Consider the following 91,593-nt stretch of genomic DNA (forward strand, 5'->3'; position numbering starts at 1 on the left):
GGGCGCGGGCACCGCGGCGGCCCTCCCCCGGCGCCCGCCGCCCGCCGCGGCCGGCGCGGCCGCCTCGGGAGCGGGCCGCCTGCGCCGAGGCCCGGCGCCCCGTACCCCGCGGCGCAGCCGGTCGCCCCGTTCGAAGTGGTTCCAGCGTTCGGGCCCGGCGCCGGGCTCGGTGTCCTCCCCGATGACGCGCGGACCGGCCATCGGCGGGTCCTCGGCCTCCGCGGCCCCCTCCCCCGTCGCGCCCCCGGTCCGTGCCGCCGCGGCGGCGCGGGCCGCCGCGGGCACGGCGGCCGGGTGGCGGGGCGGGGGCACGAACACCGAGCCGCGGCGGCCGGCGTGCTCGCGGTCGAACTCCTCCAGCAGCGGCGCCGGGTCCAGGCGCAGGGCCCGGCACAGGCCCCGGATGTGGCCGCGCGCGTAGAAGTCCCCGCCGCACGGGACGAAGTCCTCCTCCTCGATCGCCCGGAGTACCGGTTCCCTGATGCGTGTACGGACGCTGAGGTCGGCGACCGTGAGTCCCGCCGCGACGCGGGCGGCGGACAAGGTGTGTCCGATCGTCGCCATACGCACTCCCCTCGCGACTGTATGTATCTGACGGGAACCACTCTGCCGCTCCCGGCGCGCGACACGCAGGCCACCACGCCCCATGAAGCCCCCAAGATCCCGCCAAATCGGACAGAATTACGGCCAGAATTTTCGTCCGGATACGGTCATCCCCTTGTCCCCGGGCCCGTGACTGCGATGATCTTGGATCGCCCTCCCCGCCACCTCCCCCGAGACCGGACGATGACCCAGCACTTCTCCGCCGCCGAGCTCGCGGGCGACGCACCGGTCGCCGCGGCCCGCGACGCCCTCGACGCCTTCCGCTCCTGGAGCGGCGCCCACTCCGACGACATCGCCGCGCACGTGTACCGGTGGTCCTCCCACCTGCCCGAGGTCCTCGAACGGCACCGGCTGCTGAACCGGCTGCGCCGGAGCCTGGACCCCGGTGCCGCGCGGGCCGCGGAGCAGGCGCGGCTGCGCCGGCGCGCCCTGCGCCGCCACGCGCTCGCCCTGGGCGAGGTCCCCTCCCCCGAGGTCCTGGACCTGCTCACCGCCGACCCGCGGCGGCTGCCCCGGCCCGCCGTCCCCGTCCCGGTCGACGGCGTCGGCACCGCCCTGGAGCGGGTCCGGTTCAGCGCCTCCCTGCACCGGGTCCCCGGCCTGGGAACGCTGCGCGAGCGGATGTCCCGGCTGTACGCCGCACTGCCCGGGGAGGCGGTCGCCTCCGGGGCCATGGACCGGGCCGCCCGGACCATCGGCGGGGTGCTGGCCGTCGCCTCCCACGACACCCTCGGCGAGGACGACGACACCGCGGCGGCGCACCTGCGGCGGGTCGTGCCCGGCGCGTACGCCCTCGCCGTCGCCCAGGCCGTCGTGGACCTGCCCGCGCACGCCCGGCACGACGCCCACCACCGGCTGCTGCCGCACCTGCTGACCGAGGCCGAGCCGGCCGAGGGGGTGCCCGACGACCCGCTGGCCGAGGAGCTGCACGCCGCCCACGTACTGCTGCTGGACGGCTTCCCCTTCGCCGGCCACCGGGCCCTGTACCGGGCCACCGAGGTGATGTACCTGGCCCGTTCCCGGGCCGAGCGGCGCACCCGCGAGGACGCGGTCCGCGACGGCGGGGACGCCCTGCTCGCCGACGCGGTGCTGGAGACCGGGGCGGGCGCGATCGCCGCCACCCTGCTGGGCCGCCGCAACCCCCCGGCGGGCCTGCTCCGGCCGCACCTGGCCGCGGCGCTGGCCACCCGGTTCCGGCACGACCTGCTCGACCGGGAGCGCGACGCGGTGACCGGCCGCCTCACCACGTTCACGCTGGCCCCGCGGGACCTGGACGGCGACCCGCTGCACGACCTCTTCGCCGCCGAGGCCCACCTGGTCGCGACGGTGTTCGACGGGGACACCGGCGTGGCCGACGCCCTGGCCCGGCACGGCGCCGGCCGACTGGCCGACCACCTGGCCCGGCGGGCCGGACTGGTGGAGGAGCTGCTGGAGGCGCACCGGGTGACGCCGGAGATCGAGGCGCTGCTGCGCTCGGCCGCCCGGCCGTCCCGGCGCGGCGCGCCCTCCGGAGCCGTCCGGGCGGCGCGCGGGCGGGCCAGGCCGACCGCGGCGACGGACCCGCGCGCCTTCGCCGCCGACCGGTCCGTGTTCGTCGACGCCGCCCTGACCCGGCACGCCTCGGGCAACGGCGCCCGCGGCCCGCGCGGGGTGCTGTCGCACTCCCCCGAGGGCCCCGGCGGGCCGCTGCGCCCGGCACTGGCGCTGATGCTGGTCGAGGGCGCCGCGGCCGACCCCGAGCCGCTGGCGCCGCTGGTGGCCGCGGTGGAACTGTTCCACACCGGGAGCCTGGCCCTGGACGAACGCGCCTCCCACCTGGCCGGGATCGCGCTGGTCTCCGGCGGGTACGGGCTCATGGCGCGGCTGGCCGCGACCCACCCGCCCGAGCGGGTGGTGGGGGCGATGGCCCGGATGGGCGCACTGCTGGGACCCGAGCGCCTGTGCCGGGGCCGCTACCTGGACCGGGCCCTGGCCCGCGGCGAGGAGCCCGCCGGCGTCGCGGGGTTCCTGGAGGTGTACGCGCTGACCGCCTCGACGGAGATCGAGATCGCCCTGGCCCCGACCGCGATCCTGCTCGGCCTGCCCGGGCACGAGGTGGACCTGCTGACCGCCTACGCCCACCACGCCGGGATCGTGCTGCGGATCCGCCGGGACCTGCTCGCCGGGTCCGGCGCCGACCGGCCCACCCTGGCCTCCGCGCACGGCCGCGCCACCGCCGCGCGCCTGCTCGCCTGGCACCGCGACCGGGCCGAGGCCGCGCTGGACGGCCTGGCCCTGGACACCGCCCTCCTGCGCGCCGCCCTGGACCACTTCGCCACCCGCAGGGTGTGAGGGCTCCGGGCCCTCAGCCCCCGCGGATGTCGGTGAGGACGGCGGGGAGGTCGTCGGGGGTGACGAGCACGTCGCGGGCCTTGGAGCCCTCGCTGGGGCCGACGACGTCGCGGCTCTCCATGAGGTCCATCAGGCGGCCCGCCTTGGCGAAGCCGACGCGCAGCTTGCGCTGGAGCATCGAGGTCGACCCGAACTGGGTGGTGACCACCAGTTCGACGGCCTGCAGCAGCAGGTCCAGGTCGTCGCCGATCTCCTCGTCGATCTCCTTCTTCTTGGTGTCGGCGGCCGCGACGTCCTCGCGGTAGCTGGGCTCGGCCTGCTTCTTGCAGTGCTCGACGATCCCCCGGATCTCCTTCTCCGACACCCAGGCGTTCTGCAGGCGGATCGGCTTGCCCGCCCCCATCGGCAGGAACAGGGCGTCGCCCTTGCCCACCAGCTTCTCCGCCCCGGGCTGGTCCAGGATGACGCGGCTGTCGGCGAGGCTGGAGGTGGCGAACGCCAGCCGGGAGGGCACGTTCGCCTTGATCAGGCCGGTGACGACGTCGACGCTGGGCCGCTGGGTGGCCAGCACCAGGTGGATCCCGGCGGCCCGGGCCAGCTGGGTGATGCGCACGACGGAGTCCTCGACGTCGCGCGGGGCGACCATCATCAGGTCGGCCAGCTCGTCCACGATCACCAGCAGGTACGGGTAGGGCTCGTACACCCGCTCACTGCCCAGGGGCGCGGTGAGCTCCCCGGTGCGCACGGCGGCGTTGAAGTCGTCGATGTGCCGGTACCCGGAGGCGGCCAGGTCGTCGTAGCGGCGGTCCATCTCCCCCACCACCCACTGGAGCGCCTCGGCGGCCCGCTTGGGGTTGGTGATGATGGGCGTGATCAGGTGCGGGATGCCCTCGTACATGGTCAGCTCGACCCGCTTGGGGTCGACCAGGATCATCCGCACCTCGTCGGGGGTCGCGCGCATCATCAGCGAGGTGATGAGCCCGTTGATGCAGGTGGACTTGCCCGCTCCGGTGGCGCCCGCGACCAGCACGTGGGGCATCTTCGCCAGGTTGGCGACGACGTTGGTGCCCTCCACGTCCTTGCCCAGCCCCACCAGCATGGGGTGGTCGTCGGAGGTGGCCACCGGGGAGCCGAGCACGTCGCCCAGGCTGACGATGTCCTTGTCGGTGTTGGGGATCTCCACGCCGATCGCGGACTTGCCGGGGATCGGCGACTGGATGCGCACGTCGGCGCTCTTGACCGCCAGGGAGATGTTCTTGGTGAGCGCGGTGACCTTCTCGACCTTGACGGCCGGCCCCAGCTCGATCTCGTAGCGGGTGACCGTCGGCCCCCGGGTGAACCCGGTGACCTCGGCGTCGATGCCGAACTGGGTGAGCACGCCGGTGAGGGCGTCCACCACGTCGTCGTTGGCCTTGGTGCGCGGCTTCACCGGGCTGCCGGGCTTGAGCATGGCGGGCGGGGGCAGTTCGTAGTCCCCCTCCACCACCCGGGAGGGCAGGGTGAGCTGCTCGGTGACGGCCGGCGCCGGGGTGGGGTCGGGGACGGGGAGCTTCGCGCGGCCCTTCTTCCCGCCCTTGCCGGATCCGCCGGCCTCGGCCCGCGCCGCCTCCTCTTCCTCGTCGGTGAGCGCCGGGGCGATGGGCTCCTCGGGCAGCACCGGGCTGTCGTAGGGGCGCTCGTGGTCGCCCGCCACGGTCTCGGCCGCGGCCTCCGCTTCCTTCTTCTTGCGGGGGCGGCGCTTGCGGGCGGGCTTGCGCTCCGGCTCGGCGCCCAGGATGCCGATGCCGGAGTCCGGTCCGGCGTCGCGCTCCATGAGGGCGCCGAACAGCGTGTGCAGCCGCTCGGGGATGCGCCGGATGGGGGTGGAGGTGACCACGAGGATCCCGAACACCAGCACCAGGGCCAGCAGCACCCCGGTCAGCCAGGGGGTGATGACGGCGCTGAGCGGCCCGGAGGCGACGAACCCGATGAGGCCGCCGGCGTCCTGGAGCGCCTCCAGCCCCTCGGAGGGCTGCGGGATGCCGTTCGCGATGTGGATGAGGCCCAGCAGGCCCAGCAGGATGGCGCTGGTGCCGATGAACAGCCGTCCGGCGTCGCCCTCCCGGGACGCGCCCGGGGTGCGCATCAGGCGGATCGCCAGCGGCAGGAACAGCAGCGGCAGGATCGGCGAGAACGTCCCGAACGCGCCGACCACCACCAGGCGGGTGTACTCCGGCAGCGGGCCGGCGCTCTCCCACCACACGGCCGCGGCGACCAGCACCCCGGCCGCCAGCAGCAGCAGGCCCGCCCCGTCCCGGCGCAGGTCCGGGTCCAGGTCGCGGGCGCTGCGGCCCACGGCGCGGGCGGCCCCGCCGACGGTGTGCGCGACGAGCTTCCACAGCACCAGCAGGAACTGGCCGAACATGGTGACCGCGAAAGCGATGGGCCCGTCGGGCATCCGGTTGGCCGCGGGTCTGCGGGCCGCGGGCTTCTTGCGCCCGGAACCGCCTGAGGAGGCGCGCGGGGCCATCGGGGTCACCTCCGTACAGGGGGAGCGGTTCACGACCGGCGGGCGCATTCCCCGCCACGGCGGGCAGCCTATCGAGTCGTCCACCCCCGGACCCAGCCGCGGCCACGGGGTGTCCCACGACGCCCCCCCCGGTCCGGGACCGTTCGGCGCTTCGTGCGGGTACCGCTCCGGGTCAGACCTCGACCAGGACCGGGATGATCATCGGGCGGCGGCGGTAGGTGTCGTTGACCCACCGGCCCGTGCTGCGCCGGATGAGCTGGCGCAGCTGGTGGGGGTCGTTGACCCCGTCCTCGGCCGCCTTGTCCAGGGCGTGCTGGATCTTGTCGATGACGTCGTCGTAGGCGTCGGCGCCGATGCCCGCGCCCCGGGTGTGGATCTCCGGCTCGCCGAGGATCTTGCCCGTGCCGGAGTCCACGGCCACGACGACGGAGATGAAGCCCTCCTCGCCGAGGATGCGGCGGTCCTTCAGCGCGGCGTCGGTGACGTCGCCCACGGAGGAGCCGTCCACGTACACGTACCCGGCCTGCACGGCGCCGACGATCTTGGCGCGGTTCTTGTACAGGTCGACGACCACGCCGTCCTCGGCGATGACGATCCGGTCCGCGGGGACCCCGGTCATCTTGGCCAGGTCGGCGTGGGCGCGCATGTGCCGCCACTCGCCGTGCACCGGCATGAAGTTGCGCGGGCGCACCATGTTGAGCACGTACAGCAGCTCGCCGGCGGGGGCGTGCCCGGACACGTGCACCAGGGCGTTGCCCTTGTGCACGACCTTGGCGCCCCAGCGGGTCAGGCCGTTGATGACCCGGTTGACCGAGTTCTCGTTGCCCGGGATGAGCGAGGACGCCAGCAGGACGGTGTCGCCCTCCTCGATGCGGATCTGGTGGTCCCGGTTGGCCATCCGGCTCAGCGCCGACATCGGCTCGCCCTGGGAGCCGGTGCAGATCAGCACGGCCTCGTCCGGCGGCAGGTCGTCGAGCTGGCGCACGTCGATGATGGTGTCGCCGGGGATGCTCAGGTAGCCCAGGTCGCGGGCGATGTTCATGTTGCGGACCATCGACCGGCCCACGAACGCGACCTTGCGGCCGTGCTTGGTGGCGGAGTCGATGACCTGCTGGACCCGGTGCACGTGGGAGGCGAAGCAGGCCACCACGATGCGCTTGTCGGCCTGCCGGAACACCTTGTCGATGGCCTCGGTCAGGTTGCGCTCGTTGATGATGAACCCGGGCTGCTCGGCGTTGGTGGAGTCCGACAGCAGCAGGTCCACGCCCTCGTCGCCGAACCGGGCGAACCCGGCCAGGTCGGTGAGGCGGCCGTCCAGCGGCAGCTGGTCCATCTTGAAGTCGCCGGTGTGCAGCACCGACCCGCCGGGGGTGCGGATGCCGACGGCCAGCGCGTCGGGGATGGAGTGGTTGACCGCGAAGAACTCCAGGTCGAACGGGCCGAAGTCGCGCCGCTCGCCCTCCTCCACCTGGACCACGACCGGCTTGATGCGGTGCTCGCCGAGCTTGGCGGAGATGAGCGCGAGCGTGAGCCGGGAGCCGACGATCGGGATGTCGGGGCGCTCGCGCAGCAGGAACGGGACGCCGCCGATGTGGTCCTCGTGGCCGTGGGTGAGGACGACCGCCTCGATGTCGTCCAGGCGGTCCCGGATGTAGTCGAAGTCCGGCAGGATCAGGTCGACGCCGGGCTGCTCCTCCTCGGGGAACAGCACGCCGCAGTCGACGATGAGGATCCGGCCGCCGAACTCGAAGACCGTCATGTTGCGGCCGATCTCGCCCAGGCCGCCCAGCGCGACGACGCGCAGGACACCGTCGCCCTGGGGCGGGGGCGAGCTCAGCTCGGGGTGCGGGTGGCTCATACGGAACCCTCCGTGAGGCGCTCGACGCGGACGGCGCTGGCCGGGACGGCCTGGTGCGGGGCCAGGCCGATGGGGCCCTTCACACCGGCGGCGGCCAGGTCCTCGCGCAGCAGGGCCTGGAGCTCGGCGGAGGCGTCGGCGAGCGGCGTGCGCACCGGGCCGGCGGGCAGGCCGAACAGGTTGAGGACCGCCTTGGTCGTGATCACGCCCTGGGTGCGGAACATCCCGGTGTAGACCGGGGTGAGCCGGCGGTGGATGGCCAGCGCCTGGCCGACCTCGCCCGCCTCGTAGGCGTCGATCATGTCCTTGAGGTCGCCGCCGACGATGTGGCCGACGACGCTCACGAAGCCGGCGGCGCCCACCGACAGCAGGGGCAGGTTCAGGATGTCGGTGCCGCAGTAGTAGGCCAGGTCGGTGCGCTCCATGACCCAGGAGCTGGCGCCGACGTTGTCCTTGGCGTCCTTGTTGGCCACGATCCGGGGGTGCTCGGCGAGCCGGACCAGGGTCTCGGAGGCGATGGGCGTCCCCGTGCGGTGCGGGATGTCGTACAGCATGACCGGCAGGCCGGTGGTGTCGGCGATCTCGGTGAAGTGCCGGATCAGCCCCTCCTGCGGCGGCTTGTTGTAGTACGGGGTCACCGCCAGGAGGCCGTGGGCGCCCGCCTTCTCGGCGGCCTTGGCCAGCTTGACGCTGTGCCGGGTGTCGTTGGTGCCGACGCCCGCGATGATCTGGGCCCGGTCGCCGACCGCCTCGATGACGGCGCGCAGCAGCCGGTCCTTCTCCTCATCGCTGGTCGTGGGCGACTCGCCCGTGGTCCCGCTGATGACGAGGCCGTCGTTGTGCTGCTCGTCCACCAGGTAGGTGGCGAGCCGGGCGGCACCGTCGTAGTCGAGCTCGCCGTCGTCGAGCATGGGTGTGACCATCGCGGTCAGCATCTTGCCGAACGGGCGGTACTTGGTGTTCACCATGGTGTGTGAAAGGCGCGCGGACCGCCGCCGCGTGGCGGCGGGATCCTGTGTCGCCCCTCCTCCTCTCGGTGTGTGCGGCCCCGCCGCGCGGGGCGGGACCGGTGGTGTGGCGTACGGATGGTGCGGAACCGTGTGTCCGCTTCCGCGACCGGGGCCGGGTCGGACCACTGCGGGGTCCGACGGGGGCGGTCGCGGAGAAGCCTGTGCCGGTCCTGTCCGGACCGCGTCCGTTCGGACGCCGGTGCCGGGACCGGGGTCGGCCCCGTCCTCGTGGGTCGAGGGAGGGGCCCGCATGTGAACCTACCCGCACCGCGTCCCGGCCGTCGGACCGGGACACGGGCGGGAACCCGCGGATTCGGGGCGGGCGGGTCGGAGCGGAAGGGCCGCGGCGGTCAGTCGTCCTTGCCGTCCGGCAGGAAGAGGCTGGCCAGCCAGCTGACGATGCCGACGACGATCGCGCCCCAGAAGGCGGGCCAGAAGCCGTCGATGTCGATGGGCAGGCCGAAGAGCCCCGCGATCCACTCGGTGAGCAGGAACAGCAGCGCGTTCACGACGAGGCCGATGAGCCCGAGGGTCAGCGCGTAGAACAGGCAGCCGACCGTCTTGACGATCGGTTTGATGACGGCGTTGACGACGCCGAAGATCAGGCCGAGTCCCAGGAAGACGAGGATGGTCTCCGTCGTGTCCGAGGTCGTGACCTCGATACCGCTGACCAGGTAGGCCGCCAGCCACAGGGCGAGCGCGTTCACGATGACTCTGATAATGAAGCTCACAACGTAGATGTTCCCACGCCGTGGCAAGGTCCCGAAACTCCGGCGTGGGTGCACTCGTGTCGATGACTCCCCCAGGAGGCCTGATCGTGTCCGGTGCCCAGTTCGTCCGTCCCGCCCGTCCCTCCGACGTCGACACCGTCGTGGACGTCCAGGTGGCCTCCTGGCGGGAGGTGTACGGAGGGCTGCTGCCCGGGGAGGTGATCGCCGAGATCGGCGGCGAGGAGGCGCGCAGGGGCTTCCACGCGCAGTGGTCGGCCGCCCTGGAGTCGCCGCCCACCTCCAGGCACCGGCTGGTGGTCGCCACCGACGAGAACGACGGGGTGCGCACGGTGGTGGGCTTCGCCGCGTTCGGCCCGGCGGGAGACCCCGACCTGTGGCCCGCCACCGCCGCGGAGATCTTCGCCCTGCACGTGGACCCGGCCCTGACCCGGCGGGGGCACGGCGGCCGCCTGCTCAACGCGACCGTGGACCACCTGGTGGAGGACGGGTTCGTCATCGCGTACGTGTGGGTGCCCGAGGCCGACAACGCGCTGCGGGCGTTCTTCGAGTCCTCCGGCTGGGCGCCCGACGGCGCCCGCCGGGTGATCGACCTGGGCTCGGAGCTGCCGATGGTGCGCCTGCACGCGGGCATCGGATAGGGCGCGGCCCCGGGGCCCGGGAGCAGGCACTACCGTGGGGAGGTCGTAGCGGCGCCGCGCGCGCCGGCCGTCGAGCGGTGGAGGGACCCGGCAGTGGCCACGGTCAGCGAATGGATCTCGGGGATGCGTCCCCGGACGCTTCCGAACTCGGTCGTCCCGGTGGCGGTCGGTACCGCGCTGGCGTTCGCCCTAGGCGGGTTCGTGTGGTGGAAGGCACTGCTGGCGCTGGTGGTGTCGATGGCCCTCCAGGTGGGGGTGAACTTCGCCAACGACTACAGCGACGGCGTCAAGGGCACCGACACCGCGGAGCGGACGGGGCCGACCCGGCTGACGGCGACCGGCCTGGCCGCGCCGAAGCAGGTGCTGGCCGCGGCGCTGGGCAGTTTCGCGTTCGCCGGGCTGGTGGGCCTGGTGCTGGTGGCCACCACGTCGTGGTGGCTGCTGCTGGTGGGCGCGGTGGCGATCGCCGCCGCCTGGTACTACACCGGCGGGCGCACCCCGTACGGGTACCGGGGCCTGGGCGAGGTGTCGGTGTTCGTGTTCTTCGGCGTGGTGGCCGTGGTGGGCACCGTGTTCGTGCAGCTGGAGGCCGCGCCCTGGGAGGCGTGGACGGCGTCGGTGCCGGTGGGGCTGCTGTCCTGCGCGGTGCTGGTGATCAACAACCTGCGGGACATCCCCACCGACCGGGAGACCGGCAAGATCACCCTGGCGGTGCGGCTGGGCGATGCCGGGACGCGGCGGCTGTACGCGGGGATGGTCGTGGCGGCGTTCGCGGTGGCCCTGCCGCTGGTGGCGGTGTCCTGGTGGGTGCCGCTGGTGCTGCTGGCGGCCCCGCTGGCGGTGCCGCCGCTGCGCCGCGTGCTGGGCGGGCAGGTCGGCCGCGACCTGGTGGCGGGCCTGGGCGAGACCGGGCGGCTCCAGATGGCTTTCGGCGCGCTGCTCTCGGTGGCGCTGCTGCTGGGCTGACCGGCCCGCGCCGGTGGCCGGGTGCGGCCACCGGCGACTTGTAGGCGGCCCGTGACCGGGCGGAGACCCTTCCCTGCCTAGGTTCGGGGGCATGGCGATCCCCCGCAGGACCGCCGCGGCCCTGGCCGCCGCGGCGCTGACGCTGACCCTGGCCGCGTGCTCGGCCGCCGACAACCCCGCCGAGGGCCCCGGCTCCGGCGACACCTCCCTCGACCGTGGCGGTGCGCCCCTGGAGTCCTCCTCCACGCCCGCGACCACCGGTGGGCAGGTCCACACACGTGCCGCCGGACGGATCCGGCAGGCGGACGTGGAGGTGGACGTCCACACGCTGGAGCGGGTCGGCGAGGACCTCGTCGAACTGACCCTGACGATCCATGTCATCGGAGGCGGCCTCCTCGCCCGCGACCTCGCGTCCCCGGAGACCTCGGAGCAGGAGGTCACCGACATGGCGGCGTTCGAGCTCGTCGACGCGGAGAACGGCCGGGTGCACCGGGTCGCCACCGATTCCGAGGGGCGGTGCGTGTGCTCCCGGCTCGAACCGTCGCTGGAACTGTGGCCCGAGGACTCCCTGACCCTCAGCGCGACCTTCGCCGCTCCGCCGAAGGACGTGCACGAGATGGACGTGCGCGTCCCCGGCATGCCGACGTTCACCGGGGTCCCCGTTGCCTGAGGGAACCGACGGGGAGAGGACCTACTCCACGGTCCGCCTCAACTGCTGCATGGTGCTGCTGATCGGCCCCGTCATCGTTGTGACGCTCGTTCTCACCCTGGCCGTCCTGGTACTGCTCGACTGGGGAGAGTCCGCCAGGGAGCCGCGGGCCTATGTGCCCGAGGTGAACCGGAGCCCGGTGGCCACCGCGCCGGTGGAGGACGTCACGGCGCCGGTAGTGGACGTCACGGCGCCGGTCGAGGAGGTCGAGGCGCCGGTGGACGGCATCGAGGCGCCCGTCGTGGAGGCCCCCTGACCCCGGACGCGCGGCCGCCCCGGGCCGCGGCGCGGCCCGGGGCGGGAGGTCGGCGGCTCAGTTCAGGTCGAGCAGCGGCTCCAGGCCCACGGTCAGCGGGTCGGGCAGGTCGGCGACCCTGCGCACGCCCAGCAGCACGCCGGGCATGAACGAGGCCCGGTTCATGGAGTCGTGGCGGATCTTCAGGGTCTCCCCGTCGGTGCCGAACACGACCTCCTGGTGGGCGATCAGGCCCTGGATGCGCAGCGCGTGCACCCGCACCCCGTCCACGTCGGCGCCGCGGGCGCCGGGGATCTCGGCGGTGGTGGCGTCGGGCATCGGGCCCACCCCGGCCGCCCGGCGGGCCCCGGCGACCAGCTCGGCGGTGTGGTACGCGGTCCCGCTGGGGGCGTCCGCCTTGTTGGGGTGGTGCAGCTCGATGATCTCGGTCGACTCGAAGTAGGGGGCGGCCTTGGCCGCGAAGTGCATCATCAGCACCGCGGCGATGCCGAAGTTGGGCGCGATGAGCACCTTGGCGCCGGGCCGGGCCGCCAGCATCCCGCGCACCCGGTTCAGCTTCTCCTCGTCGAAGCCGCTGGTGCCGACGACGGCGTGGACGCCGCGGCCGATCAGCCACTCCAGGTTGTCCATGACGACGTCGGGGTGGGTGAAGTCGACGACGTAGTCGGCCCCCAGCACCCGCTCCCGGTCCTGGCCGGCGTCGGCGCCGCCGACGAACTCCATGTCGTCGGCCGCCCGGACCGCGTTGACGACCTCTGACCCCATGCGCCCTTCGGCGCCGAAAACTCCTACCTTGAACACGGCACGAGCGTATCGGATCGCCGCGGCCCCGCGTGGTGCGACCTGGGGCGGGACCGGTCGCGTGCGACGATCGGCCCATGACGGACGAGGACCGCGCGGACGGCCCGCCGGACGCCCGGCACCGCCTGGGCTCCCTGCTGAACGGGCTGCGCGCGACGGTGCTGGGCGCCAACGACGGCATCGTCTCCACCGCCGGCCTGGTGGTGGGCGTGGCGGGCGCCACCCCGCACCGCGGCGCCCTGCTGGTGGCGGGGATCGCGGGCACCCTGGCCGGGGCGCTGTCGATGGCGGCGGGCGAGTACGTGTCGGTGAGCACCCAGCGCGACACCGAGCGGGCCGCGCTGGCCCGGGAGCGGCGCGAGCTGGCCGCCGACCCGGCCGGCGAGCTGGAGGAGCTCGCCGGGATGTACCGCGACCGGGGGCTGAGCGAGGAGCTTTCGCACCGGGTGGCCCGGGAGCTGACCGAGCACGACGCGCTGCGCGCCCACGCCGAGGTGGAGCTGGGGCTCGACCGCTACCGGGTGGACCCGTGGCAGGCGGCGTTCGCCAGCCTGTTCTCCTTCGTGCTGGGCGCCCTGGTGCCGCTGACCGCGATGCTGCTCAGCTCCGATGCCTGGCGGCTGCCGGTGACGGTGGCGGCGGTCCTGGCGGCCACCGGCGCGCTGGGCGCGGTGAGCGCCCGCCTGGGCGGGGCCCTGCCACTGCGGGCGGCGCTGCGGTGCGTGGTGGGCGGGTCCTTCGCGATGCTGGTCACCTACCTGGTGGGCACGCTGGTGGGGGCGTTCACCTCCCTCTGAGGGGCGGGGCCGGGCCCCGAGGACGGCGGGCGGCTACGCGCGGGCGGTGGACAGGCTCAGCGCGAAGTCCCCGGCCGGGTCGGTCCACCAGTGCGTCGGCTCGAACCCGGCCTCCTCCAGCTCCTCCTCCAGGCCCTCCCGGCGGAACTTGGCGGAGATCTCGGTGCGCATCTCCTCGCCCGCCGCGAAGTCGACGTCCAGGTCCAGGGCGGCGACGCGCACGTGCTGGTCCACCCGCGAGCGCAGCCGCATCTCGATCCACTCCTCCTTCTCGTTCCAGCGGGCGACGTGCTCGAACTCCGACGGGTCGAAGTCGGCCCCCAGCTCGCGGTTGATCACGTTGAGGACGTTGCGGTCGAACTCGGCGGTCACCCCCTGCGCGTCGTCGTAGGCCGCGACCAGGCGGTCGGCGTCCTTGACCAGGTCGGCGCCGAGCAGGAAGGTGTCCCCCGGGCGCAGCACCGCCCGGATGTCGCGGAGGAACCCGGCCCGGGGCCCGGGCTCCTGGTTGCCGATGGTCGAGCCCAGCACGGCGATGGTCTGCCGCCCGCCGTCCTCGCGCACCGGCAGCAGGCCCAGGTGGTGCTCGAAGTCGCCGACCACGGCGTGCACGTCCAGGTCCGGGTAGTCGTCGGCGACCCGGCGCGCGGAGGCGGCCAGGAAGTCGCCGCTGACGTCGACGGGGACGAACCGGGCCAGTGCGCCGTGGCGGCCCATGGCGTCCAGCAGCAGCCGGGTCTTGACGCCCGACCCCGAGCCGAGCTCGATGAGCGCCTCGGCGCCGGCGGCGCCGGCGATCTCGTCGGAGCGCTCCTCCAGGATGGCCCGCTCGGCCCGGGTGGGGTAGTACTCGGGGAGTTCGGTGATGTCCTCGAACAGGGCGCTGCCGCGTTCGTCGTAGAACCATTTGGGCGGCAGCTGCTTGGGGTCGGACGAGAGCCCTTCGGCGACGTCCCTGCGCAGGGCCTTGTCCAGGTCGTCGGCGGTCAGGTTGCGGTCGATGCGGAACACGGCGACTCCTCGGTCAGACGATGGGGTGGATCTCGGTCCGCTCCGCCGCGGCCACGGCCACGGAGCCTTCGGGCACCTCCCGCCAGCCCGGGGCGTCGTCGTAGGGTTCCGAGGCCAGGACGACGCCTCCCCCCGGTTCCCGCAGGGTGAACAGGGTGTCCCCGGCGGCGGTGCCCACGAGGGTCTCGCCGTCGGTCGCCAGCAGGTTGTAGCGCCCCTCGGAGTGCTCGCGGGCGTGGCGGACCACGGCGGCCAGCGCTCCGGGCAGGTCGCCGGAGGCCCGCCACAGGCGCACCGCGTGCCCGAACAGGGGCGCGGAGTCCACCGGGGCGCGGGCGTCGAGCACCCCGGCCGGGGGCGGCAGCGCCGCCACCAGGGCGTCGTCGTCCTTGACCGCGCCGTTGTGGCTGAACAGCAGCCGCCCGGCGCGGAAGGGCTGGGCGCTCGCCTCGTCGGTGCCGAACCCGACGGTGGCGTCGCGCACCGCCGCCAGCACGCAGCCGGAGGCCAGGCCGCGGGCCGCCTCGGCGAAGGAGGTGTCGCCCCACATCGGCAGGGCGCGCCGGTAGCGCAGCGGTTCGGGGGTGTCGTCGGGGTACCAGCCCACGCCGAACCCGTCGGCGTTGACCGTGCCGTACTTCTGGAGCCTGGGCGCCCAGGACTGGACGTGGAGCGAGTGGGGCGCCGCGTACAGCAGGTCGTACAGCGTACGCGGCGGCCCCAGGTAGGCCAGGTGGCGGCACATCAGGCGGGCTCCGCGTCGCGGGCGCAGCGGAACCCGCTGAAGATCTGCCGCCGGATCGGCAGGTCCCAGTTGCGGAACGTGGAGCGGACCGCCGTGGGGTGGGTGGCCCACGAGCCGCCGCGCAGCACCTTGTACCCGGAGTCGAAGAACACCTCCGAGTACTCGCGGTACGGGAAGGCGCGGAACCCCGGGTAGCCGTGGAAGGTGGTGGAGGTCCACTCCCACACGTCGCCGATGAGCTGGTGCACGCCCAGCGGGGACGCCCCGTCGGGGTGGCGGCCCACGGTCGCGGGGCCGAGCCTGCGCTGGCCCAGGTTGGCGTGGCGGGCGGTGGGCTCCCCGTCGCCCCAGGGGTGGCGGCGGGACTCCCCGGTCGCCGGGTCGAAGCGGGCGGCCTTCTCCCACTCGGCCTCGGTGGGCAGCCGTTTGCCCGCCCACTCCGCGTAGGCCCGGGCCTCGTGGTAGTTGACGTGCTGGACCGGCTCGTCGGGCGGCACCAGCTCGCGGCGGCCGAAGCGGCGCCTGGCCCACTCCTCGCCCTCGCGCTCCCAGAAGGCGGGGGCCGCGGCCCCGCGCTTCTCCTTCCACTCCCAGCCCTCCCGGCTCCACCAGCGGCGGGTCTGGTAGCCGCCGTCCTCCATGAACTCCCGGTAGGCGGCGTTGGTGACGGGCGCGGTGTCGATGAAGTAGGCGGGCAGGTCGACGGTGAAGGCGGGCTTCTCGTTGTCGTAGGCCCAGGGGTCGTCGTCGGTGCCCATCGTGAAGGGCCCGGCGGGGACCAGTGCCTCGGCCTCCGCGGGCGGGCGCAGGGGCGCGACGGCGGGCGCCTCCTCCAGCAGCACGGGGGCGCCCCGGCGCAGCTGGTGGGTGGCGAGCATGGTCTCGTCGTGCTGGTGCTCGTGCTGGATGACCATGTGGTAGACGAACCCGGCGTCCAGCAGGCCGGGCGGGTCGTCGGGCCCGCGCGGGGCGGGCACGGTGAGGTCGACGCCGTCCAGGGCGTCCAGGACCTCCCGGCGGACCCGCTCGTTGTAGTCGCGGGCCTCCTGCGGGCGCAGCAGGGGCAGGTCGACGCGCTCGGCGCGGGGGTTCTCGAAGGCGTCGTAGAGGTGGTCGATGTCGGGGCGCAGGGCCTCGCGCCCGGCGGCGGCCCGCAGCAGCCACTGCTCCTCGTAGTTGCCGATGTGCGCCAGGTCCCAGACCAGCGGCGACATCAGCGGCGAGTGCTGGGTGAGCAGCTCCTCGTCGTCGAGGGCGTCCAGGGTGAGGCCGAGGCTGCGCCGCCTGCCGCGGTCGAGCTCGGCGGCGATGCGCTCCTTGGAGATGTCCTGTCCGTTGTTCACCGAACTCCTCCACCGTGTCGGGAGTGGCGTTCCGCCGGCCCCGCGTGGGCGGGGCGCGGCTCGGGCACGCTCGGCCGCGTGTCGGCGGGGCTGAGCCCGCGCCGGGTGTGGCGGTCGGCGTAGTCGTCGACGAGGCGGGCCAGGCGCGTGGCGCCCATGCGGGGCAGGGCGTCGACGGCGGCGTCGAGGCAGCGGCGGGCGCAGGCGGCCAGGGCGGGATCGGCCATGCCGTCTCGGGCCGCGCGCAGCCACAGCCTCCTGTCGGGGGCGGGCCCGCCGCAGAGCCGTTCCACGGCCTCCTCCGCGGCGGCGCGGGCGCCCGGGTCGTCGAAGAGGGCGGCGGCGACCGCGACGGGGACCGGCCACCAGCGCAGCGGGAGGGCGTCGATCATGCGCAGCTCCCACCAGCCGCGGGGGCGCACGGGCGGGAAGAGGGTGCTCAGGTGCAGTTCGAGGTCGGCCGGGGTGGCGGGGCGCGGGCCGTGCCCGGCGATCCACTCGGCGAGGGTGATGCCGGGGTCGGCCAGCCAGGCGCCGCCGCCCCCGGGGGTCTCGGGGACAGCCATGACGGAGGCCCGCAGGGCGTAGGCGGTCCAGGCGTCGGCCGGGTCGGCGGGGCTCCCGGGTTCCAGGACGGGGGCGGTGCGGTCGGCGTCCATGCCCGCCCAGATGGCCCAGCGGGTGGACTTCCAGCCGGTGGGGCGGCCGCGCCAGAGCGCGGAGTTGGCGAAGGCGGCGACCAGGACGGGGCCGAGCCGGTGCGCGAAACCCCAGCGTTCGACCAGGTCGGCGGGGTCGGCCCCGGAGTCCAGGCACACCTGGAGCGAGGCGGTCGCGCACATCATGGTGTGTCCGCCGTAGGTGCGGCGCCCGGCGAAGAACCGGTCCATGGCCTCGTACCGGGGCAGCCGGAGCTGCCGGTGGGGGGTGCGCACGGGATCCAGTGCGGACTCGACCAGGCCCAGGCCGTCCTGGGCGAGGGTCTTTCCGAGGTGCTCCAGGTCCTCGGCGAGCGCTTCGTGCGCTCGGGCCGGGCCGGGCAGGGCGGGCGAGCTGAGCTCGATCTGTCCGCCGGGTTCGAAGGTGACGCGGCTTCCCGCGGGCGGGGGGCCGGAGCCCTCCAGCAGCGCCGCGAGGCGTTCGATGGCGACGGTGGCGCCGGGTGACGCGGTGTCGGTGACGAGCCACTCGGTCTCGGCTCCGACCTTGCCGGGAGGGCCTGTCTTGAAGCAGACCCCGTTGATGTACTCGTGAACGTCGTCCGTGGTCATGTGCGCCATGGGGTGCTCTCCCTCAGGACGTCGCCGCCCCGTGCGGGGCGGCGCCTCCCCTGTCTTCCCCCGGTCTCCCGCGCGGCGAACGTGCCGACCGTCCGGAAACGTGAGCGGATGCGGACAGGTGCCGCATGTGCGACCTGTCTCCGGTTCGCGACATCCCCGGTGACTTCGCCCTTCCCGGGCGACCGGGCCCCTCCCCCTCGCCACCGAAGTGACTCACATCACATTTTAGAGAATCCGATCGCTCCGGAAGGCGGCCGGCTCTCACCGTGCGGATGCGGACCGGTACCTTCCGCGCACGAACGGCCCCGGTCCGATTCGGCCGTGCCCCCGCTCCGCATACGGCGGGGCGCCACAGCGCGTGCCGTGGCGCCCCGCCGTGTGCGGGCGGCCCGGGAGGCCGCCGCCTCCCGTCACCGCGCGCCGGGAGGCGACCCCTCCAGGGCGCGCGCCCAGTGGCAGGCCGTGGCGTGCGTACCCCCGTCACCGGGCAGGACCCCCGGGTCCTCGGTGCGGCACCGGTCGGCGACCCCCGCCCGCTCCGCCTCCCCCGAGGCCAGCACCGGGCAGCGCGGGTGGAACCGGCAGCCCCCCGGCACCTTCTTGGGGTCCGGCGGCTCCCCCGCCAGCACCACCGGCTCGCCGCCGGCCTCGGGCAGCACCGACAGCAGCGCCCGGGTGTACGGGTGCCGGGGCCCGGAGAGGACCTCCTCCACCGTCCCCAGCTCCACCACCCGGCCCAGGTACATCACGGCGACCCGGTCGGCGATGTTCCACGCCAGCCCCAGGTCGTGGGTGGCGATGAGGGCGGACAGCCCCAGCTCGTCGCGCAGGTCCAGCAGCAGGCGCAGGATCTCGCCGCGCACCGACGCGTCCAGGGACGCCACCGGCTCGTCGGCCACCAGCACCTCCGGCTCCAGCACCAGCGCCCCGGCGATCACCACGCGCTGCCGCTGGCCGCCCGACAGCTCGTACGGGTACCGGGACAGGAACCTCTCCGGCGGCCGCAGGCCCGCCCGGGACAGCGCGCGGGTCACCCGCTCGGCCTCGTCGGCCGTGGTCCCCCCGTGGATGCGCAGGCCCTCGGCGACCGACTCGTAGACCGTGCGCCGGGGGTTGAGCGAACCCGTCGGGTCCTGCTGGACCAGCTGCACCCGGTGCCGGTAGGCGCGCAGGTCGCGGGAGGAGTACCGCAGCGGGCTCCCCTCGAAGGACACCGTGCCCGCCGTGGGGCGCTCCAGTCCCAGCAGCACCCGGCCCAGGGTGGTCTTGCCACAGCCGGACTCCCCCACCAGGGCGACGATCTCCCCTGCCGCCACGTCCAGGTCGACGCCGTCCACGGCCCGGGCGGCGGCACGGCCGCCACCGAACCCGGACGTGAAGACGACCCGCACGCCGCGGGCGCTCAGGACCGGCGTACCGGCCCCCTCCCCGCCCTCGGACGCGGACGCCGACGCGTCGGTCTCCGTGGTGCTCAACGGACCCCCTCCCCGACCGGTCCCACGTGCACGCAGGCGGCCTGCCTCTCGGACTCCCCGCGGGCGTCGGGCGCGACCGGCCACAGCGGCGGGTCGACCGTCGCGCACACCTCCTCCGACACCGGGCACCGCGGCCGGAACACGCACCCCGCGGGCGGGTCGGCGGGATCGGGCGGGTCGCCCGGCAGGCCGCGCGGGGCCCGCCGGGAGGCCGGGTCCCCGATCCTGGGGAAGGCCGCCCCCAGCGCCGCGGCGTAGGGGTGGGCGGGGGCGCCCATCACCTCGCGCGCCGGCCCCTGCTCCACGATCCGCCCCGCGTACATCACCGCGACCCGGTCGCAGGTGTCGGCGAGCACCGACAGGTCGTGGCTGATCATCAGCATCCCGATGCCGTGGTCGGCCACCAGGCGCTTGAGCAGGGCCAGGATCTGCGCCTGGATCATCACGTCCAGGGCGGTGGTGGCCTCGTCGGCCACGATCAGCCGCGGCTCGCAGGCCAGGGCCATCGCGATCATGACCCGCTGGCGCTGGCCGCCGGACAGCTGGTGGGGGTGGTCCGCGGCCCGGGAGGCGGGCAGCCCCACCTGGCCCAGGAGCTCGGCCACCCGGTCGGCGACCTTCTCCCTCGGCACCGTCCCGTGGATCAGCAGGGGCTCGGCGATCTGCTCGCCGACGCGCCGCACCGGGTTGAGCGAGTGCATGGCGCCCTGGAACACGATGGCGGCCTCCGACCAGCGGACCGCGCGCAGCCGCCCCCACCGCATGGTGAGCACGTCCTCGCCGGCCAGCTCCACGGCCCCGGTGACGCGGGCCGTGCCGGGCAGCAGCCGCAGCAGGGCCATGGCCACGGTGGACTTGCCGCTGCCGGACTCCCCGGCCAGGCCCAGCGTGCCGCCCGGCTCCAGGGAGATGTCCACGCCGCGCACGGCGGGGACCTCGCCGCCGCCGGAGCCGTAGGTCACGTGCAGGTCCCGCACGTCGAGAAGGGAGGTCATCGCTGCTCCCGGAGTCGGGGGTCGAGGACGGCCTCCAGGGCGCGGCCGCACAGGGTGAACGCCAGGGCGACCAGGGCGATCGCCAGTCCCGGAGGCACCATGTACCACCAGATCCCGGAGCTGATCGCGCCCGCGTTGCGGGCGCTCTCCAGGATCCCGCCCCAGGAGATGGTGGTGGGGTCGCCCACGCCCAGGAAGGCCAGGGTGGACTCCGCGATGATGGAGGTCGCCACCAGCAGGGTGGTCTGGGCCAGCACCACCGGCATCACGTTGGGCAGCACGTGCCAGGCCATGACGTGCAGGTGGCCGCCGCCCAGGGCGCGGGCCCGCTCCACGTAGGGCCGGGCCTCCACCGCCAGGGTCTGGGCGCGCACCAGGCGCGCGGTGGCGGGCCAGACCGTCAGGCCGATGGCGAGGATGATCGTGCCGGTGCCGCGGGGCAGGACCGCGGCCAGCGCCACGGCCAGCACCAGGGTGGGCAGCACCAGGAACCAGTCGGTGAGGCGCATCAGGACCGACGACAGGAGCCGTCCCGCGGTGCCGCCGGACGCCCCGAAGTGCCCGGCGGTCATGCCGACCAGGGTCCCCAGGGCCACCGAGACCGCGGTGGCCAGGAATCCGACCGTCAGCGAGACCCGGGACCCCCAGATGATCAGGTCGAGGATGGACCGGCCGTAGTCGTCGGTGCCCAGCGGGAAGCGGGCGCTGGGCGGCTCGAAGGCGGTGCCGGGCGCCCGGGTGACGGTGAGGTCGGCCGGGTCCACCAGCAGCGGCGCGCACAGGGCGAGGACGACCAGGAGGAGCAGGCCGACCAGGCCGACCATCCCCGCGCGGCGGCGGGAGTACTCGCGGGCGAACGAGCGCAGCGCCTCGCGGCGCCTGCGGCGGGCCAGGGCCCGCGGGGACGGGGGCGCGGCGGACGGCGGGGCCGCGGCTGTGTTCATGGGCGCACCCTGGGGTCGAGCAGCGGGTAGACCAGGTCGGCGACGAGGTTCATGACGATCACCGAGGCCGCGAACACCACGAACAGGCCCTGGACCAGGCCCAGGTCGGGCACGCTCAGGCCGGAGTAGAAGAGGCGCCCCAGCCCCGGCCAGGAGAACACGGTCTCGACGAGGATGACCCCGGAGACCACCTGGCCCAGGTTGAGGAAGATGAGGGTGACGGTGGGCAGCAGGGCGTTGGGCACGGCGTGCCTGCGGCGCACCAGCGCGTCGGTCAGGCCCTTGGCCCGCGCGGTGGTGAGGTAGTCGGCGTCCTTCTCGTCCATGAGGGACGAGCGCATGATCATCAGGTACTGCGCGTAGATGACCGCGACCATGGTGGCGACCGGCAGGACCATGTGCCAGGCCGTGTCCAGGGCGACGTTCCAGAACCCGGTGACACCGGGCGCGGTCATGCCGCCGGTCGGGAACAGCCCGGGCAGCGGGTCGCGGCCGGACGCGAACAGGACGATGAGCAGCAGGCCCAGCCAGAACGTGGGCACCGACCAGAAGAACAGGGCCACCGTGGTGTTGACCCGGTCGCCCGCGCTCCCGGGCCGCCAGCCCGAGCGCACGCCCAGGAGCAGGCCCAGCAGGGCGGCGATGACGGTGCCGGTCCCGGCGAGCAGGACCGTGGGCCCCAGCGCGTCCAGGATGAGCTCGGCGACCGGCCTGCGGTACTGGAACGAGGTGCCCAGGTCCAGCCGGAACAGGCCCAGGGCGTAGTCGAGGAACTGCTGCCACAGCGGCTGGTCCAGGCCGAACTGGCGGCGCAGCTCGGCGCGCTGTTCGGCGGAGACCTCGCGGCCCTCGGTCATGGCGCGGACCGGGTCGCCGGGCAGGATGCGGAACAGGAAGAACCCGGCGACGACCACCCCGGCCAGGGAGAGCACGGCGGTGAGCAGCCGGCCGCCGACGTAGCGGAGCACGCGCCCGGCGCGGCCGCGGCCGGCGGGCCGCGCGGGCCCGGCCGGGGCGGCGGAGGGGACCTCCTCCGCCCCGGCGGTGAGAGGGGCGCCGGTCACTCGCGGTCCTCCGCGGTGGCCCGGCGGCGGAACAGGAGGAACGCGCCGCCGGCCACGAGCACCAGGGCGACCGCGCCGACGCCGATCCACACCCCGGTGGAAACGCCGCCCGCGCCCGCCTGCTCGGCGCCGCCCTCCGCGGGCTGCGCCGCCCAGAACGCCCAGTAGCCGTCCTGGCCCCAGATGTTGCCGCCCTCGGCGGGCTGGGGCAGCAGGGTCCCCTCCCGGATCTGGTCGGTCCGGTAGGCCTCCCGGATGTCCGGGTAGGTCAGGACGTTGACGACGGCCTCCTCGTAGAGGATGCGCTGGAGGTCGTGGATGATCTCGGCGCGCGCGGCCCGGTCGTACTCCTGCAGCTGGTCCGCGTACAGCTCGTCGTACTCCTCGTCGCAGAAGTACGCGTCGCCCTGCATGGTGCCCGGTTCGGTGGGCAGCGCGTCGCAGGTGTGGATGCTGAACACGTAGTCGGGGTCGGGGTTGACCGTCCACCCGGTGAAGATGAGGTCGTACTCGGCGGCGTACAGGGCGTCGCTGAGCACACCGGGGTCGACGGTGAGGTTCTCGACCTCGATGCCGATGTCGGCCAGGCGCTCCACGATGACCCTGCCCGCGCTGACGTTGTCGGGGCGGTCCTGGTGGACGTGCATGCGCAGTTCGAGGCGGTCGCCGTCGGGCGAGACGCGCACGCCGTCGTCGCCCATCTCGTAGCCCGCCTCGTCGAGCATGGCGTTGGCGGCGTCCGGGTCGAAGGCCAGGATCGCCTCCTCGCCCTCCGGCGACCAGTGGAAGTCGGTGTAGCGGGCCGGGATGTAGCCCCCGGCCGCCGTGGCGCGGCCGCCGTGGGCCTTGTCCACGATCTCCTGGTTGTCGATCGCCATCACGATGGCCTGGCGCAGGGTGCGGTCCGCGAGCGCCGGGTGGCCGTCGCCGAACTCCTCGCCGTCCTGGGTGACGGCGCCGGGGTTGATGGTGAACGCCTGGAACCGCTTGCCGTCGGCGAAGTTGACGGCGATGTCGGAGGTCTCCTCCAGGGCGTCGGCCTGGGCGGCGGTCAGCTCGTAGACGAAGGAGACCTCGCCGCTGCGCAGGGCCTCGACGGCGGCGTCCTTCTCGGGGTAGTACCGGAAGACGAGGTTGTCGAAGCCGGGGGCGCCGTTCCAGTGGTCGGGGTTGGCCTCCAGCGTGATGCTCTGGCCTCGCTCGTGCGAGGTGAGGATGAAGGGGCCGCTGCCCACGCTGGGCAAGGCGTCGCCGTCGGCCGGGTACTCGGCGAAGGCGTCGCCCTCGCTCTCGACGATGGGCTCCCACACGTGGCGGGGCACGATGGGCACCGTCAGCGACTCCATGGTGGCCTGGGGCTCGGAGAGCTCCACGACCACGGTGTGCTCGTCGGGCGCGGTGACCTCCTCGAACCCGGCGACGTAGTTGCCGTTGGCGATGGCCGCGGACTCGTTCTCCATGATCGTGGTGAGCGTCCACACCACGTCGTCGGAGGTGAGCGGTTCGCCGTCGGAGAAGGTGACGTCGTCGCGCAGGTGGAAGGTCCAGGTCAGGCCGTCCTCGCTGGTCTCCCAGCTCTCCGCCAGGGCCGGGGCGGGGTTGCTCGTCTCCTGGTCGTTGGTGACCAGCGAATCGTAGACGTGGGACAGGATGTTGGTGGTGACGGCGAGCTGCGCGGTGAACGGGTTGAAGGAGTCCACCTGCTGGGCGATCGCCACCGTGAGCGTGCTCCCGTCGGCGGGGGCGGCGGAGGCGGGGGCGGCCGCGGTCCCGACGACCAGCAGCAGAGCGGTTCCCGTGGCCGCCGCCCTACAGAGCGGCGACACGGTCGGAGGGTGATGGGAGTGCATCTGGGCCCCTGTCAGGATCGTGGGGTGGTGGCCTGGGCCACCAGGGGGTAGTTGGTTGTCTACCAACGGACCGAGAGAAGCGTCAATGACCTACAAGGTGCGCCGTGACATCGCAATACATTCGCGGCCGAGCGCGGTCACAGAGGGGTTTCCCGGGCGTTAAGTGCCAAATGGGCAGACCGTAATGACCCCGCCTTGGCACTGTTGTTCGTACTCCGCTACGGTTCCCGCCATGATGGGGCACTCTCACGCACTGAGCGGCGTGGTCGGCTGGATGGCGGTCGTACCGCTCGTCCAGGGGACGCAATTCCTGGGTCTGGACTTCAACCTCGGCCCGAGCGAGATCATCGCCGGCTCCCTGGTGTGCGCGGGAGCGGCCCTGCTCCCGGACGTGGACCACAAGAGCGCGACGGTCACCAAGACCTACGGCAAGGTCACCGAGGTGCTGAGCGACATGCTGTCGTTCCTCTTCGGCGGCCACCGGATGGGCACCCACTCCTTCTTCTTCGCGGTCCTCATGGGCGTGATCGTGCAGCTCCTGGCCCTGTGGTCGGAGCTGGCCGTGCAGATCTTCGTGTTCCTGCTGATCGGCATCGCGCTCCAGGGCCTGGGTTTCGGACTGGACAAGAACCGGACCGCGTCGGGGGTCATCAACGCGCTGGCGACGGCGGCGATCACCCTGGCCCTGTTCTCCGCCGGGACCAACTACACCTGGCTGGGGCTGGCGGTCGCCTTCGGTGTGGTCCTGCACTTCCTCGGCGACATGATCACCAAGATGGGCGTGCCGATCTTCTGGCCGTTCTGGAAGAAGCGCATCGGCCAGAACCTGGGCTTCAAGACCGACGGCCCGGTAGAGCAGAAGGTGGTCACCCCCCTGCTCACGGTCGGCGTGATCGTCGGCTCCATCTACCTCTTCGACTGGCCGGCCCTGCTCCCCGAAGGGCGCTGACCCCGCCCGGCTCCCCCGTTCCCCGGCCCCGCCCGTGTCGGCGGGGCCTTTCGCCGTCCGGACCCGGGCCCGGGCTAGGGTGGGCGCCGTGACACGAACCACAGAGAGCCTCACCCCGGAACTGTACGAATACCTCGTCGCACAGGGCACTCCGGTCGACGGCGTGCTGGCCGACCTGGTCGAGGAGACCGCCCGCCTGTTCCCCGAGAGCAAGGGGATGCAGATCGGGCCCGAGCAGGGCACGTTCACCACCCTGCTCACCCGGATCTCCGGTGCCCGCGACGCCGTGGAGATCGGCACCTTCACCGGCTACTCGTCGATCTGCCTGGCCCGCGGCCTGCCCGAGGACGGCACGCTGCTGGCCCTGGACGTCAGCGACGAGTGGACCTCCGTCGCCCGCCGCTACTGGGAGCGGGCCGGGGTCGCCGACAGGATCACCCTCCGGCTGGGCCCGGCGCTGGAGTCCCTGCGCGCCCTGCCCGCCGAGCCCCGGTTCGACCTGGCCTTCATCGACGCGGACAAGGAGGGCTACGTCGACTACTGGGAGGAGCTCGTCCCGCGCATGCGCGCCGGCGGGATCCTGCTGGCCGACAACACGCTCTCCCACGGCCGTGTGGTCGACGGCACCGACACGACGGCGCGCGTCCAGGGCATCCGCGACTTCAACGCCCGCCTGGTCGCCGACGACCGGGTCACCCAGGTCCTGCTCCCCATCGGCGACGGCCTGACCCTGGCCCGCAAGAACTGAGCCGTGCTCTCCTGAACCTCCGCTCCGGTTCGTGCCCTGCGCCCCTCGAGGGCGGGGACCTCACGGACCCCCGGCGGCACAGGAGAGCGTTCAACAGCGGGCACCGGGCGGCGCGGCGCCGTCCGTACGGCCCGTACGGCTGTGCGCGGTATCGCCTCCCCGGGCGACGGTTTCCCCACCCGGAACCGTCGCCCCTTCGATAGTGTCCGGTTCCATGCGGTTGCTGCACACCTCCGACTGGCACCTGGGCCGCTCCTTCCACCGGGAGAACCTCCTCGACGCCCAGGCCGCCTTCCTCGACCACCTCGTCGACACCGTCCGGGAGCGGGCGGTCGACGTCGTGCTCGTGGCGGGCGACCTCTACGACCGGGCCCTGCCGCCGGTGGACGCCGTGCGCCTCTTCGACCGGGCGCTGGGGCGCATCCGGGACACCGGCGCGCGGGCCGTCCTCATCGCGGGCAACCACGACTCCACGGCCCGGCTGTCGTTCGCCTCCGGGCTCATCGACGCCTCCGGGATCCACCTGCGCGGCACGCTGGACGGCATCGGCGAACCGGTGCTCATCGAGGACCGGCACGGACCCGTCGCGTTCTACGGCATCCCCTACCTGGAGCCGGAGATCGCCCGCCACCACTGGGGGCTGGACGAGCGCGGGCACCCGGCGGTCCTGGGGCACGCCATGGACCTGGTCCGCGCCGACCTGGCCCGGCGGCCCGGCACCCGCTCCGTGGTGCTCTCGCACGCCTTCGTCGCGGGCGGCGAGCCCTCCGACAGCGAACGCGACATCTCCGTGGGCGGCGCCTCGCACGTGCCCGCCTCCGTGTACGCCGGCGTCGACTACACCGCCCTGGGCCACCTGCACGGGCGCCAGACCCTCACCCCCGCGGTCCGCTACTCCGGAACCCCGCTGGCCTACTCCTTCTCCGAGGAGCACCACCGCAAGGGGTACTGGCTGGTGGACCTGGACGCCGACGGCCTGGGCGGGGTCGAGTTCGTCGACGCCCCCGTGCCCCGGCCGCTGGCGCGGATCCGCGGCCGCATCGACGACCTGCTCGGCGACCCCCGATGGGAGCGGTACACCGGCCACTGGCTCCAGATCACCCTCACCGACCCCCGCCGCCCCGCCCAGCCGATGGACCGGCTGCGCGAGCGGTTCCCGCACACGCTGGTGCTGGAGTTCGCCCCCGAGGGCGGCGCCCCCGCCACCCGGCCGGTGGCCGCGCCGGTGGCGGGACGGGCCGAGCGCGCGGTGATCGGCGACTTCGTGGAGTGGGCGCGCGGCGTCCCCGCCACCCCCGAGGAGACGGCCCTGGTCGAGGCCGCCGTCGAAGAGGTCCGACTCCGGGAAGGACTGCGCTGATGCGCCTGCACACCCTGACCGTCCGGGCCTTCGGGCCGTTCGCGGGCACCGAGACCGTGGACTTCGACCGGCTCGGCGCCAACGGGCTGTTCCTGATCCACGGGCCCACCGGGGCGGGCAAGACCTCGGTGCTGGACGCCGTCTGCTTCGCCCTGTACGGCTCCCTGCCCGGGGCCCGCGGCAAGGACGACTCCTACAAGAGCCACCACGCGCCCCTGGACCGCCGCCCCGAGGTGCGCCTGGAGTGCACGGTGCGCGGCCGCCGCGTCCGCGTCACCCGGTTCCCGCGCTGGGAGCGGCCCAAGAAGCGGGGCTCGGGCACCCTGGTGGAGAACCAGAAGGTCGTCGTCGAGGAGCTCGTCGGCGAGCGCTGGGAGGGCGTGACCACCCGCCCGGACGAGGCCGGGCAGTTCATCGGCGACCTGGTGGGGCTCACCCTGGACCAGTTCTGCCAGATCGTCCTGCTCCCCCAGGGGGAGTTCTCCCGCTTCCTGCGCGCCTCCGCCAAGGACCGGCGCGCCTCGCTGGAGCGGATCTTCAACACCGGCGTGTTCCGGGAGCTGGAGGACTGGTTCGCCGAGCACGCGACCCGGCTGCGCCGGGAGGTGGAGGCCGCCGACCTGAGGGTCCGCGAGAGCGCAGGGCGCATCGCCGAGACCGGCCGCTCCACCGCCCCGGAGGACACCGAGGAGCTGTGGGCCTGGGCGAGCGAGCTGTCGGCGCTGACCGCGGCCGTGGCCGACGAGGTCGCCCCGGTGGTGGACTCCGTGGCCGAGGCCCGGGAGGAGGCCGCCCGCGCCCTGGCCGAGGCGCAGGCCCTGGACCGGCGGCGCACCCGGCTGGCCCGTGCCCGGGCCGGGCTGGACGAGCTGCTGGAGCAGGCGGAGTGGCGCGCCCGGGTCGACGCCGGGCTGGCCGCCGCCGAGCGGGCCGCCGCCGTGCTCCCGCTGCTCGACGAACGCGACGCCCGGCGCACCGCCCTGGCCAAGGCCGCGCTGGTCCGGGACCAGGCCCGGTCCCTGCTGCCCGCGGCGATCGCGTCCGCGGCGGGCGCGCCGGAGCTGCGCGCCGCCGAACGCGGGTGCCGGGACTCCCTGGCCCGGGCCGAGCGCCTGCGCGCGGACGCGCGGCGGCTGCGGGAGCGGCGCGAGGCGATCGCCCGGTTCGACCGGCACCTGGCCAGGATCGACGAGACCCTGGAGCGGGTGCGCACGCACCTGGCCGACCTGCCCGCCGCCATCGCGGACCTGGGCGGGCGCCTGGGCGAGGCGCAGGGCCGGGCGGGGCGGGTGGAGGCGGCCGAGGCGGCGCTGGCCGCCGCCGTGCAGCGCCGCGACGCCGCCGCCGAGCACGGCCGGCTGTCCGCCGAGCTGGAGCGGGCCGAGGCCGCGCACCGCGAGGCCGTGGACGCCGCCCAGGCCGCCCGCGAGCACGTGCTGTCCCTGCGCGAACGGCGGATCACCCACATGGCCGCCGAACTGGCCCTGGGGCTGGCGGAGGGGGAGCCGTGCGCCGTGTGCGGTTCCGCCGAGCACCCGGCCCCGGCCCTGGCCGCCACCGGCTCCCTGGTCACCGCCGGGGAGGAGCGCGCCGCCCAGGCCGCGGCGGACGAGGCCGCCCAGCGCCGGTCCGCCGCCCAGGAGAGGGTGGCCGCGCTGCGCGAGCGGGCCGCCGCCGCGCTGGAGCGCGCCGAGGGGCGCGACCCCGGCACGGCCGCCGCCGAGGTGGCCGAGCTGACCCGGCAGCGCGACGAGGCCCGCGCCGCCGTCGACGAGGCGCGGCGCACGGAGGAGGAGCTGGAGGGGCTCGCCGACCGCCTGGAGCGGACCCGGGCCCACGAGGCCGAGCAGGCCCGGCGGCGGTCGGAGACCGCCGCCCACCGCGACGGCGCGGTCGAGGAGTGCGACCGACTGGCGGCCGCCCTGCACGAGGCGCTGGGCGGGGAGGACGTCGACCTCGACGCCCGGGTGCAGGACCTGCACGCCGAGGCCGAGCTGCTGGCGGAGGCCGCCGCGGCCGTGGAGGAGCACGGGCGGGCCGCGGGCGAGCTGGACACGGCCGAGGCGGCCCTGGCCGAGGCGCTGGCCGGGGCCGGGTTCGCCGACGGGGCCGCGGCCCGCTCGGCCGCCCTGGACGAGCGCGAGCGCCGGGAGCTGCGGTCCCAGGCCCGCCTGCACGACGACGCCCTGGCGGCGGTCCGGGCGACTCTGGAGGACCCCGAGCTGGCCGCCGTCGCCGACCTGCCGCCCCCGGACCTGTCCGCGCTCAAGGCCGCCGCCGACGAGGCCGCCCTGGCCGCCGAGCGGGCGGTGACCCTGCGCGGGCTGTGGCGCCAGCGCGCGGACCGGCTGGCGGCCCTGCGCGCGGAGCTGCGTTCGCGGCTGGACGACTGCGGCCCGGTGCTGCGCCGGTACCGGATCGCCGAGGGGATGCGGGCGCTGACCGCCGGGACGGCCAAGGACAACACCGACGGGGTGCGCCTGTCCGCGTACGTGCTGGCGGCCCGGCTGGAGCAGGTGGTGGCGGCCGCCAACGACCGGCTGTACACCATGTCCGACGGGCGCTACGAGCTGCGCTACACCGTGGACAAGACGGTCAGCGACGGCCGGGCCCAGAAGGCCGGCGGGCTGGGCATCCGGGTGGTGGACGCCTGGACCGGCGCCGAACGCGACCCGGCCACCCTGTCGGGCGGCGAGACGTTCTTCAGCTCGCTGGCGCTGGCCCTGGGGCTGGGCGACGTGGCGAGCGCGGAGGCCGGCGGGGCCGACATCGACACCCTGTTCGTGGACGAGGGGTTCGGCACCCTGGACGAGGACACCCTGGAGGAGGTCATGGACGTGCTGGACCGGCTGCGCGACGGCGGCCGCGCCGTCGGCGTGGTCAGCCACGTCGCCGACCTGCGCCACCGCATCACCGGGCGGCTCCAGGTGGTCAAGACCGCCGCCGGGTCCCACATCCGGCACGCCGGCTGACGCCGGTAGGAGCATCCCGGGGACGGGGGCCGGCGGACCGGTGGGAGAATGACCAGCGTGAATTCGCTGGTGGACATCGCTGTGTTCGGAATCGTGGGCGCCATCATGATGGCGGCCCTGGTCGGTCTGCTCCTGGTGGCCTCGGGCCGCGCGGGCGGGATCTCGCCCGGGGTCCAACGGGGCTTCGCGGCCGCCGCCCTGGCGCTGCTGGTGGCGGTGCCGACGCTGGCCGCGATCAACGTGCTGGCGTCGGGGGCGGGCTTCTGGCGGGCGTTCGCGGTGGCCGCCTGTGTGGCGGCGATCGCCGCCGCGGTCAACATCGGCCTGTCGCCGCTGGTCGCCAGGCGCCAGGGCGGCGCCGGGACGGTGCTGCGGCCCTCGCTGCCGGTGTTCGCCGTCGGCCTGGTGCTGTGCCTGGCCCTGGGCCTGGTCACCGCCGGCCTGGCCGCCCTGTTCGTCTGAACCCCTGAGACCCCGGGGCCCGCGGACCGTCCGGTCCGCGGGCCCCGTCCGTTTCAGCGGCCCTCGGCGGCCTCGCGGGCGCGGACCAGCGGGATGACCTCGGCGAGGGCGTCGTCGCCCCGCCCGCCCAGCGCCACCACGTGCGTGAAGCCGTAGCGGTCCCGGCGCCGCACCAGGGCGTCGGCCATCTCCTGCGGGGTGCCCATGAGCAGGTAGGGGTTCTCCCAGAGCGGTTCGTGGTCGGGGACGACGCCCGGCCCCACCAGCTTCACCAGTGCGGCGGCGCTCTTCTCGACGTCGTCGGTGACCTCGACGTGCTGGAGGAGGACGCTGAGCTCGATGTCGCGCCCCGCGGCGCGCTCGCGCACCAGCGCGACCCGCTCGTCGGTCTCCTCGGCGCCCCCGACCCGGAAGACGCCCATGCGGGCCCCCTTGCGCTGGGTGAGGCCGGCGACGCCGACGATGTCGGCGCGTTCGGCGGCCAGGGCCAGGGTGGCCGTGCCGTGCCCGCCGATGAGCAGCGGCGGGCGGTCCTCCCCCAGCCCGGCGTCGAGCCCGTCCACGGCGGCGGCCAGGTCCGCCAGCCGCTCCGCGTGCGCGCGCCAGGGGATCCCGGCGTCCTCGAACTCCCACTTCATGTGGCCGGCGCCCAGGCCGAGCTCGAAGCGGCCGCCGGAGAGCCGGTCCAGGGTGACGGCCTCCCGGGCCAGCAGGGCGGTGTTCCAGAACTCGTTGTTGAGCACGTAGGTCCCCAGGCGCAGCCGTTCGGTGGCCGCGGCGGCGGCGCCCAGCAGGGTGAACGGCCCGCCGGTGTCCAGGTGGTCGGGGGCCAGCAGCAGGTCGTAGCCGCGCTCCTCGACGGTGCGGCAGGTGTCGGTCCAGGTCCGGGCGGTGTCCGCGTCGATGATGTTGACGCCGAAGCGCATCCTTCTCATGCCCCGATCAGACATCATCGCCGCCCCCGGCGCCAGGGGTCCGCACGCGAGGGGCCCGCGGACCGGACGGTCCGCGGGCCCCTCGCGTGCGGCCTCAGGCCTCGTCGGCCCTCTTCTCCGCCGGCTCCCCGGCGGGCGCCTCGGCCGGGGCCTCGGTCGGCGCCTCGGCGCCCGACATCGCCTTGTTCCGGCGGTCGAGCTCGGCCAGGTAGGCGTTGTAGGCGTCCAGGTCGGCGTCCTCGGAGCCGTCGCGGCGGGCGTGCCGCTCCCGGCGGCGCTCCTGCTTCTCGTCGTCGCGGGACCACTGCACCACCAGCGCCAGCATGACCAGGAGCGTCGGGATCTCGCCCAGCGCCCAGGCCACGCCGCCGCCCGCGTACTGGTCCTCGGCCAGGTCGTCGACCCACGGGACGTCGAACTGGCCGTAGAAGTCCATGGCGATGGGCGCCGTCTGCATCATGATCGAGATGCCGAAGAACGCGTGGAAGCCCATGGCCAGCAGCAGGAGCAGGATGCGCAGCAGGTAGGGCATCTTGCGGGGCGCCGGGTCGACCCCGACGATCACCCAGTAGAAGAGGAACCCCGTGAGCAGGAAGTGCACGCCCATGAACAGGTGACCGAGGTGGTCGTTCATCAGCGTCGGGAACAGCGGGGTGAAGTACAGCGCGTAGGGGCTGAACACGAACAGCGGCGTGGCCACCGCCGGGTGCGTGACCACCTTGGAGAACCGGCTGTTCAGGAACAGGTTGAGCCATTCGCGCGGCCCCCGGTCTCCGCGCCGCTTCGCCGGGCGCAGCGCCCGCAGCGCCAGGGTGACCGGCGCGCCCAGCACCAGCAGGATCGGCGTGAGCATCGACAGCACCATGTGCTGGATCATGTGCGCGGAGAACAGCACCATCGCGTAGGTGGCGTACCCGCTGAGGTGCGCGGCCACGATGGTGAGCAGGCCCGCCGCGAAGGCGACGGTCCGCCCGACCGGCCAGGAGTCGCCGCGGCGCAGCAGGCGGGTGACCCCGGCGGCGTACAGGCCCCCGGCGACGACCACGAGCATGATGAAGAACAGGTCCGGCCGCCACAGGGTGAGCAGGTTGACCAGGTCCATGGGCGGGGGGACGGGGAAGCCGAGGATGAGCGCGGCCGGGTCCACCCGGCTGTCCAGCGGCGGGGGCGGCGCGGTGCGGCCCAGGCCGACGGAGACGCCGATGACGAGCGCCATGACGAGGACCTCGACCGCGGCGATGCGCAGGAACAGCAGGCGCCGGTAGGCGGGCCGGGCCGGCTCGCCGGCGGCGCCGTCCGCCCCCTTGAGGGCGAACTCGCGGTGCAGGTACCCGAACGCCCCCAGGACGGCGAACAGCACGGCCTTGACGACGATGATCAGCCCGTACTCGGTGCGCACCAGGGCGTCGAACGACTCGATCCGGGCCAGGGCGCTGGCCAGGCCGCTGATCGCCACGCCGATGTAGGCCCACAGGGCCAGGCGGCTGAACCGGGCGGCCGCGATCTCGACGGCGTCGCCGTTCGCGCGCATCGCGTGGTAGGTGAGCAGGGCCAGGCCGCCGGTCCACACGCTGATCGTGACGACGTGCATGGCCAGGCCGGTGACGGCCAGTTCGTGCGACCCGGAGGAGGCGGAGTGGCCGGTCAGCGCGGGCGGTGTGAGGGCGACCAGGGAGAGGATCAGCAGCCACAGGGCGCCGGTCGCGCCGGTGACGGTGCGGCCGAACAGCAGGATGCCCGTGGTGAGCAGGATGACGAACATCAGCGCGATGCCGCCGGAGACCGATCCGGCGTAGGCGGTGACCTCGTCGACGCTGACCTGTCCCAGCGGCCGGGCCAGGAACTCCGACGCCTGGAAGTACAGGGTGGCCACGGCGCCCGCGGCCCAGGCCAGGGCGCTCCAGGTGGCGGCCTGCACGTAGCCGGTGGCCTGGCGGGACAGCCGCCCCTTGTCCGAGGGCAGCAGGACGACGGCCAGCAGCAGCGTCCCGACGGTGAGGACGGCCGCGGCGTCCATGACCGCCTTGGACAGGGGCAGGCCCCAGCGCACGGCGTCGCCCGCGTCGGGCAGGCCGGGGATGATCTCGGGGAACGCGGCGCCGCCCAGGACCAGGGTGATGCTCAGCCCGGCCAGGCACAGCAGGGCGGCCACCGCCGCCAGGACCGCCGTCGTGGACGTGCGGGGCGCCCCGGCGCGGTCCGGGGACTGGGTGATCTTTGCGGGAGGAGCCACGTGCCACTTCCGTCGTCGAGGTCGTTCACAGGGGGGATGCCGTCGGGGGCGGCTCGGCGCACTCCAGGGTAAACCGTCCGCTACGGGGTGCCGGTCGGGGGTGGGGCGAGGATTCCGGCGGTGCCGGGGCCGCGGCGGGAAGTGGCGTTCGCCCCTCCCTTGCGTGTTCTTCGCGATACTCTCGGTGCTCCCGGTCGAGACGCAGGTCCTCCGCTTCCTCGTCTTCCTCGTCGTCCGCGTGCGGTCCCTCTCCGCACCGCCTCTCGCGTCCCTGCCGTCGCACACACCTGAAGGGGAAGAAGCGATGACCGATTTCGAGACCGTGATCCGGTCCAGGCGGGTGGTCACGCCCGAGGGGGTCGCCCCGGCCGCGGTCGGCGTCCGGGACGGCCGGATCGAGGCGGTGGCCGGCCCGGGGGTCCGCTGGTCGGCCCGCGAGGAGGTCGACCTGGGCGACACCGCCCTGCTGCCGGGGGCGGTGGACCTGGGCACGGGGGTGTACGACCCGGGTCTGGAGGCGGCGGACTGCTACCGGGAGGCCGGTGCCGCGGCGCTGCGCGGCGGGGTCACGACGCTGGTGGTCTCCCCCGCCCCGGCGCGCCCCGCGGTGATCCGCGCCGACGACCTCCAGGCGCAGCGCCGGGCGGCGGCCGGGTCGCCGGTGGGGCTGTACTTCCTGGGCGGGGTCACCTCGGGCAGCGGCTCCCTGGACCTGGCGGACCTGCGGGCGGCGGGCGCGGTGGCGTTCCAGTGCTCGCTGTCGGACGGGGGCGCCCCGGACATGGCCGCGCTGGACGACGCCTGGCTCCGCAAGGCCATGGCGGAGCTGGCGGCGCTGGACGCGGTCCTGCTGGTGCACGCCGAGGACGCCCGCGAGCTGGGCACCCCGCCGCTGACGGCGGAGCAGCGCCCGCCGCGGGCCGAGCGCCGGGGGCTGGAGCGGGTGATCTCGGCGGCGCGGTCGGTGGGGACCCGCACGCACGTGGTGCCGTTCACCGCCGCGGAGTGCGCGGCGCTGCTGTCGGCGGCCGGGTCGATCGGGGTGGGGCTGAGCGCGCAGACCTGTCCGCACTACCTCTGCCTGCCCGCGGAGGTGCTGGACCCGGAGTCGCCCGCGCACGCCTGCCGCCCGCCGCTGCGCTCGGACGCCAACCGCAAGGCGCTGTGGAGCGCCCTGCTGGAACCGGACTCGGCGATCACGACGGTGTCCTCCGGGCACCTGCCCGCGCACGGGCTGTACACGCTCCGGTGGAGCCTGTCCGCGCTGTGGACGGCGGCGCGGCGCCGCGGCGCGGACCTGGACCTGCTGTCCCGGTGGACGGCGGCGGCGCCCGCGGAGCTGCTGGGGCTGGCGGGCAAGGGGCGCATCGCCCCGGGCTGCGACGCGGACCTGGTGGCGTTCGCCCCGGAACGGCCGGTATCGGTCCCGGGCGTGGATCGGAGCCCCTACGCGGGTAGGGGTCTGGTCGGAGAGGTCGGCCCGGTCTGGGTCGCGGGGATGCGCGCGCCCTCGGGCGACAGTGGCCCGCCCCACACCTGGGCTTGACACCCTGTCAACAAGATCGCCGACACGCTGTCAGGTTGGCGATGGTGTCGCTGTGCCTTCACCGGTGACAGTGGGGGTATCAACGGAGATATCCAGGAGGAACCGTGCGCGTCGGCGTGCCCCGTGAGATCAAGAACCACGAGTACCGTGTGGCCATCACCCCGGCCGGAGTTCACGAACTGACCCGCCGCGGACACGAGGTGTCCGTCGAACGCGACGCGGGCCTGGGCTCCTCCATCACGAACGAGGAGTTCGAGGCGGCGGGCGCCCGCATCCTCGACACCGCGGACGAGGTGTGGGCAGAGGGCGACCTGATCCTGAAGGTGAAGGAGCCCGTCGCCGCCGAGTACCACCGGATGCGCGAGGGCCAGACCCTCTTCACCTACCTGCACCTGGCGGCCTCCCGCGAGTGCACCGACGCCCTGCTGGACCGCGGCGTGACCGGCATCGCGTACGAGACCGTGCAGCTGCCGGACGGCTCCCTGCCGCTGCTGGCCCCGATGTCGGAGGTCGCCGGCCGGCTGGCCCCGCAGGTCGGCTCGGTCACCCTCCAGCGGCCCAACGGCGGCCGCGGCGTCCTCATGGGCGGCGTCCCGGGTGTGCGCCCGGCCCGCGTGACGGTGATCGGCGCCGGCGTGTCCGGCCTCAACGCCACCCAGATCGCGGTGGGCATGGGCGCCGACGTCACCGTGCTGGACCTCAACGTCGACAAGCTGCGCCACATCGACGCCCTGTACCGGGGCCGGGTCAAGACGGTGGTGTCCAACGCCTTCGAGCTGGAGCTGTCGGTCCTGGAGTCGGACATGGTCATCGGCGCGGTGCTGGTGCCGGGCGCCCGGGCGCCCAAGCTGGTCTCCAACGAGCTGGTGTCCCGGATGCGCCCGGGCGCGGTGCTGGTGGACATCGCCATCGACCAGGGCGGCTGCTTCGAGGACTCCCGCCCCACCACCCACGACGACCCGACCTTCCGGGTGCACGACACGGTCTTCTACTGCGTGGCGAACATGCCGGGCGCGGTGCCCAACACCTCCACGCACGCGCTGACCAAGGACACGCTGCGGTACGCGGCGGCGCTGGCCGACAAGGGCTGGCGGCGGGCGCTGGCCGAGGACGCCGCGCTGGCGGGCGGCCTGAACACCTACGCGGGCGAGGTCGTCTCCGCGCCGGTGGCCGAGGCCCACGGCCTCAAGCACCGCCCCCTGGGCGAGGTGCTGGTCTAGCGCCCCGCCTTCCCGGCCGCGGGCCCGCGGGTCCGGGAGGGCTCACGGCGCGGGGGCGTTCGGGCAGGTCCGTGCGGCTCGGGGTGGTCGGCCGGGGCGGGCGCGGGTACCGTCGAGGAAGGACGGAGCCCGTGTCCGGCCGCGGGCCGGAAGGACCGAGACGGGCCCACGAGGACCGAGGTGGGACAGCGTGGGACACACCGGCTCGACGACCGCGACCCGGATCGTCGAACTCGAACTGATCCGGCTGCGGCCCCGGGGCCGGGGGCGGCGCGACGACGGGGACGGCCCCGTGCTGGTGCGCGTCGCCGACGGCGAGGGCGTCAGCGGCTGGGGCGAGGTGCCCTGGGCGACCCCCGACCAGTGGGCGGCGCTGCGTTCGGCGTACGCCCCGGCGCTGCTGGACCACGGGTGGGCGCGCCCCACCCAGGCGGGCGCGGCCTGGGCGGACCTGCCCTGGGACCCGGCGCTGGCCGGCGCCCTGGACACGGCCTGCTGGGACCTGTGGAGCCGCCAGCGCGGCACCCCCCTGGCGCACGCCCTGGGCGGGGAGCGCACGGCGCTCACGGCGGGGGTGACGGTGCCCCGGACGGTGAGCGTGGAGACGCTGTTCACCGAGGTCAACCGCCAGGTGGGCGCGGGTTTCCGGCGTGTCCGGCTGGAGGTCGCGCCGGGCTGGGACACCGAGGTGGTGCACGCGGTGCGGTCCCGGTTCCCGTTCCTCGTGCTCCAGGTCGACGCGGGCGGCCGCTACTCCGAGGAGGAGGGACACCTGGAGGCGCTGCGGGCGCTGGACTCGCTGGAGCTGCTGGCGATCGAGGACCCCTTCCCCGCCGACGACCTGGGCGCGTACGCCCGGGCGGCGGCCGAGCTGCGCACCCCGGTGGCGCTGGGCCGGCCGCTGCGCTCCCTGGCGGACCTGGAGCGGGCGGTGGGCGCCGAGGCGGGGAGCGCCGTGAACGTGGACGTGTCCCGGCTGGGCGGGCTGACCCCGGCCCGGCGGGCGGTCGACCTGGCCGTCGACGCCGGGTGGAAGGTCTGGTGCGGGTCGTCGGCGGCGACCGGGGTGGGCCGGGCCGCGACGGTGGCGCTGGCCTCGCTGGCGGGCGCCTCGCTGCCCGTGGAGATGCCCGGGGCGGGGCACCGGGGGCGCGACGGCCTGGTGGCGCCGCCGGTGCGCGCGCACGAGGGCGTCGTGGCGGTCCCCCTGGCCGAGAGCGGTCTGGGCCACGGCGTGGACCGGCCGGCGGTGGCCGAGCGGACCGCCGAGGCGCTGCTGGTGGACGCCTCGGGGACCCGGACGGCGGTCCGGGGCCGTTGACCCCTCCCATAACCGAACACTGTTAGGTAGAGTTGCCGCACCATCCGACCGAGGACTGTGGAGGCGTGGTGCGCGTTTTCGCCGATATCGACGAGGTGATCGCCGCCCAGGGCGAGCACCTGGGGTACACCGACTGGATCACCGTCGACCAGGAACGGATCACCCGGTTCGCGGACGCGACCGAGGACCACCAGTGGATCCACATCGACGAGGAGAAGGCCGCCGCGGGCCCCTTCGGGCGGACGATCGCGCACGGGTTCCTCACCCTGTCCCTGCTCGCGCACTTCTCGCAGTCGGTCATCCGGATCGAGAAGAAGCCGTCGATGTCCATCAACTACGGCCTGAACAAGGTGCGCTTCCTCCAGCCCGTCACCGTCGGCTCGCGGCTGCGCGACGGGGTGGAGGTCCTCTCGGTGCAGGAGAACCCCAAGGGGTACCTGGTCACCACCAGGCACACGGTGGAGATCGAGGGCCAGGAGCGCCCGGCCCTGGTCGCCGAGTCCCTCGGCCTCTGGGTTCCCTGACGCCCTGGGGCCCTGACGCTCTGGGTGCCCTGACGCCGCCCCGCGCGGACGGGGGCGCCGGGGATGCCCCCCGGCGCCCCTCTCCGCTCCCCGCTCAGCGGGCGATGCGGCGCAGCAGGCGGCGGCCCAGCCCCGGGGTGAACCAGCGCAGCTTGCGCTCGGTCCGCTCGGCCCGGCGGCGCAGCCGGTCGATCTCCCGGTGGGCCCGGCGCAGCTCCGCGCGCAGCTCGACCGGGGTCTGCTCGGGCTCCGCGGCCGGCTCCGCGAGCACGGTGCCCCAGGTGGCCTCGGCGTCCTCGGGGACCTCCACGTACCGGTTGGCGGACGTCCACTGCAGGCCGCCCGTCTCCTCCACCACCCGGTCCAGGCCCGTGCCCTCCGCCTTGGGCGACAGGTGGCGGGCCCGGGCGAAGGCGGCGGAGCGCTCCAGGCGCAGCACCCCGTCGCCGGCCCGCAGCGCTCCGGGCACGGGGGCGCACACCAGCCCGGCCGACTTGCGGTCGGCCAGCCGGACCAGGTCGGCGACCATGCCCGGCAGCGGGCGCACCCCGGTGGGCACGTGGAGCCGGAACGGCACCCGCCCGTCGGGGGCGGGCACCTCCTCCACGCACCGCACGCGCAGGTCGGCCCGGTAGGTCTCGCGGATCAGCCGCAGGTCCAGCAGCTCCTCCGCCAGCGGCGAACGGCGCCCCTCCGACAGCTCCTCCCACGGCCCGGTCAGCCACACCCGCACGTCGGGCGCGGTGCCGGCCAGCAGCGGGGCGACGGTGGCGTCGACCTCCTCCAGGGTGCGGCCCGCCGCGTCCACGACCACCTCGGCCCGGGGCACCTCCCACACCCGGGCGGGGCCCTTGTTGCGCAGGTGGAAGTCGGGCACCCGGTTGGCGACGTAGGGCGCGCGGAAGCGCATGCCCGCGCTGCGCCTGTCCTGCATCTGGGACCGGCCCAGGTGCCAGGAGTCCGCCTCGTCGTCGGGGACGAACAGGGCCCCCCGCTCGGCCAGCCGGTGGCCGAACTCGCTGTCCCCGCCCAGGACCAGGTCCGGGTCCATGCCCCCGGCCTCCTCGAACAGGCCGCGGTGCAGCGAGCCGGTGGCCCCGACGTACACCTTGAAGGCGCCGTACCCGGCGGTGCGCAGCCCCTCGGAGTGCCCGATGAACTCCGCGACCCAGTGCGGTTCGGCGGCCTCCCGGTCGAACAGCGTCCCGGCCCGCCCGGCGCTCACCTCCTCGCGCACCCGCTCCGGGTCCAGGGCGCCCGCCGTCATCGACGGGTCGAAGTCCACGAACAGCTTGTGGCCCAGCACCACGGCGTAGTCGACCAGGTGGTGCCAGCGCATCTGCGCCTCGATGTGCTCGCGGTACACCAGCATGTCGGCGTCCAGCCGCAGGACCACCTGCCCCGAGGAGGCCGCGACACCGGTGTTGACCGCGTGCCCGGAGCCCCACGCCCCGGCGGCGGAGGTGATCAGCCTGGTGTTCTCCGGGCGCACCGGCGGCAGCACCAGCGGCTCCGGGGAGCCGTCGTCCACCACGACCACCTCCGTCAGGTGGGCGGGGTAGCTCTGCCCGGCCAGCGACGCCAGCACCAGGGCCAGCTTCTCGGGGTGGCCGTGCGCCGGGACGACCACCGAGACCGTCAGGCTCGGCTCCCACCCGCCCAGTGCGGGCGGGTCGAGGAGTCCGTACTCGTTTCTGCGCACGCGCGGCTGGTCGGCGAAGTCCACCACGGGCCGCGGGCCGTGCTGACGCGGGATGCTCTCAGAAGTGCTCAACGTGTCCCCCCGTGTGCTGCTCGGTGTGGGCGCGGTCGCCGAAGGGGGCGGGTTCCCCCTCCAGCAGGGCGCTGGGGCGCCGACCGATCCACTGCTCGGTGTGGTTGCGCAGGAAGTAGCCCAGGTCCACGTTCCAGGTGTGGCCGCCGCCCGCCCGGCGCAGCAGGTAGCCGAACCCGTGCGTGCGGTAGACGCGGCCGCCGGACCGGGTGACGGCGAGCAGGAACTGGCTGTCGATGGCGCGGGGGCGGGGGCGGAAGCCGCCCACGTCCTCGATGACGACCCGGTCGGCGAGGATGGTGCTGCCGACGATCGCGGGGCTGGGCACCTCCGACCGGTAGCCGCGCCACACGGTCAGGTCCAGCTCCTCCAGGTAGGTGAAGTTCTGGCTGATGCCGACCACGTCGGCACCCGAGTAGGTGCGGGCCAGCATGAGGTCCGACAGGTGCTCGGGGCCGTACCAGTCGTCGTCGTCCCACTTGGCGATGACCGTCCCGGAGGCGCGGTCGACGGCCTCGTTCATGACGGCGCCGAACACCGTGCCCCCGTCGGCCTCGTGGACCACCAGCGGGATCCCCGTGGCCCGGAACCGCGCGATCTCGGCGGTCACCAGCCCGGCGGGGAAGCCGTGCAGGGCCAGCACGGTCTCGAAGCGGACGTGGCGCTGGCGGGCGATCTGGGCCAGGGCGAACCCGACCAGGTCGGGGCGGCGGGTGCACAGCACCACCGACACCCGGGTGTCCGGCGGGACCGGCAGCCCGGCCTCGGCGGCCAGGGACCGCCACCGGGTGCGCACCCCGTGGGTGCGCAGGGCGGCGCGCCGGAGGCGGATGCTGTGCTCCTCCCTCCGCAGGGCGTCGGTGAACACGTCCTCGCCGACCGAGGGGATCAGGTCGATCAGGTCCGCGCCCAGCCCGGCGGCCCAGGCGGGGGCGGGATCGCCGGCGATCGGGACACCGCCGGCGGCCAGCGAGGCGATGGCGCGCACCGCCGAGGCGTCGCCGCGGGCAGGCCAGGAGACGCGCACGCCGCGCAGGTGGCGGATGCGCTCCAGGTCGTTCTCGGTGACGGTCCCGTCCAGGGCGGGGCGCACCAGGACGCCGGTCTCGTCGCGGACCACCAGGCGGCCGTCGGCCTCGGCGAACTCGCCCAGCGGGCCCTTGGTCTTCTTGGTGAACCCCATCGGGTTGACGAACCGGTCGTCGATGGGGGCGACCCGGGTGACGGGGTCGCCCGCGTACACCCGCGCCTCGGGAACCGCGGCCACGGGGGCGGGGCGGTCCACGACGGGGACCTCCACGTCCTCCCAGAACGGCAGGCCCTCCCCGTCGTCCAGGCGCAGCACCACGTCGGAGACCGGGGTGACCCGGTCGATCGCCACCGGCCCGGTGGCGCTCACACCCCGGACGGCCACGTCGCCGGGGCGCCACAGCGCGGCGTCGGTGCCGTGCAGCCCGCCCAGGACCCCGATGCCGGGCCCGCGCCTGCGCCCGCGCGCGCCGTGCACCACGGCGGCCAGGGCCTCGGCGACGGAGACGCCGCTGGGGAAGCACAGCTCACAGGCCCAGCCGCGGTGGTCGAAGCGGCGGACGCGCAGCTCGTGGAGGTCGTTCCACTCGTCGATGGTGGGCGGCGCGGGCACCAGCGGCCCCAGGTGGGCGGGGATGTGCCGCACCACCACGAGCAGGTGGGCGGTCGGCGGCAGCTGCGTGGCCACGGTGACGGCCCGCCGCAGGTCCGTGAGGCCGCCCGCCACGACGACGGTGAGGCCGGTCGAGGCGGACTCCCCCTCGCCGCCCACGCCCGGCACCTCCACCGGGCGGCCCATGCCGTGCGCGTCGAGGTCGATCCGCAGATCGTTCGCTCTCAGGCGCAGCGAGGCGAGCTCGGCCCGGTCGGGGCCCAGGTCCCCGATGAGGCACAGCACGGCGGGCTCGTCCCCGCGTGTGCGCAGGGCCTGGCGGACGGCGGAGGTGATCATCGGGCGACCTCGATCGTCTCGGCGACAAAGAGCCGGCACTAACCGACCACGAGGCCTCATACTAGACACGCTTGTAACTTTTAGTGCCCTATCGTGCGCGTGTTGTCATAACCACTGCTCAGGAGCATCCCGAAACCCCCAAAAAAGCCACCCCGAAAAGCGGCCCCAGGTGCGTCGCCGCACCCCGGCCCGAGGGCTCCGCCCGCGCCCACCGGTGCCCGCCCCCGGCGCACCGGCGTGCGCCGGCGGCGGACCTCCCTGTCCGGAAGGGGACCGCGGGACCGTACCGGTGGCCGTACGTCCCCTGGGTGCCCGATCACCGCCGGGTCAGCGAGTCCAGGAGCTCACGGCCGTGCCGCCACGGGCCCAGGCCGCTGGCGGAGTTGATGTGCCCGCACGCGCCCGCCGGGTGCCACCGCGCCCCCCACTGCTCCGCGAATCCGGCGGCAGCCTCGGGGGAGCAGTACGGGTCGTCGGTGCTGCCCACCACCAGTGCCGGGCACGGCAGCGGTCGCGCCGACACCTCGACGAAGGTCGCGGCCGCCCGGCGCGGGAACGCCGGCCCGCGCGGGTCGGGCGGTGCGACCAGGAACGCACCGGCCGTCGGACTCGAGGGGTTCCCGTCCAGCCAGGCGGACGCGGCCCAGCAGCCCAGGCTGTGGGCCACCAGCACGACGCGGCCGTCCCGGCCGGAGGCCTCGTCGTAGGCCTCCTGGACGGCGCCGACCCAGTCGTCCAGATCGGGGGCGGACCACGAGTCCGGGGAGATCCTCACCGCCGCGGCGCCCCGGTCCCGTTCCCACAGGGTCTGCCAGTGCCGGCCGTCCGAGCCGTCGATACCCGGGATGATGACGTACGCGACCACTGCCCGCCCTTTCATTCGCCGCTCCCCACGATCAGGGGGGCGCCCGGAGCAGATTCTGCTGGATGTATCAGGGCGGTGGTGGTGACCCGAGCGATCTCAAAGGAAACGGTGCGGACGACGATGGAATCACTCGACCGGCTGGACCAGGACATCCTCGCCCTGCTCCAGACCGACGGCCGGCTGAGCGGCGCGGAGGTGGGGCGCCGGGTCGGGCTCTCGCAGCCCGCGGCCAGCGCGCGCATCCAGAGGCTGGAGAGGAGAGGTGTCATCACCGGCTACCGGGCGGTGGTCGATCCGGCGGCCCTCGGCCTGAACATCCACGCGGTCATCCGGCTGCGCGCCACGCACGCCCGGCTCTCACACGCCCTGGACTTCGCCTCCCGGACCCCCGAGATCGCCTCCACCCTCAGGGTCACCGGGGAGGACTGCCTCATCTTCGACGTCTACTGCCCTCAGGCGGGGCGGCTGGAGGAGGTCGTCGACGCGCTCGCCCGTTACGGCCCCGTCACCACGTCCCTCGTGCTCCGCAGCTACCCCTGGAAGCCGCTGGCCGACGCCGGGTCGACGGCGTGACGGACGGAGGGGATTCCCGCCGAGTGAAGAGGGGCCGCCCCGGAGGGCGGCCCCTTGCTCAGCGGACGATCTTGCGGAGGACCCGGCGGCCCACGCCCGGCGTGAACCAGCGCAGCTTGCGCTCCGCGCGGCGGGCGCGGGCCCGCAGCTTCTCGACCTCCGCCTGCGCCTGCTCCAGCTTGCGGCGCAGCGCCTCCGGGCTCTCGTTCTTGCGGGCCGGGGCGCCCGGCTCGGGCTCGGGGACCGTGAAGGCCTCCCCCGACAGCCAGTGGGCGCCGTAGAGCTCCTCCACCGCCCGGTCCGCCGCCGCGCCGTCCGCGTCCGGGGACAGGTGCCGGACCCGGGCGAAGGCCGCCCGGCGCTCCAGGCGCAGCACCCCGTCCTCGGCGCGCGTGGCGCCGGGCGGCGGGGCGCACAGCAGGCCCGCGCGCTCCTTGTTGGCCAGCTCCGCCATGTCGGCCACGGCCGTGTCCGTCAGCTTCGTCCCCGCCGGGGCGTGCAGCACGAAGGTGACCCGCGGGTCGGGCTCGGGGGCCTCCTCGACCAGCCTCACCCGGGGGTCGCCCCGGAACGACTCGCCGATCAGCCGCAGGTCCAGCAGCTCCTCGTCCAGCGGGGAGCGCCGCCCGTCGGTCAGCTCCCCCCACGGCCCCACCAGCCACAGGCGCAGGTCGGGCGTGGTCCCGTTGAGCAGGGCGGCGGCGGTCGCCTCCGCGTCCTCCAGGGTGCGGCCGCGGACGTCGATGACCGCGTCGACGTAGGGCACCTCCCAGGAGCGGTCCGGGTTCTTGCGGCGCAGCCGGAAGTCGGGGACCCGGTTGGACACGTACGGGGTGCGGTAGCGCATCCCCGCGTCCCGGCGGGTCTGCATCTGGGAGCGCCCCAGGTGCCAGCTGCTGGTCTCCAGGTCGGGGATGAACACCGCGCCCTGCTGGGACACCCGGTAGGCGAACTCGGTGTCGCCGCCCAGCACCATCTCCGCGTCCATGCCGCCCGCGGCGTCGAACAGGGTCCGGTGCAGCGAGCCGGTCGCCCCCGTGAACACCCGGTAGGCCTGGTGGGCCGCGGTCCGCAGCACGTTGCTGCCGTCGATGATCTTCTCGACCCAGTGCGTGTCGGCGCCCTCGCGGTCGAACAGCTTCTCCGCCCGCCCCGCGGCGACCTCGTCGCGCACGTGCTCGGGGGTCATCGCTCCGGGGTCGAAGTCCACGAACAGCTTGTGCCCCATGGCCACCCCGTAGTCCACGAGGTGGTGCCAGCGCATCTGCGACTCCACGTGCTCGCGGTACACCAGCATGTCGGCGTCCAGCCGCAGGATCACCTGCCCGGAGGAGGCGGCCACGCCGGTGTGGAACGCGTGGGCCGACCCCCAGCCGCCGGGGGCGGAGGTGATCAGCCGGGTGTTCTCCGGGCGCACCGGCGGCAGCACCAGCGGCTCCGGGGAGCCGTCGTCCACCACGACCACCTCCATGAGGTGCGCCGGGTAGCTCTGGCCCGCCAGGGCGGCCAGCACGAACGCCAGCTTCTCGGGGTGCCCGTGGGAGGGGATCACGACGCTGACCGACAGGGTCGGCGTCCACGCGCCCAGCGGGGCCGGGGTGAGCGGCGCGTAGTCGTTGCGCACCAGGCGCGGCTGGCCGGAGAAGTCCGCCTCCCCCCGCGGCAGGGTTCTCGGTGCGGTTTCGGCGGCCGGCTCCCGGCCGGTTTCCAGAGTGGTCAACGGAGTCCCCCCGTGTACTCGGTGACGGGTCGGCCGAAGGGCTCGGGCTCCCCCTCCAGGAGGGCGCTCGGACGCCAGCCGAACCACTGTTGGATGCGGTTGCGCAGGAAGAAGGCCATGTCCTCGGACCAGGTGTGGCCGCCGCCGGTGCGGCGGAGCACGTACCCCAGCCCGTGGCCGCGGTAGATGCGGCCGCCGCCGCGCATGACGGCGATGAGGAGTTGGGTGTCGATGGAGCGGGGCACCGGCCGGAAGCCGCCGGCCTCCTCCAGGACCGCCCGGTCCGTGAGGATGGTGCCCCCGGCGATGAACCGGCTGGAGGATTCGGACCGGCCCTCCCGCCAGAGGGTCAGGTCGACCTCCTGGAGGTAGACGAAGTCCTGCCCGACGCCGAGGAGCTCGGCACCGGAGTAGGTGCGGGCCAGGACCAGGTCGGCGAGGTGGTCGGGGCCGTACCAGTCGTCGTCGTCCCACTTGGACACGAGGGTCCCGGAGGTTCGGGCGACCGCGTCGTTGAGCACCGAGCCGAAGATCTTGTCGGCGGGGGCCTCGCACAGGACCAGGGGCCGCCCGGTGGCCTCGTACTCGGCGATGGCGGCGGCCACCTCGGGCAGGGAGGCGGGGAAGCCGTGCAGGGTGAGGACGAGTTCGACGTCCACCCCGCGCTGGCGGGCGATCTGGGCGAGGGCGAACCCGACCATCTCCGGGCGGCGGGTGCACAGGATCACGGACACCGTGGGCGCGGGGGGCACGGGCACCCCGGCCTGCGCGCCCAGGTCCCGCCACCGGGAGCGCGACCCGTGCAGGCGCAGGGCGGTGCGGCGCAGGCGGACGCTGTACTCCTCCCGCCGCAGCGGGTCGGCCAGCTCCTCGGCGTCGGCGGCGGTGATCAGATCGGCCAGGGGCGCGCCGAGCGCGGCCGCCCAGGCGGGCGGCGGCCCGGAGACGAGCGGGACCCCGCCGGCCGCCAGCGAGGCGACGGCGCGCACGGCGGCGGTGGGGCCGGTGTGCCCGGACCAGTCCACGCGGACGCCGCGCAGGTGCCGGATCCGGGACAGGTCGACGTCGGTGACGGTGCCGTCCGGGGCGACGACGGCCAGATCCTTCTCGCCCTGGCGGACGACGGCGCGGTCGCCGTGGACGGTGAGGTCGCCCATCGGGCCGGAGGCGTCCTTGGAGAACCCGACCGGGTTGACGGAGAGCTCGTCGATGGGGGCGATGTCCGAGGGCTCCGCGTTCTCGTGCACCCGGGCGCCGCCCGGCGCCGCGATCCGCTCCCAGGCGTCGGCGCCGGTGGTGCGCCGGTCCAGCACCGGGACCGCCTCGTCCGTCCATTCCGGCGGGGCGCCCTCCCCCACCCGCAGGGCCAGGTCGCCGACCGGGGTCACCCGGCGCAACGGCACCGGCCCGGCCGCCTCCACGCCGCGGGCGCCGGTGTCGCCGGGCCGCCACAGCGCGGCCTCGGGGCCCGACAGCGCGGCCAGCGGCGAGATCGCCGGCCCCCGGCGCCGCCCCCGGGTGCCCGACCAGACCGCGTCCAGCACCTGCGGGGTCTCCACCCCGTTGGGGAAGAACAGCTCGCACAGCCATCCGCGGCGGCCGGCCCGGCGCACCCGCACCTCCTGGAGTTCGCGCCACTGGCCCATGCCGGGGGACGCGGGCAGCGGCGGCTCCTGGTGGCCAGGGGTGTCCACGATCGCGACCACCACCTGGACCGCGCGCGGCAGGTCGGCCGCGGCGGCCAGGGAGCGGTGCAGGTCGGCGGGGGTCGCGGCGACGACCGCGACCAGCCCGGCCTCGGGGCCGCTGTCGCGCTCCCAGAGGTTGCGCAGTTCCAGGGGCTCGCCCAGGACGCGGGCGTCCAGGTCCACGACCGCGTCCGCCGGGGCGAGCGGCAGTCCTTCCAGGTGGGCGCGGGCCCCTGCGCCGGTGTGGCACAGCAGGGCGGTCTCGGTGCCGCGGGCGCGCAGGGCGTCCCGCAGGGCGGTGGTGATCATCCAGACCTCGTGGGTGTCGGTGCGGTGGTGCCGGGTGGTGCGGGGCGGGTCAGATCCCCTTGCGGCCGAACACGTGCGCCCCCTTCTCCGCCTGCTCCTCGGTGCGCTGGAACTCCGGGTGGGCGGCGAGCCAGCGGTCGCCGACCGCTCGCTCCTCCTCGCGGTCGGCGTCGTCCAGGACGAACACGACGTCCTCGGTGCAGTGCGCCAGCAGCCGCGGCAGCGCGGGGAAGCGGACCTGGAGGCCGGTGGCCTGGGGCGGGCCGTCGACGAACACCAGGCCCACCCCGGCCAGGTCGGCCAGGGCGGCGGTGTCGTACCAGAGGTCGGCGGTGGTGCGCTCCTCGCCGTCGACGGTGACGGTGTCCGGCTCGATCGGGGTGAGGGGGGCGTGGCGGACCTCGACGATGTCGTCGAGCCCGTGGGAGGCGACCAGGGCGCGGCTCAGCTCGGCGTAGCGGGCGTCGTGCTCCAGGGCGACGAGGCGGCCGCCGCCGGCCCGGCGCAGCGCGTAGCCGAGCCAGACGCTGGAGGCGCCGCTGCCGCACTCCACGACGGTCGCCGGGCGCAGCCGCTCGATGTGGCGGACCAGGACGCGCAGCACGTCGGGCGAGGCGGCCCAGCCGCGCAGCGGCGGCATGAACGGGGCGGTGTCCAGGTGGTCGCGCAGCTCGGTCCAGGCGACCTGCTGCTCGTAGTCGGCGCGGCCCTGGAGTTCGACGGCGCGGCGCAGCTCGCGGGAGGCCTTGGGCAGCGCGTGGTCGGTGACCCGGGTGACGCGCTCGCGCAGGTCCTTCAGGGAGCGCCGCGTCTCCAGCCGGTCCTCGCCCAGGGCCTGGGAGACCGTGCGGGCGTGCTCGCGCACCGACTCCTCCAGGGCGCGCACCGAGCGGCGCACCAGGACCAGGCCCAGCCCCAGCCCGCAGACCAGCGCGCCGAGCAGGGCCAGGGCGACCAGGGTGCCCGCCTCCACCCAGCCGACCAGGCCAAGGGCGGCCAGGGTGACCAGGGCGGCCGTGGCGAGGAGGCCGACGACGGCGGCGACGGCCAGGAGGGGGCGCGACAGGCGGCGCAGCGAACGCACGGGCATCTCCAGGGGGGATGGCAGGACCGGCGGGCGCGGGGAGGGGTCCCGGGCGCACGGGGCCGGACGGCAAGGGGCGGGGCCGGCGCCACGGCTCGGTGACACGAAGGGCCCACCCGACTAAGACACCACCTCGTGGAGGGCGGCGAAACCCGCGTGCGGGGCAATTCCACTGTTGTTCACCGGAAGATCACCCCCGGCCGACCGCCGCGCCCTCAAGAGTTCGCTGTCGCGTTCCCCTGTCCGGTGGCCTCCACCAGCGCCTCCTCCAGGGCCGGGACGAGCGTGCGGGCGTAGGTGGCGGTCATGTGGGAGTGGTCCCAGTACACGAGGATGTTGCCGACGACCGCGTCGCAGCGGCCGCCGGGGCACACGTGCCCGGTGAGGTCCACCAGGGAGACGTTGGCGGGCAGCCTGCCCCGCTCGGCGAGCACGGCGGCCGGGTGGCGTTCGGCGTGCGAGTAGCCGACCGGGTCGCTGCACGCACCGGCCGGGTCGTCCGGGTTGTCGGCCACGCACTCGGCCCCGGCGTAGGAGTGCCGGGGCAGGTCGCGCACCCCGATGACGTCGATGCCCATGGCGTCCAGTTCCCGCCAGCGCACCGGGAACCCGGGCAGCACGACCTCCCCGGCGGCGCTGGCCCGGGTGGAGGAGGTGAACACGGCGTCGGGGCGCAGCCGCTCCAGCTCCTCCATGGCCCGGGCGTCCCACTCCTGGCATTCGGTGAACACACGCCCCTGGGTGTAGGGGACCTCGGCGCTGAACTGGCACCCGCTCTTGGTGAACGACACCAGGCGCCACCCGTGCCTGAGGGCGACCTCCTCCAGCGCCGGGTACCAGTGGGCGGTGCGCGAGGCGCCGACCATGGCGATCGTGTACTCGGCGTCCTCGGGTCCGGCCCAGCACACCTTCGGCTCGGTGGCCTTCAGGTCCACGTGGCAGCCCTGGAGGTGGTGGTCGGACAGGTCGTCCTGGGCGTCGAGGGGGTCGGGGACCACCGGCAGGTCGGGCAGCACGGTGGCCAGTTCGGGGTGGGTGACCAGGGCGGCCCCGGGGTAGTCGACGGGCTCGATGACGCGCTCGGCGCGCTCCCGCCTCTCCTCGGCCAGCCGGTCCGACCACTGGGAGCCGACGACCAGGGAGGGGGCGATGACCAGGACCGCCATCGCCGCCGACCAGACCGGCAGCCACGGCCGGGAGACCCTGCGGCTCAGGCTCTCGGCCCCGCCCTCGACGGCCTTGGCCGTGACCCAGGCCAGGCCCAGGGACAGGGCCAGCACGGCCGCCCCGCCCAGCGGGGTGGCCAGGGAGCGGCCGGTGAGCTGGAGGTACACCACCAGGACCGGCCAGTGCCACAGGTAGAGGGCGTACGACAGGCCGCCCAGGGCCGTCAGCGGGCGCCAGGCGAGCACCCGGTGGACCCCGGCCCGGCCGCCCCCGCCGCCGGCGACGATGACGGCGGCCGCGGCGAGGGTCGGCAGCAGGGCCGCGTACCCGGGGAACACCGTGGACACCGGCAACAGCACACCGCACAGGACCAGTGCGGCCAGGCCGCCCCAGCCCAGCGCCCACCGCACCGGCACGGGCGGGGTGATCCGGTGGACGACCAGGGCCAGCACCCCGCCCAGGGCCAGCTCCCACAGGCGGGCGCCGGTGTCGAAGTAGGCCCAGGGCTGGTCGACGGCGGTGATCCACACCGAGTACGCCAGGGAGGCCGCCAGCACCGCGCCGATCGCGGCCAGCGAGGCCCGGCGCATCCGGTCCCGCCCCGCCACCAGCAGCACCGCGCCCAGCAGCAGCGGCCACAGCAGGTAGAACTGGCCCTGGATGGACAGCGACCAGAAGTGCTGCACCGGGCTGGGCGCGCCCTCCCGGGCCAGGTAGTCGACGGCCGCGGCGGCCAGCGCCCAGTTCTCGTGGTAGAGCGCGGACGCGTACACCTGGGCGATGACGTCCGGCCAGCGCGACCGCGGCAGCCACAGGTACGCCATGGCCAGCACCGCCGCCAGCACCACGCCGACGGCGGGGGTGAGCCGCCGCAGCAGCCGGGACCAGAACGCGAACGGGGCGATGCGCCCGTCGCGCTCCACCGAGCGCACCAGGGACCCGGTGATGAGGAACCCGGTGAGGAAGAGGAAGACGTCCACTCCGCCGGAGACCCGGCCGAACCAGATGTGGTAGACGGCGACCAGCAGGACGGCGACGGCGCGCAGCCCCTCGATCTCCGGGCGGAAGCCGCCGCGCTGGGAGGCGGGGCGTTCGGCGGCACCGCGTTCGGGAGTGGACATGGACATGCCTCGAGAATGTGCGAGATGACGGGGAAGTGGCGTCGGATCATCGCCCACAGGGCGGAACGACCGGTGAACGCCCCTCCAACGCCCGGCGACCTGCGCCCGGCGACCTTGACCGAACCTCCGAAACGACCCGACCTCCCCCACCCCCGGAGATCCCCACCGTACGAACACGGTTCCCCACAGAAAGTACACCGCTACGGAGGGTGTACGGCGGTTTATTCCCGGCCCCGGGTGTCGCCCGTCCGACACCGGGGCCCCCGCCGCACGGCTGATAGCTTGCTGCCTAGCGATCCTTCGCTGGTAAGTGACGACGAACCGCTTCATCGGAAAGGTGCGCCTGAGATGTCTGCGCCATACACGCTCCCCGAGCTGCCCTACGACTACGCGGCCCTGGAGCCGTGGATCTCCGGTCAGATCATGGAGCTGCACCACGACAAGCACCACGCCGCCTACGTCGCCGGTGCCAACGGGGCGCTGGAGCAGCTGGCCGAGGCCCGCGACAAGGGCGACTTCGGTGCCGTGACCATGCTCGAGAAGAACCTCGCGTTCCACCTCGGCGGCCACGTCAACCACAGCGTCTTCTGGAAGAACCTGTCCGCCGACGGCGGCGACAAGCCCGAGGGCGAGCTCGGTGCCGCCATCGACGACCAGTTCGGCTCCTTCGACGCCTTCCGCGCCCACTTCAACGCGGCCGCGGCGAGCCTCCAGGGCTCCGGCTGGGCGTTCCTGGCCTGGGACGCGCTGGGCCAGCGCCTCATCATCGAGCAGCTCTACGACCAGCAGGGCAACGCCGCGCTGAGCTCCGTGCCGCTGCTCATGCTGGACATGTGGGAGCACGCGTTCTACCTGCAGTACAAGAACGTGAAGGCCGACTACGTCAAGGCGTTCTGGAACGTGGTCAACTGGGCCGACGTCCAGGAGCGTTTCGAGGCCGCCCGCAAGGTCCGGATCGGCTAGCCGACCGGTCCTGCCACAGCGGAGCCGCCCGCGGGACCCGTCCCGCGGGCGGCCCTGTTCTCTCTCGGCCTCCAGAACCCCGTGGGGGGCTTCGCCGTCAGACCACCAGGGGGATCGGGGCCCCGACCGGGCCGTGGCGGTCGAGTTCGCGCCAGGCGCGGGACAGCCGCCAGACGACCTCCTCGCGCTCGGCGGCGTCGAAGGCCACGGGCAGCCGGAAGTGCCGGTCGAACGGTCCGATGGGGGACGCCGACATCAGGCTGCCGGGCACCAGTTCGAGCCCGTGGCAGAGCGCGACCTGGGTGAAGGCCCGCGAGTCGATGCCGGGCAGCTCGACCCACAGGGCGGCGCCGCCGTCGGGGCGCTTCCACCGCCAGTCGGGCAGGTCGCGGCGGAGCAGCCCCTCCATGTGGTCCATGGCGGCGGCCAGCCGCTCCGAGCGCTCACGGGCGATCCGGTCGTAGTCGGCCAGCAGCCGCACGGCGACGATCTGGTCCAGCTGCGGTCCGGCCAGGTCGGCCAGGAGCTTGCGGCGGCTGAGCCGTACCGCCATCTCCACCGGGGCGCGCAGCCAGCCCACGCGCAGTCCCGCCCAGGCCACCTTGGACAGCGAGTCGACGCTGATGACCTCCGCACCGCGGGGCGCGTAGGCGGCCAGCGGCGGCGGCTCCTGCGGGTGGCGGACGCCGGTGTAGGCGGCGTCCTCCAGGATCGGCGTCCCGGTCCGGGCCGACAGCTCCCCCAGTTCGCGGCGGCGGGCCACGGACATCATCGTGCCGGTCGGGTTGTGGTACGAGGGCATCGTGTAGAGCAGGTGGGGGGCGTGCTCGTCGACGGCGCGGCGCACCCCGTTGATGTCGATGCCCTGGTCGTCCAGCGGTACGGGCACGAACCGGGCGCCCCGGTCGCTCATCAGGTCCAGGCAGCCCGCGAACCCGGGGTCCTCCACCACCACCGGCGACCCCTTGCGCAGGTAGAGCTGGGCCACCAGGGCGATGGCCTGGTGGGCGCCGGTGGTCACGACGATCTGGTCGGCGACGGTGGGCAGCCCCCTGTCGGAGTAGAAGTCGGCGATGGCCCGGCGCAGCGCGGGCAGCCCCTGCGGGTAGTAGGTGCCCTCGTCCAGCAGCGGCCCGATGTCGTCCAGGCTCTCGCGGACGACCTCGGCGAACCCCGGCATCGCGGGGGTGTTCATGCAGGTGGCCGAGATGAGCCCGGCGTCCTTCTGGATGAGGTTGCGGTACATGAACTGGCCGACGCCGTTGGCCGCCCAGCCGTCGGAGCGCACCGGCGCGATCCGGTCGCTGACCCGGGTGCCGCTGCCCTGCCGGCTGTCGAAGACGCCCTCGGAGCGCAGCAGGTCGTAGGCGGAGACGACGGTGGTCCGGCTGACCCGCAGCGCCGACGCCAGAACACGCTCGGACGGCAGCCGCTCGCCGGGGACGAGGCTGCCCTCGTCGATGAGCGTCCGGAGGGAGTCGGCGAGCCTGCGGTAGAGCGCGCCGTCCCCGGCGGACCACGCGCCGAGGAGACCGACGAGGTCGTCCACCGTCCGGGAAGAGTCCATTACCGCCTCCATTGGCCCTGTGCTCCGCTTCTCTTCATATCCATACTGACAGAAATGGACCTCGAAGAGGAGTCGTTATGGCAGACCAATCCTTGACCCTGGCCGAATCCAGGGTGATCCGGGGCGACCACGTCGGCCCGCTGGCGGAGGCGCTCCGGCTGCGGGCGCGGTCCACCGAGGGCCACATCGTCGAAGTGGACTCCTCCGGCACGGGGGACGAGGTCCGCGTCGTGTCCCTGTGGCGGGACCCGGTGGCCCTGCGGTCCTTCGTGGAGCGGACGCACCGCCTGCTCGTGGAGCACCGCGAGCGGCACGGCGCCTTCCCCTCGGTGGAGCGCACCCTGTGGTGGTCGGCGGACGGGCCCGGGCCGGAGGAGGTCCACGAGCGCGAGGAGCACCTGCGCGCCCACGGACCCGGCCCGCGGGCGTTCACCCTCGCGTCGCCGGTCCCGGCCTCCAGTGGGGCAGGGCCCGCCGCGCCGTCTCAGCGAAGGAGCGCGGGTCCTGGTCGGCGCACCCCTGCGGCAGCGCCCCGACGACCGGCCCCGCACCCATCGTCGGCAGGTCGCCCAGATTGCACCGCATCGCCAGATCGGGCTCTGTCGGCCACGAGCCGATGACCACCCCGGCCGGGCGCAGACCCCGCGCGCGCAGCGCCTCGGCGGTGAGGGCCACCTCGTTGAGCGTGCCCAGCCCGGCACGCGCCACGACGAGGACGGGGGCGTCCAGCAGCACGGCGACGTCGGCCAGGGTCTGGCCCTCGGTGTTCAGCCACACCAGCAGGCCGCCGGCGCCCTCGACGAGGACCAGTCCGTGGTCGCCCTCCAGGGCTCGGGCGGCGTCGGCGACGTCCTCGGCGCGCACCTGGGGCAGCCCCGCGCGGGCGGCCGCCGTGGCGGGGGCCAGCGGCTCGGGGTAGCGGGCGAGTTCGACCGGGGTCACCGACGGGACCAGGGCCGCGACGGTGTGCACGTCGCCGGGCTCCCCCCGCCCCACCCCGGTCTGGGCGGGCTTGAGCACCGCGACCCTGACACCGGCCACGGCGGCCAGCGCCGCGGTCACGACGGTCTTTCCCACACCGGTCCCGGTACCGGTCACCACGAGGATCATCGGGACGCCTCCGCGGCCGCGACCATGCCCGCCGCCACCGCGGCGACCTCCTCGTCGGTGCACACGTACGGGGGCATGGCGTAGACCAGGTTCCGGAACGGGCGCAGCCACACCCCGGCCTCCAGCGCGGCGCGGGACGCCTCGCGCATCCTCACCGGGTCCCCGAGCTCGATCACCCCGATCGCGCCGCGCACCCGGGCGCCGGGGGCCCCGGCCAGCCCGGCCCGCAGTCCGCGCTCGACGCGGGCGACGGACTCCCGCCAGCCCGACTCCAGCAGCAGCCGGACCGAGGCGACCGCGACGGCGCAGGCCAGCGGGTTGGCCATGAACGTGGGTCCGTGCGCCAGCACCGGCACCCGGCCCCGGGCGATCGTGCCCGACACCTGTTCCGTGCACAGCACCGCGGCCAGGGTGAGGTAGCCGCCGGTGAGCGCCTTGCCCAGGCACATGATGTCGGGCGCCACCCCGGCGGTGTCGGCGGCGAACAGGTCCCCGGTGCGCCCGAACCCGGTGGCGATCTCGTCGAAGACCAGCGGTACGCCGTGCTCGTCGGCCAGGGCCCGCAGGTCCTTCAGGTGCCGCGGGTCGTGGAAGCGCATGCCCCCGGCGCCCTGCACCAGGGGCTCCACGATGATCCCGGCGAGCTCGCGGGAGTGCCGCTCGGCCAGGGCCGCCACCCGGGCGGTGTGCCCGGGGTCGTACTCCCGCGGCGGCGCGGGCGCGAACACCTGCCCGGGCAGCACGTCGCCCCACAGGGCGTGCATGCCGCCCTCGGGGTCGCACACGCTCATGGCGTGGAAGGTGTCCCCGTGGTAGCCGCCCCGCCAGGTGAGGAACCGGCTGCGGCCCGCCTCCCCTCTGGAGCGGTGGTACTGCAGGCACATCTTCATGGCCACCTCGACGGCGACCGAGCCGGAGTCGGCGAGGAAGACGTGGCGCAGCGGTTCGGGGGTGATCTCCACCAGCAGCCCGGCCAGCTCGGCCGCCGGGCCGTGGGTGAGCCCGCCGAACATCACGTGGCTGAAGTCGTCGGCCTGCGCGCGCAGCGCGGCGTCCAGGACCGGGTGGCGGTAGCCGTGGATCGCCGACCACCAGGAGGACATGCCGTCGACGGCCTCGTGCTCGCTCTCCCCGTCCCACAGCCGCAGGCGCGCCCCGTCCGCTCCGGTCACCACCAGGGGCGGCTCGGCGGGGGGCAGGGTCGTGTAGGGGTGCCACAGGTGGGCGCGGTCGACGGAACGTATCCACTCGGGCGTCATGTGGTCCCATTCTTCCGATCCGGTCCGCGGACCGGATCCGTGCAGACCTACCAGGTTCGGTGTCCGAACTTTGTGGGCTTCCACCGGTGACGCGGGGGGCGCGGACCCGGCAGAGTCGGTACCGCCTCCCTGGCACGAGGACCGGGCCGCCCCAGCGGGATTGGCCGCCGCTGGGTCGGTCCCTTCGTGCACCGGCTCCCCCGTCGCCCCACCCCCTCGGAGACGCTCGACGCCCCGTTCCCCGCACCGAAGGAGCACCCGCCCATGGACGGCACCGCCCTGTCACCGCCCCGCCGCCCGTGGACGCTCCGCTCCCGGAGCGCGGGCCCGGGCCCCTCCGGTGCGGCGCCGCACCCCTTCTCCTGGCTGTCGCAGGCCGCCCGGGCGCGGGCCCGGTCGGGGCTGTCGCGCCGGATCGTCCCGCGGCCGGCCGCCGAGGACGTGCTGGACCTGGCCGGCAACGACTACCTGGGGCTGCTGCGCCACCCGCGGGTGACCGCCGCCGCCGAGGCGGCGCTGCGGCGCTGGGGCACCGGCGCGGGCGGCTCGCGCCTGGTCACCGGCGACACCGAGCTCCACCACGAGCTGGAGCGGGAGCTGGCCGACTTCGCCGGGACCGAGTCGGCCCTGGTGTTCTCCTCCGGCTACACCGCCAACCTGGCGATGCTCACCGCGCTGACCGCCCGGGTGCCCGGGGCGGGCGCCGACGCCCCGGCCCCGCTGCTGGTGTGCGACCGCCACAACCACGCCTCGCTGATCGACGCGGCCCGGCTGGCCCGGGCGGGCGGAGCCCGGGTGGAGCTGTTCGACCACGCCGACCCGGCCGCGGCGGCGCGCGCCCTGGGGTCCCGCGGGACCGCCCCCGGGGCCCGGTCCCTGCTGGTCAGCGACACCGTTTTCTCCGTGGACGGCGACCTCGTCGACACGGCGGCGCTGCACCGGGCGGCTCGGGCGGCCGGCGGCGCCCTGCTGCTGGACGACGCGCACGGGTTCGGCGTGGTCGGCCCGGGCGGCCGGGGCGCCCTGGCCGCCGCCGGGCTGTCCCCGGCCCCCGACGACGTGGTGGTCTCGGTCACCCTGTCCAAGGCGCTGGCCGCCCAGGGCGGCGCCGTGCTGGGCCCGGACCGGGTGATCCGGCACCTGGTGGAGACCGCCCGCACGTTCATCTTCGACACCGGGCTGGCCCCGGCCTCGGCGGCCGCGGCGCTGGCCGCGCTGCGCCTGCTGCGCGCCGAGCCCGAGCGCGCGCGGGCGGTGCGCGAGAACGCCCGGCTGCTCTGCGACGGCCTGCGCGGACACGGGCTGGAGGCGACCTCCCCCGACGCGGCGGTGGTGTCGGTGACCGCCCCGTCCCCGGACGCCGCGGTGCGCTGGCGGGCCCGGTGCCTGGCGGCCGGGGTGCGGGTGGGCTGTTTCCGCCCGCCGTCGGTGCCCGACGGCCGCTCGCGCCTGCGGCTGACCGCCCGGGCCGACCTCACCGGAGCCGAGGTGCACAGGGCCGTGGACGTCATCGCCGCGGGTCGCCCCGGGTAGTCTCGAGGCCGAGACAGACCGTCGGAGACAGGGGAGGCGGTGGCGGCGGTGCCCACCGGTGACGAGGTGTCCGGAACCCCCGGGGAGACCCCGGACCCGACTCCTCCCGAGGGCTCCGGGAACGGGACCGGTAAGGCCGCCGACAAGGCCGCGGACACCGGAGCCACGGCACGCCCGGAGACCTCCGACGGCACCGCGGACACAGCGGCCCCAGGGGACGCAGGAGACCCAACGGACCCAGAGGGCCCAACGGACACCGAGGGCACCGGGGCCACGGCGCGGCCGCCGCGGCGCCGCACCCGGCTGCGCACCCGGATCGGCGTCGGCGTTTCCCTGGTGCTGGTCCTCTCCCTCATCGTCATGCTCACCGTGCCCGCCGGCCGCGACTCCCTGCGCTCCCTGTGGTGCGAGATCACCGGCGGCGTGTGCCCGGCCGAGGACCTGCCCCCCATCACCGAGGAGGAGCAGGCCGACTGGCGGGAGCGGGTGAGCCCCCAGGACGGCGCCCTGTGGGGCAACTACGTGGCGCTGGGCGACTCCTACTCCTCCGGCGACGGCGCGGGCGACTACGCCCCCGAGACCGCCGTGCCCGGCGGCTGCTGGCGCTCGTCCAACGCCTACGCCCACCTCATCGAGGACGAGTTCGACTTCGCCGGGTCCCTGGCCTTCTACGCGTGCAGCAGCCACAAGGGCCGCGAGATGCTCGACGAGCTGGGCACCCCCGAGTCCCAGATCGAGCGGGTCACCGAGCACACCTCCCTGGTGACGCTCGGGATCGGCGGCAACGACCTGGGGTTCATCCCGGTGCTGCGCACCTGCATCGTGCGGATGCCGCTGCTGGAGAGCGGCGTCTGCACCGAGCAGGAGGAGGACATCGAGAAGCGCATGCGGCAGTTCGAGGAGACCCTGGACACCGTCATCGCGGAGATCCGCGAACGCGCCCCCGACGCCCGCCTGCTGGTGCTGGGCTACCCCCGGCTGTTCCCCGAGGAGCCGCCGGCGATGTACTACACGCTGACCGTCAACGACCAGCTGTGGCTCAACGGGATCGCCGAGCGGTTCAACGAGCGCATCCGGGACGCGGTGTACCGGGCCGACGGCGACGTCTACGGGTCCCGGGGCACCGGGAGCGTGGAGTACGTCAACACCTTCTCCGCGCTCGCCGGCCACGAGGTCAGCGCCGAGGACGCCTGGCTGAACGGGATCGTGCTGGGCCGGTTCGGCGAGGGGCTCAAGGTGGACCGGGCGACGTTCCACCCCACCGCGCAGGGGCAGATGTCGATCGCCGAGCGGGTGCGCCTGCAGATCGTCGAGGGCCCCGAACGCGTGCTGTACGTGTCGCGGGAGACCCTGGAGCGGGTGGACGAGTCGCTGCTGCACACCGAGCTGGGCGGGCCGCTGGACCCGGTGCACGCGCCCTCGGGCGGCCCCTCCGACGCGGCCTCCGCGTCGCCGTCGGAGTCCCCCGTCAACGAGGCGGGCGGCTGACCGGTCCCCCGCAGTGCGTGGCGGAGCCCGCCCCCGGTCCGGGGACGGGCTCCGCACGGGTCCGCGGGGCGGTCAGCGCCCGGCCCGCAGGTCCTCCAGCACCTCGGCGAACCGGTCCAGGCCCCAGTTGAGGTCCTCCTCGCTGATCACCAGCGGCGGGGACATGCGCACGGTGGAGCCGTGGGTGTCCTTGACCAGCACACCGTTGCGGGCCAGCCGCTCGCACATCTCCTTGCCGGAGGCGAGCGCCGGGTCGACGTCCACACCGGCCCACAGGCCGATGCTGCGCACGGAGAGCACGCCCTTGCCGACGAACTCCTCCAGGCGGCGGCTGAACACCTCGCCCAGCTTGCGCGCGTTCTCCAGGTAGGGGCCCTCGGTCAGCATCCGGACGACCGTGCTCCCCACCGCCCCGGCGAGCGGGTTCCCGCCGAAGGTGCTGCCGTGCTGGCCCGGCTTGATGACGCCGAGCACGTCCTCGTTCGCGACCATCGCCGACACCGGCAGGATGCCGCCGCCCAGCGCCTTGCCGAAGAGGTAGGCGTCGGGGACGACCCCGCTGTGCTCGCAGGCCCGGATCGTGCCGGTGCGGCCCAGGCCCGACTGGACCTCGTCGGCGATGAACAGGACGCGGTTGTCGTCGCAGATCTCCCGCACCCGCGGCAGGTAGTCGAGCGGCGGGACGATGACCCCGGCCTCGCCCTGCACGGGCTCGATGAGCACGGCGACCGTGGTGTCGTCGATGGCCGCCTCGATGGCCGCGGCGTCGCCGTAGGGCACCGAGCGGAAGCCCGGCGTGTACGGGCCGAAGCCGGTGCGGGCCTCGGGGTCGGAGGAGAAGGAGATGATCGTGGTGGTGCGGCCGTGGAAGTTGGCCCCGGCCACAACGATGGTGGCCTGGTTCTCGGGGACCCCCTTGACCTCGTAGCCCCACTTGCGGGCGACCTTGATGCCGGTCTCCACCGCCTCGGCGCCGGTGTTCATCGGCAGGACCTTCTCCTTGCCGACCATCCGGGCCAGGGCGTCCACCCAGGGGCCGAACTGGTCGTTGTAGAAGGCGCGGCTGGTGAGGGTCACCCGGTCGAGCTGGCGGTGGGCCGCGGCCAGCAGGTCGGGGTTGTGGTGTCCGAAGTTCATGGCCGAGTAGCCGGCCAGGCAGTCCAGGTAGCGCTCGCCCTCCACGTCCGTCACCCAGGCCCCGCGGCCCTCGGCGATGACGACGGGCAGGGGGGCGTAGTTGTGCGCGGAGTGCTCCTGCGCGAGTGCGATGTGGTCCGCGCTGGAGAGTGCGGGTGTGTCGTGTTCGGGAAGTGTCGCGCCGGGGTTCCCGGCGTCGTTCGCCTGCCCCAGGTTCTGGGTGTTGCTCATCCAACCGCTCCGATCACCATTGACCGATGTCAGACACTAGATACCCACCGCGGGGCCCGGTAGAGCCCCCGCCGGAGAGTCCCCAAGAGTTGAGCAGATGACCCGGTGACCCCACAAGGGGTGAGGTGTGTCACAAACGCACGACCGGGCCCGAAATCCGGGCCCCTCCGGCGCCCCGGAAAGGCCGTGGAACAGGGCCGTCCGGACCCTGTGACCGGGCCCGTGAAGTGGGGTGATGCGCTCCACACCCCCGGTGGCGATCGGCTCCCCTCCCGACGGGTACGGTCGGCACACAAGTCATCGACGCGTCGGCCGGAAGCCGGTCGGCGCCGGCGTCCCGCCGCGAGCCCCCGTGCCGTGGACGGCCGCGCCGCATCCGCCGCCAAGGGAGGCCGCCCGTGCGTTCATCGCCCGGACCCGCCGCGCCGCAGACCGCCGCGTCGCCCGCGACGGCCGACCCCGACGCCGCGTTCTCGCTGACCCGGCTGTTCGACGCCGTCGCCGACGCGGTGCCCGAGCGGACCGCCCTGGTCGCCGGGGGGCGCGTCGTCTCCTACGCCGGGCTGCGCGGGCGCGCGGACCGGCTGGCCCGCCACCTGGCGGACGCGGGCGTGCGCCGCGGCGAGCACGTGGCGATCCTGGCCTTCAACCGGGCCGAGTGGACGGAGTCGTTCCTGGGGGTGCTGCGCGCGGGCGCGGTGCCGGTGAACGTCAACTACCGCTACGTGGCGGGCGAGCTGCGCCACGTCCTGGCCGACTCCCACGCGGTGGCGCTGATCGCCGAGGAGTCCCTGGCCGCGACGGTGGCCCGGGTCCGCCCCGACCTGCCCCGGCTGCGCCACGCGGTGCTGCTGGAGGACGGCGCGGGGCCCGCGGCGCGCGAGGCCGTGCGCGCCGCCTTCCCCGGGGCCGTGGGCTACGAGGACGCGCTGGCCGCGGCCCCGCTGGACCGGGCGCTGCCGCCCACCTCGGGCTCGGACCACTACCTGCTGTACACCGGCGGCACCACCGGCTACCCCAAGGGCGTCCTGTGGCGGCAGGCCGACATCTTCCGGGCGGCGATCGAGCGCCGCTCCCCCGGCGCCCCGCGCGCCCGCTCCCCCCGCGACGTGGCCGACCGCGCCCGCGCCTGCTTCCCCCAGCGCATGCTGGTGCTGGGGCCGCTCATGCACGCCGCCGGGCAGTGGAACGCGCTGAGCATGCTGCTGTGCGGCAAGCGCGTGGTGCTGTCCACCGACCGCAGCTTCCGCGCCGAGAGGGTGGTGGCGCTGGCCCATCGGGAGGGCGTGCACACGCTCCAGGTGGTGGGCGACGCGATGGCCCGCCCGCTGGCCCGGCACCTGCTCACCGAGCCCGGCCTGTGTCCGGACCTGTCCGCGGTGCGCTCGGGCGGGACACCGCTGACCCCGCCGGTGCGCGGCCTGTGGCGCGCCTGGCGCGAGGACATCGCCCTGGCCGACTCCTACGGGGGCTCGGAGACCGGGGTGTGCGGTTCGGCGACCGGCGGGCAGGACGCCGAGGGCGGCGCGGAGCCGCTGACCGGCTCCCGGGACGGCCGCAGCTTCACCATGGGCGGCAGCATCGCCGTGCTGGACGAGCACCTGCGCCCGGTGCCGCCGGGGTCGGCGGCGGTCGGCCGCATCGCGCGGACCGGCCGGATCCCGCTGGGGTACTACAACGACCCGATCGCCACGGCGCGCACGTTCCCCACCGATGGGGAGGGGCGCCGCTGGGCGCTGTCGGGCGACTTCGGCACGCGGGCCGCCGACGGGTCGATCGTGCTGCTGGGACGCGGCAGCGTCGTCATCAACACGGCGGGCGAGAAGGTGTACCCCGAGGAGGTCGAGGCGGCGCTCAAGGCCCACCCCTCGGTGGAGGACGCCATCGTGGTGCCCGCCCCGGACGAGCTGCTGGGGCAGCGCGTCACCGCGCTGGTGTCGCTGGCCGCGGGCGCGGCGCCGGACGAGCCGGGCCTGCTGGCGTTCTGCCGGGTGCGGCTGGCCGGGTTCAAGGTGCCCCGGACCGTGCACTTCGTGGACCGGGTGCGGCGCACCGCGGTCGGCAAGCAGGACTACCGGTGGGCGTCGTCGGTGGTCCGGGAAAGCGTCTGAGGGGGCCGGAACCGGCCATGCGGGGTCCCGCAGCACTGTGCTGTGGGACTCCTTCTTTTTCGGCTTCTGAGCGGTGGCGTCCCTGCACGACCGAAAAATCGAACAGTGGATGACAAAACGCCTGTTCGCCCCGCCCCTTCCCTCCCCCGGTGCCCCCGATGACACGGGGTGGGGGAATCCGCACCCCGTCCCCGCGGCCGCCCACAGCGACCGTTTCCGCTTGTACCTTAGGAGAAGGCAGGCCGAGGACGCCCCCGAGCGGGGAGACCGTCCCACCCCGCCCGCACCAGCAGACGAAGGACCCGTGACGGACCGGGCACCCCTGCCGGCCGCGTGAGAGCGGTCCGCACCCCTCCCCAGAACCGGCGGAGTCCTTCCCCTCCCCCAGACCCGCCCGCAAAGCACGAAGAAGAAGAGGAACCCGGATGCCAGCGAATCTGTGGACGATGTCGGCCCTGGCCATGAACACGTCGGTCGAGGAGGAGATCGTCCACGAGTACGAGGGGTTCATCGGGTGGGTCCTGAACCTCATGGTGACCCTGGGCGAGCCCGGTGTGGGCGTGGCCCTGTTCATCGAGACCTTCTTCCCCCCGATGCCCAGTGAGGCCGTCCTGCCCGGCGCGGGCTTCCTCGCCTACGACGGCCAGATGAACGTCTGGCTCGCCATCATGTGGGCCACCATCGGCTGCCTGGTCGGCGCCTGGGGCTTCTACGCGATCGGCGCGCTGCTGGGCCGCGAACGCACCATGTGGCTGGTCGAGAAGACCCCGCTGCTGGAGATCGGCGACTTCCACAAGGCCGAGAAGTTCTTCGAGCGCTTCGGCGGCATGGCCGTCCTGCTGGGCCGGTGCGTGCCCCTGGTCCGCAGTTTCATCTCCGTCCCGGCCGGCATCGAGCGGATGCCGCTGCTGAAGTTCTCCCTCTACACCGTCATCGGCTCGGCCGTGTGGAACACCATCTGGATCGGCCTGGGCTTCGTCTTCGGTCCGGCCATCAAGCCCATCCTGGTCCAGTGGAGCGGCCTGATCAGCAACATCGTGCTGGTCGTCATCGCCCTGCTGCTGCTGTGGTTCGTGGTGGCCCGGGTCCTCAAGATCGTCCGGGCGCGCGGGGCGCAGAACACGCCCACCGCCTGACCGCCCCACCGGCGGCATCCTCAACCGAAGGACCCTCCCGGGTCCGCACGGCGCGGGGTGCCGGGGCGCGGCCGACCGGCCGCGCCCCGGCTGAGAGCACACCCGTCGAACCTGCCCTAGTTAGCACTAGCGAAGGAACGCCCATGAGCGCGTACAACATCGTGTCCATCGCCGGCAGCGACCCCAGCGGGGGCGCCGGGATCCAGGCCGACCTCAAGGCCTTCTCCGCCCACGGGACGTTCGGGATGAGCGTGATCGCCGCGCTCACCGCGCAATCCACCCGGGGCGTCACCGGGGTCCACCCCGTCCCCGCCGACTTCGTGGTCCGCCAGATGGACACCCTCTTCTCCGACGCGACCGTGCACGCGGTCAAGGTCGGGATGCTCGGCACCGCCGAGATCACCGAGGCCGTCGCCGAGGCGATCGGGCGGCACGGTCTGCCCAACGTCGTGGTCGACCCGGTGATGGTGGCCAAGAGCGGCGACCGCCTGCTGGAGGCCTCGGCCACCAAGGCGCTGCGCACCGCGCTGCTGCCCCGCGCCGACCTGATCACCCCCAACCTGCCCGAGGCCGCCGACCTGCTGGAGGAGGACGAGGCGACGGACCTGGAGGGGATGCGCGCCCAGGCCCGCCGCCTGCTGGAGCTGGGCCCGCGCCGGGTGCTGCTCAAGGGCGGCCACCTGGAGGGCGGGGAGAGCGTGGACGTCCTGGTGTCCCGGGACGGAGAGCACCGGGAGTTCTCCGCGCCCCGCGTGGACACCCGCAACACCCACGGCACCGGCTGCACCCTGTCGTCGTCCATCGCGGCGCTGCTGCCGCAGCGCCCGGACGCGGCCTCCGCCGTGGCCGACGCCAAGGCCTACCTGACCGAGGCCCTGCGCCGCGCCGACGAGATCGACGCGGGCGGCGGCCAGGGCCCCGTCCACCACTTCCACGCCTGGTGGTGACCCGGGCACGGGAACGCGAGAGGGGGACCGGCCGCACGGGCCGGTCCCCCTTTTTCCGTTCCACGGCGTGCCGTGGCGGCTAGCCCTTGACGACGTCGTCCATCAGGGCGTCGGGGTTCCTCCAGTCCGGGTGGGCGAAGAACTTCCTGGTCTCCGCCACCACGAGCGGCGACAGCACCAGCAGGCCCACCAGGTTGGGCAGCGCCATCAGGCCGTTGGCGATGTCGCTGAACAGCCACACGGAGCTGAGGTCGGCGACCGACCCGATGAAGATGACGATGATGAAAAGGATCCGGTAGGGCAGCACGAGGCTTCGGCCCGCCAGGAACTCGATGCACCGGTCGCCGTAGTAGGACCAGCCGAGCAGGGTCGTGAAGGCGAACACCGCGACGGCGATCGCCACGATCACCGCGCCCGCCGGGGCCAGGGCCGGGCTGATGGCCTCCAGGCCCTGCGTCATCGCCTGGCTGGTGAGCAGGGAGCCGTCCTCGGCGTTCTCGCCCTGCCAGACACCGGTGGTGATGATGACCATGCAGGTCATGGTGACCACGATGATGGTGTCGATGAAGGTCTGCGTCATGGAGACCATGGCCTGGCGGACCGGCTGCCGGGTCTTGGCCGCGGCGGCGGCGATGCCGCCGGTGCCCAGGCCCGACTCGTTGGAGAAGATGCCGCGCGCGAAGCCCATCTGGATGGCGATCAGCACGGTGGAGCCGGCGAAGCCGCCGGCCGCGGCCGTACCGGTGAAGGCGTCGGTGACCACGAGCAGGAGCGCGGGGCCGATCTGCGCCCAGTTGACCGCGAGCACCAGCAGGCAGATGGCCACGTAGCAGATGATCATGATCGGGACGAGCGCGGAGGCGACCCGGCCGATGCTCTTGATGCCGCCGAGGATGACCGCGCCGGCCAGCACCATGAGGATGAGGCCGATGATCCAGGTGTCGACCCCGGTCACGCTGTTGATCTGCTGGGCGACGGTGTTGGCCTGGCTGCCGTTGCCGATGCCGAAGGCGGCGATCGCGCCGAAGACGGCGAAGAGCACGCCCAGGACGGTGCCGAAGCCCCCGCCGATGCCGTACTTGAGGTAGTACATCGGGCCGCCGCTCTGCTCGCCCTTGGCGTCGGCGCGGCGGAACTTCACACCCAGCAGGGCCTCGCTGTACTTGGTCGCCATGCCGAGGAACCCGACGACCCACATCCAGAAGAGGGCGCCGGGGCCGCCGATGCCGATGGCGAGCGCCGCGCCGGCGATGTTGCCGACGCCGACGGTGGCCGCGAGGGCCGTGCTGAGCGCCTGGTAGTGGGAGATGTCCCCCTCTACGGAGTCGTCCTCCTTGCGCCGGACGAGCGCCAGCCACAGGGCGTGCGGGAGCTTGAGGAGCTGGAGAAGGTTCAGGCGGATGGTGAGGAAAAGGCCGACGGCGAACAGCAGCGGGATGAGGACGAACGGTCCCCAGATGATGCCGCTGATGAGGCCGGCCATTTCAAGGAGCTGGTCCACGGGGGATCTCCCTGTCGGTCAGTGGATGGGGCCGAGGACACCGCGGGTGTCGGCGCGCGGGGGGCGGGTGCCCTCGTGGACGCGTCGGCACTGGTGGTGGCCTCGCGTCATCGGCAAAGAATCGCAGTGGTGCGTAACGAACATGTCACACACCTTCGACATGCCGGTCTCACCGGGAACCGGGGCGGGCTCCGTCTCGTTCTCCGCCCCTCGGTGGTGTCACGTGCCGCTCCCGTCGTCCCCGGCCCGGCTCCGGGCGAGTTCGCCCAGCATCCGCGCCGCGGCCTCGGGGTCGGCCCCGCGCCCCACGGCGATGCCGAGCAGGTAGGCCGTGAGCGGCGCCGCCGGGCGGGCGACGGAGTGCGCGGCGTCCTTGGCGAGGTCGAGGACGCGGTCCACGTCCTTGCGGTCCATGGCATCGGTCTCCGGAAGCCCGAGTGCGACGCGGACCTCATCGGCCCATTCCACGAGAGTCACCGTTCCACTCCTCAGAGCAATGATTCGATCACGTGATGCGATCTTAGCCACCGACGGGTCATCTGCGGTCAACCCGGGTGCGGGGGCACCGTCCGCGGTCCGTCACCGCGCGCTCGGTGAGCCCACGCCCGCACGACGTGTCCGGTTCCCTCCGCGCCCCATCCGGGTTCACCCGCGCCTTCTAGCGTCGAGGACACGTCCCCCCGGCGTTGGGAGCCGCCCGCATGTCCCCCCTCGACACCTTCCGCGACCCGACCCCCGCCTCCACCGACGGGCAGCGCCCGCTGCGCGTCGCCATCGTGACCGAGTCCTTCCTGCCCCAGGTGAACGGGGTGACCAACTCCGTGTGCCGGGTCGCCGACCTGTTGGCCGCCCGGGGCCACCAGGCGCTGATCCTGGCCCCGGGGCACGACGGCCCCACCCGTTACGCGGGCTTCCCGGTGGTGCGCACGCCCTCGGTGCCGCTGCCCGTGTACCGCGACTTCGCCCTGGGCCTGCCCGCCCGCCGCACCCTGACCACCGCCATCCGCTCGTTCTCCCCGGACCTGGTGCACCTGGCCTCGCCGGCCCTGATGGGCCTGGCCACGGTGGAGGCGGCCCGGCGCTGGGCGCTGCCGACGGTGGCGGTGTTCCAGACCGACCTGCCGGGCTTCGCCCGGCGGTACGGGCTGCCCGGGCACGAGCACCTGTGGTCGGGGCTGCGCCGCGTCCACGCCGCCGCGGACCGCACGCTGGTGCCCTCCTCCGCGACGATGGAGGCCCTGTCCGCCCGCGGGTTCCCCCGGCTGGCCCTGTGGCGGCGCGGGGTGGACACCGACCGCTTCCGCCCGGAGCACCGCGACGGGGCGCTGCGCCGGGCGCTGGCCCCCGGCGGGGAGGCGATCATCGGCTACGTCGGGCGGCTGGCCAAGGACAAGCGCGTCGACCTGCTGGAGCACGTGCTGAAGCTGCGCGGTGTGAAGGTGGTCGTGGTCGGGGACGGCCCGGAGCTGCCCCGGCTGCGGCGGCGGCTGCGCGGCGCGGTCTTCACCGGCCAGCGCACCGGCGGCGACCTGTCCCGGCTGTACGCCTCCCTGGACGTGTTCGTGCACACCGGGGCCGACGAAACGTTCTGTCAGACGGTCCAGGAGGCGCTGGCCTCGGGGGTCCCGGTGGTCGCCCCGGCCGCGGGCGGCCCGCTGGACCTGGTGGAGGACGGCGTCAACGGGCTGCTGTACGCCCCGGACTCGGTGCGCGAGCTGCGGGTGGCGGTGGGGCGGCTGGCCCACAACCGCGCCCTGCGCGCCGACCTCGCGGGCCGGGCGCGGGCGTCGGTGGAGCACCGCACCTGGGAGGCGGTGGGCGACGAGCTGCTGGCCCACTACCGGTCGGTGCTGGCCCCCAGCCGCGAGCTGGCCGCCGGGGAGCCCCCGGCGCTGCCCGCCCGCTGAGAGGCCCGGCCCCCGCACTCCCGCGACCATCACGGACGACGGTGCCCTTCCCTTGACCCGACCCCCGGGGAAGGGCACCGTCCGCCCCTCTCTCCCCTGGTCAGTGGACGGGTTCGGCGACCGCCCGCACGAGCGTCGGCGCCACCGCCGCGGACACCGGGTCGGCCGCCAGAGCGTCCAGCACCTCGGCGAGCCGGTCCAGGTGGGCGTGGATCCAGGGCAGCGCCAGCGGGTCGGTGGCGGCCAGCGCGGCGTAGCGGCGCTCCTCGGTGTCCCCGTAGAGCAGGCTGGTGGCGACCCGCATGCGCAGGGCCTGCGGCCCCTCCCCGAACTCGGCGGCGGGCAGCACGCCCATGCCGAACCGCTCCAGCAGCAGCCCGGTGAGCTCGGGCCCGGTGGTGACGCCGTGCAGTCCGGCCAGCCGCTCGCGCATCGGCTCGAAGTCCGGGTAGAGGTAGAACCCGGCCCGCGGCGGGGCGAGGGTCGCCCCGGCCCCGGTGAACACGTCCGCGACGGCGCGGGCGACGATCCCGTGCAGACGGCGGCTGCGGTCGATGTGGTCGACGAGTTCGGCGGGCTCGGTGAAGGCGTGGGCGGCGGCCTCCTGGACGGGGGCGGCCGGGCTGGACCAGATCTCGCTGGCCACACCGAGCAGGCCGCCGCGCAGCCGGTGCCCCAGCTCGGAGTCGGGCAGGCGCAGGACCCCGATCCGCCAGCCGCCCAGGGCGAGGTTCTTGCTCAGCCCGGTGGAGATGACGGTGCGCTCGGGGGCGAACTCGGCGGGGCTGTGCACGTGGACGGGCTCCCCGCCGGGGCCGACCGGGTGGACGAGGTCGCGGTAGATCTCGTCGGAGATGATCACCAGGTCCAGCTCGCGGGCGACCTCGGCCAGGCGGCGCACGGTCTCGCGGCTCGCCAGGGTGCCGGTCGGGTTGTCGGGCAGGGTCGCGATGACCGCGTTGACGGTGCGACCCTCCGCGCGCGCCGCGGTGACGGCCGCGTGCAGCAGGTCGGGCTGGGGGACGCCGCCCTCGCCGCCGCCCGCGGTCGGGACGAGCAGGGGGCGGGCGCCCACCAGCCGGCTCTGCGCGGCGTAGCTGACCCAGCTGGGCGCGGCGATGGCGGTGTCCCCGCCCAGTTCCAGCAGGAGGCTGTACAGCAGCGGCTTGCTGCCGGGCCCGGCGATCACCATGCCGGGGTCGGTGGGCAGTCCGCGGCGCTCCCAGTAGCCCGCGGCGGCCTCGCGCAGGGCGGCGACCCCGGCGACGGGGCCGTAGGAGTTGGCGCCGTTGCCCGCCGTGAGGCGGTCGCGCATGACCGGGTGGACCGGCAGACCGGCCTCACCGAACCCCAGGGGCAGCACGCGCACCCCCTGGCGGCGCTTCTCGGCGAGGGCTTCGTTGACGGCGAGGGTCGCGGAAACAGTGACGGCCATGTGATGACTCATCTCCGGCTCAGGGTCGGCGTGCGGCCGTCGTTCCAGGTGACGGCCTCTCACCCCTCACCCTGCCCAGGAACACCCTTCACTACAAGCGAGTCTTTTCGATGGTGAGCGTAAGCTTTTCTTATGCTCGACCTCCGACGCCTCCAGATCCTGCGCGAGTTCTCCGCCCGGGGCACGATCGCGGCCACGGCCGCGGCCCTGGGGTACACGCCCTCGGCCATCTCCCAGCAGCTGTCCGCGCTGGAGAAGGAGACGGGGGTGGCGCTGCTGGACCGCACCCCGCGGGGGGCGGAGCTGACCGACGCCGGCCGGCTCCTGGTCGCCCAGGCCGAGGAGATCCTGGCCCTGGTGGAGGCCACCGAGTCGGTCCTGGCCGAGCAGGCCGACATGGCGCTGGGCGTGGTGACGGTGACGGCGTTCCCGACCGCCGCCGTGGCGTTCGCCCCGCTGCTGGCGCCGTCGCTGCGGATGCACGAGGAGATGCAGCTGGTGCTGCGCCAGACGCTGCTGTCGACGGGGACGGAGAAGGTCCGCTCGCGGGAGGTGGACATCGCCCTGGTCGACGACTGGAGCGGACAGCACCCGGGGCGGGGCGCGGACAGCGGGCTGCGCCACGTGCACCTGCTGCGCGACCCGATGGTGCTGGCCGTCCCGCAGGGGCACCGGCTGGCCGACCCGGAGGAGCCGGTGGTGCTGGAGCGGCTGCTGGGCGAGTCGTGGATCGTGGCGCCCGAGGGCGAGCGCTCGCGCTACGGGACCGACCTGCTGCTGGCCGAGGTGGGCGGACTGCCCGGGGCGGCCTGGGAGTTCGAGGGGCTGGGCACGGTGCTGAGCCTGGTCTCGCGCGGCATCGGGATCGCGGCGGTGCCGTCGCTGGCGATGGTGGGCGCCCCGGCGGGGCTGGTCCACCGGACGCTGCCCGGGCGGGTCCCGGCCCGGCACGTGTACGCGGTGGTGCGCCCGGCCTCGCTGCGCCGCCCGGCGGTCCAGGTCACCCTCCAGGCGCTGCGGACCGCGGCCCGGACCGTGGCCGAGGAGCTGGACGCGCTCACCGACCGGCCCTCCTGAGGCCCCGCGCTCGCGGGAGCCGCCGGACTCCTCGCGGCCCTCGCGCTCTGTGGCCCCCGCGCCCGCAGGAGCCACCGGAGCCGCGCGGGGACGGCCGCCGGTCCTCCGGACCCGGAGCGGCGGCGGATCCGGCGGACGGCGACCGCGGCGGGTCCGAGGCGGCGGACGGTCCCGGACATGACGGTGGCCCGGCCGTTCGGCCGGGCCACCGCGGGCCTCCCGCTCCGGTGTCCTTCAATCGTCCCCATCGCCGCTCCGCCGCCGCGCCCGGTCGACGCGGCGGCGCAGTTTGCGGCAGACGTGCAGCGCGCGGTCCCGGTCGTCGCGGGCGTTCCACCACCGGGCGTAGGCCTCCAGCCGGCGTTGTCGCAGTGCCTCCAGTTCGGCCTCCATGCGGGTCACCCGGTGCTCCAGGTCGATGCGTTCCCGTTCGAACGCCGACATGTCGCGCTCGTGGAACCCGGCTTCGCGTTCGGCGTCGAGCAGTCGGTCGTTGAGGGCCTGGTTCCCGTCACCGCCGCGGGTGATCCTGCCGAGGCCGCTCCGTCCATTGATCCCTTCGAACCACACACCCCATGTGTTTCCCGAGCCGCATGGATATCACCGTCAGCCACGCAAAGAATGCGGAAAGTGGCAAACCTCAGATTATTCGCAATTCAGACAAAGCCGACAAATGCCCCTGCGCTCCCCTGGCCGCCGCTTGACCGCCCTCAGGCGGCCAGCCGCTCCAGGTGCGCGGGCCGGGGCGCCGCGGGCAGCAGCCCCCGGTAGACCTCCTCGAACCGCTCCAGCGAGCGGTGGTGGTCGTGCCGCGCCGCCAGCTCCCGGCTGGCCTCGCCCATCTCCGTCCGGGACCGCTCCGAGCCCAGCACGGTGAGCAGCCGGTCGGCCAGAAGGCGCGGTTCGCCGGGCGGGAACAGGAAGCCGTTGCGCCCCTCCTCCACCAGGTGCGGCAGCGCCATGGCGTCCGCGACCACCACCGGCAGCCCCGTGGACATCGCCTCCAGGGTCGCGATGCTCTGGAGCTCCGCCACGCTCGCGATGGCGAACACGTCCGCCGCCGCGTACACCAGCGGCAGCTCGTCGTCCGGCACGAAGCCCAGGAAGAACACCCGGTCGGCGACCCCCTCGGCGGCCGCCAGCGCCCGCAGCCGCGCCTCGCAGCGGCCCAGGCCGGCCAGGGCCAGCTGGACGTCCCGCTCCCGGGACACCAGGGCCAGCGCACGGATCGTGTCGTCGATCCGCTTCTCCTCGTCCAGCCGCCCCACGAACACCACGGTCTCCCGGTCCGGCAGGCCGAACCCCTCCCGCAGCGCGGACCGCTCCGCCGGACGCGGGTGGAAGCGCTCCAGGTCGATCCCGCACGAGATCGGCTCGACCTCCCCGGCGAACCCCTTCTCCCGCAGCAGCGCCGCGGCGCGCGGGGTCGGCGTGGTCACGTGGTCGGCCTCCCCCGCCACCCGCACCATGTCCCGCCAGGCCAGGTCGCCCACCGCCGTCCGCATCGCCTCGGGGATCCGCGCGTGGGCGTACAGGTTGTCCGGCATGAAGTGGTTGGTCAGCACCACCGGGATGCCCGCCGTGCGCCCCCTGCGCATCGCCGTGCGGCTCAGCGTGAAGTGGCTCTGCGAGTGGAGCACGTCCGGGTCCAGGCGCTGCACCAGGCGGGCGATGTGGCCGCCCATGCCCAGCGGCACGGCGGCGCGCATGTCGGTCTGGAGGGGGATCGGCGCCGACCGGAGCCGGTGCTCCATCACCCGCCCGTTGCGGCGCACGTACGGGTCCCCCTCGTCGGAGGGGCACACCACGTGCACCCGGTGCCCGCGGTCCGCGAGCCCCTCGGCCAACCGGTGGGTGAAGTATCCGGCCCCGTTGACGTCGGGCGGGTAGGTGTCGGTGGCGATGAGGACGCGCAGCGCTCTGGACTGGGCCATGTGTGGAACTCCTTCGTTCAGCGGTCGCGGGTGCGGGCCGTGCTCGTGTGCGTGTGCGCCCCCTTCGCCTCGGGGTTGCGGTGCCGGGTGCGGGCCAGGGCGATGGTCCCGGCCATCGCCAGGGCCGTGAAGCCGAGCGCTCCGATCTGGGCCGCGAGCGTCTCGGGGGCGCCCTCCCCCAGGAGGATCGCGCCGATCCCCACGCTGACCACGGGGTCGGTGATGAGGAGGGTCGCGTAGGCCGCCGCGAAGTGGCCGGTGCGGTAGGCGTTCTGCATGAGCAGCCCGCCGAAGACCGCCAGCACCAGGGCGAGCACGGTCAGCCAGCCGAAGACGGTCGTCCAGTCGACGACCGCGTTGGCGGTGATCACCCGGGCCAGGCCGGAGGTGGCGCCCAGCGCCGTGCCCCCCGCCAGCGCGAGCACGATCGCCCGGGCGCCGCTGCGCATCCAGTGCGCGGTGAAGAACACGGCCAGGCCGAGGAAGAGGGTGGTCCCGGTGAGGACCAGGGCGGCCCGGGTGGACATGACCGGCAGGTCGGCGCCGTGCGGGAACGTCCACAGCACGCCGATGAGGCCGGCCATGACGGCGACCCCGGCGATGATCTGCGAGGTCCGCACCCGCTGGTGGTTGAACAGCGCCGACAGGACGATGGCGAACAGCAGCCCGGTGACGCCGATCGGCTGGATGATGGTGAGCGGCGCGCCGCTCAGGGCCAGCAGGTGCAGGCACACGCCCACCCCCGCGGCCAGGGTGCCCAGCAGCCAGCGCGGCTGGCGCAGCAGGTGCAGCAGGAACCCGGCGCGGGCCACCTGGTCCCCCGGGGCGCGCACGGCGTCGCGCTCCTGGAGGGCCGAGCCCAGGGCGAGCGCGAAGGCCCCCGCCACGGCGATGAGGACGGACCAGACCACCGTCACCACCCCCGGGGGGCGGACCACCGCGGTCCCATCGTCGCCTGCGCCACTCGTCGTCTCCTCCCGGCGCCCGGGCGGCTCCGGGCGCGTCCAACAACGCTACGGGCGGGGCTCCGCTCCGGCCATGACGCCAGCGCCCCTTTCGGGGTGTGGTCCGCACCCCACCCCCTCGAGGGGTCTCCTCCCCCAGCATCCACCGAAGCCGACCCCCGCACGCTTTTCGGCGGATCGGACACGCCGGGCCGTTGTCCGGAGCCCTTCCGCGAAAGTCGGTGCGGTAAGGGCCGGGAGCGGTCAAAACCGGGTAAGGGGCGGCCGGAATGCGCGGTCCGGTCCCGACCACCCGGAGAACGGTGCTGCGCCGGAGGCGGCCTCCATGGCACCATGTCCCCTATTGGTCTAGACCGGATAGGAGCGCCCACCCGTGCCTGATACCTCCCCCTCCCTCCTCGACTCCCGACCCGTCATCCCGCGCCCCGCCCAGCTGGTGCCCGGCGACGAGGGCGGGCTGACACTGACCGCCGCGACCAGGGTGTCCGCCGACCCCGAAGCCCGGGACACCCTCGTGTGGCTCCAGCGTGAACTCGGCGCGGCCACGGGGTTGCCGCTCGCCACGGGCTCCGAGGACAGCCAGATCCGCCTCAGTGTGGACCCGGGGGCCGGCCTGGGCCGCGAGGGCTACCGGCTGATCGTCGACGACGAGGGCGCGATCATCGTCGGCAACGACCCCGCCGGGGTCTTCTACGGGGCCCAGACCCTGCGTCAGCTGCTGCCCGCCGAGGCCCACCGGGACGCCCCCCTGGGCGGCACCGAGTGGACGCTGCCCGCCGTGCGGATCACCGACGCCCCCCGGTTCGCCTGGCGCGGGCTGATGCTGGACACCGCCCGGCACTTCGTCCCCAAGCGGGAGGTGCTGCGCTACATCGACCTCCTGGCCATGCACAAGCTCAACGTGCTGCACCTGCACCTCAGCGACGACCAGGGCTGGCGGGTGGAGATCGACCGCTACCCGAAGCTCACCGAGAAGGGGTCCTGGCGCACCCGCAGCCAGCTGGGGACCCCCCGGCCGGGGCAGGAGGCGGAGTTCGAGGAGCGCCCGCACGGGGGCTTCTACACCAAGGACGACATCCGCGAGATCGTCGCCTACGCCGACGCCCGGCACATCAGCGTCGTCCCGGAGATCGACGTGCCCGGGCACTCCCAGGCCGCCATCCACGCCTACCCCGAGCTGGGCGAGGTGGGCGAGATCCCGGTGGGGCAGCGCTGGGGCGTCTTCGAGGAGGTGCTGGCGGTCACCGACGACGTCATCGAGTTCTACAAGAACGTCATCGACGAGCTGCTGGAGCTGTTCCCGAGCACGTACTTCCACGTGGGCGGGGACGAGTGCCCCAAGACCCAGTGGAAGGGCAGCGAGAGCGCGCAGCGGCGCATCCGCGAGGAGGGCCTGGCCGACGAGGACGAGCTGCAGAGCTGGTTCATCCGGCAGCTCGATGACCACCTCACCGCGCGCGGGCGCCGCCTGGTGGGCTGGGACGAGATCCTGGAGGGCGGGCTGGCCCCGGGCGCGACGGTGATGTCCTGGCGCGGCGAGGAGGGCGGCATCGCGGCCGCCCGGGCGGGGCACGACGTGGTCATGTCCCCCACCGCCACCTCGTACCTGGACTACAAGCAGTCGGAGTCCGACGACGAGCCGATCCGGGTGGGCACCCTGCTGCGCACGGAGGACGTGTACCTGGCCGAGCCGGTCCCGGCCTCGCTGACCGAGGAGGAGGCCCGGCACGTCCTGGGCGCCCAGGTCAACGTGTGGACCGAGCACATCGACACGCCGCGGCGGCTGGACTACATGGTCTTCCCGCGGCTGTCGGCGTTCGCCGAGAAGGTGTGGTCCGCCAACGCGCGCGACTACGCCGAGTTCGAGCCGCGCCTGGTCCACCACCTGACCCGCCTGGACGCGGCGGGCGTGGAGTACCGCCCGCTCGACGGCCCGCGCCCCTGGCACACCCGTCCCGGCGTCCACGGCTGGGGCTGATCCCCCGCCCCGTCCCGGGTGGCCGGGACGGGGCCTCCCGGCCGCCCGCGGCGCGGGCCGCGGGCGCGCCGGAGGGCTCAGAAGTAGGTGGCGACGACGTCGACGACCGTGTCGGCGTCGTCGACCACCGGGATGCTCCGCCACCGGTCGAAGGTCGTGCAGGGGTGGGAGATCCCGAACGACATCAGGTCGCCCGGACGCACCCCCAGCCCCGGCGGGACGTCGAGGTAGGCGTGCTGGTCGTCGAACTTGCGCACCGTCACCCCCGCGGCGGGGACGGTGGTGCCGTCGGCCCGGCGCAGGACGCGCGGGATCGGCAGGTCCTGGTCGTACCCGGCGTCGCGGCGCCCCATCCCGGCGACCGCCAGTCCCTCCTCGGGGGCGGACAGGACGCGGGCCCACAGCTCCAGGGCGCCGGTGAGCGCGTCGCCGCCCTCCGGCAGCCGGTTGAAGGGGGTGAGGCGGCGGTACAGCCCGTCGTCGTGGCTGATGTAGGCGCCGCTGCGCAGGATCGGGATCGCCTCGACCATGCCGCCGAGCTCCTCGGCCACCAGGTCGAACCACGCGCTCCCGCCCACCGTCACGATCGGCTGCGCCCGCCCCGGGAAGAACCCGGCCTCCGACAGGGCCTCGGCGTCGCCGCGCAGGTCCCGCAGGAACCCCCGGACCCCGTCGGCGTCGGACAGGGGTCCCTCGTACCCGGCCACGCCGGACACGCCCGCCCCGGGGACGGCGGCCACGGCTCGGGCCAGCTCCAGGACCTCCTCGCGGGTGCGCACCCCGGTGCGGCCGCCCGGGACGCCGCGCTCCAGCAGCACGCCGGGCGGCCGACCGCCCTCGGCGCCCTTCAGGCCCTCGGCCAGGGCCGCGACCCCCTCGGGGGAGTCGACGTAGAACAGGAACTCGAAGCCGGGGTCGGCCGCGCCCTCGTCCGCCGCCCAGCGGATCACCCCGGGTTCGAGCAGCTCGTTGGCGAGCAGGATCCGCCGCACCCCGAACCGGCGCACCGCCAGCGCCTGGTTGGCGGTGGCGACGGTGATGCCCCAGGCGCCCGCGGCCAGCTGGCGGTCCAGCAGGGCGGGCGCCATCGAGGTCTTGCCGTGCGGGGCGAACAGCAGCCCGTGGCGGTGGGTGAAGTCGGCCAGGGCCGCGGTGTTGCGGGCGAGCGCGGACTCGCGCAGCACGAGCAGCGGCCACGTGAACGGCCCGTCGAACAACCGGTCCCGCCGGGCGGCGAAGTCGGCGGCGGCGACCGGGTCCCCCGGCCACCACACCCCCTTCGTCCGCCAGTCGACGACTTCTCCGATGTCCGACCGGTCGCTCACGTGGCTCCGCCTCCTGCTCGTGGGTCTCCCCGCAATCTAGCGGCTAGTGGAGAACCGGCACCAGGGGCGCGGGGAGCAGCGGCGTCGCGACCTGCTCCGGGGTGTCGTCGCGGTCCTCGTCCTCACGGCCCTCGTCGTCGAGGAAGTCGCGGATGGCGCGCTGCCCGGCGTCGGGGTAGTCGGTGATGAACCCGTCCACCCCCATGCGCAGGACGGCGTCCATGGCGGCCCGGCTGTTGACCGTGTAGGGCATGGTCTCGTACCCGTGCTCGTGGAGCAGCTCCACGTAGTCCTCGTCGACGGTGGTGTGGTTGGGGTTGACCATGTGCGCCCAGGTGAACTCCGACAGCCGGTCCTCGGGGACCCGCCCGAGCAGGGCGTGCGGGACCGAGGGCAGGAGCCGCTTGGACGAGCGCGTGACCTCCCAGTCGAAGCTCTGCACGACCAGGCGGCGCGGCTCCCACGCGGGGTTGTGCTCCAGCCAGTCCGGGCGCCTGAGCAGCTCGACCGCGATCTCCCTCTCGATCCCCGGGTAGCGGGCCGGCTCCTTGATCTCCAGGAAGAGGTTGAGGTCCAGCTCCCGCATGCGGTCCAGCGCCTCGCCCAGGGTGGGCACGGGCTCGCCCTCGAACTCGGGGGAGAACCACGACCCGGCGTCGAGCCGGCGCACCTCCGCCAGGGTGTAGTCGGCGACCAGGCGGGACCGGCGGTCCGGGAAGACCTCCTCGACGTCGGTGGTGCGGGTGAGGGTGGCGTCGTGCAGGAGGACGAGCTCGCCGTCCTCGGTCCGCTGGACGTCGATCTCGACGGTCAGCGCGCCGAAGCGCCGCGCGGCGTCGAGTCCGGCGAGCGTGTTCTCCGGGGCGTGGCCGGCGGCCCCCCGGTGGGAGACGGCGATGATCGGGCGCTGGGGGTCGGCGTGCTGGACGATGACGGGCTCCGTGGTGGTGCCCAGCGGGTCGAGCCCGGGGGCGTGGACCGCGGACGCGGCGATGGGGGCGCTGACCGCGAGAACGAGTGAGACGACTCCGAAGACGATGCCGATGCGGTGCACCGGGCCTCCCAGGTACGCGTGGACGGACGTATCGGTGGGTTCCTCGACACCGAAGCCTGAGTGCTTTCGGTGACCCCCCGGTTACGGGGTGCGGAGCACGCGGGAACGACCCGCGGTCATGTTGTCCGCCTCCCACCGATTATCACAGTATGCATTCACTTGATGACTTCATGTTACATTTTTGGCTCTTGAGACCCTCGATAATTACGCAGAGCCCTGCAATTATCACTATTAGTAGTCGATGGGAAGGAACACTATGCGTAAGCACCGCACGAGGTGGGTCGCGACTCTCGGCGTCGTCGCCCTGGCCGCCGCGGGTCCGGTCGGACTCGCCGGGTCCGCCCTCGCGGACGAGGAGGACGCGCGGGAGCTGAGCTGGCCGGTCGTCCGCCAGGGCCAGTCCTCCTACAGCCTCGACGGGTACGAGATCGGGTACCTGCCCCCCGGTCTGGAGAGGTACGGCATCAACGCCTCCTCCGTCACCGACCGCCAGGGCGGGCGCCAGTCCCAGCTCTCCTGGGTGCAGGGCCCCGACCAGCTCTTCGGCCGGGTGTCCGTGATCCGGTCCGAGGCCCTCCAGGACCTCGACGACCTGCGCAAGAGCCGGTACAGCCACATCCCCGACCGGGAGCTGGAGCTCGTGGAGGGCGACGCCGCCTTCGAGGACGGGGCCTACCTGTCCGAGGAGACCGGCGACCTCTTCTGGCTGGAGAGACCCGGCGTCGCCGTGGCCGCCCACCTCCAGCCGGACCGCTGGGAGGTCAAGGAACTGCGCCGGATGGCCGAGGAGGTCACCGAGGAGGCCGGGGCCGCCGGGCAGCCCGCCCAGGAGCCAGCCCAGGAGCCCGCCCAGGAACCGGCCGAGGGGACCGAGGAGCAGGCCGGGGCGAGCCCGGGCCCGGAGGACGTGGCCGAGGAGGTCGTGGACGAGGTCCCCGAGACCCCGGAGGCGCCCGTCGACACCCCCGAGGTCCCCGAAACGCCCGTCGAGACCCCGGAGGTCCCCGAGACCCCCGAGGTCCCGGAGGCTCCGGTCGAGACGCCCGAGGCGCCCGTCGACACCCCCGAGGTCCCGGCCGAGACGCCCGAGCTGCCCGCCGAGACGCCCGAGGCCCCGGTGGAGACCCCCGAGACCCCGGTGGACCCGGGCACCCCGGAGGTCCCCGGGACCCCGGTCGACGGGGTAGTCGGCGAGGCGCCCGAGCTGCCCGAGGTCCCGGAGGCTCCCGTCGAGACCCCCGAGACCCCGGTCGACGACGCCGTGACCCTGCCCGGCACGGGCTCCCGCGAGGTCAAGGAGTGCCTGCTGGACCGGTTCGTGGACTTCGAGGCGGGTGAGACCGGGCTGGACGAGTCCCAGCTGGCCCAGGACAGCGGCGAGTTCGTCGAGCAGGCCCTGGGCAAGGAGGACCTGGACGACGCCGAGCGCGACCGCCTGCTCGCCACCGTCTGGTACTACGGCGATGAGGGCGACAAGAACGCCGCCGTCGACACCTGCGCCCGGGAGAACGACCTGGAGCGCGCCCAGGTCGAGCAGGTCATCGCGGAGATCTCCGACCTGATCGCCGAGCTGGCCGCCGAGGCCGAGGCCGCCGCCGAGGGCACCGAGGCCGCCGGGACCGAGACCGGGACCGAGAAGGCCGACGACGGCACCGAGGCCGCCGCGGCCGAGCTCGACACCATCGGTGACGACGAGTGGCGCGAGCTGTGGGACTCCCTGCCCTGGAGCGTCCCGGCCCAGCAGTGATCGAACGCCGACCGACGCCGGGGGCCCTCGGGCCCCCGGCGTTCGCGTGTCCACCCCTCCTCCCATCCCATGACCCCTCCCCCCGCCCTCGGGGCGTGCTGTAGCGTCACCCTGCGCGGACCGGCATCCCGTTCCGCGTACGGCGTGCTCCCCCCACCACCTCTGCTACCCCTGGAGGCCCCTCCGATGGCCCGTTTCACCACCCGTCCCCAGCTCAGAGGCGACTTCGGCATGGTCGCGTCCACGCACTGGCTGGCCAGCGCCACCGGCATGTCCGTCCTCGAACGCGGGGGCAACGCCTTCGACGCCGTGGTCGCCGCGGGCTTCACCCTCCAGGTGGTCGAACCCCACCTCAACGGCCCCGGCGGCGAGGTCCCCGTGGTCTTCCAGGCCGCGGGCGGGCCGGTGCGCGTCCTGTGCGGCCAGGGGGTGGCGCCCGCCGCCGCCACGGTCGAGGCGTTCGCCGGGATGGACCGCATCCCCGGCAGCGGGGTGCTGGCCGCCGCCGTGCCGGGCGCCTTCGACGCGTGGATGCTGCTGCTGCGCGACCACGGCACCCTGACCGTGCGCGACGTCCTGGACCACGCCGTCGGCCTGGCCGAGCGCGGGTACCCCGTGCTGGACCGGATCTCCGCGGCGGTCGCCGCCCTGGAGCCCGTCTTCGCCCGGCACTGGACCGGCTCCGCCGAGGTCTACCTGCCGCACGGCCGGGTGCCCGCCGCCGGGACCCGGCTGCGCAACCCCGCCCTGGCCGCCGCCTACCGGCGGATCATCGCCGAGGCCGAGGCCGCCGGGAGCGACCGCGAGGCGCAGATCGAGGCGGCCCGCCGCAGCTGGTCGCAGGGGTTCGTGGCCGAGGCCGTGGCCGCGTTCCTGGCCGTGCCGGTGCCCTCCTCCACGGGGGAGCCGCAGCGGGGGCTGCTCACCTCCCAGGACATGGCCGACTGGAGCGCCACGTACGAGGAGCCGGCGAGCGTCACCTACGGCGCGCACACCGTCCACAAGACCGGCCCCTGGGGCCAGGGGCCCACCATGCTCCAGCAGCTGCGGCTGGCCGAGGCGCTGGGCACCCGCGGCGAGGGAACCGACTTCGTGCACCGGGTGACCGAGGCGGCCAAGCTCGCCTTCGCCGACCGCGAGGCCTGGTACGGCGACCCCGACTTCACCGACGTCCCGCTCAAGGAACTGCTGTCCGCCGAGTACGCCGCGGCGCGCGCGGCGCTGGTGGACGACGGCCGCGCGTCCCTGGACCAGCGCCCCGGGAGCGTGGCCGGGCGCACGCCCTTCACCCCGCCGGTGTACCTGGCGCAGGAGGCCCCGGCGGACCGCACCCTCGGCGAGCCCACCGTGCAGCGCGGCGACACCTGCCACGTGGACGTGGTGGACTCCCGCGGCAACATGGTGTCGGCGACCCCCAGCGGCGGCTGGCTCACCAGCTCCCCGGTGATCCCGGCGCTCGGGTTCCCGCTGGGCACCCGGACCCAGATGTTCTGGCTCGACCCGGAGTCCCCCAACGCCCTGGCCCCGGGCCGGCGGCCGCGCACCACGCTGTCCCCGACCCTGGTCACCCGGGAGGACGGCCAGGCGGTGCTGGCGATCGGCACCCCGGGCGGCGACCAGCAGGACCAGTGGACCTTCACCGCGCTGCTGCGCATCCTCAACGGGGTGGAGGACCTCCAGGAGGCCCTGGACGCCCCGATGTTCCACACCAACGCCTTCCCCAGCTCGTTCCACCCCCGGGAGACCGTCCCGGGCGACCTGGTCGTGGAGCCGGGCCTGGGCGAGGACGTCATCGCCGAGCTGCGCCGGCGCGGGCACCGGGTGCAGGTGTCCGAGCCCTGGTCGCTGGGGCGGCTGGCGGCCGTGGCCCGCGATCCGGAGACCGGCGAGCTGCGTGCGGCGGCCGACGCGCGGGGCTCCCAGGGATACGCCGCCGGGCGCTGAGACGAACGGAAACGAAACGGACATCCGAATCATCGTTTTGCACGTTAAGACTGGTTTGGGACCACTTGCCTGCCTTGATCGTGCCTCTTGCCAAATCGCCCGCTCGCTGCTTATGTAGTCCTTGTGCGACGGAACGCCGTCGTCACACCCCAGGACCATCCCGACAGGGTCGGCACGCTGTCTCCCCCTCCCTCAGCGGCTCCCTGTCAACCCCCTCCTGAACCGAGGCCTGCCTTCCCCTCCCGGCCGGGTCCTTCGGACAAGGAGACCGTGGGCCGTGGTGCCGCCGGTTCGGCGGCGCCACGGCCCACCGCCTTTCCCGGGCGCGGTGCCCCGCCGCCGCCCGAGGGCCTCCGCCCGGGGCCGGCGAATCCGAGCGCTCGTCGCAACATGGTGATCGGTTGCCTGCCGAGATGAGTCGAGATGAGTACCGCGAGACGCTGGGACGGGGAGTCCCACCCCGACGTCTTGCGGGGCCGGGTGTCGGGTTCCTCGGCGACTTCGTCGAGGAGGCCGCGGTCGTGGCGGGACAGGTCCGTCCCCTCCGGAACGCACGCGGGCCCCGGCCGAACGGCCGGGGCCCGCGCGTTCCGCCGAGCGGTCAGGTGTGGACGCGGACCGAGCCCGCGTAGTTGGCGGTGCGCACCGGGGTGACGCGCACGTCCAGGCCGGTCCGCGGCGCCTCCAGCATCATCCCGTCGCCCAGGTAGATCGCCACGTGCGAGATGTAGTCGGGCGCGGTGGGGTCCGACCTCCAGAAGATGAGGTCGCCGCGCTCCATGTCCTCGAAGGCGATGCGCTCGCCCGCGTTCCACTGGTCGTGGGTGACGCGCGGGATCTCCACGCCCGCCTCGCGGAAGGCCCACTGGAGCAGGCCCGAGCAGTCGAACCCGACGCCCGGGGTGGTGCCGCCCCAGACGTAGGGGACGCCCAGCTGGGACTCGGCGTTGGCGATGACACGCTCGATGACCGTCGGCGGCACGGCCTCGCCGTCGCCCGCCGGCTCGGGGGCGTCGCCCACCAGCTGGACGGACACGTCCTCGCCCAGCGCCCCGCCGAGGTCCTCGTACAGGTCCCACAGGTCGGCCCCGGGGGCCGAGACCACCAGCGCGTTGCCCTCGGGCATGCCGAGTTCGGCGGCGGTCTCCCGGGAGACCAGGGCGTCGATCCCGGCGATGCCGGAGGTGGCGTGCGTCCACACCTCCAGGGGCACGTCGCCGCGCCCGCCGGTCACGGTGACGTCGCCGCCGACCTCCAGCCCGCGCTCGGTGCCGGCGTCCTTGGACAGCGCGATGCGCCCCTCGGCGACGCCCTGCCAGATGTCGTCGGACTCGGCGGAGGGCTCGGGGGCGTGGTTGCGGAAGGTGGAGGGGTCCACGCCCAGCACGGACATGGCCTCCTCGTCGACCAGGACCCGGGCGGCGTCCACGGTGAGCACGTGCTCGACGCCGTCGATCCCGCGGACCGCGTCCACGGCCTCGGCGGGCAGGGTCTCCTGGGCGACCACGAAGTATTCGATGCTGCGCGCCTCGCGGAAGGGGGCCACGTAGGCGCTGTGGCTGAGGTCGTCGGGGTCTGCGACCTCGGGGGAGGCGGAGGCCTGCGGGTCCCGGAGGGGGTCGGATCCCCCGGACGCGAGGGGGTCGGCCTGTTCGCTGATGGGGGGTCGGTCCTCGACGACGGGGTCGGCCCAGGCCGGAGCCGCCCCGAACGCGGTGAAGGCGGCCACCAGGACCGCCGTGGTGCAAGCAGATCTACGGCTCCGCACGGGGATGTCTCGCCCTTTCTCTGAACGACCCGGGGTGTGGGGGACCCCTACGGCGCGCGCCTTTCCGATGACGTTCCGAGTCCAAGAATGGGTGTACCTGAACGCCTTTGCAAGAAGCCCACGCCGTCCGATATCGAACGTCCCGGTACGGGCCGGTCAGGGGGTCATGGGGGGTCGGGGGGTGTCTTCGTACTCCTCTGCAACGGTCACAGCCAGGGGGAATCGTACCGGAGTGTCCCCGAACAGGACAGTGCGCGCCCGCTCCCTGGCGGCATCGATCGCGTGAACGGCCTCCCGGGCCCGCTCGCGGGGCACGTGCAGCAGCACCTCGTCGTGCACGAAGAACACCACCGCCCCGGGCATCGACAGCCGCAGCGACGCGAGCAGCACCAGCGCCCACTCGGCCGCCCCGGCCTGTACCACGAAGTTCCGGGTGAACCGGCCGTGCGCCCGCCGGTGGCGCTCGCCGTCGGGGCCCGACGTGCGCCGCTCCCACCCGGCGGGCCGGGGCGAGGTGCGGCCCAGCCAGGACCGCACCACCCCGCCCCGCTCGCCGGTGCGGGCGGCGGCGTCCACGTACTCCAGGGCTCGCGGGTAGTGGCGGCGCAGCAGCGCCAGCAGCGGGGCGGCGTCCCCTCCGGTCTGGCCGTACATGGCGGAGATCAGGCCGAGTTTGGCGCGGGCCCGGTCGTCGCCGGTGTGCACGGCCAGGCGGGCGTACAGGTCGTCCTCGGCGGCCGCCTCGGCCAGGGCGGTGTCCCCCGAGACCGCGGCCAGGACGCGCGGCTCCAGCTGCCCGGCGTCGGCGCGCAGCAGCACCCACCCGGGGTCGGCCCGCACGGCGCCGCGCACCGCCTTGGGGATCTGCAGGGCACCGCCGCCCCGGGTGGCCCACCGCCCGGAGACGACCCCGCCCACCACGTAGTCGGGGCGGAACCGGCCCAGGCGCACCCCGTCGGGGCCCTCCCGCTCGTCCACCCAGGCGTCCCGCCAGGCCCAGCCGTTGGCCGAGTGCAGCCGCGACAGCTCCTTGTAGCGCAGCAGCAGCGGCACCACCGGGTGTTCGATCCGCTCCAGCTCCCGGGCCCGGGTCGAGGTGACGGGGTGGCCGATCCACGCCATGGCCTTGAGGACCTGCGCCGGGGAGTCGGGGTTGACCTCGCGGCCGACGGCCTCGCCGATGCGGGCGGCCAGGTCGGCCAGCACCGGGGGGCGGCGCCCCGCCGGGGGCCGCGGTCCCAGCAGGCCGGTGAGGATCCGGTCGTGCAGGTCGGGCCGCCAGGGCAGGCCCTCGTGGGACATCTCGGCGGCGGCCAGGGCCCCGGCCGACTCCAGCGCGGCCAGCAGGTCCATGCCGGGCGGCAGGGCGGCCAGGCGGCGCCGCTGGTCGGCGTGGACCTCGGCCAGGGCGTCGAGCCGGTCCGTGCCCGGCGGCAGGGTGGAGCGGTCGGCCTCGAAGAGCGCGGGCTGGGCGGCCGCGCCCTCCCCCGCCGGCTCGTGGGGGTCCGCGGGCACCGGGCGCCCGTGCAGCCGGGACCAGGCGGCGCCCAGGGAACGGGGCTCGCCGTGGCGTCCCTCGTATCCGAGCAGCAGCGCCTCGACGAGCGCCGCGTCGTGGCAGCGCTCCACCCGCACCCCGGCGCGCACCAGGTCGGGGTAGACGTCGCGGGTGTCGGCCCACACCCAGCGGGGCCGGTCGGCCTCGGCGGCGCGGACGGCCGCGGCCAGGTCGTCGACCCGCCGTTCGGGGCCGTCCCCGTCCAGCGGCCGCAACCGTCCGCCGCCCTCGCCGTCGGCGACCACCGCGATCCTCATGCGCCCATTCTGGTCCGCGGTACCGACGGTCCGCGGCCGCCCGGGCCCCGGCCCGCCGGGCGGGGGGCGCGGTCCCTACCGGCGGCCGGGCCGGACGATGTTCTCCAGCGGCTCCCCGGCCGCCCAGCGGGCGAGCTGGGCGTCCATGAACGCGCGGGCCCGCGGGTAGAACGCCGCGGACCCGCCCGCCACGTGCGGGGTGAGGAACACCCCGGGGGCGTCCCACAACGGGTGGTCCGCCGGCAGCGGCTCGGGATCGGTGACGTCGAGCGCCGCGCGCACCCGCCCGTTCTGCGCCAGCAGCGCGCCGGTGTCCAGGACCGGGCCGCGGCCGACGTTGACCACGAGCGCGTCGTCGCGCAGCAGCGCGAACTCCGCGGGGCCGAACAGCCCCCGGGTGCGCTCGGTCAGCGGGGTGACCAGCACGACGATGTCGGCGCGGGGCAACAGCCCGGGCAGCTCGTCCGCGCCGTGCACGTCCTCCTCGGGCCGGGCCCGGCCCGCCACCCGCACGACCTCGGTCTCGAAGGGCAGCAGGCGGCGCTCCAGGGCCCGCCCGATGCTGCCGTAGCCGACGATGAGCACCCGCTGGTCGGCCAGGGAGCGCAGCGGCACCGGGCCCCACCGGTGCTCGCGCTGGTCGAGCGCCCACCGGGGCAGGTCCCGCTGGGCGGCGAGGATGAGCGCCAGCGCGTGCTCGGCGGTGCTGGCGTCGTGCAGGCCGCGCCCGTTGCACAGGGTGACGTGGTCGGGGACCAGGCCCAGGACGTGCTCGTACCCGGCCGAGGTCAGCTGGAGCACCTCCAGCCGGGGCATCCGGCCGATGATGTCCAGGCGCTCGTCGACGCCCTGGGTGGAGGGGGCGTAGGGCACCTGGTAGAAGCCGACCCCGTCGAGCCCGTCCGGCGCCGGCCCCCCGGCGTAGACGTCCACCGTGAGCGCCTCCGGCGCGTTGCGGCGGTTCTCCTCCCACTGCACCAGTGCCCGGCCTGCCATGAGTGGCCCTCCCCTTCCGCGTGTGTCCGCCGCCACCCTATCCGGGCCGGTCAGGCCCGGGTCCCACCGCGGTGCTCGATGCCGCCGCCGCGCTGGGCCAGCTCGTAGCAGGCGATCGCGGCCGCGGCGGTGACGTTGAGGGAGTCGACGTCGCGGCCGGACATGGGGATGTGGACGCGGGCGTCGGCGCGCTCCAGCCAGCGGGCGGACAGGCCGTCGCCCTCGGTGCCCAGCAGCAGGCCCACGCCGTGCTCGGGCCCGACCCCGGCCAGCGCCTCGCGCAGCGGCCGGGAGCCCTCGCCGGGGGTGAGGGCCATCAGGTGGAACCCGGCGGCGCGCAGCTCGTCGAGGCCGCCGTACCAGTCGTCGAGCCGGGTGTAGGGCAGGGTGAAGACGGCGCCCATCGACACCTTGACCGCCCGCCGGTACAGCGGGTCGGCGCAGCGGGGGGCCAGCACGACGGCGTCCACCCCCAGTCCCGCCGCGCTGCGGAAGATCGCGCCGACGTTGGTGTGGTCCACCAGGTCCTCCAGCACGACGATGCCGCGCGCGCCGGCCAGGACCTCCTTCAGGGAGGGCAGCGGCCTGCGGTGGAAGGCGGCCAGGGCGCCGCGGTGCAGGTCGAACCCGACCAGGCGCTCGGCGGTCTCCTCCGACACCAGGTACAGCGGGGCGTCGGCGACCAGGTCGGCCAGGGCGTGGGCGCGGCGCCGGGTGAGCAGGAAGCTGCGCGGGCCGTAGCCGGCGGCCGCGGCCCGGCGGATGACCTTCTCCCCCTCGGCCATGAACAGGCCGTGCTCGGCCTCCAGGTGGCGGCGCAGGTTGACGTCCCGCAGCCGGGTGTAGTCGGCGAGCCGGGGGTCGGCGGGGTCGTCGATCTCGATGACGTGCATGGACGACGATTATCCCCGGTCGCCGGGAACGCCGCGGCGCGGTGCGCGCGGCGCCGCCGGGGGCGGTGCCCCACCGCACCGCGCGGTGCGGTGGGGCGTCACATGATCTGGTCGGTGAGGGGGCGCAGCCGCTGCCAGCGGGCCTCCTCGCAGGAGCCCTTGCGGGTGAGCGTGGTCTCGACCTCGTGGCCCTCCCAGACGCCCACGATGGTGGCCTCCTGCGGGCCGTACAGCTTGTCGGTGCACACGGTGCCCTCGCTGACCTCGGTGAACAGCGACTCGCTGCCGGGCAGCGCGGCGGTGGTGGGCTCGACGGGCACCCCGTCGATCGCCTCGGAGTCGGCCGCCTCCTCGGTCGGCTCGGCCTCCTCCTCGCCGGAGCTGGGGTGCTCGGCGCTGCCCGCGGGCTCGCCGTGGAACTCGGCCGCGACGGCGGCCAGGTCGGCGCAGGCCTGCGCGTCCTCCTCGGCGTCGCCGGTGCACTCCAGGGTCTGCACCCAGGCGCGGTCGCGGTCGCTGACGTGGATCTCCAGCGTGCCGATCGGCCCGCGCGGCGCGCTCGCCTCCTCGCCGTCCGGCTCGGGGTCGAGCCCGGCCAGGTCGGGGCTGAGCGCGGTGGCGGCCTGCACGTCCTGCTGCGGCGGCAGCATCGACGGGCCGACGATCACCCCGTAGGCGACCGCGCCGGCACAGCAGGCGCCGGCGAGCAGAGCGGTGCCGAGTGTTCCTCGGCGCCGGTGATCACGATCAAGGGACATGCGAAAACCCTCGGGGGTCGTCGGTCACGGGAGGTTCCGCGGTGTGCGCCGGCGGCCATGGGGGGCATGTGCCGGGGCGGACTCCCACAGCGGGGCCTAAGCCTAACGGGAACACGGGTGTGCTCCCCGGTGAGCACGGTAACAAAGAGATCACCCCACTCGGGTCGGGGAAGGCCCCGTCGGCCGCGGGGGCGGAGCCGGCCCGGGTGCCCTTCCGTCCGGTCCCACCGCCTCTTCCGTTCCCCCGTTACCAACGAGTAAGGTCCTGATGACGATGACGGAGAGTGGCTCAGGTCATAGAGGCCGTAGGGTGTTATGAACCCTTTCCACCCCGTGTGACGCCGCCGGGCGCGCGATGGTTCACTCTCCCGCCGTCCGGGGTGCCCGGCGCCGCACCCCGTGTCCCTGTCCCCTGTCCGCGCCGGCTCCCCCGCACACCCCGCCGCGCCCCGCGGGGAACGGCCGCGGCAACGCCCCGGAGTGCCCGTGCCCAGTGGACGTCACCGACTCAGCTCACCGACCTTCGCGACGACCCGCCGGCTGGTGCGTTCGCCGCTGGGGATCAGCGCCGTCGTCGTCGCCCTCGTCGTGGCGGCCGCGGTCGCCGTCCCCCTCGGGATCGGCGCGCTCGGCTGCGGTGACACCCGCTACCTGCGGGTGTCGGCCACGCAGAGCCTGGCCCCGATGCTGCGGGAGGCGGCGACCGAGTTCAACGCCGAGCGCCCGTCGTACAACGGGGACTGCGTGTACGCCCAGGTGGACGAGATCGCCCCGCACCGGATCATGACCGCCCTGGCCGGCGGCCCCGGCGCGGACTCCACCATCGCCCCGCACGTGTGGGTGCCCGAGTCCTCCGCCTGGGTGGAGCTGGCCCGCATGTCCGCCGGGGGCACCCGCGGCATCGAGACCGACCCGCCCTCGCTGGCCTCCTCCCCCGTGGTCCTGGCCGCCCCCGAGGGCACCGAGGGCATGCCCGACCCCGACGAGACCGACTGGACCGTCGTGCTGCCCGGCGAACGCGACCCCTACCGGCCGCTGGTCATGGTGGACCCCAACCGCGGCGTCGACGGCATGGCGGTGATGCACGCGGTCCGGCGCCACCTGGGCACCGGGGACGAGGCCGACACCGCGATGACCGACTTCGTGCGCGACGTGCAGACCGACAGCGCGTTCGGCGAGATCGACCTGTCCGCCTTCTTCACCGGGGGCGCCCGGGACGGGACGCGCCCGGCCCCGGTGATCGTGGTCCCCGAGCAGGCCGTGGCGGCCTACAACGCGAACCGCGCCGGAGACGCGCCGCGGTTGCGGGCGCACTATCCCCGGGAGGGGACCGTTTCCCTGGACTACCCCTACGTCACCACCACCGACACCCCCTCACTGCGTTCGGCCGCCGCCGACCTGTACGAGGTGCTGCGCGGCGACGCCTACCGCGACCGCCTGCGGGAGCTGGGCTTCCGCGACCCCGACGGGGAGGCGTCCGGCGCCCTGGCCGACCTGCCCGGGATCACCGCCGCCGCTCCCCGGGTCCATGGCGACCTCACCGGCGACGCCCTGCTGGCCTCGGTCACCGACTGGAACCGGCTGTCCATGCCCACCCGCACCCTGGTGCTGGCCGACGTCTCGGCCGACATGGCCGGGGACCTCGACGGCGCGGGCGGTGCGACCCGGATGGAGGCCGCCCGGCAGGCCGCGCTGATGGGCCTGGGCCTGTTCCCCGACGCCACCGACATGGGCCTGTGGCTGATGTCGGAGGAGTACGGGGAGTCCGGCCGCGAGGAGTCCGCCGACATGCAGGGCCTGGGCGACGCCGAGGACGGCCGCGAGGTCACCCGGCGCCAGGAGCTGATGGAGATCGCGCGGACCATCGACGTGCGGGGCGGCGGCTCCCGGCTCTACGACAACATCCTGGCCGCCTACGACGAGGTCCAGTCCGTCTACGACGAGGACAAGATCAACAGCGTCATCCTGCTGACCGCCGGCCGGGACGAGGGGTCGAGCGACCTGTCGCACGGCGAGCTCGTGGCGGCCCTGCAGGACCGCTTCGACCCGCAGCGGCCGGTGAGCCTGTTCATCATCGCCTTCGGCGACCAGGCCGACCGGGAGGAGCTGCGCGCGGTCGCGGCGGCGACCAGCGGCTCGCTGTTCGTCACCGACGACCCCGAGGAGATCGGCGACATCTTCCTCAGTTCGATCTCGCGGCGGCTCTGCGTGCCCGATTGCGACAACTGACGTGCGCCCCCGGGTACGGACCGGCCGTGCCCCGGGGGCGCCCCCGGGACGCGGGCCGACCGGGAACGGTCTCGATTCCGTATCGGAATCGGCTTTCGGCCGGACCGCCCCTCCGGGAGGGGCCGTCGTCGCCGGGGGCGGATCCCCCAAGGTGACGGGGGCTGCACGGGGGCGCGGTGCGGGTCACGGCACCATGTGACCGCAATGGACCTGTACGTACCGTCTCCACCTGCTCCGGAAGGTTGAGTACCTTTCCCACCAGTAACACCCTTGCGGTCGGACCGACGCCCTCCCGGTCCCGGCCCACCGGTCCGCCCCGCTCCGGCACCCGTACCTGCGCCGGCGGGCCACTCCAGTAACGGCACCATCCCCCAGGACGACTCCTCGTCCGAACACACCACCCCGTGAGGAAAGCTGTGGGACGTCACCGCGGAAGATACGCAGAAGAAGCCCCCGGTCGGTCCAGGCGCCGCCGCGGACGCGGCGGGGCCTTCGCCGCCCTGGCCGCGGCCCTCGTGATCGTCGTCGGCCTGGCGGGGGTGGGCGTGTACATGTTCGGCAACTCCGGCGGGTGCGGCGGCTCCGACATCCGGCTGGACGTGGCCGTCAGCCCCGAGCTGGCGCCCGCCGTCGACGCGGTCGCCCGCGACTTCAACCTCACCGACACCGCCGTCGACGGCCGGTGCGTGCACGTCGAGGTCCGCCAGGTCGACTCGGCCAACGTCGCCTTCGGCATCACCGGCTCCGGCGCCACCATGGGCGACACCGACTCCGACGTGTGGATCCCGGACTCCTCGGTGTGGCCGCGCATCGTCCAGAGCCAGTCCGGCGACGCCGTCCTCACCGACACCGGGACCTCCGTGGCCCGCAGCCCGCTGGTGGTGACCGAGCTCGCCGCGTACGCCGAGGAGACCGAAGCGCCCACCACGTGGATGGACGTTGTGCCCACCGCCGCGCCCGGCGAGCAGGCCGAGCGCACCGTCCGGGTCGTCGACCCGGCCCGCAGCTCCACCGGCCTGGGCACCCTCTACCTGCTCAACGGCGCACTGGAGGAGGCCAGCCCCGACGCCGAGACCTTCAACGCGGCCATGACGGCCGCCCTCCAGTCGCTGCACCGCGGCGCCTCCGCCGACGAGGAGGCCGCCTTCCTGGCGCTCAGCGGCGGCGGCGAGGAGGCCCCGCCCCTCATGGTGATGTCGGAACAGGCCGCCTGGCGCTACAACTCCGCCTACGAGGAGAACGCCGTCCGGGTCGACTACCTCGAGGGCGGCACCTACTACCTCGACTACCCCTACCTCGTCCGCACCGAGGACAGCGTCCTGACCCGCGCGGCCGAGGAGTTCCGCACCGCGATCCGCTCGGACTCGGCGCGCGGGCACATCCTCGCCGAGGGCTTCCGCGGGCCCGAGGGCGAGGTGGACACCTCCGTGCTCAGCGGCGACCACGGTTTCGTGGAGGCCGCCCCCGAGGAGCTGGCGACGCCCTCCGAGGGTTCGATCACCGACCTGACCCGCACCTGGAACCAGATGAAGATGGACTCGCGCGTGCTCGCGATCGTCGACATCTCCGGGTCGATGCTGGCCGAGGTGCCCGGCACCGGGATGACCCGCATGCAGGTGACCGGCGCCGCCGCCACCCAGGGCCTGGAGATGTTCACCCCCAGCTCCGAGCTGGGCCTGTGGCAGTTCTCCACCAACGTCAACAACAACCTGCACTACCAGGAGCTCGCGCCGATCCGCGAGCTCCAGGCCACGGCGGACGACGGCAGCGAGCACCGCGCCGTCCTGTCCCAGGCGCTGGGCTCCCTCCAGCCGCTGCCCCAGGGCGACACGGCCCTGTACGACACCTACCTGGCCGCGTACCAGGAGATGTCGCGGACCTACCGGCCCGACCGCAACAACGTCATCCTGATGCTGACGGACGGGGACAACGACAACCCCGGCGGCCTGGACCTGGACGGACTGCTGACGCAGATCGAGGCGATCGCCAGCCCGTCCCGGCCGATCCCGATCATCACCATCGCGTTCGGCCCCGACGTGCAGAACCTGGAGCCGCTCCAGGAGATCGCCGCGGCGACCGGCGGCGCCTCGTACATGACCGAGGACCCGACGGAGATCGGCGACATCTTCATCAGGGCGTTCTCGCTGCGCATCTCCGAGCCCGAGGACTGACGGGGACTCGGGTCCGGGGACCCGGGACCGCGCCGGAGGGGGCGGCGGCCGATGCGGCCGCCCCCCCCACCCGGCGTGCACGGGTGCGGGGGGTCCATGGACGTGTCCGCCCGTGCGGGGGTCACCAGTGTATTTTACACAACTGA

Annotated in this window: 70 protein-coding genes, 1 pseudogene and 1 riboswitch; of the genes and pseudogenes, 30 read left to right on the forward strand and 41 right to left on the reverse strand. The window is 74.4% G+C overall.

What is annotated here, in order from left to right; all coding sequences use genetic code 11:
• A partial coding sequence (locus ACFVNO_RS27910; RefSeq protein ID WP_378897005.1) for a helix-turn-helix domain-containing protein occupies positions 1–564 on the reverse strand: 564 nt, incomplete at its 3' end.
• Positions 565–786: 222 nt separating this feature from the next.
• Between ACFVNO_RS27910 and ACFVNO_RS27915 the strand changes: the two genes are divergently transcribed.
• A complete protein-coding gene (locus ACFVNO_RS27915; protein WP_378897008.1) occupies positions 787–2,934 on the forward strand; it encodes a hypothetical protein in 2,148 nt (715 codons plus the stop codon).
• Positions 2,935–2,947: 13 nt separating this feature from the next.
• On the opposite strand, the gene ACFVNO_RS27920 is transcribed toward ACFVNO_RS27915, so the two are convergent.
• The 4 genes from ACFVNO_RS27920 to ACFVNO_RS27935 form a co-directional block, all read right to left on the reverse strand.
• On the reverse strand, positions 2,948–5,443 hold the full coding sequence (locus tag ACFVNO_RS27920; protein WP_378897011.1) for a DNA translocase FtsK: 2,496 nt from the start codon (positions 5,441–5,443) through the stop codon (positions 2,948–2,950).
• 172 nt (positions 5,444–5,615) lie between these two features.
• Complete coding sequence (locus ACFVNO_RS27925; protein WP_378897014.1) at positions 5,616–7,301, reverse strand: ribonuclease J; 1,686 nt, start codon at positions 7,299–7,301, stop codon at positions 5,616–5,618.
• A complete protein-coding gene (gene dapA / locus ACFVNO_RS27930; protein ID WP_220562692.1) occupies positions 7,298–8,269 on the reverse strand; it encodes a 4-hydroxy-tetrahydrodipicolinate synthase in 972 nt (323 codons plus the stop codon). The genes ACFVNO_RS27925 and dapA overlap by 4 nt, the downstream gene beginning before the upstream one ends.
• 392 nt (positions 8,270–8,661) lie before the next feature.
• Positions 8,662–9,042 (reverse strand): phage holin family protein, encoded by a 381-nt coding sequence (locus ACFVNO_RS27935; protein WP_220562693.1) that lies wholly within the window; start codon positions 9,040–9,042, stop codon positions 8,662–8,664.
• An 86-nt stretch (positions 9,043–9,128) separates the two neighbouring features.
• Between ACFVNO_RS27935 and ACFVNO_RS27940 the strand changes: the two genes are divergently transcribed.
• The 4 genes from ACFVNO_RS27940 to ACFVNO_RS27955 all read left to right on the forward strand — a co-directional run bounded on the left by ACFVNO_RS27940 (position 9,129) and on the right by ACFVNO_RS27955 (position 11,611).
• Complete coding sequence (locus ACFVNO_RS27940; protein WP_355260242.1) at positions 9,129–9,680, forward strand: GNAT family N-acetyltransferase; 552 nt, start codon at positions 9,129–9,131, stop codon at positions 9,678–9,680.
• Between the two features lie 93 nt (positions 9,681–9,773).
• Complete coding sequence (locus ACFVNO_RS27945; protein WP_355259675.1) at positions 9,774–10,646, forward strand: 1,4-dihydroxy-2-naphthoate polyprenyltransferase; 873 nt, start codon at positions 9,774–9,776, stop codon at positions 10,644–10,646.
• Between the two features lie 91 nt (positions 10,647–10,737).
• Positions 10,738–11,316, forward strand: a complete 579-nt coding sequence (locus ACFVNO_RS27950; protein WP_355259672.1) for a hypothetical protein — start codon at positions 10,738–10,740, stop codon at positions 11,314–11,316.
• Entirely contained in the window at positions 11,309–11,611 is a 303-nt protein-coding gene (locus ACFVNO_RS27955; protein WP_378897021.1) for a hypothetical protein, read from the forward strand. The genes ACFVNO_RS27950 and ACFVNO_RS27955 overlap by 8 nt, the downstream gene beginning before the upstream one ends.
• Positions 11,612–11,668: 57 nt before the next feature.
• Here the strand turns inward: ACFVNO_RS27955 and dapB are convergent, their stop codons facing one another.
• On the reverse strand, positions 11,669–12,412 hold the full coding sequence (dapB, locus tag ACFVNO_RS27960; RefSeq protein ID WP_355259667.1) for a 4-hydroxy-tetrahydrodipicolinate reductase: 744 nt from the start codon (positions 12,410–12,412) through the stop codon (positions 11,669–11,671).
• Between the two features lie 77 nt (positions 12,413–12,489).
• Here dapB and ACFVNO_RS27965 point away from each other — a divergent pair, with 77 nt between their 5' ends.
• Positions 12,490–13,209: a VIT family protein gene (locus ACFVNO_RS27965; protein WP_355259664.1), complete on the forward strand. Its 720-nt coding sequence runs from the start codon at positions 12,490–12,492 to the stop codon at positions 13,207–13,209.
• A 33-nt stretch (positions 13,210–13,242) separates the two neighbouring features.
• Here the strand turns inward: ACFVNO_RS27965 and egtD are convergent, their stop codons facing one another.
• The 9 genes from egtD to ACFVNO_RS28010 form a co-directional block, all read right to left on the reverse strand.
• Positions 13,243–14,220 (reverse strand): L-histidine N(alpha)-methyltransferase, encoded by a 978-nt coding sequence (gene egtD / locus ACFVNO_RS27970; RefSeq protein WP_355259661.1) that lies wholly within the window; start codon positions 14,218–14,220, stop codon positions 13,243–13,245.
• Between the two features lie 13 nt (positions 14,221–14,233).
• Positions 14,234–14,965 carry an ergothioneine biosynthesis protein EgtC gene (gene egtC / locus ACFVNO_RS27975; RefSeq protein WP_355259658.1) on the reverse strand — a complete coding sequence of 244 codons (732 nt, stop codon included), beginning with the start codon at positions 14,963–14,965 and terminating at the stop codon, positions 14,234–14,236.
• Positions 14,965–16,308 carry an ergothioneine biosynthesis protein EgtB gene (gene egtB, locus ACFVNO_RS27980; RefSeq protein ID WP_355259655.1) on the reverse strand — a complete coding sequence of 448 codons (1,344 nt, stop codon included), beginning with the start codon at positions 16,306–16,308 and terminating at the stop codon, positions 14,965–14,967. The genes egtC and egtB overlap by 1 nt, the downstream gene beginning before the upstream one ends.
• Positions 16,305–17,588: an ergothioneine biosynthesis glutamate--cysteine ligase EgtA gene (gene egtA / locus ACFVNO_RS27985; RefSeq protein ID WP_355259653.1), complete on the reverse strand. Its 1,284-nt coding sequence runs from the start codon at positions 17,586–17,588 to the stop codon at positions 16,305–16,307. The genes egtB and egtA overlap by 4 nt, the downstream gene beginning before the upstream one ends.
• Positions 17,589–17,998: 410 nt before the next feature.
• Positions 17,999–19,063: an ABC transporter ATP-binding protein gene (locus ACFVNO_RS27990; RefSeq protein ID WP_355259650.1), complete on the reverse strand. Its 1,065-nt coding sequence runs from the start codon at positions 19,061–19,063 to the stop codon at positions 17,999–18,001.
• Positions 19,060–20,058, reverse strand: a complete 999-nt coding sequence (locus ACFVNO_RS27995; RefSeq protein WP_355259647.1) for an ABC transporter ATP-binding protein — start codon at positions 20,056–20,058, stop codon at positions 19,060–19,062. The genes ACFVNO_RS27990 and ACFVNO_RS27995 overlap by 4 nt, the downstream gene beginning before the upstream one ends.
• The gene (locus tag ACFVNO_RS28000) at positions 20,055–21,002 is read right to left on the reverse strand and encodes an ABC transporter permease (RefSeq protein WP_378897031.1); all 948 of its coding nucleotides are present in this window, start codon (positions 21,000–21,002) and stop codon (positions 20,055–20,057) included. Before ACFVNO_RS28000 ends, ACFVNO_RS27995 begins: the two co-directional genes overlap by 4 nt.
• Positions 20,999–22,066 (reverse strand): ABC transporter permease, encoded by a 1,068-nt coding sequence (locus ACFVNO_RS28005; RefSeq protein WP_378897034.1) that lies wholly within the window; start codon positions 22,064–22,066, stop codon positions 20,999–21,001. Before ACFVNO_RS28005 ends, ACFVNO_RS28000 begins: the two co-directional genes overlap by 4 nt.
• Positions 22,063–23,916, reverse strand: coding sequence for an ABC transporter substrate-binding protein (locus tag ACFVNO_RS28010; protein WP_378897037.1), 1,854 nt, complete (start codon positions 23,914–23,916; stop codon positions 22,063–22,065). The genes ACFVNO_RS28005 and ACFVNO_RS28010 overlap by 4 nt, the downstream gene beginning before the upstream one ends.
• A gap of 232 nt (positions 23,917–24,148) precedes the next feature.
• On the opposite strand from ACFVNO_RS28010, the gene ACFVNO_RS28015 reads away from it, so the two are divergent.
• From ACFVNO_RS28015 to ACFVNO_RS28035, 5 genes are all read left to right on the forward strand, one after another.
• The gene (locus tag ACFVNO_RS28015) at positions 24,149–24,865 is read left to right on the forward strand and encodes a metal-dependent hydrolase (RefSeq protein WP_355259637.1); all 717 of its coding nucleotides are present in this window, start codon (positions 24,149–24,151) and stop codon (positions 24,863–24,865) included.
• Between the two features lie 88 nt (positions 24,866–24,953).
• On the forward strand, positions 24,954–25,613 hold the full coding sequence (locus ACFVNO_RS28020) for a class I SAM-dependent methyltransferase (protein ID WP_355259634.1): 660 nt from the start codon (positions 24,954–24,956) through the stop codon (positions 25,611–25,613).
• Positions 25,614–25,827: 214 nt separating this feature from the next.
• Positions 25,828–26,973: an exonuclease SbcCD subunit D gene (locus ACFVNO_RS28025; protein WP_355259631.1), complete on the forward strand. Its 1,146-nt coding sequence runs from the start codon at positions 25,828–25,830 to the stop codon at positions 26,971–26,973.
• Positions 26,973–29,945 carry an AAA family ATPase gene (locus ACFVNO_RS28030; protein WP_378897041.1) on the forward strand — a complete coding sequence of 991 codons (2,973 nt, stop codon included), beginning with the start codon at positions 26,973–26,975 and terminating at the stop codon, positions 29,943–29,945. Before ACFVNO_RS28025 ends, ACFVNO_RS28030 begins: the two co-directional genes overlap by 1 nt.
• Positions 29,946–29,993: 48 nt before the next feature.
• A complete protein-coding gene (locus tag ACFVNO_RS28035) occupies positions 29,994–30,407 on the forward strand; it encodes a hypothetical protein (RefSeq protein WP_355259626.1) in 414 nt (137 codons plus the stop codon).
• Between the two features lie 53 nt (positions 30,408–30,460).
• On the opposite strand, the gene ACFVNO_RS28040 is transcribed toward ACFVNO_RS28035, so the two are convergent.
• Positions 30,461–31,342, reverse strand: a complete 882-nt coding sequence (locus ACFVNO_RS28040) for a TIGR03621 family F420-dependent LLM class oxidoreductase (RefSeq protein WP_355259623.1) — start codon at positions 31,340–31,342, stop codon at positions 30,461–30,463.
• A 94-nt stretch (positions 31,343–31,436) separates the two neighbouring features.
• Positions 31,437–33,575, reverse strand: coding sequence for a cytochrome c oxidase assembly protein (locus ACFVNO_RS28045; RefSeq protein WP_378897046.1), 2,139 nt, complete (start codon positions 33,573–33,575; stop codon positions 31,437–31,439).
• 304 nt (positions 33,576–33,879) lie between these two features.
• On the opposite strand from ACFVNO_RS28045, the gene ACFVNO_RS28050 reads away from it, so the two are divergent.
• The 4 genes from ACFVNO_RS28050 (at position 33,880) to ACFVNO_RS28065 (ending at position 38,186) form a co-directional block, all read left to right on the forward strand.
• The gene (locus ACFVNO_RS28050; protein WP_378897049.1) at positions 33,880–35,121 is read left to right on the forward strand and encodes an amidohydrolase family protein; all 1,242 of its coding nucleotides are present in this window, start codon (positions 33,880–33,882) and stop codon (positions 35,119–35,121) included.
• A 104-nt stretch (positions 35,122–35,225) separates the two neighbouring features.
• Positions 35,226–36,341, forward strand: a complete 1,116-nt coding sequence (ald, locus tag ACFVNO_RS28055; RefSeq protein ID WP_355269628.1) for an alanine dehydrogenase — start codon at positions 35,226–35,228, stop codon at positions 36,339–36,341.
• Positions 36,342–36,531: 190 nt separating this feature from the next.
• Positions 36,532–37,662 carry an enolase C-terminal domain-like protein gene (locus ACFVNO_RS28060; protein WP_355269630.1) on the forward strand — a complete coding sequence of 377 codons (1,131 nt, stop codon included), beginning with the start codon at positions 36,532–36,534 and terminating at the stop codon, positions 37,660–37,662.
• A 68-nt stretch (positions 37,663–37,730) separates the two neighbouring features.
• Positions 37,731–38,186, forward strand: a complete 456-nt coding sequence (locus ACFVNO_RS28065) for a MaoC family dehydratase (RefSeq protein WP_355269692.1) — start codon at positions 37,731–37,733, stop codon at positions 38,184–38,186.
• Positions 38,187–38,280: 94 nt separating this feature from the next.
• On the opposite strand, the gene ACFVNO_RS28070 is transcribed toward ACFVNO_RS28065, so the two are convergent.
• The 3 genes from ACFVNO_RS28070 to ACFVNO_RS28080 form a co-directional block, all read right to left on the reverse strand.
• Positions 38,281–39,960 (reverse strand): glycosyltransferase, encoded by a 1,680-nt coding sequence (locus ACFVNO_RS28070; RefSeq protein ID WP_378897054.1) that lies wholly within the window; start codon positions 39,958–39,960, stop codon positions 38,281–38,283.
• A complete protein-coding gene (locus ACFVNO_RS28075; protein WP_355269634.1) occupies positions 39,947–41,941 on the reverse strand; it encodes a glycosyl transferase family 2 in 1,995 nt (664 codons plus the stop codon). The genes ACFVNO_RS28070 and ACFVNO_RS28075 overlap by 14 nt, the downstream gene beginning before the upstream one ends.
• 316 nt (positions 41,942–42,257) lie before the next feature.
• Positions 42,258–42,821, reverse strand: coding sequence for an RBBP9/YdeN family alpha/beta hydrolase (locus ACFVNO_RS28080; protein ID WP_378897058.1), 564 nt, complete (start codon positions 42,819–42,821; stop codon positions 42,258–42,260).
• Between the two features lie 105 nt (positions 42,822–42,926).
• Between ACFVNO_RS28080 and ACFVNO_RS28085 the strand changes: the two genes are divergently transcribed.
• A complete protein-coding gene (locus ACFVNO_RS28085; protein ID WP_378897060.1) occupies positions 42,927–43,379 on the forward strand; it encodes an Lrp/AsnC family transcriptional regulator in 453 nt (150 codons plus the stop codon).
• 58 nt (positions 43,380–43,437) lie between these two features.
• On the opposite strand, the gene ACFVNO_RS28090 is transcribed toward ACFVNO_RS28085, so the two are convergent.
• From ACFVNO_RS28090 to ACFVNO_RS28105, 4 genes are all read right to left on the reverse strand, one after another.
• Complete coding sequence (locus ACFVNO_RS28090) at positions 43,438–45,099, reverse strand: glycosyltransferase (protein WP_355269640.1); 1,662 nt, start codon at positions 45,097–45,099, stop codon at positions 43,438–43,440.
• Positions 45,096–47,096 carry a glycosyltransferase gene (locus ACFVNO_RS28095; RefSeq protein WP_378897064.1) on the reverse strand — a complete coding sequence of 667 codons (2,001 nt, stop codon included), beginning with the start codon at positions 47,094–47,096 and terminating at the stop codon, positions 45,096–45,098. Before ACFVNO_RS28095 ends, ACFVNO_RS28090 begins: the two co-directional genes overlap by 4 nt.
• A 49-nt stretch (positions 47,097–47,145) precedes the next feature.
• The gene (locus ACFVNO_RS28100) at positions 47,146–48,180 is read right to left on the reverse strand and encodes a class I SAM-dependent methyltransferase (protein WP_355269644.1); all 1,035 of its coding nucleotides are present in this window, start codon (positions 48,178–48,180) and stop codon (positions 47,146–47,148) included.
• Positions 48,181–48,395: 215 nt separating this feature from the next.
• Positions 48,396–50,468: an acyltransferase family protein gene (locus ACFVNO_RS28105; RefSeq protein ID WP_355269694.1), complete on the reverse strand. Its 2,073-nt coding sequence runs from the start codon at positions 50,466–50,468 to the stop codon at positions 48,396–48,398.
• 348 nt (positions 50,469–50,816) lie between these two features.
• Between ACFVNO_RS28105 and ACFVNO_RS28110 the strand changes: the two genes are divergently transcribed.
• The gene (locus tag ACFVNO_RS28110) at positions 50,817–51,431 is read left to right on the forward strand and encodes a superoxide dismutase (protein ID WP_220562727.1); all 615 of its coding nucleotides are present in this window, start codon (positions 50,817–50,819) and stop codon (positions 51,429–51,431) included.
• Between the two features lie 97 nt (positions 51,432–51,528).
• On the opposite strand, the gene ACFVNO_RS28115 is transcribed toward ACFVNO_RS28110, so the two are convergent.
• Positions 51,529–52,998 carry a PLP-dependent aminotransferase family protein gene (locus ACFVNO_RS28115; protein WP_378897069.1) on the reverse strand — a complete coding sequence of 490 codons (1,470 nt, stop codon included), beginning with the start codon at positions 52,996–52,998 and terminating at the stop codon, positions 51,529–51,531.
• A gap of 77 nt (positions 52,999–53,075) precedes the next feature.
• Here ACFVNO_RS28115 and ACFVNO_RS28120 point away from each other — a divergent pair.
• Positions 53,076–53,381: pseudogene (locus tag ACFVNO_RS28120) on the forward strand (hypothetical protein); the annotation flags it as partial.
• 46 nt (positions 53,382–53,427) lie between these two features.
• On the opposite strand, the gene bioD reads toward ACFVNO_RS28120, so the two are convergent.
• On the reverse strand, positions 53,428–54,108 hold the full coding sequence (gene bioD, locus ACFVNO_RS28125; RefSeq protein ID WP_378897072.1) for a dethiobiotin synthase: 681 nt from the start codon (positions 54,106–54,108) through the stop codon (positions 53,428–53,430).
• The gene (locus tag ACFVNO_RS28130) at positions 54,105–55,367 is read right to left on the reverse strand and encodes an adenosylmethionine--8-amino-7-oxononanoate transaminase (protein ID WP_378897075.1); all 1,263 of its coding nucleotides are present in this window, start codon (positions 55,365–55,367) and stop codon (positions 54,105–54,107) included. Before ACFVNO_RS28130 ends, bioD begins: the two co-directional genes overlap by 4 nt.
• Before the next feature lie 264 nt (positions 55,368–55,631).
• Here ACFVNO_RS28130 and ACFVNO_RS28135 point away from each other — a divergent pair, with 264 nt between their 5' ends.
• The gene (locus tag ACFVNO_RS28135) at positions 55,632–56,900 is read left to right on the forward strand and encodes an aminotransferase class I/II-fold pyridoxal phosphate-dependent enzyme (protein ID WP_378897078.1); all 1,269 of its coding nucleotides are present in this window, start codon (positions 55,632–55,634) and stop codon (positions 56,898–56,900) included.
• A gap of 48 nt (positions 56,901–56,948) precedes the next feature.
• Positions 56,949–58,388: a GDSL-type esterase/lipase family protein gene (locus ACFVNO_RS28140; protein WP_378897081.1), complete on the forward strand. Its 1,440-nt coding sequence runs from the start codon at positions 56,949–56,951 to the stop codon at positions 58,386–58,388.
• A 72-nt stretch (positions 58,389–58,460) separates the two neighbouring features.
• Here the strand turns inward: ACFVNO_RS28140 and rocD are convergent, their stop codons facing one another.
• Positions 58,461–59,756 (reverse strand): ornithine--oxo-acid transaminase, encoded by a 1,296-nt coding sequence (gene rocD, locus ACFVNO_RS28145; RefSeq protein ID WP_355269657.1) that lies wholly within the window; start codon positions 59,754–59,756, stop codon positions 58,461–58,463.
• A gap of 398 nt (positions 59,757–60,154) precedes the next feature.
• On the opposite strand from rocD, the gene ACFVNO_RS28150 reads away from it, so the two are divergent.
• The 3 genes from ACFVNO_RS28150 to thiD all read left to right on the forward strand — a co-directional run bounded on the left by ACFVNO_RS28150 (position 60,155) and on the right by thiD (position 63,950).
• Positions 60,155–61,867: an acyl-CoA synthetase gene (locus tag ACFVNO_RS28150; RefSeq protein ID WP_355269659.1), complete on the forward strand. Its 1,713-nt coding sequence runs from the start codon at positions 60,155–60,157 to the stop codon at positions 61,865–61,867.
• A gap of 425 nt (positions 61,868–62,292) precedes the next feature.
• A complete protein-coding gene (locus ACFVNO_RS28155; RefSeq protein ID WP_355269661.1) occupies positions 62,293–63,003 on the forward strand; it encodes a DedA family protein in 711 nt (236 codons plus the stop codon).
• 43 nt (positions 63,004–63,046) lie between these two features.
• Positions 63,047–63,158, forward strand: a riboswitch (TPP riboswitch).
• Positions 63,147–63,950: a bifunctional hydroxymethylpyrimidine kinase/phosphomethylpyrimidine kinase gene (thiD, locus tag ACFVNO_RS28160; RefSeq protein ID WP_220562734.1), complete on the forward strand. Its 804-nt coding sequence runs from the start codon at positions 63,147–63,149 to the stop codon at positions 63,948–63,950. It overlaps the preceding riboswitch by 12 nt.
• Before the next feature lie 79 nt (positions 63,951–64,029).
• On the opposite strand, the gene ACFVNO_RS28165 is transcribed toward thiD, so the two are convergent.
• Both ACFVNO_RS28165 and ACFVNO_RS28170 read right to left on the reverse strand, forming a co-directional pair.
• Positions 64,030–65,451 (reverse strand): sodium:alanine symporter family protein, encoded by a 1,422-nt coding sequence (locus ACFVNO_RS28165; RefSeq protein WP_355269663.1) that lies wholly within the window; start codon positions 65,449–65,451, stop codon positions 64,030–64,032.
• A 219-nt stretch (positions 65,452–65,670) separates the two neighbouring features.
• Positions 65,671–65,928, reverse strand: a complete 258-nt coding sequence (locus ACFVNO_RS28170; protein ID WP_355269665.1) for a DUF6457 domain-containing protein — start codon at positions 65,926–65,928, stop codon at positions 65,671–65,673.
• Positions 65,929–66,152: 224 nt separating this feature from the next.
• Between ACFVNO_RS28170 and ACFVNO_RS28175 the strand changes: the two genes are divergently transcribed.
• A complete protein-coding gene (locus ACFVNO_RS28175; RefSeq protein WP_355269667.1) occupies positions 66,153–67,358 on the forward strand; it encodes a glycosyltransferase family 1 protein in 1,206 nt (401 codons plus the stop codon).
• Positions 67,359–67,458: 100 nt separating this feature from the next.
• Here ACFVNO_RS28175 and ACFVNO_RS28180 read toward each other — a convergent pair whose 3' ends face one another.
• Positions 67,459–68,793, reverse strand: coding sequence for a pyridoxal phosphate-dependent aminotransferase (locus tag ACFVNO_RS28180; RefSeq protein WP_355269668.1), 1,335 nt, complete (start codon positions 68,791–68,793; stop codon positions 67,459–67,461).
• 132 nt (positions 68,794–68,925) lie between these two features.
• Here ACFVNO_RS28180 and ACFVNO_RS28185 point away from each other — a divergent pair, with 132 nt between their 5' ends.
• Positions 68,926–69,870, forward strand: a complete 945-nt coding sequence (locus ACFVNO_RS28185; protein WP_355269670.1) for a LysR family transcriptional regulator — start codon at positions 68,926–68,928, stop codon at positions 69,868–69,870.
• Between the two features lie 234 nt (positions 69,871–70,104).
• Here ACFVNO_RS28185 and ACFVNO_RS28190 read toward each other — a convergent pair whose 3' ends face one another.
• The 3 genes from ACFVNO_RS28190 to ACFVNO_RS28200 all read right to left on the reverse strand — a co-directional run bounded on the left by ACFVNO_RS28190 (position 70,105) and on the right by ACFVNO_RS28200 (position 72,724).
• Complete coding sequence (locus tag ACFVNO_RS28190) at positions 70,105–70,440, reverse strand: hypothetical protein (RefSeq protein WP_355269672.1); 336 nt, start codon at positions 70,438–70,440, stop codon at positions 70,105–70,107.
• Between the two features lie 140 nt (positions 70,441–70,580).
• Positions 70,581–71,804 carry a glycosyltransferase gene (locus tag ACFVNO_RS28195; RefSeq protein ID WP_355269674.1) on the reverse strand — a complete coding sequence of 408 codons (1,224 nt, stop codon included), beginning with the start codon at positions 71,802–71,804 and terminating at the stop codon, positions 70,581–70,583.
• A gap of 17 nt (positions 71,805–71,821) precedes the next feature.
• Positions 71,822–72,724 carry a DMT family transporter gene (locus tag ACFVNO_RS28200; protein WP_355269696.1) on the reverse strand — a complete coding sequence of 301 codons (903 nt, stop codon included), beginning with the start codon at positions 72,722–72,724 and terminating at the stop codon, positions 71,822–71,824.
• 418 nt (positions 72,725–73,142) lie between these two features.
• Here ACFVNO_RS28200 and ACFVNO_RS28205 point away from each other — a divergent pair, with 418 nt between their 5' ends.
• Positions 73,143–74,747, forward strand: a complete 1,605-nt coding sequence (locus tag ACFVNO_RS28205) for a beta-N-acetylhexosaminidase (RefSeq protein ID WP_355269676.1) — start codon at positions 73,143–73,145, stop codon at positions 74,745–74,747.
• 77 nt (positions 74,748–74,824) lie between these two features.
• Here the strand turns inward: ACFVNO_RS28205 and ACFVNO_RS28210 are convergent, their stop codons facing one another.
• Together ACFVNO_RS28210 and ACFVNO_RS28215 are read right to left on the reverse strand one after the other, a co-directional pair.
• On the reverse strand, positions 74,825–76,072 hold the full coding sequence (locus ACFVNO_RS28210; RefSeq protein ID WP_355269678.1) for an alanine racemase: 1,248 nt from the start codon (positions 76,070–76,072) through the stop codon (positions 74,825–74,827).
• A 43-nt stretch (positions 76,073–76,115) separates the two neighbouring features.
• A complete protein-coding gene (locus ACFVNO_RS28215; protein ID WP_378897094.1) occupies positions 76,116–77,126 on the reverse strand; it encodes a glycerophosphodiester phosphodiesterase in 1,011 nt (336 codons plus the stop codon).
• 256 nt (positions 77,127–77,382) lie between these two features.
• On the opposite strand from ACFVNO_RS28215, the gene ACFVNO_RS28220 reads away from it, so the two are divergent.
• Positions 77,383–78,873 (forward strand): hypothetical protein, encoded by a 1,491-nt coding sequence (locus tag ACFVNO_RS28220; protein WP_378897097.1) that lies wholly within the window; start codon positions 77,383–77,385, stop codon positions 78,871–78,873.
• Between the two features lie 186 nt (positions 78,874–79,059).
• Complete coding sequence (locus ACFVNO_RS28225) at positions 79,060–80,817, forward strand: gamma-glutamyltransferase family protein (protein WP_378897100.1); 1,758 nt, start codon at positions 79,060–79,062, stop codon at positions 80,815–80,817.
• 601 nt (positions 80,818–81,418) lie between these two features.
• Here the strand turns inward: ACFVNO_RS28225 and ACFVNO_RS28230 are convergent.
• From ACFVNO_RS28230 to ACFVNO_RS28250, 5 genes are all read right to left on the reverse strand, one after another.
• Entirely contained in the window at positions 81,419–82,585 is a 1,167-nt protein-coding gene (locus ACFVNO_RS28230; RefSeq protein ID WP_378897102.1) for a C40 family peptidase, read from the reverse strand.
• A 156-nt stretch (positions 82,586–82,741) separates the two neighbouring features.
• Entirely contained in the window at positions 82,742–84,400 is a 1,659-nt protein-coding gene (locus ACFVNO_RS28235; RefSeq protein ID WP_355269688.1) for a bifunctional 3'-5' exonuclease/DNA polymerase, read from the reverse strand.
• Between the two features lie 75 nt (positions 84,401–84,475).
• Positions 84,476–85,396, reverse strand: coding sequence for a 2-hydroxyacid dehydrogenase (locus ACFVNO_RS28240; RefSeq protein WP_378897105.1), 921 nt, complete (start codon positions 85,394–85,396; stop codon positions 84,476–84,478).
• Positions 85,397–85,446: 50 nt separating this feature from the next.
• A complete protein-coding gene (locus ACFVNO_RS28245) occupies positions 85,447–86,289 on the reverse strand; it encodes an RNA methyltransferase (protein ID WP_220562749.1) in 843 nt (280 codons plus the stop codon).
• Positions 86,290–86,387: 98 nt separating this feature from the next.
• On the reverse strand, positions 86,388–87,047 hold the full coding sequence (locus tag ACFVNO_RS28250) for a hypothetical protein (RefSeq protein WP_355265380.1): 660 nt from the start codon (positions 87,045–87,047) through the stop codon (positions 86,388–86,390).
• Positions 87,048–87,533: 486 nt separating this feature from the next.
• Here ACFVNO_RS28250 and ACFVNO_RS28255 point away from each other — a divergent pair, with 486 nt between their 5' ends.
• Both ACFVNO_RS28255 and ACFVNO_RS28260 read left to right on the forward strand, forming a co-directional pair.
• Positions 87,534–89,276 (forward strand): substrate-binding domain-containing protein, encoded by a 1,743-nt coding sequence (locus ACFVNO_RS28255; protein WP_378897109.1) that lies wholly within the window; start codon positions 87,534–87,536, stop codon positions 89,274–89,276.
• Between the two features lie 416 nt (positions 89,277–89,692).
• On the forward strand, positions 89,693–91,447 hold the full coding sequence (locus ACFVNO_RS28260) for a substrate-binding and VWA domain-containing protein (RefSeq protein ID WP_355265386.1): 1,755 nt from the start codon (positions 89,693–89,695) through the stop codon (positions 91,445–91,447).
• Positions 91,448–91,593: the final 146 nt, after the last annotated feature.

Origin of the sequence: Nocardiopsis sp. NPDC057823 (genome assembly GCF_042797335.1) — a bacterium.
Classification (GTDB): domain Bacteria; phylum Actinomycetota; class Actinomycetes; order Streptosporangiales; family Streptosporangiaceae; genus Nocardiopsis; species Nocardiopsis changdeensis.

What these genes read in the sequence shown, in the direction of transcription:
- ACFVNO_RS27915 (WP_378897008.1), top strand. Translation starts at nt 787, where the DNA reads ATGACCCAGCACTTCTCCGCCGCCGAGCTCGCGGGCGACGCACCGGTC.
- ACFVNO_RS27920 (WP_378897011.1), bottom strand. Translation starts at nt 5,443, where the DNA reads ATGGCCCCGCGCGCCTCCTCAGGCGGTTCCGGGCGCAAGAAGCCCGCG.
- ACFVNO_RS27925 (WP_378897014.1), bottom strand. Translation starts at nt 7,301, where the DNA reads ATGAGCCACCCGCACCCCGAGCTGAGCTCGCCCCCGCCCCAGGGCGAC.
- dapA (WP_220562692.1), bottom strand. Translation starts at nt 8,269, where the DNA reads ATGGTGAACACCAAGTACCGCCCGTTCGGCAAGATGCTGACCGCGATG.
- ACFVNO_RS27950 (WP_355259672.1), top strand. Translation starts at nt 10,738, where the DNA reads ATGGCGATCCCCCGCAGGACCGCCGCGGCCCTGGCCGCCGCGGCGCTG.
- ACFVNO_RS27965 (WP_355259664.1), top strand. Translation starts at nt 12,490, where the DNA reads ATGACGGACGAGGACCGCGCGGACGGCCCGCCGGACGCCCGGCACCGC.
- egtC (WP_355259658.1), bottom strand. Translation starts at nt 14,965, where the DNA reads ATGTGCCGCCACCTGGCCTACCTGGGGCCGCCGCGTACGCTGTACGAC.
- egtA (WP_355259653.1), bottom strand. Translation starts at nt 17,588, where the DNA reads ATGGCGCACATGACCACGGACGACGTTCACGAGTACATCAACGGGGTC.
- ACFVNO_RS27995 (WP_355259647.1), bottom strand. Translation starts at nt 20,058, where the DNA reads ATGACCTCCCTTCTCGACGTGCGGGACCTGCACGTGACCTACGGCTCC.
- ACFVNO_RS28000 (WP_378897031.1), bottom strand. Translation starts at nt 21,002, where the DNA reads ATGAACACAGCCGCGGCCCCGCCGTCCGCCGCGCCCCCGTCCCCGCGG.
- ACFVNO_RS28010 (WP_378897037.1), bottom strand. Translation starts at nt 23,916, where the DNA reads ATGCACTCCCATCACCCTCCGACCGTGTCGCCGCTCTGTAGGGCGGCG.
- ACFVNO_RS28015 (WP_355259637.1), top strand. Translation starts at nt 24,149, where the DNA reads ATGATGGGGCACTCTCACGCACTGAGCGGCGTGGTCGGCTGGATGGCG.
- ACFVNO_RS28025 (WP_355259631.1), top strand. Translation starts at nt 25,828, where the DNA reads ATGCGGTTGCTGCACACCTCCGACTGGCACCTGGGCCGCTCCTTCCAC.
- ACFVNO_RS28030 (WP_378897041.1), top strand. Translation starts at nt 26,973, where the DNA reads ATGCGCCTGCACACCCTGACCGTCCGGGCCTTCGGGCCGTTCGCGGGC.
- ACFVNO_RS28035 (WP_355259626.1), top strand. Translation starts at nt 29,994, where the DNA reads ATGACCAGCGTGAATTCGCTGGTGGACATCGCTGTGTTCGGAATCGTG.
- ACFVNO_RS28040 (WP_355259623.1), bottom strand. Translation starts at nt 31,342, where the DNA reads ATGAGAAGGATGCGCTTCGGCGTCAACATCATCGACGCGGACACCGCC.
- ACFVNO_RS28050 (WP_378897049.1), top strand. Translation starts at nt 33,880, where the DNA reads ATGACCGATTTCGAGACCGTGATCCGGTCCAGGCGGGTGGTCACGCCC.
- ACFVNO_RS28075 (WP_355269634.1), bottom strand. Translation starts at nt 41,941, where the DNA reads ATGATCACCTCCGCCGTCCGCCAGGCCCTGCGCACACGCGGGGACGAG.
- ACFVNO_RS28080 (WP_378897058.1), bottom strand. Translation starts at nt 42,821, where the DNA reads ATGAAAGGGCGGGCAGTGGTCGCGTACGTCATCATCCCGGGTATCGAC.
- ACFVNO_RS28085 (WP_378897060.1), top strand. Translation starts at nt 42,927, where the DNA reads ATGGAATCACTCGACCGGCTGGACCAGGACATCCTCGCCCTGCTCCAG.
- ACFVNO_RS28095 (WP_378897064.1), bottom strand. Translation starts at nt 47,096, where the DNA reads ATGATCACCACCGCCCTGCGGGACGCCCTGCGCGCCCGCGGCACCGAG.
- ACFVNO_RS28105 (WP_355269694.1), bottom strand. Translation starts at nt 50,468, where the DNA reads ATGTCCACTCCCGAACGCGGTGCCGCCGAACGCCCCGCCTCCCAGCGC.
- ACFVNO_RS28110 (WP_220562727.1), top strand. Translation starts at nt 50,817, where the DNA reads ATGTCTGCGCCATACACGCTCCCCGAGCTGCCCTACGACTACGCGGCC.
- ACFVNO_RS28115 (WP_378897069.1), bottom strand. Translation starts at nt 52,998, where the DNA reads ATGGACTCTTCCCGGACGGTGGACGACCTCGTCGGTCTCCTCGGCGCG.
- bioD (WP_378897072.1), bottom strand. Translation starts at nt 54,108, where the DNA reads ATGATCCTCGTGGTGACCGGTACCGGGACCGGTGTGGGAAAGACCGTC.
- ACFVNO_RS28130 (WP_378897075.1), bottom strand. Translation starts at nt 55,367, where the DNA reads ATGACGCCCGAGTGGATACGTTCCGTCGACCGCGCCCACCTGTGGCAC.
- ACFVNO_RS28135 (WP_378897078.1), top strand. Translation starts at nt 55,632, where the DNA reads ATGGACGGCACCGCCCTGTCACCGCCCCGCCGCCCGTGGACGCTCCGC.
- rocD (WP_355269657.1), bottom strand. Translation starts at nt 59,756, where the DNA reads ATGAGCAACACCCAGAACCTGGGGCAGGCGAACGACGCCGGGAACCCC.
- ACFVNO_RS28155 (WP_355269661.1), top strand. Translation starts at nt 62,293, where the DNA reads ATGCCAGCGAATCTGTGGACGATGTCGGCCCTGGCCATGAACACGTCG.
- thiD (WP_220562734.1), top strand. Translation starts at nt 63,147, where the DNA reads ATGAGCGCGTACAACATCGTGTCCATCGCCGGCAGCGACCCCAGCGGG.
- ACFVNO_RS28175 (WP_355269667.1), top strand. Translation starts at nt 66,153, where the DNA reads ATGTCCCCCCTCGACACCTTCCGCGACCCGACCCCCGCCTCCACCGAC.
- ACFVNO_RS28180 (WP_355269668.1), bottom strand. Translation starts at nt 68,793, where the DNA reads ATGGCCGTCACTGTTTCCGCGACCCTCGCCGTCAACGAAGCCCTCGCC.
- ACFVNO_RS28185 (WP_355269670.1), top strand. Translation starts at nt 68,926, where the DNA reads ATGCTCGACCTCCGACGCCTCCAGATCCTGCGCGAGTTCTCCGCCCGG.
- ACFVNO_RS28195 (WP_355269674.1), bottom strand. Translation starts at nt 71,804, where the DNA reads ATGGCCCAGTCCAGAGCGCTGCGCGTCCTCATCGCCACCGACACCTAC.
- ACFVNO_RS28220 (WP_378897097.1), top strand. Translation starts at nt 77,383, where the DNA reads ATGCGTAAGCACCGCACGAGGTGGGTCGCGACTCTCGGCGTCGTCGCC.
- ACFVNO_RS28225 (WP_378897100.1), top strand. Translation starts at nt 79,060, where the DNA reads ATGGCCCGTTTCACCACCCGTCCCCAGCTCAGAGGCGACTTCGGCATG.
- ACFVNO_RS28235 (WP_355269688.1), bottom strand. Translation starts at nt 84,400, where the DNA reads ATGAGGATCGCGGTGGTCGCCGACGGCGAGGGCGGCGGACGGTTGCGG.
- ACFVNO_RS28240 (WP_378897105.1), bottom strand. Translation starts at nt 85,396, where the DNA reads ATGGCAGGCCGGGCACTGGTGCAGTGGGAGGAGAACCGCCGCAACGCG.
- ACFVNO_RS28245 (WP_220562749.1), bottom strand. Translation starts at nt 86,289, where the DNA reads ATGCACGTCATCGAGATCGACGACCCCGCCGACCCCCGGCTCGCCGAC.
- ACFVNO_RS28250 (WP_355265380.1), bottom strand. Translation starts at nt 87,047, where the DNA reads ATGTCCCTTGATCGTGATCACCGGCGCCGAGGAACACTCGGCACCGCT.